At 64.3% G+C, this 114,500-nt stretch carries 104 protein-coding genes and 1 riboswitch (2 of these 105 running past the window's edge); of the genes, 58 read left to right on the forward strand and 46 right to left on the reverse strand.

From position 1 onward, the window contains the following. The 3 genes from BJF92_RS13810 to BJF92_RS13820 form a co-directional block, all read left to right on the forward strand. On the forward strand, positions 1–389 hold the final stretch of the coding sequence (locus BJF92_RS13810) for an ABC transporter ATP-binding protein (protein ID WP_425356470.1). 703 nt of this gene lie to the left of the window's left edge; the window shows 389 of its 1,092 coding nt (coding positions 704–1,092); the start codon falls outside the window, past its left edge; its stop codon occupies positions 387–389. A gap of 62 nt (positions 390–451) precedes the next feature. Further along, complete coding sequence (locus BJF92_RS13815; RefSeq protein ID WP_245294755.1) at positions 452–1,288, forward strand: ABC transporter permease; 837 nt, start codon at positions 452–454, stop codon at positions 1,286–1,288. A 59-nt stretch (positions 1,289–1,347) separates the two neighbouring features. After that, a complete protein-coding gene (locus BJF92_RS13820) occupies positions 1,348–2,142 on the forward strand; it encodes an ABC transporter permease (RefSeq protein WP_075635326.1) in 795 nt (264 codons plus the stop codon). On the opposite strand, the gene BJF92_RS24755 is transcribed toward BJF92_RS13820, so the two are convergent. After that, positions 2,135–2,470 carry a response regulator transcription factor gene (locus BJF92_RS24755; protein WP_078058022.1) on the reverse strand — a complete coding sequence of 112 codons (336 nt, stop codon included), beginning with the start codon at positions 2,468–2,470 and terminating at the stop codon, positions 2,135–2,137. The two genes, BJF92_RS13820 and BJF92_RS24755, sit on opposite strands and share 8 nt — an antisense overlap. Before the next feature lie 189 nt (positions 2,471–2,659). Next, positions 2,660–3,691: a substrate-binding domain-containing protein gene (locus tag BJF92_RS13830; protein ID WP_245294756.1), complete on the reverse strand. Its 1,032-nt coding sequence runs from the start codon at positions 3,689–3,691 to the stop codon at positions 2,660–2,662. 286 nt (positions 3,692–3,977) lie between these two features. On the opposite strand from BJF92_RS13830, the gene BJF92_RS13835 reads away from it, so the two are divergent. The 5 genes from BJF92_RS13835 to BJF92_RS13855 all read left to right on the forward strand — a co-directional run bounded on the left by BJF92_RS13835 (position 3,978) and on the right by BJF92_RS13855 (position 9,787). Beyond that, positions 3,978–5,000, forward strand: a complete 1,023-nt coding sequence (locus tag BJF92_RS13835) for an ABC transporter substrate-binding protein (protein WP_425356472.1) — start codon at positions 3,978–3,980, stop codon at positions 4,998–5,000. Positions 5,001–5,081: 81 nt separating this feature from the next. Next, positions 5,082–5,903 carry an ATP-binding cassette domain-containing protein gene (locus tag BJF92_RS13840; RefSeq protein ID WP_075635330.1) on the forward strand — a complete coding sequence of 274 codons (822 nt, stop codon included), beginning with the start codon at positions 5,082–5,084 and terminating at the stop codon, positions 5,901–5,903. Continuing rightward, a complete protein-coding gene (locus BJF92_RS13845; RefSeq protein WP_075635331.1) occupies positions 5,900–7,162 on the forward strand; it encodes a sugar ABC transporter permease in 1,263 nt (420 codons plus the stop codon). Before BJF92_RS13840 ends, BJF92_RS13845 begins: the two co-directional genes overlap by 4 nt. A 119-nt stretch (positions 7,163–7,281) precedes the next feature. Further along, positions 7,282–8,010, forward strand: coding sequence for an SDR family oxidoreductase (locus BJF92_RS13850; RefSeq protein WP_075635537.1), 729 nt, complete (start codon positions 7,282–7,284; stop codon positions 8,008–8,010). A 145-nt stretch (positions 8,011–8,155) separates the two neighbouring features. Then, positions 8,156–9,787, forward strand: a complete 1,632-nt coding sequence (locus BJF92_RS13855) for an FGGY-family carbohydrate kinase (protein ID WP_075635538.1) — start codon at positions 8,156–8,158, stop codon at positions 9,785–9,787. Between the two features lie 328 nt (positions 9,788–10,115). Here the strand turns inward: BJF92_RS13855 and BJF92_RS13860 are convergent, their stop codons facing one another. From BJF92_RS13860 to BJF92_RS13900, 9 genes are read right to left on the reverse strand one after another with little or no spacing between them, the layout of a single operon-like run. After that, positions 10,116–11,456 carry a thymidine phosphorylase gene (locus BJF92_RS13860; protein ID WP_075635539.1) on the reverse strand — a complete coding sequence of 447 codons (1,341 nt, stop codon included), beginning with the start codon at positions 11,454–11,456 and terminating at the stop codon, positions 10,116–10,118. A gap of 29 nt (positions 11,457–11,485) precedes the next feature. Beyond that, positions 11,486–12,427 (reverse strand): nucleoside hydrolase, encoded by a 942-nt coding sequence (locus BJF92_RS13865; RefSeq protein WP_075635332.1) that lies wholly within the window; start codon positions 12,425–12,427, stop codon positions 11,486–11,488. 11 nt (positions 12,428–12,438) lie between these two features. Next, entirely contained in the window at positions 12,439–13,962 is a 1,524-nt protein-coding gene (locus BJF92_RS13870; RefSeq protein ID WP_075635333.1) for an amidohydrolase family protein, read from the reverse strand. Then, entirely contained in the window at positions 13,959–14,900 is a 942-nt protein-coding gene (locus BJF92_RS13875) for a nucleoside hydrolase (RefSeq protein WP_075635334.1), read from the reverse strand. The genes BJF92_RS13870 and BJF92_RS13875 overlap by 4 nt, the downstream gene beginning before the upstream one ends. A gap of 2 nt (positions 14,901–14,902) precedes the next feature. Then, entirely contained in the window at positions 14,903–15,343 is a 441-nt protein-coding gene (locus tag BJF92_RS13880) for a VOC family protein (RefSeq protein WP_075635335.1), read from the reverse strand. A 7-nt stretch (positions 15,344–15,350) separates the two neighbouring features. Continuing rightward, a complete protein-coding gene (locus BJF92_RS13885; RefSeq protein WP_075635336.1) occupies positions 15,351–16,244 on the reverse strand; it encodes an ABC transporter permease in 894 nt (297 codons plus the stop codon). Beyond that, complete coding sequence (locus BJF92_RS13890) at positions 16,241–17,278, reverse strand: ABC transporter permease (protein WP_075635337.1); 1,038 nt, start codon at positions 17,276–17,278, stop codon at positions 16,241–16,243. Before BJF92_RS13890 ends, BJF92_RS13885 begins: the two co-directional genes overlap by 4 nt. After that, the gene (locus BJF92_RS13895; RefSeq protein WP_075635338.1) at positions 17,275–18,873 is read right to left on the reverse strand and encodes an ABC transporter ATP-binding protein; all 1,599 of its coding nucleotides are present in this window, start codon (positions 18,871–18,873) and stop codon (positions 17,275–17,277) included. The genes BJF92_RS13890 and BJF92_RS13895 overlap by 4 nt, the downstream gene beginning before the upstream one ends. 58 nt (positions 18,874–18,931) lie before the next feature. After that, entirely contained in the window at positions 18,932–19,987 is a 1,056-nt protein-coding gene (locus BJF92_RS13900; protein WP_075635339.1) for a BMP family ABC transporter substrate-binding protein, read from the reverse strand. 368 nt (positions 19,988–20,355) lie between these two features. Here BJF92_RS13900 and BJF92_RS13905 point away from each other — a divergent pair, with 368 nt between their 5' ends. Then, a complete protein-coding gene (locus tag BJF92_RS13905) occupies positions 20,356–21,039 on the forward strand; it encodes a TetR family transcriptional regulator C-terminal domain-containing protein (protein WP_078058023.1) in 684 nt (227 codons plus the stop codon). Between the two features lie 477 nt (positions 21,040–21,516). Here the strand turns inward: BJF92_RS13905 and BJF92_RS13910 are convergent, their stop codons facing one another. Then, a complete protein-coding gene (locus BJF92_RS13910) occupies positions 21,517–22,491 on the reverse strand; it encodes a sugar-binding transcriptional regulator (protein ID WP_075635340.1) in 975 nt (324 codons plus the stop codon). A 132-nt stretch (positions 22,492–22,623) separates the two neighbouring features. On the opposite strand from BJF92_RS13910, the gene BJF92_RS13915 reads away from it, so the two are divergent. From BJF92_RS13915 to BJF92_RS13970, 11 genes are all read left to right on the forward strand, one after another. Beyond that, positions 22,624–23,571: a sugar ABC transporter substrate-binding protein gene (locus BJF92_RS13915; protein WP_075635541.1), complete on the forward strand. Its 948-nt coding sequence runs from the start codon at positions 22,624–22,626 to the stop codon at positions 23,569–23,571. Positions 23,572–23,664: 93 nt separating this feature from the next. Beyond that, positions 23,665–25,176, forward strand: coding sequence for a sugar ABC transporter ATP-binding protein (locus tag BJF92_RS13920; protein WP_075635341.1), 1,512 nt, complete (start codon positions 23,665–23,667; stop codon positions 25,174–25,176). Further along, complete coding sequence (locus BJF92_RS13925) at positions 25,173–26,165, forward strand: ABC transporter permease (RefSeq protein ID WP_075635342.1); 993 nt, start codon at positions 25,173–25,175, stop codon at positions 26,163–26,165. The genes BJF92_RS13920 and BJF92_RS13925 overlap by 4 nt, the downstream gene beginning before the upstream one ends. Before the next feature lie 30 nt (positions 26,166–26,195). Next, positions 26,196–27,224 (forward strand): thiamine pyrophosphate-dependent dehydrogenase E1 component subunit alpha, encoded by a 1,029-nt coding sequence (locus tag BJF92_RS13930; RefSeq protein ID WP_075635343.1) that lies wholly within the window; start codon positions 26,196–26,198, stop codon positions 27,222–27,224. Beyond that, on the forward strand, positions 27,224–28,198 hold the full coding sequence (locus tag BJF92_RS13935; RefSeq protein WP_075635344.1) for an alpha-ketoacid dehydrogenase subunit beta: 975 nt from the start codon (positions 27,224–27,226) through the stop codon (positions 28,196–28,198). The genes BJF92_RS13930 and BJF92_RS13935 overlap by 1 nt, the downstream gene beginning before the upstream one ends. Continuing rightward, on the forward strand, positions 28,195–29,826 hold the full coding sequence (locus BJF92_RS13940; RefSeq protein WP_075635345.1) for an acetoin dehydrogenase dihydrolipoyllysine-residue acetyltransferase subunit: 1,632 nt from the start codon (positions 28,195–28,197) through the stop codon (positions 29,824–29,826). The genes BJF92_RS13935 and BJF92_RS13940 overlap by 4 nt, the downstream gene beginning before the upstream one ends. After that, entirely contained in the window at positions 29,823–30,173 is a 351-nt protein-coding gene (locus BJF92_RS13945) for a carboxymuconolactone decarboxylase family protein (protein ID WP_075635346.1), read from the forward strand. Before BJF92_RS13940 ends, BJF92_RS13945 begins: the two co-directional genes overlap by 4 nt. A gap of 315 nt (positions 30,174–30,488) precedes the next feature. Beyond that, positions 30,489–31,997, forward strand: coding sequence for an FGGY-family carbohydrate kinase (locus tag BJF92_RS13950; RefSeq protein ID WP_075635347.1), 1,509 nt, complete (start codon positions 30,489–30,491; stop codon positions 31,995–31,997). Further along, complete coding sequence (locus BJF92_RS13955; protein ID WP_075635348.1) at positions 31,994–32,761, forward strand: SDR family NAD(P)-dependent oxidoreductase; 768 nt, start codon at positions 31,994–31,996, stop codon at positions 32,759–32,761. The genes BJF92_RS13950 and BJF92_RS13955 overlap by 4 nt, the downstream gene beginning before the upstream one ends. 16 nt (positions 32,762–32,777) lie before the next feature. Continuing rightward, on the forward strand, positions 32,778–33,533 hold the full coding sequence (locus BJF92_RS13960; protein WP_075635349.1) for an SDR family NAD(P)-dependent oxidoreductase: 756 nt from the start codon (positions 32,778–32,780) through the stop codon (positions 33,531–33,533). Between the two features lie 1,028 nt (positions 33,534–34,561). Beyond that, the gene (locus BJF92_RS13970) at positions 34,562–35,116 is read left to right on the forward strand and encodes a DUF1062 domain-containing protein (RefSeq protein ID WP_342585793.1); all 555 of its coding nucleotides are present in this window, start codon (positions 34,562–34,564) and stop codon (positions 35,114–35,116) included. Between the two features lie 75 nt (positions 35,117–35,191). On the opposite strand, the gene BJF92_RS13975 is transcribed toward BJF92_RS13970, so the two are convergent. The 9 genes from BJF92_RS13975 to BJF92_RS14015 all read right to left on the reverse strand — a co-directional run bounded on the left by BJF92_RS13975 (position 35,192) and on the right by BJF92_RS14015 (position 44,649). Next, on the reverse strand, positions 35,192–36,481 hold the full coding sequence (locus BJF92_RS13975; protein WP_075635352.1) for an L-fuconate dehydratase: 1,290 nt from the start codon (positions 36,479–36,481) through the stop codon (positions 35,192–35,194). A gap of 337 nt (positions 36,482–36,818) precedes the next feature. After that, a complete protein-coding gene (locus BJF92_RS13980; RefSeq protein WP_075635353.1) occupies positions 36,819–37,664 on the reverse strand; it encodes a fumarylacetoacetate hydrolase family protein in 846 nt (281 codons plus the stop codon). Positions 37,665–37,691: 27 nt separating this feature from the next. Further along, positions 37,692–38,426, reverse strand: a complete 735-nt coding sequence (locus tag BJF92_RS13985; RefSeq protein WP_075635354.1) for an SDR family oxidoreductase — start codon at positions 38,424–38,426, stop codon at positions 37,692–37,694. A gap of 139 nt (positions 38,427–38,565) precedes the next feature. Next, complete coding sequence (locus BJF92_RS13990; protein WP_075635355.1) at positions 38,566–38,895, reverse strand: L-rhamnose mutarotase; 330 nt, start codon at positions 38,893–38,895, stop codon at positions 38,566–38,568. Between the two features lie 11 nt (positions 38,896–38,906). Continuing rightward, complete coding sequence (locus BJF92_RS13995; protein WP_075635356.1) at positions 38,907–39,719, reverse strand: amidohydrolase family protein; 813 nt, start codon at positions 39,717–39,719, stop codon at positions 38,907–38,909. Further along, complete coding sequence (locus tag BJF92_RS14000) at positions 39,719–40,753, reverse strand: aldo/keto reductase (RefSeq protein ID WP_075635357.1); 1,035 nt, start codon at positions 40,751–40,753, stop codon at positions 39,719–39,721. The genes BJF92_RS13995 and BJF92_RS14000 overlap by 1 nt, the downstream gene beginning before the upstream one ends. 180 nt (positions 40,754–40,933) lie before the next feature. After that, positions 40,934–41,875 carry an ABC transporter substrate-binding protein gene (locus BJF92_RS14005; RefSeq protein ID WP_075635358.1) on the reverse strand — a complete coding sequence of 314 codons (942 nt, stop codon included), beginning with the start codon at positions 41,873–41,875 and terminating at the stop codon, positions 40,934–40,936. Positions 41,876–42,039: 164 nt separating this feature from the next. Further along, the gene (locus BJF92_RS14010; protein WP_075635359.1) at positions 42,040–43,095 is read right to left on the reverse strand and encodes an ABC transporter permease; all 1,056 of its coding nucleotides are present in this window, start codon (positions 43,093–43,095) and stop codon (positions 42,040–42,042) included. 12 nt (positions 43,096–43,107) lie between these two features. Next, positions 43,108–44,649, reverse strand: a complete 1,542-nt coding sequence (locus tag BJF92_RS14015; protein ID WP_075635360.1) for a sugar ABC transporter ATP-binding protein — start codon at positions 44,647–44,649, stop codon at positions 43,108–43,110. Positions 44,650–44,818: 169 nt separating this feature from the next. Here BJF92_RS14015 and BJF92_RS14020 point away from each other — a divergent pair, with 169 nt between their 5' ends. Next, positions 44,819–45,490, forward strand: coding sequence for a FadR/GntR family transcriptional regulator (locus tag BJF92_RS14020; RefSeq protein WP_075635361.1), 672 nt, complete (start codon positions 44,819–44,821; stop codon positions 45,488–45,490). A gap of 199 nt (positions 45,491–45,689) precedes the next feature. Here the strand turns inward: BJF92_RS14020 and BJF92_RS14025 are convergent, their stop codons facing one another. Next, complete coding sequence (locus tag BJF92_RS14025; RefSeq protein ID WP_075635542.1) at positions 45,690–47,468, reverse strand: methyl-accepting chemotaxis protein; 1,779 nt, start codon at positions 47,466–47,468, stop codon at positions 45,690–45,692. Between the two features lie 467 nt (positions 47,469–47,935). Between BJF92_RS14025 and BJF92_RS14030 the strand changes: the two genes are divergently transcribed. Next, entirely contained in the window at positions 47,936–48,601 is a 666-nt protein-coding gene (locus BJF92_RS14030) for an RBBP9/YdeN family alpha/beta hydrolase (RefSeq protein ID WP_245294757.1), read from the forward strand. 143 nt (positions 48,602–48,744) lie between these two features. On the opposite strand, the gene BJF92_RS14035 is transcribed toward BJF92_RS14030, so the two are convergent. Beyond that, on the reverse strand, positions 48,745–49,392 hold the full coding sequence (locus BJF92_RS14035; protein WP_078058027.1) for a helix-turn-helix domain-containing protein: 648 nt from the start codon (positions 49,390–49,392) through the stop codon (positions 48,745–48,747). A 358-nt stretch (positions 49,393–49,750) separates the two neighbouring features. On the opposite strand from BJF92_RS14035, the gene BJF92_RS14040 reads away from it, so the two are divergent. The 10 genes from BJF92_RS14040 (at position 49,751) to BJF92_RS14085 (ending at position 63,183) form a co-directional block, all read left to right on the forward strand. After that, the gene (locus BJF92_RS14040; RefSeq protein WP_075635362.1) at positions 49,751–51,352 is read left to right on the forward strand and encodes an ABC transporter substrate-binding protein; all 1,602 of its coding nucleotides are present in this window, start codon (positions 49,751–49,753) and stop codon (positions 51,350–51,352) included. A gap of 292 nt (positions 51,353–51,644) precedes the next feature. Further along, positions 51,645–52,667: an ABC transporter permease gene (locus tag BJF92_RS14045; RefSeq protein ID WP_075635363.1), complete on the forward strand. Its 1,023-nt coding sequence runs from the start codon at positions 51,645–51,647 to the stop codon at positions 52,665–52,667. Continuing rightward, positions 52,667–53,539, forward strand: a complete 873-nt coding sequence (locus BJF92_RS14050; protein WP_078058028.1) for an ABC transporter permease — start codon at positions 52,667–52,669, stop codon at positions 53,537–53,539. Before BJF92_RS14045 ends, BJF92_RS14050 begins: the two co-directional genes overlap by 1 nt. Before the next feature lies 1 nt (position 53,540). After that, complete coding sequence (locus BJF92_RS14055; protein ID WP_075635364.1) at positions 53,541–54,431, forward strand: ATP-binding cassette domain-containing protein; 891 nt, start codon at positions 53,541–53,543, stop codon at positions 54,429–54,431. Continuing rightward, entirely contained in the window at positions 54,431–55,261 is an 831-nt protein-coding gene (locus BJF92_RS14060) for an ABC transporter ATP-binding protein (protein ID WP_075635365.1), read from the forward strand. The genes BJF92_RS14055 and BJF92_RS14060 overlap by 1 nt, the downstream gene beginning before the upstream one ends. Before the next feature lie 12 nt (positions 55,262–55,273). Continuing rightward, on the forward strand, positions 55,274–56,365 hold the full coding sequence (locus tag BJF92_RS14065; protein WP_075635366.1) for an Ldh family oxidoreductase: 1,092 nt from the start codon (positions 55,274–55,276) through the stop codon (positions 56,363–56,365). 25 nt (positions 56,366–56,390) lie between these two features. After that, a complete protein-coding gene (locus BJF92_RS14070) occupies positions 56,391–58,415 on the forward strand; it encodes a hydantoinase/oxoprolinase family protein (protein ID WP_075635367.1) in 2,025 nt (674 codons plus the stop codon). A 3-nt stretch (positions 58,416–58,418) separates the two neighbouring features. Further along, on the forward strand, positions 58,419–60,137 hold the full coding sequence (locus BJF92_RS14075; RefSeq protein ID WP_075635368.1) for a hydantoinase B/oxoprolinase family protein: 1,719 nt from the start codon (positions 58,419–58,421) through the stop codon (positions 60,135–60,137). Positions 60,138–60,760: 623 nt separating this feature from the next. Further along, complete coding sequence (locus BJF92_RS14080; RefSeq protein ID WP_075635369.1) at positions 60,761–61,252, forward strand: putative pterin-binding protein; 492 nt, start codon at positions 60,761–60,763, stop codon at positions 61,250–61,252. Beyond that, positions 61,249–63,183, forward strand: a complete 1,935-nt coding sequence (locus BJF92_RS14085) for a putative bifunctional diguanylate cyclase/phosphodiesterase (protein WP_075635370.1) — start codon at positions 61,249–61,251, stop codon at positions 63,181–63,183. The genes BJF92_RS14080 and BJF92_RS14085 overlap by 4 nt, the downstream gene beginning before the upstream one ends. An 89-nt stretch (positions 63,184–63,272) precedes the next feature. Here the strand turns inward: BJF92_RS14085 and BJF92_RS14090 are convergent, their stop codons facing one another. Next, positions 63,273–65,162, reverse strand: coding sequence for an ABC transporter ATP-binding protein/permease (locus BJF92_RS14090; RefSeq protein WP_245294758.1), 1,890 nt, complete (start codon positions 65,160–65,162; stop codon positions 63,273–63,275). A 430-nt stretch (positions 65,163–65,592) separates the two neighbouring features. On the opposite strand from BJF92_RS14090, the gene BJF92_RS14095 reads away from it, so the two are divergent. Genes BJF92_RS14095 through BJF92_RS14115 form a run of 5 tightly spaced genes read left to right on the forward strand, consistent with a single transcriptional unit; the run spans position 65,593 to position 70,690 of the window. Beyond that, a complete protein-coding gene (locus tag BJF92_RS14095) occupies positions 65,593–66,441 on the forward strand; it encodes a metallophosphoesterase family protein (RefSeq protein WP_075635372.1) in 849 nt (282 codons plus the stop codon). After that, positions 66,438–67,613 (forward strand): ABC transporter ATP-binding protein, encoded by a 1,176-nt coding sequence (locus tag BJF92_RS14100; RefSeq protein ID WP_075635373.1) that lies wholly within the window; start codon positions 66,438–66,440, stop codon positions 67,611–67,613. The genes BJF92_RS14095 and BJF92_RS14100 overlap by 4 nt, the downstream gene beginning before the upstream one ends. Before the next feature lie 49 nt (positions 67,614–67,662). Then, positions 67,663–68,523: a carbohydrate ABC transporter permease gene (locus BJF92_RS14105; RefSeq protein ID WP_245294771.1), complete on the forward strand. Its 861-nt coding sequence runs from the start codon at positions 67,663–67,665 to the stop codon at positions 68,521–68,523. Then, complete coding sequence (locus BJF92_RS14110) at positions 68,520–69,365, forward strand: carbohydrate ABC transporter permease (protein ID WP_075635375.1); 846 nt, start codon at positions 68,520–68,522, stop codon at positions 69,363–69,365. The genes BJF92_RS14105 and BJF92_RS14110 overlap by 4 nt, the downstream gene beginning before the upstream one ends. 56 nt (positions 69,366–69,421) lie before the next feature. After that, the gene (locus BJF92_RS14115) at positions 69,422–70,690 is read left to right on the forward strand and encodes an ABC transporter substrate-binding protein (protein ID WP_075635376.1); all 1,269 of its coding nucleotides are present in this window, start codon (positions 69,422–69,424) and stop codon (positions 70,688–70,690) included. Between the two features lie 199 nt (positions 70,691–70,889). On the opposite strand, the gene BJF92_RS14120 is transcribed toward BJF92_RS14115, so the two are convergent. The 17 genes from BJF92_RS14120 to BJF92_RS14200 all read right to left on the reverse strand — a co-directional run bounded on the left by BJF92_RS14120 (position 70,890) and on the right by BJF92_RS14200 (position 91,075). Beyond that, a complete protein-coding gene (locus tag BJF92_RS14120) occupies positions 70,890–71,873 on the reverse strand; it encodes a substrate-binding domain-containing protein (RefSeq protein ID WP_075635377.1) in 984 nt (327 codons plus the stop codon). A 377-nt stretch (positions 71,874–72,250) separates the two neighbouring features. Then, complete coding sequence (locus tag BJF92_RS14125) at positions 72,251–73,756, reverse strand: tripartite tricarboxylate transporter permease (RefSeq protein ID WP_075635378.1); 1,506 nt, start codon at positions 73,754–73,756, stop codon at positions 72,251–72,253. Between the two features lie 12 nt (positions 73,757–73,768). Beyond that, positions 73,769–74,230, reverse strand: coding sequence for a tripartite tricarboxylate transporter TctB family protein (locus BJF92_RS14130; protein WP_075635379.1), 462 nt, complete (start codon positions 74,228–74,230; stop codon positions 73,769–73,771). Positions 74,231–74,625: 395 nt separating this feature from the next. Continuing rightward, entirely contained in the window at positions 74,626–75,603 is a 978-nt protein-coding gene (locus BJF92_RS14135; protein WP_075635380.1) for a tripartite tricarboxylate transporter substrate-binding protein, read from the reverse strand. A gap of 200 nt (positions 75,604–75,803) precedes the next feature. Further along, positions 75,804–76,802, reverse strand: coding sequence for a TerC family protein (locus BJF92_RS14140; RefSeq protein ID WP_075635381.1), 999 nt, complete (start codon positions 76,800–76,802; stop codon positions 75,804–75,806). 202 nt (positions 76,803–77,004) lie between these two features. After that, on the reverse strand, positions 77,005–78,360 hold the full coding sequence (locus BJF92_RS14145; protein WP_075635382.1) for a sigma-54-dependent transcriptional regulator: 1,356 nt from the start codon (positions 78,358–78,360) through the stop codon (positions 77,005–77,007). After that, positions 78,357–80,168, reverse strand: coding sequence for a sensor histidine kinase (locus BJF92_RS14150; RefSeq protein WP_075635383.1), 1,812 nt, complete (start codon positions 80,166–80,168; stop codon positions 78,357–78,359). Before BJF92_RS14150 ends, BJF92_RS14145 begins: the two co-directional genes overlap by 4 nt. 417 nt (positions 80,169–80,585) lie before the next feature. Beyond that, the gene (locus BJF92_RS14155; RefSeq protein WP_075635384.1) at positions 80,586–81,431 is read right to left on the reverse strand and encodes a hydroxymethylpyrimidine/phosphomethylpyrimidine kinase; all 846 of its coding nucleotides are present in this window, start codon (positions 81,429–81,431) and stop codon (positions 80,586–80,588) included. Continuing rightward, positions 81,424–82,065 (reverse strand): thiamine phosphate synthase, encoded by a 642-nt coding sequence (locus BJF92_RS14160; RefSeq protein ID WP_075635385.1) that lies wholly within the window; start codon positions 82,063–82,065, stop codon positions 81,424–81,426. The genes BJF92_RS14155 and BJF92_RS14160 overlap by 8 nt, the downstream gene beginning before the upstream one ends. Further along, the gene (locus tag BJF92_RS14165; protein WP_075635386.1) at positions 82,062–82,895 is read right to left on the reverse strand and encodes a thiazole synthase; all 834 of its coding nucleotides are present in this window, start codon (positions 82,893–82,895) and stop codon (positions 82,062–82,064) included. Before BJF92_RS14165 ends, BJF92_RS14160 begins: the two co-directional genes overlap by 4 nt. A gap of 4 nt (positions 82,896–82,899) precedes the next feature. Beyond that, positions 82,900–83,097 carry a sulfur carrier protein ThiS gene (gene thiS, locus BJF92_RS14170; RefSeq protein WP_075635387.1) on the reverse strand — a complete coding sequence of 66 codons (198 nt, stop codon included), beginning with the start codon at positions 83,095–83,097 and terminating at the stop codon, positions 82,900–82,902. Beyond that, a complete protein-coding gene (gene thiO, locus BJF92_RS14175; RefSeq protein WP_075635388.1) occupies positions 83,094–84,137 on the reverse strand; it encodes a glycine oxidase ThiO in 1,044 nt (347 codons plus the stop codon). The genes thiS and thiO overlap by 4 nt, the downstream gene beginning before the upstream one ends. After that, positions 84,137–85,945, reverse strand: coding sequence for a phosphomethylpyrimidine synthase ThiC (gene thiC / locus BJF92_RS14180; protein WP_075635389.1), 1,809 nt, complete (start codon positions 85,943–85,945; stop codon positions 84,137–84,139). The genes thiO and thiC overlap by 1 nt, the downstream gene beginning before the upstream one ends. A 104-nt stretch (positions 85,946–86,049) precedes the next feature. After that, positions 86,050–86,181: riboswitch (TPP riboswitch) on the reverse strand. 283 nt (positions 86,182–86,464) lie between these two features. Continuing rightward, positions 86,465–87,700 carry a CaiB/BaiF CoA transferase family protein gene (locus tag BJF92_RS14185; protein WP_075635390.1) on the reverse strand — a complete coding sequence of 412 codons (1,236 nt, stop codon included), beginning with the start codon at positions 87,698–87,700 and terminating at the stop codon, positions 86,465–86,467. A gap of 7 nt (positions 87,701–87,707) precedes the next feature. Beyond that, positions 87,708–88,853, reverse strand: a complete 1,146-nt coding sequence (locus tag BJF92_RS14190) for an OpgC family protein (RefSeq protein ID WP_075635391.1) — start codon at positions 88,851–88,853, stop codon at positions 87,708–87,710. Then, the gene (locus BJF92_RS14195) at positions 88,837–90,465 is read right to left on the reverse strand and encodes a thiamine pyrophosphate-binding protein (protein WP_075635392.1); all 1,629 of its coding nucleotides are present in this window, start codon (positions 90,463–90,465) and stop codon (positions 88,837–88,839) included. Before BJF92_RS14195 ends, BJF92_RS14190 begins: the two co-directional genes overlap by 17 nt. Before the next feature lie 127 nt (positions 90,466–90,592). Continuing rightward, on the reverse strand, positions 90,593–91,075 hold the full coding sequence (locus BJF92_RS14200; protein ID WP_075635393.1) for a hypothetical protein: 483 nt from the start codon (positions 91,073–91,075) through the stop codon (positions 90,593–90,595). 906 nt (positions 91,076–91,981) lie between these two features. Here BJF92_RS14200 and BJF92_RS14205 point away from each other — a divergent pair. After that, positions 91,982–93,916: a methyl-accepting chemotaxis protein gene (locus tag BJF92_RS14205; protein WP_075635394.1), complete on the forward strand. Its 1,935-nt coding sequence runs from the start codon at positions 91,982–91,984 to the stop codon at positions 93,914–93,916. Between the two features lie 324 nt (positions 93,917–94,240). Here BJF92_RS14205 and BJF92_RS14210 read toward each other — a convergent pair whose 3' ends face one another. The 4 genes from BJF92_RS14210 to BJF92_RS14230 form a co-directional block, all read right to left on the reverse strand. Beyond that, positions 94,241–95,767 (reverse strand): site-specific integrase, encoded by a 1,527-nt coding sequence (locus BJF92_RS14210; RefSeq protein ID WP_075635395.1) that lies wholly within the window; start codon positions 95,765–95,767, stop codon positions 94,241–94,243. Between the two features lie 8 nt (positions 95,768–95,775). Beyond that, positions 95,776–96,315 carry a hypothetical protein gene (locus BJF92_RS14215; RefSeq protein WP_143524027.1) on the reverse strand — a complete coding sequence of 180 codons (540 nt, stop codon included), beginning with the start codon at positions 96,313–96,315 and terminating at the stop codon, positions 95,776–95,778. A gap of 1,156 nt (positions 96,316–97,471) precedes the next feature. Next, a complete protein-coding gene (locus BJF92_RS14225) occupies positions 97,472–98,023 on the reverse strand; it encodes a metallophosphoesterase family protein (RefSeq protein WP_075635398.1) in 552 nt (183 codons plus the stop codon). Between the two features lie 11 nt (positions 98,024–98,034). Next, positions 98,035–99,984 carry an AAA family ATPase gene (locus BJF92_RS14230; protein WP_075635399.1) on the reverse strand — a complete coding sequence of 650 codons (1,950 nt, stop codon included), beginning with the start codon at positions 99,982–99,984 and terminating at the stop codon, positions 98,035–98,037. Between the two features lie 290 nt (positions 99,985–100,274). Between BJF92_RS14230 and BJF92_RS14235 the strand changes: the two genes are divergently transcribed. The 18 genes from BJF92_RS14235 to BJF92_RS25190 all read left to right on the forward strand — a co-directional run bounded on the left by BJF92_RS14235 (position 100,275) and on the right by BJF92_RS25190 (position 112,322). Further along, a complete protein-coding gene (locus tag BJF92_RS14235) occupies positions 100,275–101,924 on the forward strand; it encodes a hypothetical protein (RefSeq protein WP_075635400.1) in 1,650 nt (549 codons plus the stop codon). A 466-nt stretch (positions 101,925–102,390) separates the two neighbouring features. Continuing rightward, complete coding sequence (locus BJF92_RS14240; RefSeq protein ID WP_158032227.1) at positions 102,391–102,663, forward strand: hypothetical protein; 273 nt, start codon at positions 102,391–102,393, stop codon at positions 102,661–102,663. A gap of 138 nt (positions 102,664–102,801) precedes the next feature. Beyond that, positions 102,802–103,149: a hypothetical protein gene (locus tag BJF92_RS25185; protein ID WP_143524029.1), complete on the forward strand. Its 348-nt coding sequence runs from the start codon at positions 102,802–102,804 to the stop codon at positions 103,147–103,149. 196 nt (positions 103,150–103,345) lie between these two features. Continuing rightward, positions 103,346–104,251 carry a nucleotidyl transferase AbiEii/AbiGii toxin family protein gene (locus tag BJF92_RS14245; RefSeq protein WP_075635402.1) on the forward strand — a complete coding sequence of 302 codons (906 nt, stop codon included), beginning with the start codon at positions 103,346–103,348 and terminating at the stop codon, positions 104,249–104,251. After that, positions 104,248–105,138, forward strand: a complete 891-nt coding sequence (locus BJF92_RS14250) for a PcfJ domain-containing protein (protein WP_075635403.1) — start codon at positions 104,248–104,250, stop codon at positions 105,136–105,138. Before BJF92_RS14245 ends, BJF92_RS14250 begins: the two co-directional genes overlap by 4 nt. 9 nt (positions 105,139–105,147) lie before the next feature. Beyond that, positions 105,148–105,384: a hypothetical protein gene (locus BJF92_RS14255; RefSeq protein WP_075635404.1), complete on the forward strand. Its 237-nt coding sequence runs from the start codon at positions 105,148–105,150 to the stop codon at positions 105,382–105,384. Continuing rightward, on the forward strand, positions 105,374–105,670 hold the full coding sequence (locus BJF92_RS14260) for a hypothetical protein (RefSeq protein ID WP_075635405.1): 297 nt from the start codon (positions 105,374–105,376) through the stop codon (positions 105,668–105,670). Before BJF92_RS14255 ends, BJF92_RS14260 begins: the two co-directional genes overlap by 11 nt. Continuing rightward, positions 105,663–105,905 carry a hypothetical protein gene (locus BJF92_RS14265; protein WP_075635406.1) on the forward strand — a complete coding sequence of 81 codons (243 nt, stop codon included), beginning with the start codon at positions 105,663–105,665 and terminating at the stop codon, positions 105,903–105,905. The genes BJF92_RS14260 and BJF92_RS14265 overlap by 8 nt, the downstream gene beginning before the upstream one ends. Positions 105,906–106,138: 233 nt before the next feature. Beyond that, positions 106,139–106,624, forward strand: a complete 486-nt coding sequence (locus tag BJF92_RS14270; RefSeq protein ID WP_078058029.1) for a hypothetical protein — start codon at positions 106,139–106,141, stop codon at positions 106,622–106,624. 614 nt (positions 106,625–107,238) lie between these two features. Then, positions 107,239–107,463, forward strand: coding sequence for a hypothetical protein (locus tag BJF92_RS14275; protein WP_075635407.1), 225 nt, complete (start codon positions 107,239–107,241; stop codon positions 107,461–107,463). 290 nt (positions 107,464–107,753) lie between these two features. Continuing rightward, positions 107,754–108,287, forward strand: coding sequence for a hypothetical protein (locus tag BJF92_RS14280; RefSeq protein ID WP_075635408.1), 534 nt, complete (start codon positions 107,754–107,756; stop codon positions 108,285–108,287). 98 nt (positions 108,288–108,385) lie between these two features. Further along, positions 108,386–108,853, forward strand: coding sequence for a hypothetical protein (locus tag BJF92_RS14285; RefSeq protein WP_075635409.1), 468 nt, complete (start codon positions 108,386–108,388; stop codon positions 108,851–108,853). A gap of 122 nt (positions 108,854–108,975) precedes the next feature. After that, on the forward strand, positions 108,976–109,836 hold the full coding sequence (locus BJF92_RS14290; protein WP_075635410.1) for a hypothetical protein: 861 nt from the start codon (positions 108,976–108,978) through the stop codon (positions 109,834–109,836). After that, complete coding sequence (locus BJF92_RS14295; RefSeq protein ID WP_075635411.1) at positions 109,827–110,105, forward strand: hypothetical protein; 279 nt, start codon at positions 109,827–109,829, stop codon at positions 110,103–110,105. The genes BJF92_RS14290 and BJF92_RS14295 overlap by 10 nt, the downstream gene beginning before the upstream one ends. Positions 110,106–110,116: 11 nt before the next feature. Next, positions 110,117–110,485, forward strand: a complete 369-nt coding sequence (locus BJF92_RS14300) for a hypothetical protein (protein ID WP_075635412.1) — start codon at positions 110,117–110,119, stop codon at positions 110,483–110,485. Between the two features lie 123 nt (positions 110,486–110,608). Continuing rightward, the gene (locus BJF92_RS14305) at positions 110,609–110,908 is read left to right on the forward strand and encodes a hypothetical protein (protein ID WP_075635413.1); all 300 of its coding nucleotides are present in this window, start codon (positions 110,609–110,611) and stop codon (positions 110,906–110,908) included. Positions 110,909–111,349: 441 nt separating this feature from the next. Beyond that, positions 111,350–111,826, forward strand: a complete 477-nt coding sequence (locus tag BJF92_RS14310; RefSeq protein ID WP_143524030.1) for a hypothetical protein — start codon at positions 111,350–111,352, stop codon at positions 111,824–111,826. A gap of 61 nt (positions 111,827–111,887) precedes the next feature. After that, complete coding sequence (locus BJF92_RS25190) at positions 111,888–112,322, forward strand: hypothetical protein (RefSeq protein ID WP_143524031.1); 435 nt, start codon at positions 111,888–111,890, stop codon at positions 112,320–112,322. Here BJF92_RS25190 and BJF92_RS14315 read toward each other — a convergent pair. After that, positions 112,282–113,040: a hypothetical protein gene (locus BJF92_RS14315; protein WP_075635415.1), complete on the reverse strand. Its 759-nt coding sequence runs from the start codon at positions 113,038–113,040 to the stop codon at positions 112,282–112,284. The genes BJF92_RS25190 and BJF92_RS14315 overlap by 41 nt on opposite strands. A 469-nt stretch (positions 113,041–113,509) precedes the next feature. Here BJF92_RS14315 and BJF92_RS14320 point away from each other — a divergent pair, with 469 nt between their 5' ends. Together BJF92_RS14320 and BJF92_RS14325 are read left to right on the forward strand one after the other, a co-directional pair. Then, complete coding sequence (locus tag BJF92_RS14320; protein WP_075635416.1) at positions 113,510–114,394, forward strand: LysR family transcriptional regulator; 885 nt, start codon at positions 113,510–113,512, stop codon at positions 114,392–114,394. Beyond that, positions 114,394–114,500: the beginning of a uracil-DNA glycosylase gene (locus BJF92_RS14325; RefSeq protein WP_075635417.1), read on the forward strand. Its footprint extends 520 nt past the window's final position; the window shows 107 of its 627 coding nt (coding positions 1–107); it begins with the start codon at positions 114,394–114,396; its stop codon lies off the right edge, out of view. Before BJF92_RS14320 ends, BJF92_RS14325 begins: the two co-directional genes overlap by 1 nt.

A 114,500-nucleotide genomic window follows, 5' to 3' on the forward strand; every position in this document is an offset into this window, starting at 1 on the left:
CTGCTTTCGTCGCCTCCTTCGTCGGCCGCACCAACCGGCTGAGCGGGGTGGCAGAGGGCGACCGCATCTCGGTCGGAGGAGCTGCCTTGCGCGCGCCCGGTTCGCGCCGGGGCAATGTGGACCTGATGGTGCGCCCGCATCGCATGATCATGACGCCGGCCGGGGACAAGGGCCCGGATTTCGACGGCGAGCCGCTCAACAGCATCGGCGGCGAAATCCGCGATGTCTATTACGCCGGCGACATCCTGAATTACGAGATCCAGGCGGGCGACCAGATCATCTCGGTGGAGCGCGCCACCACGGGTGGCGAAACGCCGATGGCGTCGGGCAGCCCTGTTACGCTGACATGGCGCGTTGCCGATACGCTCGTCTTCGGAGCAGGCCAATGAGCGCCGCGGCCGCCGCCACCACGCAGCCGGCGAATGCCGCAGGCGAAAGACCGGGATCCGGCATGGCGTCCACCGTCGCTCTCGCGACGCTCCTGCTGGGCCCGATCATCGCCGTCAACGGGCTCGCCTTTCTCATGCCCGTCTTCAACCTGTTGCTGCTGTCCTTCCGCGAAAGTCTTGGTGGATCGACCATCGGAGAGGCCTATACGCTCGCCAACTGGTCCTCCACGCTCTTCGACAGCTACTATATCGAGCTGATCGTGCAGAGCATCCTGACCAGTCTGATGATCACGGCGCTGACGCTCGTAGCGTCCTATCCCATCGCACTCTATCTGCACCGCTCCAAGGGGCGCTGGCGGACCTTTCTTCTCGTGCTGGTCATCTCGCCGCTTCTGACCTCGGCCGTGGTGCGCACCTATGGCTGGATCGCGATCCTGGCCGATGACGGCCTGATCAACAACATGCTGAAGGCCTTCGGTGTGGAGGCGATGCGGTTGATCTTCAACAAGGTCGGAGTGGTGATCGGCCTTACGGAAATCCTGATGCCCTACATGATCCTCGCGCTGCTCGCCGGTTTCGGCCGGCTCGACCCGCGCGTCGAGGAAGCGGCCGAAACGCTGGGCGCCTCGCCGTGGAAGGTCTTCTGGCGCATCGTCGTGCCGCTCACCATGCCCGGCGTCGCGCTCGGCTGCCTCTTGTCCTTCGTCCTGGCGGTCAGCTCGTTCATCACGCCCAAGCTGCTCGGCGGCGGCCGCGTCTTCCTGCTCGCCACCGAAATTTATGACCAGGCGATCGTGACGCTGAACTGGCCTCTCGCCGCAACGCTGTCGATGATCGTTCTCGTTATCTTCGGCGCCGCGCTGGTCCTCTATTCAAGGCTTCTCAGGGCCGTCATCTGAGGTTTCCGGCTGCGGGGCGCCTTGGTGGCCCGCCGGACAGGATGCAAAGGAGTTTGATCATGGAAGACCGCCCCGTTTCGCCCGCGCTGAAGATTGCAGCCTTCGTCATGTTCGCCTTTCTGCTGGCGCCCGTCCTTCTCGTCGTCCCGATCTCCTTTTCGGCTGACAGCTATATGAGTTTCCCGCCTTCGGGCTGGAGCCTGCGCTGGTATATCGAGCTGATGGACAATTCACGGATGATCGGCGCGCTGGGCACGAGCACGCTGCTCGCCGTCATCGTGATGGTGCTCGCCATGGTCATCGCCCTGCCGGCCGCCTATGCGATCGTGCGGATGCGGGTGATCGGCGGGGAGGCGCTTCTGGCGCTTTTCACCGCACCGCTGCTCCTGCCGACCATCGTGCTCGGACTTGCCATCCTCATCGTCTTTGCCGGGGCGGGCCTGCTCGCGACGTTCCCGGGCCTCGTGATCGCCCATCTGATCATCGTGCTGCCCTATGCCCTGCGTGTGCTCACCACGTCGCTGTCCGGTCTGCCGATCATCATGGAGGAAGCTGCCTCCACGCTCGGGGCTTCCCCGCTTACCGTCTTCCGGCGCATCACCCTGCCGATGATGATGCCCGGCATGGTGGCGACGGCCGCCCTGTCCTTCCTGGTCTCCTTCGACGAGGCCGTCATCTCCCTCTTCCTGACAGGCCCCCGCATCACCACGCTCCCCGTCGCCCTGTACCAGCACGTCGAAAACCAGGCCGATCCGCTCGTGGCCGCCGTCTCCGTGCTGCTGATCGTCCTGACGCTCGCCGTGGTTCTGATTGTCGACCGGACGGCGGGACTCACGAAGACGTTCGTCAAGTGACCGCGGAGCGCAGCGTTTCTGCGCGCCATTGCGGGTGGCTGCTTTCGGCAACCCGTTCTGCTGGATGGCAGGTGATCAGCAGGAAAGCCGGCGTCCGGCTTTTCACACCCAGTTTGTGGAACAGGTCTTTGGTGTGCGATCTGACCGGATTGAGGTTGATCTCCAGGCGCGGGGCGATTTCTCGGTTGGACAGTCGCCAGCGCATGCGTTCCAGCACGTCCTCCCGGGAGGTCAAGCCCCGTATAGAGGCATCCGGGGAGAGCGGCTTGCTCCGGTTCGCCGCGCTCGATGCAGTCGCATCGCGCTGTATCTCGAAATAGATGTTCATGAGATGGCTCGGTTCCGAATGTGCCGGCGTGGCCGGAAGGGATCGATTTCCGGTTCGTGTATTGGCGCATCACTTTGCCGCTCGCGCGGCGCGCCCAGGCTCTAATACCAGGTGTCGATGATAGGTCCCTATCATCGACACCTGGTTATGACACATGCCCTGATGCAAGCTGCGCCTGGCAAGGGACGATCAGGATTCAACCCACTCATGCATGTCGATGGGCGGGATCTTGATCATCGGCTCAGGGGCCACGCCGCTGTCGATGATGGAAAACACGGTGCGCAGCATGGCCGGGACGTCCTGACGGACCATTTCAATGCCGCCGCCGAGCAGAGTGACGAAGGGATCCCAGTCGAAGCAGCCCATGACCGGCATATCCTGCCCGGCATGGCCCGCGCGCTTGAGCCAGTGCACCACGCCTTCAAGCGAGATGGTGGAATTGACGAACATGCCGCGCGGCATGGCAAGCCCGGCGCTGCGGCGCGCTTCCAGCGCCGCCTCGGCCTTTTCCGGTGCATAGCCGCAGGGGAGAAGGAGCGTGGGATCGACGGCCAGACCGGCATCCTGATGGGCGGCGGTAAAACCGCGCAGGCGCTCGGCGGTATTGTGGTCGCTGGCGCGACCACCGACGAACATCAGCGGGATCGTCTCGCCAAGCCGTTCGCGACAATTGTCGAGGATCCGCCGCGTCAGCCCGTAAGCGCCGGCGAAATTGTCGGAGATGACCGATGGCGCGCGCGAGCCCGGCAGGTCGAGATTAAGGCTGCGCACGCCGGCGCTCAGGCAAAGATCGGTGATCCTGTCCGGATCGGTGGCGCCGGTGGCGATCAGCCATCCCACCTGATAGGCCAGCATCTCGCGCGCCGCCTCCACCTCCAGTTCCGGATCGCGCCGCGTGCAGGTGACGATCGGGAACAGGCCGCGCTCGCGCGCCATGGTCTCGAAGGTCTCGACGATCGAGCCGAAATAGCGGTTGTCATACTTCGGCACGATCATGCCGAGAATGCGCGAGCCTTCCCGGCGCAGAAGGCTCGCCTGCATGTTGACGGCGTAGCCCTGTTCCTCGGCCAGCCGCGTCACCTTCTCCGCGAGCTTGGCGCTGATGCGCCGCTTCTTCCACGTCCCGTTCAGAACCGCGCTCACGGCGCTGGCCGAGGTGCCCGCCAGTTCGGCAAGGTCGTAAATGGTCGTCTTTTTGGTCTGGCGGGTCGGAAACGGCACGCATCTTCTCCTGTTCAAGATGTAGCTTGACATCAAATCGGGCGCATGGCAATCAATGCTCCATCGATTGCGCAAACATGCACAATCGATGATACAGGCTGGCAGTGGAGGGCTGGCCGGGAGCATTCCCTTCTGAAGACGGTGACGGGTCGCCAGGTCCGCGGCGCAAGCGGCGGTGCGGGCGCAGCTTTGTCGTCCTGTCCGGGAGATGGCGTGCGGGAGTGCCCTCGAACGATAACGGGTTTGAATTCCCACGGAGGAGACAATGAAGATTAGCACTGTCCTGATGGCATCGGCCGTCACGCTTTCCGCCGTCTGCGGCGCATCCGCGGCGAGCGCTGCCGACACGGTGGCCTTCCTGATGCCCGACCAGGCGTCCACGCGCTATGAGCAGCACGACTTCCCCGGCTTCAAGGCCGAGATGTCCAAGCTTTGCGCCGCCTGCACCGTGATCTACCAGAACGCCAATGGCGACGCTTCGCTGCAGCAGCAGCAGTTCAACTCGGTGATCGCCCAGGGCGCCAAGGTCGTCGTCATCGATCCCGTCGACTCCTCGGCCGCTGCCGGCCTGGTCGAGATCGCCCAGTCGCAGGGCGTCAAGGTCGTGGCCTATGACCGCCCGATCCCCGGCAAGCCGGCTGATTACTACGTCTCGTTCGACAATGAGAAGATCGGCTATGCCATCGCCAAGTCGCTGGTCGATCAGCTCAAGGCAACGGGCGTCAAGGAAGGCGCCGGCGTACTGGAGATCAACGGTTCGCCGACCGACGCGGCCGCCGGCCTGATCCGTGACGGCGTTCATCGCGCCCTCAAGGAATCCGGCTTCAAGACGCTGGCCGAGTTCGACACGCCGGAATGGGCGCCGCCGAAGGCGCAGGAATGGGCCGCAGGGCAGATCACCCGCTTCGGCGCCGAGATCAAGGGCGTGGTCGCCGCCAATGACGGCACCGGCGGCGGGGCCATCGCTGCCTTCAAGGCCGCCGGCGTCAAGCCCGTGCCGCCCGTGACCGGCAATGACGCGACGATTGCCGCGCTGCAGCTGATCATCTCCGGCGACCAGTACAACACGATCTCCAAGCCCTCGGAAGTCGTGGCCGCCGCTGCCGCGAAGGTCGCCGTTCAGCTCGCCAAGGGCGAGAAGCCGGACGCCAAGACGACGCTCTACGACACGCCCTCCGAACTCTTCGTTCCGGCCGTCGTCACCGCCGAGAACATCAAGGCGGAGATCTTCGACAAGAAGATCCAGACGGCCGCAGAAGTCTGCACCGGCGAATATGCGGCGGGCTGCAAGAAGCTCGGCATTCAGTAAATCGCGCCAGAGCCGCCCGGCCGCCCCTCTTCCCGAAGAGCGCGGCCGGGCGGGTCCGATTGATCAGGAAGGCTTCCCGCCATGACCCAGACCCAACAGGCCAAGCCCGCGAAAGGTGAAACCATTCTGCGGCTGAGCAAGATCTGCAAGAATTTCGGCGCCGTCTCGGCGCTCACCGATATCGACCTGGATGTCAGGGCCGGCGAAGTCGTCGCGCTGGTCGGCGACAACGGCGCCGGCAAGTCGACGCTGATCAAGGTTCTGGCCGGCGTTCACCAGCCCTCGTCCGGCACCATCGATTTCCTGGGCAAACCGGCGACGCTGGACAGTCCCGGCAAGGCGCTGGAGCTCGGCATCGCCACGGTCTTCCAGGATCTGGCGCTGTGCGAAAACCTCGACGTGGTGGCCAATCTCTTCCTCGGCCATGAAATGTCGCCTTGGGCGCTCGACGAGGTGGCTATGGAGGTACGCGCCTGGACGCTGCTGCGCGAGCTTGCGGCCCGCATCCCCTCCGTGCGCCAGCCGATCGCCTCGCTTTCGGGCGGCCAGCGCCAGACGGTGGCGATCGCCCGCTCGCTGCTGCTCGATCCCAGGATCATCATGCTGGACGAGCCGACGGCCGCGCTCGGCGTGGCCCAGACCGCCGAAGTGCTGAACCTGATCGAGCGCGTGCGCGATCGCGGCCTCGGGGTCATCATCATCAGTCACAATATGGAGGATGTGCGCGCGGTCGCCGACCGCATCGTCGTGCTGCGCCTCGGCCGCAACAACGGCGTCTTCACGCCGGATGCCTCCAATCAGGAGCTTGTGGCCGCCATCACCGGCGCGACCGAAAATTCGGTCTCCCGCCGCGCGGAGCGCAAGGCCGGCCACGCACAGGAACAGCCCGGGAGCCCAGCATGAGCAAGCCAGCCCAGTCCACCCCGTCATCCCCCCAGGCGCCGCTCGACCGCAGCGACGTGCGCATGCGCCATGATGACAGCATCGCCGATATGCTGCGCGCCTCGCTCGACAAGATCCGCTCCGGCGATCTCGGCATGCTGCCCGTCGTCATCGGCCTCATCGTCATTTCCGTGGTCTTCAGCGTGCTGAACCCGGTCTTCCTGCTGCCCAACAATCTGGTCAACCTGCTGTTCGATTGCGCCACCGTCGGCATCATCTCGCTCGGCATCGTCTGCGTCCTGCTGCTCGGCGAGATCGATCTTTCGGTCGGCTCGATGAGCGGCCTGGCCTCGGCCATGATCGGCGTGCTCTGGGTCAATCTCGGCCTGCCGCTGCCGGTCGCGCTCTTTGCCGGGCTCGCCGCCGGCGCCTGCGTCGGCGCGCTCTATGCGGTGCTCTACAATCGCCTGGGCATGCCGAGCTTCATCGCCACCCTGTCCGGCCTGCTCGCGCTTCTCGGGCTTCAGCTTTACATTCTCGGGCCGACCGGCAGCATCAACCTGCCCTTCGCCTCCGTGCTGGTCCGCTTCGGCCAGATCTATGTCATGCCGGGATGGCTGTCGCATCTGCTGGCGCTCGTTCCCGGCGCCGTCATCGTGCTGCGGGGGCTGCGCACGCGCGCCGGACGTCAGGCCGCCGGTCTTTCCGCGCCGCCGCTGAGCGCGCTGTTCCTCAAGGCCGGCCTTCTGACCGTTGGTCTGGAATTCGCGGTGTTCTATCTGAACATCGGCCGTGGCGTGCCGTGGATGTTCGGCCTGCTGATCGCGCTCGTGGTGCTGCTCGACTATGCGCTGACCCGCACGCAATGGGGCCGCTCCATGTTCGCCGTCGGGGGCAATCGCGAGGCCGCCCGCCGGGCAGGCATCAATGTTCGCCGCGTCTATATGAGCGCCTTCATGCTCTGCTCGACGCTGGCGGCCCTGGGCGGCATGCTTTCGGCGGCCCGTCTCGCCTCCTCCAGCCAGCAGGCCGGCACGGGCGACGTCAACCTCAACGCCATCGCGGCGGCGGTCATCGGCGGCACCAGCCTGTTCGGCGGTCGCGGCAGCGCCTATTCCGCCCTGCTCGGCATTATCGTCATCCAGGCGATCTCCAATGGTCTCACGCTGCTGAACCTCAGCTCGTCGCTGCGCTACATGATCACCGGCGCGGTGCTGGCCATTGCCGTCATTGTCGACTCGCTCGCCCGCCGCTCGCGGGTCAGCCACGGCCGCGCCTGATCGAAAACCGCTTCGCACAGGTCTGAGAGCGTGTCGCAGGAGACGCTCTCAGACCCTCTCAACGGGGCGCGGCCATGGCCAACGCCCGGCTCAATCTCTTGGAATTCATGGAGTCCGTCATGTCGCAATCGCTGAATGGAAAGGTCGCGGCCATCACCGGCGCTGCCTCGGGCATCGGTCTGGAATGCGCGCGCAGCCTGGTGGCCGCAGGCGCCACCGTGGTGCTGATCGACCGCGCCGAAGACCGTCTGAAGACGCTGTGCGCCGAAATCGGCGAGCGGGCCAAGCCCCTGGTGGTCGATCTCCTCAACGGCCCCGAGGTCTCCGGCATGCTGCCGCGCATCCTCGACATCGCCGGCGGCCTCGATATCTTCCACGCCAATGCCGGCGCCTATGTTGGCGGCCCGGTCGCGGAAGGCGATCCCGACGCCTGGGACCGCATGCTGAACCTCAACATCAACGCCGCCTTCCGCAGCGTCCATGCGGTGCTGCCGCACATGATCGCGCAGAAGGCGGGCGACATCCTGTTCACCAGTTCGATCGCCGGCGTCGTTCCGGTGATCTGGGAGCCGATCTACACGGCATCGAAATTCGCCGTGCAGGCCTTCGTCCATTCCACGCGCCGGCAGGTGTCGCAGCATGGCGTGCGCGTCGGCGCGGTTCTGCCGGGTCCCGTCGTCACCGCGCTGCTCGATGACTGGCCGAAGGAGAAGATGGACGAGGCGCTGGCCAATGGCAGCCTGATGCAGCCGAAGGAAGTGGCCGACGCCGTGCTCTTCATGCTGACGCGCCCGCGCAACGTCACCATCCGCGATCTGGTGATCGTGCCCAACAGCGTCGATCTTTAACGACGTTCCTTGATCTGCGGCTTACACGCAGCCGGGCGCGCCGCGCGGTCGCTCCGCCCGTCCGGGCAGGCGGAGCGGGGGATGGCGCTGCCACGGTCCCGCCGATGACGAACCCGCCCGGACCCTTGCCAAGCGAGACATGACCATGACAGACCAGCGACAGCACCCGTCAAACGTCCCCTATGTTGTCGGCATCGATGTCGGGACCGGCAGCGCCCGGGCCGGGCTCTTCGCGCTCGACGGCACCATGCTTTCCACGGCCAAGCGCGACATCACGCTGTACCGCGAAGCCGGCGACATCGCCGAACAGTCGAGCCGCGAGATCTGGCAGGCGGTCTGCGCGAGCGTCCGGGAGGCCGTGGCGCGCTCCGGCATCGATCCGGCCAGCGTGGTCGGCATCGGCTTTGACGCAACCTGTTCGCTGGTGGTGCTTGGCGAAGGCGGAGCATCCCTGCCGGTCGGAGGCAGCGAGGACCCTGATCGCGATATTATCGTCTGGATGGACCATCGTGCCGTCGCGCAGGCCGAACGCATCAATGCAACGGGCCACCCGGTGCTCGCCTATGTCGGCGGCAGGATCTCGCCCGAGATGGAAACGCCGAAGCTGCTTTGGCTGAAGGAGAACCGGCCGCAGATCTTCGACGCGGCCTGGCAATTCTTCGATCTCGCCGATTTTCTCACCTGGCGCGCCACGGGCGATCTCGCCCGCTCGACCTGCACCGTCACCTGCAAATGGACCTATCTGGCGCATGAGAAGCGCTGGGACGCGGATTATTTTCACAAGGTCGGCCTCGGCGAGCTGGCCGATGACGGCTTCGCCCGCATCGGCCAGACGATCGTCGAGCCGGGCTCGGCGCTTTCGGGCGGGCTGAGCGCGGCGGCGGCGGCGGAGCTGGGGCTGAAGCCGGGAACGGCGGTTGCCGCCGGCATGATCGATGCCCATGCGGGCGGCATCGGCACGGTCGGCTATGGCGGACGGCCGGAGGAGAACATGGCCTATGTCTTCGGCACCTCCTCCTGCACCATGTCCTCCACGGCTGAGCCGGTGTTCGTGCCCGGCGTCTGGGGGCCCTATTATTCGGCCATGGTGCCGGGCATGTGGCTGAACGAGGGCGGCCAGAGCGCGGCCGGCGCTGCGATCGACCAGCTCCTCGCCTTGCATCCGCATGCGCCCAAAGCCGCGGAGCGCGCGGCCGAGCGTGGCGTGCCGCTGCCCGTCCTGCTCGCCGAACTGGCACAGGCCAGCGTGGCAGACCCATCTCAGGCGGTGCATCTGGTCAAGGGCCTGCATGTCGTTCCCGAATTCCTCGGCAATCGTGCGCCCTTCGCCGATCCCCATGCCCGCGCCGTCATTGCCGGCCTCGGCATGGACCGCGATGAGGAAAGCCTGGTCGCGCTCTATGTCGCCGGCCTCTGCGGCATCGGCTACGGGCTGAAAGAGATTATCGACGCTCAGGCACAATCCGGCGCCGACATCGCCCGTATCGTCATCAGCGGCGGGGCAGGACAGCATGATTTCGTGCGGCAATTGCTGGCCGATGCCACGGGCAAGCCTGTCGTGGCGCCTGAAGCGGGCGAGCCCGTGCTGCTCGGCGCCGCTCTTCTGGGCGCGCTGGCGGCCGGCAGCTTCGCCGATGCCCGCAGCGCCATGCATGCCCTCTCAGCCGCAGACCGCGTTTACACGCCTACCGACGGCGCGGTGGCTGCTGTGCACGCAGCGCGCTACGAAGCCTTCCGGACGTTGCAGGAGGCGGCACGGACTGTGCGCGGCTGCTAGGGTCAGGCCCCATGAGCATCGGATCTGCCGCCGGCAGAAAGAGGATCTCAGTCTGGAGCCGCTTGAGATGTGAAAAATAGCCGCCATCAGGCGGCTGCAATCCTGCTGGAGGCCTCCGCGTGCCGGCTTTGCCGCCGACGGGAATGGTGGCCTTGAAACGCAGAGCCTCCGCCAAGGGTCTTAACCCTAGAGCATCGGACCGAAAAGTGGGAACCGGTTTTCGGAAAAATCCGATGCAAAAACAAAAATCTAGAGCATCGCACTGAGGACTGTTTTCAGTCCGATGCTCTAGATCGTTGTTCTCAGCGGATTTTCTTGATGCTCCGCGTCACATCCGTCCGTCAATCACCTTTCGTTCGGCGCTTCTCGTCTGGGAAAGCGTTATGGCGGCGCGGATGGCGCTCGCCGCCCGGTGCCAATCGTTCTGGTTTACCGCATGCAGCGTACAGAGCGGCTTGTCCTTGTCGACCTTCGTTCCGACCTGCGCAATGCCGGAAAGACCGACCGCATGGTCAATCGCGTCCCCCGGCCGCTTGCGCCCGGCGCCGATGGCGACGAGGGCAAAGCCAATGGCTTGGCAGTCCATGGCTGCAACATACCCCTCCATGTCGGGATGAACCGGTGCGATGATCGCTGCGCGCGGTAGGTGGGCATCCGGATCGACGATGAAGTTGTCCGGCCCGCCCAGTTTTTGCACCATGGCGGCGAAGCAGGCCAGGGCGCTGCAGTCATCGAGCCGTGTCATCGCCATGCGCCGCGCCTCCGGGCGGCTCTGCGCGATGGCGCCCATCAGCAGGATCTCTTCCGACAGAGCGAGCACGGTCTCCAGAAGGCGCCGTTCGCGCGCGTCGCCACGCAGGAAGGCAATCACCTCGCGAAGCTGAAGGGCAGAACCGACGCTGTCGCCCAGGATCTGCGAGAGGTCGCTCAGAAGCGCCGTCATCTTGAGTCCGGCGCCCTTGGCCACAGCGATCAGGCTTTCGGCAAGCGCCATGGCGTCGTCTTTATCGGCCATGAAGGCGCCCGAGCCGTACGGCACTGTCATCACCAGGCCGCTGATACCGGCCGCAAGCTTCTTCGACAGGATCGAGCCGGTGATCAGCGGAATGCTCTCGACCGTCGCGGCGACATCGCGCACATAGTAGATCGGCCGGTCCGCCGGCGCCAGCTCGGGCGTCGGGCCGATGATCGCGCAGCCGATCTCCTTGACCGCTTCCATGAACAGCGCCGTGGGCGGCGCGATGTCGTAGCCGGGAATGGCATCCAGCAGATCGACCTCACCACCGGTATAGCCAAGGCCGCGCGCGGAGATCATCGGCATGTGGATGCCGCAGGCCGCAACCAGGGGCGCGACGATCAGGCTCACCTTCTCGTCTCCCACACCGCCGCTCGAATGCTTGTCGATCAGCGTCGCACCGGAAAGCCCCACCGCGCTCCAGTCCAGAACCCGGCCGGAATCACGCATGGCCAGGGCATAGCGTACCCGCTCGTCCGCAGTCATGCCGTTGAGATAGACGGCCATAGTGAAAGCGCCGATCTGGCCTTCGGAGACCGATCCGTCAACCGCGCCGGCCATGAACCGGCGAAAATCCTCCTCGCCGAGTTCCTCTCGGTCTCTCTTCTTGCGGATGACGGCCTGCGGGAGGAACGGCTCGTCGCTGACGCTCATGTCCATGGGCTCCGTTCGGAAGAGATTTTTCAGGGAAGGCGGGCAAGCCGCTGGGTCAGCAGCGCGTAAAAGGCATGGGCGTCGATATCGTGCAGGAAATCGACATTCGGGACGCGATCGGTCACCCGCCACCAGTCCACCACGCTCATGCCATAGGTCAGCTCGCCCTTCAGCTCGATGCCGACATGGACCTTGCGACCGGTGAAGATGTCCGGCCGCAATAGGAAGGCGATAGCGCAGGGATCGTGCAGCGGCGCAGCCTCCCAGCCATATTTCTGCATGTCGAAGGCCTCCGAGAAGGACAGCATCTCTGCCGCAGCCACCGCCGCGCGATTGCCCAGTGCGCGAAGGGCATCCAGTCGCGCCTTCGTGCTGAGGCAGCGATGGGTGACGTCCATCGGCACCATGGTGATGGGCAAACCGCTGCGCAGCACGAGGTCGGCGGCTTCGGGATCGACATATTCGTTGAAGGCGGCGGCTGGCGTAATGTTGCCGCCTTCGAGACGCGTGCCGGCGATCATGACGATGCGGCCGATGCGGGCGGCGATATCGGGCGCCTTGACCAGCGCCATGGCGATGTTGGTGAGCGGGCCGAGCGTGACCAGCGACAGTTCCCCAGGCGTGGCAGCGCGAAAGGACTCGATCAGGAAATCGACGCCGTGCTTGTCGCGCACCGGCATGGTGGGAACAGGAAGGGAAGGTCCGTCCAGCCCGGTCGGCCCGTGCACATGCTCTGCGGTCACCAGATCGCGCCGCATCGGCCGGGCCGCGCCTGCATGGAGCGGCACGTCGGTGCGGCCCGCCAGCTCCAGCACCTGCCGGGCATTGTAGGTCGTGCGGTCGAGCGGCACGTTGCCCGCAACCGTGACGACGCCTTCGACCGAAAGCTCCGGCGAGGCGAGCGCCAGCAGCAGGGCGACCGCGTCATCCTGGCCGGGATCTGTGTCGATGATGATTTTCTGCGGTAGCATGGTCGACTCCTTCATCCGTGCCGCCAGGACGGCATGTCGCCGGCATAGCGCTGCATTCCGATATCTTGCGCTGTGGCGCGGCGGTGGATTTCCTGCATGAACGGCTCGAGGACGCGGTTCTGCGCCTCTACGCGCGCGTGCTCGGCCAGGAGCGGCGGCACGGTTTCCGCTATCTCGGCAAGCACGGCATCCTCATCCACGGTCAGGAGCTTACGGTCGCGCATGACGATCTTGCCATCCACGACGACGGTCTCCACCGAGCCGCCGTTTTCGGCGTAGACCAGATGTTTCTCGACATCGTTGAACGGCAGGAAGGAGGTGCTTCCCATATCGAGCAGGATGAAATCGGCGGCCTTTCCGGCCTCCAGCGAACCCGTCACTCGATCGAGCAGCGCGGTGCGCGCGCCGCCAAGCGTTGCGGCCTGCAGGATCTCCCGCGCGCTCAGCCAGTCCTGCGGATCCGGGCCCGTGGCGGACTGCACCAGCGCCGCCACGCGCATCACGTCGAAGATGCGCGCCGTGTCGTTGGAGCTGAGACCATCCGTGCCGAGCCCGACCGCCACGCCGGCATCGAGCAGCCTGCGCACCGGCGCAATGCCCGCGCCGAGCTTGAGGTTGGAGACGGCATTGTGCGCCACCGCGACGCCAGCCTCGCCCATCAGCGCGATGTCGGCATCGCTGACCCAGACCGAATGGGCGATCACCATGTTCGGCCCGAGCAGGCCGAGATCGGCAAAGTAGTGGATCAGGGATCTGCCGTAGAGATCCGGGCCGGTCACGGCCTGGGTCTTGGTCTCCAGAACATGCGTGTGATAGGGCACGCCGTGCCGCCGGCTGAGCGCGTGAAGCGCTGTCATCAGTTCGGGCGTGCAGCGCTGCGGTGCCGACGGCGCCAGCATGAAGCGCAGACGGCCATTGGCGCGACTATGCAGCCGGGAAAAAACGCGTTCGCAGAATTCGAGACAGGCCTGGACCGAAATCGGCGTGAAGGCGTCGAGCCGGGCGGCGAGGTCGCGCGGCACGATCTCGCGGGCATAGGGCAGGGCGTCGAGCGCCGGAACGTTCATCACCGCGCTCGAAATGTTGGCGCGGATGCCAGCGTGGTCATAGGCGTCGAAGACGAGGCCGAGACGGTCGAGATCGTGGCCGGGCGTTTCGAAAAAATCGTCCGACAGCATGGTCACGCCGGATTTCAATGATTCCATCGCCAGCAATAGCGTCCGGAGGTAGAGCAGGCGCGGCGGCACCGGACGATTGTCGAAGAAGGGATAGGCATAGAGCAGCCAGATCTCCAGCGGCATCTTCTCGTAGCGGCCGCGAAAGAAGGTCTCCGACGAATGGGTGTGGGCGTTGACGAGGCCCGGCATCAGCAGCCTGCCGCGTCCTTCGATGATCTCTGCCCCGTCCGGCGGTTCTATTCCCTGGCCGATGGTCTCGATCCTGCCGTCGCGCACCAGCATGTCGCCGGCAAAGGCGCCGGTCTGGCCCCGTGCCATGGTCAGGATCTGCGCGCCGCGCACCAGAAGCGCGGTCATGGCAGGCGGCCCACGCAATGGGTCAGCAGGTGGTAATAAGCCACCGGATCGCCGTCGCGGACGTAGAAGACGTTTTTCGGCCGCTCCGTAATGCCCCACCAGTCGGCGGCGGTCATGCCCAGCGTCAACTCCGAGCCGGTTTCGACAGAGACGTTGATGCGGCGGCCGGAGAATATGTCCGGCGCCATCATGTAGGCCGGCACGCAGGGCCCGTGCAGCGGAGCGCCCTCCCAGCCATATTTCCTGAGGTCGAAGGCTTCCGAAAAGCGCAGCATCTCGGCCAGTGCCGGCCCGCAACGATTGCCGAGTGCTGCAAAAGCACCCAGCCGCTGCGGCGTCGAGAGCATTTTGTGCGTCACGTCGAGCGGAAGCAGCGTCAGGTCAAGACCGGCGCGCAGCACGATATCGGCAGCTTCCGGATCGACATAGACATTGAACTCGGCCGTCGGCGTAATGTTGCCGACCTCGAAATAGGCGCCCGCCATGGCGACGACCCGGCGGATGCGACCGGTGATTTCAGGCGCTTCTATGAGTGCCATGGCGAGATTGGTCAGCGGCGACAGCGAGACGATGGTGATCGTATCAGGCGGGTTTGCGAGAATGGTCTCGATGATGAAGCGCACGCCATGCCTCGGATCGGCTGACATCCAGGGTTCGGGCAAATCCGGTCCGTCAAGGCCGGTCGGCCCGTGCACATGCTCGGCCATGACGAGCGGGCGCCGGATCGGCCGCGGGCAGCCTGCAAAGACAGGGATGTCGGTGCACCCCGTCAGCTCCAGGAGCTTCAGGCAATTGCGCAGCGTGTGGGCGAGATCGATATTGCCGGCCGTGGCCACCAGGCCGAGCACCTCGAAGACCTCGGGCGCACCGAGCATCATCAGGATGGCGGCGGCCTGATCCTGCCCGGGATCGGTCAGGATGATCACGCGTTCGGCCATGTTCACGCTCCTTCGCCGGCGTTGAGCGCGCCCGGCGCGCCGCCGGGGAGCCATGCGTAAAGCTCCCAGATCTCCCCGTCTGGTCCGGCGAAATAGGCGCAGCGCGCATTCCAGACATAATCGCGTGGCGGTGCGGTGAAGACGACACCGGCGGCAACGAGTTCGGCATAGGCCTCGTCGAGCGCTGCAAAGCTGTCGAGACGCACCGCGATCAGCAGGCTCGCCGGCCTTGCCTCGGTCACCTCGACGCCAGCATGCGCGTGAATATGAGTCCCCTCCCACAGGGCCAGCGTCAGGCCCGCGCCGGAGAAATCGGCAAAGCCCGGCGCGCGGTGCAGCAGGCGGAAGCCGAGTCGGTCGCGATAAAAGGCGATCGACGCCTCGAGATCCTTGACCAGGACGCAGATGTCGCTGATCGCGTGGCGTTGTGCGAAAGGGTGCATAAGATCCTCAATAATCGCGGAGTTCGGAAAAGCCGTTGGCACCCTTTGCGCCGCCGCGCAGGCGACCGGAGATCCACACGCCGAGAACGGTCGCGAGATAGGGGAGGGCCAGCAGGAGATCATGCGGCACGGCATCGCCGAACAGGATCTGCGCCCGGATGCCGATGGCACCGACGAGCGAGAAGAACAAGGCAGCCAGCGCGGTCCAGACGGGATGGGCCGCACCGAAAACGACGGCCGCAAACCCCATGAAGCCGCGCCCGGCCGTCATGTTCTGCGCGAAGATCTGCAGACTGCCGGACGCAAGTTCCGCGCCGCCGATGGCGCAGAGCACGCCGCCGACGCACAACGCAAACAGGCGGATGCGCTCAGGGTCGATGCCGAGGCTGCGCGCAGCGAAGGGATGTTCCCCGCAGGCCGCAAGCTGCAGCCCGAAGCGCGTGCGCCTGAGGAGTACCCACAGGAGTGCGACGACCGCGGGCATGGCGGCGACGAAGATCGACAGAGAGGCGAAGGCGCCGAAACTGTCGCCGAGCCGCGGCGCACCGAAGGGCGCGGTGACCGCCGCCTGGCTGCCGAAGATCGACTGCGCCGCGAGCGCCGTTCCGCCAACGCCGAAGCCGGTCAGGCCGAGGCCGGCAATGATTGGGTTGGCCTTCAGTTTTTCGATGACGAACCAGAGCAGCATCGAGGCGAGGATGCACAGGACGCAGGCAATGAGGATCGCCAGCGCATAGGAGCCGGTCAGCACGATGCCGATGATCGTGGCGCAGCAGCCGATGATCATGATGCCTTCCAGGCCGAGATGCCAAAGCCCGGCCCGCTGGGCGATCATACCGGCCAGCGCGACATAGACCAGCGGGGTGCCCGAGCGCAGGACCGCGACGATGAAATCGATCATGGCGTCTTCCCCCTGGCGCTGAACATCCGGTCGATCATGCGCGACTTGGCGGTGATGAACAGGGCGATCGCCGCGTTGATGATGTCGATTGCCGCCGAGGGAAGGCCGGCCATGATCGGCAGGTAGAGAGCCGCGGAGGCAAGTCCTCCGAAGAACAGGGCAGCCACCGCTGTTCCCGTGATCGACAGATTGGCGACGAGCGCGATCAGAACGGCGGTGAAGCCATGCGTCGGCAGGAAGCCCCCGACCAGCCGTCCATTCGGTCCGAAGACCTCAATGGCACCAGCCAGGCCGGCAAGCGCGCCCGACACCATGAAACTCGCGAGCCCGAATTTCCACATCCTGGCGCCCTGCCAGCGCAACATTTCCGGGTTGCGCCCGGCAAGCCCGCCGAGCACGCCGAAGGCCGTGCGGTTGATCAGGAGCCACATGCCGATGCCGACGACGAGACTGATGGCGATGATCGTCGGCGACAAGCCCATCGAGTTGGAGATGCGGTAGGCGGCAGCCAGCGGCTTGCTGGAGGATTGCTGGCCGGAGCCCGACGGGTCCTTGAGCGGCCCCGTGGTGACATAGACGAGGATGAGGCCGGCGATGAAGTTGCCCATCAGCGTGGTGATCACCTCGTCCGTGCCCCAGCGGAAACGCAGGATGCCAGGCCACAGCGCCCAGAGCGCGCCGCCGGCCATGCCCGACAGGATCGACACCGGCACCAGCACGGCGACCGGCATGCCGTTGAGCCAGCTTGCCATCGCCGTGGCGGCAATTGCGCCCATGTAGAATTGTCCCTGCGCGCCGATGTTGAAGAAGCCGCAGCGGAACGACAGCACGACGCCTGTGGCGGTAATGAACAGCGGCAGCGCCCATCTCAGGCACTGGCTGAGGCCGCCCTTTCGCAGGAAGGCGCCATCGAGAATGCTCGCGAACATATCGAGCGCGGAGTATCCCGCAGCCTGGAAGATCAGGCCGCAGAGCGCCAGCGCGACGAGAATGAAGATCGCAGTGCGAAGCAGAATCGTTAACGTGGCACTCATGGCCTTGCTCCGGTAAGGGGCTCGGAAAGCGCCTCCGTCACCGCGCCGGTCATGGCAGCGCCCACGCGCGCCATATCGTAGGGCGGGCGAAACTCCGCGACGACGCGGCCTGAGAGCATGACGATCAGCCGGTCGGCAGTATCGAAGAGTTCATCGAGATCGGAGGAGATCATGAGCACGGCCGCGCCCGTATCCCGGGCCTCGCGCAGGGCTTTCCAGACGAAGGCGGTGGCGCCGATATCAAGCCCTCGCGTGGGCTGCGCGGCGATGATCAGCCGCACCTGCCCATCGAGTTCGCGGGAGAAGATGACCTTTTGCGCATTGCCGCCGGAAAGCGCGCCGGCCGGCTGTGACGGGCCGGCATATCGCACGCTCCAGCGATCGAAGGCGGCGCGCGCCTGCGCCCGCAACCTCTGAGGGCGGATATAGGAGAGCAGCGGGCCTGCGAGAAGCCGGCTTGCCGCCCAGTTCTCCCAAAGCGCGCTCGACAGGCTGAGGCCTTCGGAATTGCGCTCGAAGGGGATGACCCTGAGACCTTGCTTTCGCCGCTCACCCAGGTCCTCCCGGCTGATGTCGCGGCCGCCCATCATGATGCGGCCCTCCTTCAGTTTCGCCAGGCCGCAAAGCGCTTCCACCAGACTGCGCTGGCCATTGCCCTCGACCCCGGCGACGCCGAGGATTTCCCCGGCATGAAGCGCAACGGAGGCATGGTCGAGCGCCGGCGCTTCTGCTCTGCCTTCGGTCGTTATGTCTTCGAGGCGCGCGATGGGCTCGATTGCTGCCGTCTGACGGGCCACAGCGTGCTCGGCCGGGGCGCCTGCGGCCAGCCCGACGGCAGCCTCCGCGCCTTGCGCAGCGGGGCCGCCGATGATGAGGTCCGACAGCGCGACCGGATCGAGCGCCTGCCGCGCAAGGCCCGCCGCCACCAGCCGCCCGCCGCGCAGGACGGTGACGGTGTCTGCGATCGCCAGCACTTCGCGGATCTTGTGCAGGATCAGGATGACGGTGACGCCGCGCGCCTTCAGCCGGCGGACGCGTTCGAACAGGCGCTCCACCCCCGAGGGCGAGAGAACGGCGGTCGGCTCGTCGAGGATCAGGAGGTCGGCCTCCGTCACCAGCGCCCTGGCGATCTCCACCCCCTGCTGGGTTTCCACCGGCAGATCGCGGATCCGCGACCTGACATCGGCAGTCACGTCCAGTTCCGCCAGATGCTGCGTCCAGCGGCGGGCCAATCCCGATGCGGTAAAGAGCTGTCCATGCTTGCGCGTGCCGAACTCCATCGCCTCGGCAATGGTGAAGGAAGGTGGCAGGGCAAAACTCTGATGCACCAGTTCCACGCCGGCATCGCGCGCCGCACGCACCTTGCCAGGCTCGATCTCCAGGCCATCAACCAGGATCTGCCCCTGCCTTGGGCGCACGATGCCGGCGATGGCGCGGGCGAACGTGGTCTTGCCCGCCCCGTTCTGGCCGACGACAGCGTGTATCCGGCCTCGTTCGAAGCCGACGTCGATGCCATCGAGTGCGATGAAGTCGCCATAGGCGACCGTCATCGCCCGGCATTGCCAAGCCGGTGGCGCAACCGATCCGCTGTTCATGCGTTCAAAACCCCTTCGAGACGAAAAGAGAGCGCGGGCGCGCCGCCACCGGATGGCCTCACAGCGTGGTGTTGAAGGGAACGGCAAGTGAGCCGTCGAGAATCCTGGCGCGGGCTTCCTCGATCTTCGGCCAGACCTCCTTGGCTTTGGCCACCAGAGCCGGATCGCCCTGGTCGACGAAAACGGGCGACAGGATGAAGTCGATGACCCCGGTTCCAAGACCTGTCTTGGTATGTCCGCCCTTCCAGCCGTCCTTCAGCGTCGCGGCAACCTCGTTGTAGAGCGACTGACCGAAGTCGAGCGACACGATGGCAGCGACGGATTTCGGGCCGAGCTTGTATTGCGCCGGGGAAATGCCGCTGACGAGCTTGCCGGGAATTTCATTGGCGGCGGCGATGATGCCGGCATCGGTCGCGGCGGAATCTGTCTGGATGTAATCGACGCCGTTCTTGTACATCTGCGTGGCGATTTCCTGGCCCTTGGCAGGGTCCTGAAACGAACCGGCAAAGGCCACCGTCAACGTGGCATCGGGCTTCACCGTCGTCATCGCCGCCTTGATGGCGTTGGCGTCGGCATTGAGCGGCGGCAGCGAGATGCCGCCGATATAGCCGAGCTTGCCCAATGGCGACATCATCGCGCCGAACAGGCCGGACAGATAACAGCCGAGATAGTAGTCATAGGAAACTGTGACAACATTGGGCAGCGACGGCTCGATCGGATCGCCGAACAGCTGGATCCACTTGGTATCCGGATATTCGGGCGCAAGCGCCTTGAAGGCCTCCGCCACCTCGTTGAAGGTGGACACGATCACGGCGGCGCCGGCATCCCCGAGTGTGCGGAAGATCGTCTCATAGGTCGCGGCATCGGACGCATAGACGATGCGCGGGGTAAATCCCCTCTCAGCGGCGATGGCGTTGAGCTTGGCGATCATCGAATCGACAGGGCCGTTGTCACCGGCGGCCTGCGTGTGCACCAGCGCCACGATCGCGCCTTGCGCCAAGGCGAGCTGCGGCAACAAGCCGATGCCCGCAACGGCGACAGCGGCGCCCTTCAGGAAATCCCGGCGCCTGAGGCCGTTCGGGGAAGACGATATCGCATCATGAATCTCGGTCATGTCTGTTCCTTCCTCTGGCTCGGCGCCGCGGTTTCGGGGCGCTTTGATCATGGGGGAAGAGCGCTAGCGACAGGCCAGCTGAGGTCGTCCGTCCCGAAGGCCGGTTTCGTTCCGATCACGCTGTCTTCTGATTTGCCGTTCACCCCGAGCCGTCTTGTTCTTGTCCCGGCCCTTGAAGAGAGGTTAAACAAAAGCTGACCGAAGTGTCAATTTATGGGAGGCGGAATTATGACCATCCGGTCAAAAAAATTTGCAAACCAACCCACTGAAATATATTGATAACATAGGCGGCTTAAGAGCGTAAAAATTGCGCAGTTCGCGCCTAATTCGGCGGCAATTTGATAAAAATTTGGAGATGGACGGCGTCTATGGCGAAGAAGGCGGGGCCCCGAGCGAAGGCGGGCGAGCAGGCGGGGGCGGCCAGGGGGGAGGAGCGCATTCGACAGCGCAACGAGAAGGCAATCCTGCGCGCCGCGACCACGCTCTTCGCCAAGAAGGGCTTCGACGGCACGCGCGCGACCGAGATCGCCGAGCGGGCAGGGCTGCCCAAGGCCAATCTCTATTATTATTTCAACACCAAGGAAGAGATCTATCGTGCGGCAATCCGGCACCTGATCGCCGGCTGGGACAAGGCCTTGCGCCACATCAGGGCCGACGCCGACCCTTTCGAGGCGCTTGAAGCCTATGTCCGCGAGAAGCTCGACTATGCCCGCAAGAATGCCGACGAATCCCGGATGTTCGCCAACGAGATCATTTCAGGCGCACCATTTCTGTCCCGGGCGGATCGCAAGCATATGCATGATATCACTCTTGAGAAGACCTTGATCATCGAGCAATGGGTCGCCGAGGGGCGCATGCGGCCCGTCAATCCACGTCATCTCTTCATCGTGCTCTGGTCCACAACGCAGTTCTATACCAATTTCGAGAAGATCACCTGCGATACGTTGGAGAAACCCAGGTTGTCGCCCTCTGATTATGAGGATGCTGCCCGCACAATCGTGGAAACGGTACTGCGAGGCCTGAGACCGGGAAAGGCCTCTTCAGATCCTTGACGGTTGCTATCGGTTGAAAGCTCTAGACAGTGCCGGAAAGCGGCGATGGACGGCATGGGTTTCCTGAAGGTTCGCCAGTCTGCGCTGCAAAAGGGTGGCATCGACGCCATTTCTGACGCGCATTGCTTTGAGACAGAGGCCGCCAGTCCTTGCTATCCGGCGTGCCCCGCATATCCAGTGTCGCGGCGTCAGACTTTCTGCGGCCTGGCGCCTAGGGTCAGGACCCATTAAATTCATGTCATCTGCGGGACGGATTTTGTGTCTGGCAAGGAGGGAAGCCGCAGGAAATGTGGGGCATTTTCAAGGATTTCCGACGCAGTCCAGGCGCAAAATCCGTCCCGCCCGAAGGGTTCGCGCGCATGGGCCGGCTGATCGCAAACAATGCTCGACAAGGCTGAAAGCCTTGCCTTGCGCTTGTTTGCTTCCATCCAATCCCATGCGCGCGAACAGATGGCATGAATTTAATGAGTCCTGACCCTAGCCCCCAAGCGCCTCCAGCCTCAGCGCCGCATCGCCATCGATAATGAGGCCGCTGACCATGCCGCTGCGCAAAAGCGCACGTGCGGCCTGTGCCTTTTCCTCGCCCGCGATCAGCAGGATGACCTTCAGCCGCTTCAACTCCTCGAAACCGAGCGCGATCGTCCGGTCGTTCAGATCATGTTTGACCTGGCGCCCGCAGTCGTCGAAGAAGATGCCGTTGGTGTCGCCGACCGCGCCCGCCGCATGCAGGCTGTCGAGATCGGCCCGGCTGATCATCCCCTGGCGGCGCAGGAGCGACTGCTCGGTCAACTCGCCTGCGCTGATGAAGCAGACGGCAGCGGAGCGGGCGATCTCCATCGCCTTGACCACGGAACGCTGCGAAACAAGCACTTTGCGGTCCTCCACTGAGTCGGCAATGAAGGGCACGGGCAGAAAGAAGCCTTCTCCGCCCGTGCGCCGGGCGAGCGTGTGAACCACCTCGAACGGGTTATAGGCATTGTTTGCCGTGAGCGAACCCATCATCGAGATGAAGCGGGCATGGGGCGCGCGTACACCTGCCAGCTGTAGCGTCATCTGCTCGATGGTGCGGCCCCAGCCAGTGCCCACGGTGATGGGGTCGTTCTCCTCCAGAAGCCGCTTGAGGTGGTTCGCGGCCGCCACGCCGACGGCGCGAAGGGCAATCTGCTGGCGCAACTCGGCATCCGCTTTCATCGCGTCGAAGCCGAAAGCCGGGGTGGAGGTGCAGAATTCCAGACCGAAGCGCTGCTCTATCTCGGTTTCGACCGGCATGACCCCGACGCGCTGGTGATCGATAGAGATGCTGACCAGCCCGGTTTCGCGCGCTTCGCCCAGCATCTTGTTGACGCGCGCCCGTGTCAGTCCGAGGCGAGAGGCCGTCGCCTCCTGGTTGAGCCCGCCGACATAATAGTACCATGCAGCCCGCACCATCAGCTCTTCGTCCCCGTCACTCATTTCCGCATCCTCTCAGTACAAATGTAATTTTGATTGACAATTGTAACAGGCATCCTATCAATAGGCCATTCGCGTAGGGAGCGCGGATGAGGAGGCGGGTCAATGACAGCGCCCGTGACGGAGGAGGAAAAAATGTCTGGAATGTGGAGGAAGACGGCGATTGTCGCCGCCGCTCAGCTGCTGCTGGGCGCCATCAGTGCCCATGCCACCAACATCGCCTGGGTGCATGCCAATGCCGCCGCGCAATCCGAGCAGCGCGTCAAGGCCGGTTTCGATGCGTGGCTGAAGTCCTCGGGCAAGGACTGGAATGTCAGTGTGCTCGACAGTGGAGGATCGGGCGAGCGCACCGCATCCAATCTGCAGGACGCCGCTTCGCGCGGTGTCGATGCGATCATCATCACCATGGCGGATCTGCGTGCCTCGCGTGCCGCGCTCGATGCGGCCGTCGCCGCCAAGATCCCGATCGTCACGGTGGACAGCGGTTATGTGCCGGGCGTTCTCGCGGACATCACGACCAACAACTGGGCCATGTCCGCAGATGTCTCGCCCTATCTGCTGAATGAGCTTGGCGGCAAGGGCAACATTATCTTCCTGCGCATGGCCGAGCACCATGGCACCCGCAAGCGCGGCGACGTCATGGCGACCATTCTGAAGGAATATCCCGACATCAAGGTGCTGGCGGAGCACAACATCAAATATACTGCCTTCTTCGAGGACACGACCTCGACCATGCAGGATTACGCCTCGCGCTTCGGCGATCAGATCAATGCCGTGTGGGCGCCCTGGGACGAGCCGGCGCAGGCTTCGATCAATGCACTTAAGGCCGCCGGCCTCAGCAATGTAAAAGTCATCGGCATCGACGGCCATCCCAGTGCGATCGCCGAAGTCTGCAAACCCGATGGCATGATGATCGCGACGGTCTCGCAGCCTTTCGAGAAGATGGGTGCGCAAGCCGGGGAGTGGATCGAGGATATCGTCGTGAAGAAGGAGGACCCCGCCAAGGTCATCCCGTCCAAGACGGTCTATCTCGACGCGCCTTTGGTCACCAAGCAGAACTGCAAGGACTTCCTCCCGAAGTGACCGCCGTCGGCCGGCCCCGGATGCGGGCCGGCCGTTCCGCCGCGCGCATATAACGCGCGGTCTTTGACCGGACAGCATGCGGGGAGGCACGCCATGACCGTCAGACTAGCGGATATCGTCATGCAATATCCGGGCACGCGAGCGCTCGACCATGTCGATGTCGATTTTCTCTTTTCCGAGGTGCACGGGCTGATCGGCGAAAACGGCGCCGGCAAGACCACCCTCGTCAGCATTCTCGGCGGCAGCAAGCAGCCAACCTCCGGCACCATCGCAATCGCCGGCGTGGAAACCGTGCTGGCGAGCGCCGGTGATGCCCTGGCCAAGGGCATTGCGCATGTCTCGCAGGAGGGCAGCCTGGTGCCGGGTCTCTCGGCGGCCCAGAACATCCTTTTGGGCGACGAGCCGCGCCTCGGCCTCGGCATCATCGACACGCGCGCCCTGAGGCGGCGGGCGGCGGAGCTTCTCGACCGCTGGTTTCCGCAGGTCGCAATCGATCTCGATGCCGCTGTCGATACGCTGCCGATGGCCGACCAGAAGGTGATCGAGATCGTGCGCGCGCTGCGCGGCGAGATCCGCTTGCTGATCCTCGACGAACCCACGGCGACGCTGCCGGCACGCGAGAAAGAGAACCTGTGGCGCATCATCCGCTCGCTGCCGCCGCGCGGCGTCGGCGTGGTGCTCGTCAGCCACTTTCTCTCGGAGGTCAAGGCGCTGAGCGACCGCATCACGGTCCTGCGCGATGGCCGGCATGTGACGACACTGCCGTCCGCAGAGGTCAGCGAAGCGCAACTGGTCGATTTCATGCTCCAGCGCGCCGGCAAGACTGCAGTGGCCATCGGCGAGAACGGCGATGGCGCACGTGCGGCCGGCGAAACGGTCATGGAGATCGCCGACTGGCATGTCGGCGGGGTGCGCGTCGATCGCTTCGCGATCCGCGCCGGAGAAATCGTAGGCTTGATCGGATTGACCGGCGCCGGCCATTTCGGCTTCGCGCGCTCGCTCTACACAGGCGAAGGCTTCCTCTCCGGCAGCACGGTCTTTGCCGGTCAGCCGCTTGCCCGCCCCGATGCGCGCAGCATGAAGGCGCGCGGCGTGGCCTTCATTCCCGACCACCGCATGGAAAATTCGCTGATCGGGGAATGGAGCGTGCGCGAGAACCTCGCCATGGTCCACCCGCATGCCGGCGCACATGCCGGCGTGCTCTCCATGGGCTTGGAGGAGAAGGCGGCCCGTGCCGCGATGGCGCTCTTCAATGTGAAGGCGCATTCCCCCGAGCAGCGCATCCAGGATCTGAGCGGCGGCAACAAGCAGAAGGTCTCGATCGGCAAATGGCTCTATGGCGCTCCGGAGCGCTACCGGCTGATGATCTTCGTCGAACCAACGGAAGGCGTCGATATCGGCGCGAAGCGCGAGATCCACCGCCACATCCATCGGCTGGCAGCTGAAGGCACCGCCATCATCGTGGCCTCCAGCGATCTCATGGAGGTGGCCGACATCGCGGACCGCGTCGTGCCCTTCGTTCAGGGGCAGGCAGCCCGGGCGCTGAGCCGGGCCGAGTTTTCCGAATCGCGTTTCATCGCAGCCATGGCAGGAGATCCAAAATGACCGCGCAGGCGCGTCCCCTCGTCGAGGCCAAAGAGGCCTCATCCCGCAAGAGCCGCGATCAATGGCTTCTCAAATACAGCACGCTGCTGGCGCTTTTCCTTCTCTTTGCAGGCTTCGCGCTGACGGTCGACCGCTTTCTCACCGCCTCCAATCTGCTCAACATCGTCCAGCAGATTTCGATGCTCACGATCGTGGGCGCGGGCCTGACCTTCGGCTTTGCCGCGCGTGAAATGGACCTGTCGGTGGGCTATACGGTGGGCCTGAGTGGCATTCTGGTGCCGCTGATGCTGATCTCCGGCGTGCCTCTGCCGATCGCGCTCCTCGGCGCGGTGGCCGCGGGCTTCGCCGTGGGTGCGATCAATTCGATGCTGGTCACGCTCATCGGTATTCCATCGCTGATCGCCACGCTGGCGACGGGCTCCATCCTCTACGGGATCAATTTCATGAGCACCGGCGGCCGAGCGATCTATGGCGGCCTGCCTGACGGTTTCCTCTTTCTTGGCCAGGGGCAGATCCTGGGCATTCCGGTTCTTGCCTATGCCATGGTGCTCTTTGTGCTGGTTGCCTGGTTCCTGATGGAACGCACCATCTTCGGCCGCTACATCTATGCCGTGGGCGGCAATCTCAAGGCGGCCGAGCTTTCGGGTGTCAACGGCCGCTTCTACCGCTCGGCGGCGCTGGTTGTCTGCAGCCTTTTCGCCGCCATGGCCGGCGCGCTTCTGGCCGCCCGGCTGGGCTCCGGCCAGCCGAATGCCGGCGAACGCTACCTGCTGGACGGTCTGGCGACCGTCTTCATCGGCATGACCATGATCCGGCCGGGTACGGCCACCGTCACCGGCACCTTCTTCGGCGCCCTGTTCATCGGCGTCATCAACAACGGGCTCAATCTCGTCGGCATGGACACCTACGTTCAGAGCATCGTGAAGGGCCTGATCATCCTCGTGGCCGTCGCCATCGTCTCCAGGACGACGAAGCTGAAGCTTCTGTGACGCATCCCCAGACCTATTCGGGAGTCCCTCATGACCCTCACTGCCAACAGCCATCTCGCGGAGCTTTACCGCACCATGCGGCGCATCCGCACCTTCGAGGAGCGCGTCGGCGAGCTTTTCGTGCGCGGCCAGTCCGCCGGCTCGATGCTGCATCTGTCGATCGGCGAGGAGTCTAGCGCCGCCGGCGTCTGCGATGTCATGAAACCACAGGATACGTTCACCACCCATCATCGCGGCCATGGCATCTTCCTGGCGCGCGGCGCCGACCCCAAGCGCATGATGGCCGAGATCGGCGGCAAGGAAACCGGCTATTGCCACGGCAAGGGCGGCTCGATGCATATTGCCGACATGGCGCTCGGCCATCTGGGCGCCAATGCCATCGTCGGCGGCGGCATTCCCGCCGTGGTGGGCGCCGGGCTTTCCAGCAAATATCTGAAGCAGGACGCCGTTTCGATCGCCTTTTTCGGCGACGGGGCAATGCAGCAGGGCATCCTCTACGAGAGCATGAACATGGCCGCGCTCTGGAGCCTGCCGGTTCTCTTCGTCTGCGTCAACAACCAGTATGGCATGGGCACGCGCATCGATCAGGCCACGCGCAACACCGCCTTCGACGAGCGCGCCCGTGCCTTCGGGCTGAACGGTGCGGTGGTCAACGGGCTCGACGTCGAAGATGTGCGCGATGCCGCGCGCTGGCTCATCGACGAGGCACGTGCTGGCAAACCGGGATTCCTCTCTGTCGAGGTCTATCGCTTTTTCGGCCATGCCCGCATGGACAAGAGCCCCTATCGGGCCGAGGCGGAGGAGCTCGAAGGTCGCAAGAAGGATCCGGTGCTCTTTGCCCGCGCCAAGCTGCTCGACAGCGGCCTGGAAAGTGAAGCGGCGTTGGATGCGCTAGACCGCGAGATTGCCGCGGAAATGGATGCCACCATCGACTTCGCGGTCGAATCTCGGGCGCCGGCGCTCTCCTCCATGTTCCGCGACGTCTATGCCGTGGGCGAGCCGGAGCCCGAGCCCGTGCGCGCCCGCATCGACCGTGTTCTAGCCAGGGAAGACGTCTAATGCCTGCCATGACCTATCGAGACGCGCTGCGCCAGGCGCTTGACGACGCGATGACCGAGGACAAGTCCATCGTGGTGATCGGCGAGGAAGTCGGTCGCTACGGCGGCGCCTACGGGGTGACCAAGGATCTGATCAAGGTGCATGGCCCGGAGCGGCTGATCGACACGCCGATTTCCGAACCGGCGATCATCGGGGCGGCCGTCGGCGCGGCGATGACCGGCCTCAGGCCCGTGGCCGAGCTGATGTATATCGACTTTCTCGGCATGACCATGGACCAGCTCGCCAACCAGGCGGCCAAGATCCGCTATATGTTCGGCGGACAGATCGGCGTGCCCATGGTGCTGCGCACGCAAGGAGGCACCGGTCGCTCCGCCGGCGCGCAGCACAGCCAGAGCCTGGAAGCCTGGATCATGCACACGCCGGGCCTGCGCCTGGCCATGCCGGCCACGGTGGCCGATGCCTATCACCTCCTGCGCCAGAGCCTGACAAAGCCGGATCCGGTGGTCTTCATCGAGCACAAGGCCCTCTACACCCGCAAGGAGGAGGTCGATCTGTCCGCCGATCCGCTGCCCTGGGGCAAGGCCGCCGTGCGCCGGCACGGCGACGACCTGGTGATCGTCACCTATTCCCGTCAGGTTCTCTACGCTCTGGAGGCCGCGGAGGCTTTGGCCAGGAACGGGATCGAAGCCACAGTCATCGATCTGCGCACGCTCAATCCGCTCGATTTCGACACGATCCGCACCCATGTCGAACGGGTCGGCAAGGCGATGGTCGTCAGCGAAGGCGTGATGACCTCGGGCGTGGCGGCGGAGCTTTGCGCACGGATCTCGGAGGAGTGCTTCGATTTCCTCGAGCAGCCGGTTATCCGTGTCGCTGGCGAAGATATTCCAATTTCCGTTTCGCAGGAGCTGGAATCGGGCAGCGTGCCCTCCGCCCGCATCATCGCCGAGGTGGCGGAGAGGCTGACGGCATGACCAACCAGCGCTTTCTCAAGATGCCGCGTCTCGGCGAGACGATGGAGGAAGGCAAGATCGTCGGCTGGCTGGTGAAGCCCGGCGAGGCCTTCTCCCGTGGCGATCCGATCCTGGAGATCGAGACCGACAAGACCATCGCCGAATTTCCGGCGCTTGGCGACGGACGGCTGAACGAGATCCTGGTGGGGCTGGACGAAACCGTCGAGGTCGGCCATCCCATCGCCAGTATCGAAATCGGCACCGGACCAGACTGGACGGCGGACGAGGGGGGAAGCGAACCGGCATCGGATGCCTGCACCCCGTCCGTACCAGTCGTTCAGGAGGCCGGCCTGGCAGAAACCGACCTGACGATGCCGCGCCTCGGCGAGACCATGGAGGAAGGGCGCATCGCCAAATGGCTGAAGGCCGAAGGCGACAGCTTCGAGCGCGGCGAGGCCCTTCTCGAAATCGAGACCGACAAGACCATTGCCGAGTTTCCGGCCCTGTTCGCCGGCAGGATCCTGACCCTTCTCAAGGGCGAGGACGAGACCGTGGCCGTCGGTGCGCCGATTGCGCGCATCCTTGCGCCGTCCGAAACCGCGGCCGAGGCCGGCACGGCGGACCTTGCGGCGCCTGCTGCAAGCGACCGGCCTGCGGAACAGGTGCGCCCGGCGCAGCAAGGGCCAGCGCAAACCACCCGGCTGCGCGCCACACCGCTTGCCCGGCGTCTTGCCCGCGCGCGCGGGATCGATCTCGCCCAATTAAAGGGCACGGGACGGCGCGGCCGGATCGAACGAGACGATGTTCTCGCCTTTGCCGGGCAGGGCCGGGCGGAGCCGACCTTGCAGGCAGCGAGTTCGCTGGCGGATGACGTCTCCATGGCAGCGCTCACGCGCGGGCGCATGGCCTATGTTGACAGCGCTGCGGGGCAGGGCGTGCCCTTGCTGCTTCTGCATGGCTTTGCCGGCGATCACACGACCTGGGCGACCATCGCAGCCGGATTGAAGCGCGCCGGGCGGCGGGTGATCATCCCCGATCTGCCGGCGCACGGCTTGACCGAGATCAAGGAGAGCGATCCCTATGGGCTCGGGAGCGACCTCGTCGAATTTCTGGCCCGCCTGGGCATCGATCAGGTCTCGGTTCTGGCACACTCCCTCGGCGCTGTCGCGGCTGTCACTCTGGCAAAGGCCGCGCCCGACCGCGTGCGCGCGCTGACCCTGATCGCTCCGGCAGGTTTGGGACGCGAGATCGACACCGGCTTCATCGATGGTATGGCTGGGGCACAGCATCCTGGCGAGGTGGCGCACCTCCTGCGGCGGCTCTCGGTGCATGGGATGGCGTTGTCGGAGAATGCGCTTGTCAAGCTGACGAAGACCCTGTCAGCTGGGCGGCTGAAAGCGCTCGCCGGCAATCTCGCGGGCTCGTTCGGCCAGAGGATCGACACAATCGGCCTGTTGCAGGCGCTGCCGGCGCAGTTGCCGGTCCGCGTGCTCTTCGGGCTCGACGATCGCATCATTCCCTGGACACAGGTGGCGGCTCTGCCCCCACGCGTGGCCATCCATCTCCTCGCTCGGGCCGGGCACATGCCGCACTGGGATCAGACCAGGGAGGTTCTCGATATCATCCTGTCGCAGGGAGCCAGCCGATGAGCGACGCGCGCCAAAAGCTGAAGGATGCGCAGGGCCGCATTGGTCTGCTGGCCAAGGCCAGCCCCGATCTCTTCGCCGGCTTTACCAGGGTCAGCAAGGCCGCCGCCGCGTCCGGCCGCATGACGGCGGCACAGAAGGAGCTCGTCGCAGTGGCGTTGGCGGTGTCGAAAGGATGTGAGGACTGCATTCTCTACCATGTCGATGCGGCTCTCAGGCATGGGGCCGAGGAGGCCGATCTGGTCGAAGTGCTGGATGTCGCGGTGGAGATGGGCGGTGGTCCCGCGGTGATGTACGGGGCCAAAGCCCTGGAAGTCCTGCGCGCGCTTCGTGAGGGCAGCAAAACGTGAGGCGGGGCTGGCTTTGGATAAATGACGCAAAGACAGAACAGCAGTTGATGGCAGCGGATTCCGGTTTTCGGCCCGATGCTCTAGTGTCAGGACCCATTAAATTCATGCCATCTGCAGGAGGGATTTTGTGTGTGGCAAGGAGAGAAGCCTCAGGACATTTGTGCGTTTTCAAGGGCTTGCGACGCAGCCCAGGCACAAAATCCGTCCTGCCCGGCCCATGTGCGTGAACGGATCGCGTGAATTTAATGGGGCCTGACCCTAGCAAGATAAGATGCAGGCGCCCGGGAGGAGAGACGGGCGCAGGAGGAGACAGAGATGGGCTATTTTCTGACGGCCGATGGCGGCACGGAGAGCCTGCGCGCGCGCGTCTATGATCTGGACGGACGTTGCCTCGGCAGTATCGCCGTCGCCTATGAGACGAGGTTTTCCGCTGGCGCCAGGGCCGAGCAGGACCCGGAGGACTGGTGGCGCGCCTTCGTCTCCGCCGCCACAGGGGCAATCACCGAAGCGCGCATCGACCCGCAAGATGTCGAGGCGATCTGCCTGGCGACCACCAGCTGCACCGTGGTGGCGCTGGATGCCGATGGCAGGGCGCTGCGGCCTGCGATCATCTGGATGGACGTGCGGGCCAATCGCGAGGCCGATGCCGTGCTGGCAACCGGCGATGGCGCCTTGATCGCCAATGGCGGGGGGCAGGGTCCCGTTTCGGCCGAATGGATGATCCCCAAGGCGCTATGGATCGCGCGCAACGAGCCGGAGATCTTCGAGAAGGCTGCCACCATCTGCGAATATCAGGATTTCATGACGCTGCGGCTGACCGGCGAGCGCGCCGCGAGCCTCAACAACGTGACCTTGCGCTGGCACTATCAGACCGATCGCGGCGGCTGGCCAACAAGCCTGGTCGATGCGCTTGGCCTGTCGGTGCTGTTGCGAAAGTGGCCTGAGCGGATCGTGCCGCCCGGCGGCGTGATCGGGACGCTTTCGAAAAAGGCGGCTGAGGAACTCGGTCTTCCCTTTGCCGTCAAGGTGGTGCAGGGAGGCGCCGACGCGCTGATCGGCATGATTGGGCTTGGCGTTGCCAAGCCGGGCCAGCTCGCGCTCATCACCGGATCCTCGCATCTCCAGTTCGGTGTGACGGAACAGGCGGTCCATGCGCCCGGCATCTGGGGCACCTATCGCGATTGCGTCTATCCCGATCGCTACATTGTCGAGGGCGGCCAGACCTCCACTGGCTCCGTCATCGCCTGGCTCGGCCGGCTGATGAACGGCACGATGGATCTGGAGGAGATGAACCGCAAGGCGGCCGCGCTCGATCCGGGCTGCGACGGGCTCCTGGTGCAGGATCACTTTCAGGGCAACCGCACACCCTATACCGACCCGCTTTCGCGCGGCGCGATCGTCGGACTGACGCTCGCGCATGAGCCGCACCATATCTTCCGCGCGATCATGGAGGGGATCGGCTTCGGCACCCGCGCCATTCTCGATGCCATGGCGTCGGCCGGCTATCGGGGCACGGAGATCACCGTGGGCGGAGGTGCCGGTGCATCTGATCTCTGGCTGCAGATCCATGCGGACACCGCCGGCCTGCCGGTCTCGGTTCCCGCCTCGCGCGATGCGCCCTCCGTGGGCGCTGCCGTTCTGGCCGCTCATGGCGCGGGCCATTTCCTGTCGATCGATGAGGGCATCGCGGCCATGGTCAAGCCCGGCCGCCGCATCGAGCCGCGCCGGCGCGAGGCGGCGCTCTATGATGAGATCTATCAGCGTTATCTCGCGCTCTACCCGGCGCTGAAGGCGGTGGCGAACGCAGGACGGAGCGCAGCATGAGCGATGCGTTTCGTCTCGATGGCAAGATCGCGCTCGTCACCGGCGCGGCGCGCGGCATCGGTCGCGCGATTGCGGAGCGGCTCGCAGAAGCGGGTTGTACCGTTATTCTGGCAGACCGCGATGCGGAGGAGGCTGATATCGCCGCAGCCGCAATTTGCCACGCGGGCGGCCAGGCGATCGGTATGATGCTCGATGTCACCGACCGCGCAGGCGTCATGGCGGCGGCAGACGGGCTCCACGCCCGGTTTGGCGTGCTGGACGTGCTGGTCAACAATGCCGGTATCGTGCGCAATGCGCCTGCCGCCGAGATGACGTTCGAGGATTGGCAGGCCGTGATCGATATCGATCTCACAGGCGTCTTCACCTGCGCGCAGATCTTTGGCCGCGCCATGGTGCAGGCCGGGCGCGGCGCCATCGTCAATATCTCCTCCATGTGCGGGGAGATCGTCGTGCAGCCGCAGCCGCAGGCTGCCTATAATGCGGCCAAGGCGGGCGCCAACCTGCTGACCAAGTCGCTGGCGGTCGAATGGGCAGAGGCGGGCGTACGGGTCAACGCGGTTGCGCCGGGCTATGTCGCCACCGAACTGACCTTGCGCGGCCGCAGCAATACGGCATGGTTTACCGCCTGGATGGCTGCCACGCCAATGCGCCGCCTCGGCGAGCCGCGCGAAATCGCAAATGCCGTTCTCTTCCTCGCTTCTCCTGCCGCCAGTTTCGTCACGGGTACGGTCTTGTCCGTCGACGGCGGCTATACCGCTCTCTGATCTGAGGAGTTTCCCTATGCCGACTATCCATCGAACCGTGCTCGTCACCGGCGCCAGCCGCGGTATCGGTCGCGCCATCGCTATCGGCCTTGCCCGGCGCGGCTATGATGTCGCCGTCAACGATATCGACCGCCAGCGTGCGGCACTTCAGGAGGTCGCGGCCGAGATCGAGACGCTCGGCCAGCGGGCTTTGCCCGTCTTTGCCGATGTCAGCAGCAAGAGCGATGTGGTCGCGATGGTGGAAACGGTCGAAAGCGCGTTCGGCCATATCGACGCCATCGTCAACAATGCCGGTATTCTGATCTCGGGCGATGTGGCGGGGCTGAAGGAAAACGTCTGGGACAGCGTCATGGACGTGAACGCCAAAGGGACGTTCCTCGTGGTGCAGGCGGCCCTTGCCGGCATGAAGGCCCGCAAATATGGCCGCATCGTCAACATCGCCTCCATCGGCGGCAAGCATGGCGCACCGGAGCAGGCGCATTACTCAGCCTCCAAAGCGGCGGTCATGGGCTTTACCCGCGTGCTGGCGCAGGAGGTGGGCGTGGATGGCATCACGGCCAATTGTGTCTGCCCCGGCATCATCCTCACGGATATGGGCCGGGTCAATCTCGACGATGCCGCAATCCGCAAGGCTTGGCAGGAAAAGACCGCGCTGCGCCGCATCGGCGATCCCGAAGACGTTGTCGGCGCCGTCGCCTTCCTGGCGTCCGATGATGCCGCTTTCATCACCGGACAGACGCTCAATGTCGATGGCGGTATCGTGCTGAGTTGAGGTGAAGGCGCTAGCCGCAGCATCGCGACTGACGAATTATGATGACCTTGCAACGGTTCAGGTCTGCCATACGGAATCCGGTTGATCGCTTCGCGATATCTGGAGCTTCGTGGCAGACGCGCAAACGCCTCGTTACGTCATGCTCGGGCTTGTCCAGAGCATCTGCAAACGCAAGCGCAGCTTAAGTTCCATAATCATGATTATGTGATCTGATTGTGTAGCCGGGTACATTCTATTTTCAAGTGCGACACGCCAAGGATTCAAGAGCGTCATTTTGGAGATTGTGGCCTGTCGCGATGCCATGCCCACTTCACCCTCGCCGATCGCTGCCGCCTCCATCCGTTCATCGAGCAAAAGATCCCGATCAGCGACATGGCGCGCCAACTTGGCCGCCGGCGCTCGGCCGTCTACCGGGAAATCAAGTGCAACACATGTCGCGATTGTGATCTGCCCGACTACGACGGCCCGCAAAGAGAACGGCGAATTGGGTTTCTCTCACCTGGGCCAAACCGCTCATGGTTCTTGCCTCAAATATGAAGCCAAAGCGCGGGCTGGAAAAAGGGTCGCGGCGTTGCCCCTGAACCCAATTCATCTGTTGTTGAAATACCGCAGTTGCCATGCGGCGATGCCCTGCCCAGCCCCATCCTCTCCCGCTCCCGCCTCGTGCCTGCTATGAGATTGCGTGAAGAGCTTGGCGCATCACGAGGTTGGCTTTGCCTAAGTAAGACCCGGTCTCACTCCAGTTTCACCCAGAGGCGCGCGACGCAAGGTCGTGGCCTTGAACCATGTTCGTCGGGTGGTGGCGAGAGACCGGTCTGGCATTGTTTCCGTGCCATGCGCAGTCTTCTCTGCCGCAGCTCTTCACACACCCGCAATCCGCCATTCCGTGCCATTAAAGGCTGTCTCGCGCATCCCCTGGGGAACTTCCGAACGGAAGACCAGGACTTATGTGCACAATCCTTCGGGTCCGATGGACCCTGACGCCGCTTGCCGCGCCCCGGCCATGGCTTGCCTGCAGCGGATGCGGCGTGCCGCGCGCTTTTGAAACAACCGGCAAGATCCGCCTCAACGCCAATGGTCGCAAGCTCGATGCCTGGCTGATCTATGCCTGCACCAGCTGTGAGAAGACATGGAACCGGCCGATCTTCGAGCGCCAGCCGCTCCGTGCCATCGAGCCGTCGCTTCTGGCGCGGCTCCAGGCCAATGACCCAGAGCTGGCGCGCGCCGAGAGCTTCAACCTCGATGCCCTCAGGCGCAAGGCCCTTCGCATCGAGGAAAGCGCCGACGTAGCGATCGACAAACAGGTGGTGGATGAGATGCCGCGCTGGACCCGGATCGAAATCGCGATGGTCGCGCCCCATCCGGTCAATCTCCGGCTGGACCGGCTTCTCGCCCGTGAACTTCCGCTCTCGCGCAGTGGGCTTCCGGAACTGGAGCGACAAGGCCGCTTGCGCATCGCCCAAAGCCGCGGCGGCGCGCTGCGCCGGCGCATCGGCCAGGGGCTCGTCGTGATCCTCGATATCGCCGATGCCGCCGAACGCGGCGGCCTCTGGCGCGCAGCGGCGGCAGGCGCGTCGCCATAGCCTTGTGCCTGGAGGCCCGGCTCGCCGGGCCTCCAGCAGATCTCAGCGCGCAGGCGCCAGGACGGCTTTACGCCCTCACGCCGCCTCAGGCTTCCCATGCGTATAGGTCGCAATCGATTCCGGCCTCATCTCGATCGAGAAGCCGGGCAGCGAGGGCGGCATGTAGGCGGCGTTGCGGATTACGCATGGGTCGAAGAAATGTTCGTGCAGGTGGTCGACATATTCGATCACGCGCCCCTCCTTTGTGCCGGAGACGGCGATGTAGTCGATCATCGAGAGGTGCTGCACATATTCGCAAAGGCCCACGCCGCCGGCATGCGGCCAGACCGGCTTGCCGAATTTCGCGGCCAGTAGCAAGACGGCCAGAACCTCGTTCAGCCCGCCCATGCGGCATGAGTCGATCTGGACGATATCGATCGCGCCTTCGGCGATGAACTGCTTGAACATGATGCGGTTCTGGCACATCTCGCCGGTCGCCACCTTCACCGGCGCGATGGCCTCGCGGATCTTGCGGTGGCCGGCAACGTCGTCGGGGCTGGTCGGCTCCTCGATGAAGAAGGGCTTGCAGAAGGCGAGCTGTTTCATCCACGCGATCGCCTGGTCCACTTCCCAGACCTGGTTTGCATCGACCATCAGATAGCGGTCGGGGCCGATCACCTCGCGGGCGATGGTCAGACGGCGGATATCATCTTCCAGATCGCGACCGACCTTCATCTTGATATGGTTGAAGCCGGCATCGACGGCCTCCTGCGCGAGACGGCGCAGCTTCTCGTCGGAATAGCCGAGCCAGCCGGCCGAGGTGGTGTAGCAGGGATAGCCTTCGGCTTCGAGCATGGCGATGCGCTCGGCCTTGCCGGCCTCGGCCTTCTTCAGGATCTCAAGCGCTTCCTCGCGCGTCAGCGCGTCGGTCAGGTAGCGATAGTCGACGATGTCAGCGATCTCCTCCGGGCTCATGGTCGAGACGAATTTCCACACGGGAAGGCCCGCTTCCTTGGCCATGGCGTCCCAGAAGGCGTTGACCACCGCCCCGGTCGCCAGATGCATGGCGCCCTTGTCCGGGCCGATCCATCGCAGCTGGCTGTCGCCGGTCAGCTTGCGCCAGAATTTGCCGGGTGCGGCGCGCACCTCGGCCAGATCGGTGCCGACGACGAGATGGCGCATCGCCTCGATCGCCATGCAGCAGATGTCGTTGCCGCGGCCGATGGTGAAGGTCAGCCCATGGCCCGACAGATCCGGCCTGTCGGTTTCGAGAATGACATAGGCCGCCGAATAATCCGGATCCGGGTTCATCGCATCGGAGCCGTCGAGGCTGGCGGAGGTGGGGAAGCGCAGATCGAAAACGCGAAGATTGGTGATGCGGGTCATGGCGGTCTCCGGCAGCCTGAGGCCATCGCCTTTACCCAGGGTGCGATCCTGTCAGGCCATGGCACAATTTGAATGGTTTTCTGTCGGGGGTGACAGCTTTTCCGGACACGACGCCATCGCACGGGTCTGCCGGAAATTCTAAAAGCTCGACAAGGTCGCAGAAGCGACCATGCCGATGAGGATGACGAAGGCCAAATGGCTTGCTGCCGTCATGCTCTGGCCTCGCCCGAGCATCTGCAAGGATCGATGGGATCGAGCTCGGCAGATCCTCGGCACAAGCCCGAGCATGACGTCGCAGAAAGGGCCTGTTTGCAGGAAGCCTGACCCCGCCCGCTGATCAGCGGTCGGCGACGAAGCTCTGCTTCTGCGTGCCCAGGCCCTCGATGCCGAGCTCGACGACATCGCCGGCCTTGAGGTAGCGCGGCGGCTTCATGCCCATGCCGACGCCGGGGGGCGTGCCGGTGGAGATGACATCGCCGGGATGCAGCGACATGAACTGCGAGAGATAGGAGACCAGGAAGGCGATGCCGTAGACCATGGTGGCCGAGGTGCCGTTCTGCATCGTCTCGCCATTGACCTTCAGCCACATATTGAGGTTCTGCGGGTCGGCCACCTCGTCCTTCGTCACCAGCCAGGGGCCGATCGGGCCGAAGGTGTCGCAGGACTTGCCCTTGGTCCATTGCCCCGCGCGCTCGGTCTGGAAGGCGCGCTCGGACACGTCGTGGCTGACGCAGTAGCCGGCCACGTAATCCAGCGCTTCGGCCTCGCTGACATATTTGGCGGTCTTGCCGATGACCACGCCGAGCTCGACCTCCCAGTCGGTCTTTTCCGAACCGCGGGGAATGATCACATTGTCATTAGGGCCGACGATCGCCGAGGTCGCCTTCATGAAGATCACCGGCTCGGGCGGAACGGCCATGCCGGATTCGGCAGCATGGTCGGAGAAGTTGAGGCCGATGCAGATGAACTTGCCGGTGCCGGCCACGCAGGGGCCGAGGCGCGTTCCGGCATCCACAACCGGCAGGCCGGAGAGATCGATGGCGGAGAGGCTGGCCAGCGCATCGGGCGCGAGTGCTGCGCCGGAGAAGTCGGTCAGATGACCGGAGAGATCGCGGATCGTGCCGTCATCGGCCAGAAGGCCGGGCTTTTCAGCACCGGGGGCGCCAAAGCGGAGGAGTTTCATCGTTCAATCCTTGTCAGCAAATTCAGTTCAGAGCGACCAGCCGCCGTCGATGCAATAGGCCTGGCCCGTCGTATAGGTGGCGCCGGCCAGATGCACGGCGAGATCGGCGATCTCCTCCGGCGTGCCGAGCCGGCCCATGGGCTGGCGGGCGATGAAGGCGGCACGCGCCGTCTCGTAATCACCCTGGGCGCGCATGCGGCCTTCGAGCGAGGGGCTTTCCACCGTGCCTGGGCAGATTGCATTGCAGCGGATGCCCTTGGCGACGTAATCGGCGGCCACCGACTTGGTCAGGCCGATCACGGCGGCCTTGGTCAGACCGTAGGCGCAGCGGTTCGGCACGCCCTTCACGGAGGAGGCGACCGAGGCCATGTTGATGATGGCGCCCTCGCCGCGCTCCAGCATGCCCGGCAGCACGGCCTGGATGGTGCTGATCATCGCACGCACATTGAGATCGAAGGCGAAATCCAGATCCTTGTCGGTGATCTCGAGCACCGAGCCGTTGTGCACCACGCCGGCGCAGTTGAACAGCACGTCCACCGCACCGGTCTCGGCGAAGAAGGCGGACACGGCCGCGCCGTCGAGCACGTCGAGCTTGCGCGTCTTGATCGATGCCTCTTCGGCGAGGCTCGAAAGCGCCGCCTCGTTCACGTCGGTGGCATGGACCGTGGCGCCGGCGCGGGCGAAAGCGAGCGCGCTGGCGCGGCCGATGCCCTGGCCGGCGGCGGTGATCACCACGACCTTGCCTTGAAGTTTGTCTGTCATTGCTTGGCTCCTCACTGCCGCCTACGGCCCGCTTTGCCGGCCGGTCACGGCGCGTGCGACTATTGATGATCAATCCGAAACATTCCACCGGATAAGGCCGGGGCGCGGCAAATATTGCCTGCGCCCGGCCCTGCCCGCCTCAATCCATATGGAAGACTTCATCCATCATCGCCCACCACTCGCCCTCTTTGCGCGTGTCGAGCGGCTTCTGGCAGGGAATGCAGAAGGACCACCATTCCTGGTTCTTGGGGTCGGCCGCCATCTTGGCCATGTCGGCCTCGAAATCGGACCCGTGATATTCCCAGACACCGAACAGCAGGTTCTCGGGCTCCCGCAGGAAGATGGAGTAGTTCTTGATGTTGCAGCGGGAAATCAGGTCGAGGATCTCCGGCCAGACCGCCGCATGCAGCCGCTTGTATTCGTCCACCTTGCCCGGCTGCAGGCCGATCATCATGCCCATTCTCTGCATGTCCGTCTCCCTTACAAACGATAGAAGCGGCGGGCATTGCCGCCGAAAACCTGCTCATGCGCCGCCTCGGGCACGATGGCGCGGCACTGGGCAAGCCAGGCGCCGTACTCCGTGACCAGGCGCAGCACCGGCCAGTCGCTGCCCCAGATCAGCCGCTCGGGGCCGAACAGGTCGAACAGCGTGTCGGCATAGGGGCGGATCGCCTCCGGCCGCTGTTCGCCCGCCTCTACCAGGAGACCGGAAAGCTTGCAGCAGACCTCGGGCAGAGCGGCGAGCCGCTCCATCGCCCGGCGCCAGTCGGAATAGCGTCCTTCGGCAATCAGAGGCTTGGCGCCGTGGTCGATGACGATGGGCAGGCGCGGATGGCGCTCGGCAAAGGCGGTGAGCGCCTTCAGCTGGCGCGGCAGCACCAGCGCATCGAAACTCAGCCCCGCCTCCAGCATGGCCGAAACCGCCGGGTCGAGCGCGGGATCGTCGATCCAGTCGTCATCGGGCAGATCCTGCAGCATCGGCCGCAGACCCTTCAGCTTGGGCGCGCGGGCGAGTTCGGCGATCCGCGCAGGCGCATCCGCCGCCTTCATCTCCACCCAGCCGACCACGCCGAGGATGAAGGCGTGGCGCTCGGCCAGGTCCAGCATGAACAGCGTGTCTTCGGCGCGCGGCAGGGACTGCACGATGACGGTGCCGTCCACGCCCGATGCCTTGAGATCTGGGATGAGATCCTCAGGCGCGAAATCGCGATAGATCGCCGCCATCTCCGGCGGCGGCCAGCCGCCGGCGCGCTCGGCCAGGCGCCAGAAATGCTGGTGCGCGTCGATCAGCATCAGGCAGCCCCTGCTCCCGCAGACACAGGTGCGGTATCGATCGGCGTGTCGGGCGAAATCAACCCGCGCTCCTTCAGCCGCGTCCAGAAGGAGGCGGGAATGGTCTCCTGGAACCAGGCGATATTGGCCTCGATCTGACTTGCATTGCGGGCGCCGGAGACGACGGTGACGACGGCCGGATGCAGCATCGGAAACACGAGCGCCGCCGCCTGCAGGCTGACGCCTTCCTCGGCGCAGGCTGCCTCGATCTCCTCGACGCGGGCCATCAGTTCGGCCGGCGCGTCCTTGTAGTTGAACTTGCGGTTGCCGGCGAGGATGCCGGAATTGAAGGCGCCGGCGACGACGATGCCGACACCCTGCTCATGGGCGCGCGCCAGCATCGGCAGGCTTTCCTGCTCCAGCAGCGTATAGCGGCCGGCCAGCATGGCGGCGTCGATGTCGAAGACGTCCATCGCCTCGGCCACGGCCTGCCATTCGTTGACGCCGAGGCCGACGCCCTTGATCAGGCCCGCCGCGCGCAGCTCGCCCAGCGCCTTGAAGCCGCCGCCAGAGGTCAGCTGCGCCCAGTAATGCTCGTGCTTCTCGCCATGGGTGACGCGGCCGATATCGTGGATGTAGAGCAGGTCGGGCTTCAGGATGCCGAGGCGCTGCTGGCTCGCCTCGAAGGAGCGCAGGATCGCGTCATAGCTGTAATCATAGACCGGGCGGAACGGCAGCGGGCGGACATAGGTGTCCTCCTCCTCGCCCACGGTCTCGCCCGGCTGCATCAGGCGGCCGACCTTGGTGGAGACGACGTAATCGTTGCGCGCCTCCTCCGTCAGCATCGTGCCCAGCCGGCGCTCGGAGCGGGTATAGCCATAGAAGGGCGCGGTATCGAAATAGCGGATGCCGGCATTCCAGGCGGCCTGGAAGGCGCCGAGCGATTCGGCATAGCTCGTCCAGCGGTAGAGACTGCCCATCTGGGCGCAACCGAGGCCCATGGCCGTGAAGGAAACATCGCGATGACGCAGCTTGCGCCTGTCCGTGACGAGCATCGTCCCATCCGTTCAAGAATTGGAGCAGATCAGAGGCGCGGGCACGAGCCGTGCCTCACGTTCGGATCTGCCGTGAAAACAAGGAGATCGAGCGCCTCGGCCGGGACTTCCGTCCGCCGGCGACGCTCAAGGTCATGAGAAGGCGCGCGGGGTCGGCCCCGCGCGCCTCCGAGATCAGGCTCAGTAGAGAACGTTCTTGGCTTCCGGCTTGTCGATGTTCGACTTGGTGACGACGACGACACCGGTGTCGATGAACTTCTCGACCTTTTCCTTGCCGAGCAGCTTGACGAGCGTGTCGACGCCCTTTTCGCCCATCTGGTAGGAGCCCTGAACGATGGTGGCTTCCAGCGTGCCATCCTTCACGAATTCCTGCAGGTCCTGGTTGCCGTCGAAGCCGATGGCCACGATCTTGCCAGCCTTGCCGGCCTGCTTGATGGCGCGGCCCATGCCGATGGCAGTCGGCTCATTGGCGCCGAAAATGCCCTTGAGATCGGAATTGGCGGCCAGAACGTCGGTCGTCTGGTTCAGCGCGGTGGCCATCTGCGACTGCGAGTAATAGGGCCCGACGATCGTCAGCTTGGAATGCGCCTTGATATAGTCGGTGAAGCCACCCACGCGGCCGATTTCCGAGCCGGCGCCGGCGACGTAGGACATGACGGCGATCTTGCCTTCGGTGCCGACCTTGTCGATCATCGCCTTGGCGGCCAGCTCGCCGGCCTTCTTGTTGTCGGTGGCCAGGAAGGCCTGGTAATACTTGTCCGCATCCTTGGCGAGCATGGAGTCGATGATGACGACGGGGATACGGGCTTCCCAGGCGCGCTTGACAGCCGGCACCAGCGCATCCGGATCCGACGGGGCGAGCAGGATGGCGTCGACCTTCCGGTTGACGGCATTTTCGACCATGTTCACCTGATCGGCGATGGCGGATTCCGAGGCCGGACCCTGGAAGGTCATGGTGTGACCCTTGGCCTTGGCGATGGCCGCGTCGGCGCCCTTCTGCACGTTCTGCCAGAAAGTGGAGTTCACCGTCTTGACGATGACGGCGATTTCGCCGGCCGAAGCGCTGGATGCGCCGGACAGGGCGGCGACCGAAGCGGCGAGCGCGAGAACGAGTTTACGCATGATTTCCTCCTCATTGACCGGGACCCTGCCGGGGCCCCATGCGGGGGAAGGCTCCTCCCCTTCCCGTATCGTGAAACCTGTTTTCCAGGCATGCTCCCGGCTTCCTGAAAAAGCTGCCGGGGCTGTGTGGATGCTCGGGTCAAGCCCGAGCATGACGCATGCTGTCAGCGGCGGTTGCGGATCTGGTCGATCCAGACGGTGACCAGGATGACGAGGCCGATGATGATCTGCTGGATGAAGGCGGAGACGCCGTTCATGTTCAGACCATTGCGCAGGATGCCTATGACGAAGGCGCCGATGAAGGTGCCGGAAATCGTGCCCACGCCGCCGATGAGCGAGGTGCCGCCGATGACCGCCGAGGCGATGGCATCGAGTTCATAGGCCACGCCTTCGTTGGGCTGGGCGGTGACGAGGCGCGACATCAGCACGCAGCCGGTGAGCCCCGCCAGGGTCCCGGAGACGAGATAGGTGAAGGCGGTGACGCGGGTGACATTGACGCCGGAGAGCCGGGCGGCATCGGCATTGGAGCCGATGGCATAGATGTGCCGGCCGAGCACCGTGCGGTTCAAAAGGAAGCCGGCGGCAATGGCGATGACGATCATCAGCACGACCGGATAGGGAATGCCGGGGAAGCTGACCACCGGAAAGCCCTGGTCGTCGATCGATTCGATGCGGAAGAGCGAACCGTTGCCGAGCACGCCGAAGGCTTCGCCGAGGCCGGAGACGGCGCGCGCGCCCGTGATCTGCAGCGCCACGCCGCGGGCGATCAACATCATGCCGAGGGTGGCGATGAAGGGCGGCAGCTTCAGCCTCGTGATGACGAAGGCATTGATCAGGCCGCAGGCCGAGCCGGTGAGAATGCCGATCAGCATGCCGAGCCAGATCGGCGTGCCGAGATCGCGCACCGCCAGCGCCGCGACCACGCCGGCCAGAGCCAGCACGGAGCCGACCGACAGATCGATGCCGCCGGTGATGATGACATAGGTCGCGCCGATGCCGAGCAGCGCGATGGAGGTGACCTGCAGCGCGATGGTCATGCCGTTGTTGACGGTGAGGAAGGCGCTGGAGGTGGTGGCGAAGACGGCCGCGAGAATGACGAGACTGCCGAGCGCGGCGAATTTCTGGATGATGTCCTTCTGCCGGTCGCTCAGGCCCCGTCCGGGCGGGGTCTGGCGGCTCTGGATCGGCTCTTGCGGCTTGCCGCTGGTAATGTCTGCCATGATCTGTCGTCCTTATTCGCCGTGCCGGCTGCGGCCGGAGGCGTAAAGCATGATGTCTTCCTGCGATGTCTCGCGCGTGGAAAGCGTGGCGGTGATGCGGCCCTCGTGGAACACGGCGACGCGGTCCGACAGGCCGAGGATCTCGGGCAGTTCCGAGCTGATCAGCACGATGCCGATGCCGCGCGCGGCCAGTTCGTCCATGATCTGGTAGATCGCGAATTTCGCGCCGACATCGATGCCGCGCGTCGGCTCGTCGAAGAACATGATCTTGGGCTCGCGAAACAGCCATTTGCCGATGATGATCTTCTGCTGGTTGCCGCCCGACAGAAGCCGCACGGGCTGGCCGAGCGACGGCGTCTTGATGCTGAGCAGATCGACATAGCGCTGGCTGGCGGCGCGGTGGCGCTCGCGGTCGATCACGCCGGCGCCGCTGGCCACGGCTTCCATATTGGCCATCATCAGATTGGCATCAACAGGCATCTTCACCGCCAGGCCCTGGCCCTTGCGGTCTTCCGAGAGATAGGCGATGCCCGCCTCGATCGCCGAGCGGGGATCGGAAATGGACAGCGTCCGCCCGTCGAGCGTGATGGTGCCGGCATCGAATGGATCGGCGCCGAAGATGGCGCGCGCCACCTCGGTGCGACCTGCCCCCATCAGCCCGGCAAAGCCGAGGATCTCGCCGCGGCGGATCTCGAAGCTGATGTCGGAAAACACGCCGTGGCGCGTGAGGCCGGAGACGGAGAAGAGCACGTCGCGGGTCGGCTGGCGCGTCGGCGCGGGAAACTTCTCTTCCAGCGGGCGGCCGACCATGCGGGCGACGATGGTATCGACGGTGATGGCGGAAAAATCGTCGGTCGAGATATAACGCCCGTCGCGCAGGATCGTGACGCGGTCGACGATCTCGGCCATCTCGTCCAGCCGGTGGGAGATATAGACGATGCCGGTGCCTGCGGCCTTGAGATCCCGGATCACGCGGAAGAGCAGCTGCGCTTCCTGCTCGGTCAGCGAGGAGGTCGGCTCGTCCATGATCAGCACGGAGGCATCGAGCGACAGCGCCTTGGCGATCTCGACCATTTGGCACTGGGCAACGGACAGCGTGCGCACTTGGGCATGCGGGTCGATATCGACACCGAGCCGGTCGAGACAGCGCTTGGCGTCGGCAAAGAGCTTGCGGCGGTCGATCAGGAAGCCCCGGCGCGGCTCGCGCGCCAGATAGATGTTTTCCGCCACGCTGAGATGCGGCACCAGGTTCAGCTCCTGGTGGATGATGGCGATGCCGGCCGCCTCGGACTGGAGCGTCGAGGTGAAATGCACGGTCTGACCCTTGTAGACGATCTCGCCGGCATCGCGCTGATAGACGCCGCTGATGATCTTCATCAGGGTGGACTTGCCCGCGCCGTTCTCGCCGCAGACCGCATGCACCTCGCCGGCGCGCAGATCGAAGCTGACGCCCTGCAAGGCCTTGACGCCCGGGAACTCCTTGGCGACGCCCTCAAGGCTCAGCAGCAGACGCGCGGGCTCAGGCTCGCCAACGGCAAGCGGCAGTCTTCCCATGACGATGTCCTCCCTGGCGGCGCACGGCCCTCCAAGACCGTCGCATGCCTCTTCCTAAAGCGAGGCCCGCGTTTTGGTCAAGCCAATTTTTAAGATTATCTTGCTTAGGCAGATATTTTCGGGATTAATGCCCTAAAGAAACGACCTCATTTCATATTGGCCTGACCAGATGACCGACACCCGCCGCCTCTACCAGCAAATCGCCGATCAGGTGCGCCAGCTCATGCAGAATGGGCAATATCCGCCGGGCGCGCGGCTGCCGGCCGAGCGCGAACTGGCGCAGCAGCTCGGCGTTTCGCGGCCCTCGCTGCGCGAGGCGCTGATCGCGCTGGAAATCGACGGGTCGATCGAGATCCGCATGGGTTCGGGTATCTATGCGACCAGCCCTTCCCGGCCGCTGCCGGCCAACCGGTCGCTCGGCGAAAGCCCGATGGAGCTGATGCAGGCGCGCGCGGTGATCGAGGGGGCGGTGATCGTCCAGGCGGCCGCCGCCGTCACGCCGGAGGCTTTGTCCGGGCTCACGGATATTCTGGTCGCGATGCGCCGCGAGATCGACGAGGGGCGCAAGCCGATGGAGCAGGACCGGCAATTTCACCTGGCCATTGCCGATTGCGCCGGCAATGCGGTGCTGGGCGCCGTGGTGGCCCAGCTGTTCGACGAGCGCCACAGCCCGATGTCGGACCGCATGCGCGGCCGCTTCGAAACGCCGGAGACCTGGCGCGCGGCGCTGAACGAGCATGAGGCGATCCTGGCCTGCCTGGATGCCCGCAATCCGCTCGGCGCGCAGGCGGCCATGCACGCCCATCTCACCGCCTCCGGGCGGCGCTGGCTGGAAAGCTGAGAGTGGGCGTCCGGTCGGCCGCCTTTTGGTCGACCGCTTCCGTGGGCATCCTGTCATGCCGGCGGCCTGACAGTCTGTTCAAGACTTGCTGTTGGTGTGACGAAAATGGTGATTTCGAGAACCGGAGCGCTGAGCACCGGAAGCGCAGACATTGCCATTTGCAGGTGGCCAACGGCGATTATGGGACAGACTGTGAGCGTCAGAACTCTTCCCAATTGTCCTGCGCAACGGCTGCGGCACTTGCGGCCGCGCGGCGCGGCGCGGCGGCGCGCATCGGCGCGGGGCGCGCCTTGACCGACGCGGCGGTTGCCGCCATGCGCACAGGCGCCGGCGCGCGTGGCGCAGGTTGGGCCGGGGCCGCGGCAGGCGCAGCCTCACCCAGGCGGAACTGCGCGAGTAGGGCAAAGAGCGCCTCGGCCTGCTGCGCCAGGCTGTGGCTTGCGGCCGTCTGCTCCTCGACCATGGCCGCATTCTTCTGCGTGCTCTGATCGACCGTGTTGACCGACTGGTTGATGTTTCCAAGCGCAAGGCTCTGCTCCCGCATCGCCTTGACGATCGCATCTACATCGCCGCGAATCTCGCCGACCGAGCCGGAAATCTCCTGCAGCGCCAGGCCCGCCTTGCTGACCAGCGCCACGCCATTGGCCACATGCGCGCTCGATGCCGAGATCAGCGCCTTGATTTCCTTGGCGGCCGTGGCCGAGCGCTGAGCGAGTTCGCGCACCTCCTGCGCCACCACGGCAAATCCCTTGCCGGCCTCGCCTGCGCGTGCGGCTTCCACGCCGGCATTGAGCGCCAGCAGATTGGTCTGGAAGGCGATCTGGTCGATGACGCCGATGATGTTGGAAATCTCGCGCGCGGAGGTTTCGATCTGGTCCATGGCGTCGATCGCCTCGCGCACCGTCTCGCCGGAGCGTTCGGCATGCGCCGTGGTGCGCGCCACCAGCGTGCCGGCCCCTTCGGCCCGCCGGCTGGAATCGGCGACCACCGTGGTGATCTCTTCCAGCGCCGCCGCCGTTTCCTCGACGGAGGCCGCCTGCTGCTCGGTACGGCGGGCAAGATCGTCGGCCGAATGGCGGATCTCGTTCGAGTTGCCGGAGATGACCTGCGCATTGTCGGCAACGGTCAGCATCGCGGCCTTCAGGCGCTCGCTGGCCGCGTTGAAGTCCGTGCGCAGCTTTTCCAGCTCGGGGATGAAGGCCGTGTCGATCCGCCCGTTGAGATCGCCAGCGGCCAGCTCGTGCAGAGAGGCGCTCAGCCGCTCGACATTGTTGACCCGGCAGCTGACATCCGTGGCGAATTTCACCACCTTGACGATCCGGCCCTCGGGGTCGAACACGGGATTGTAGGAGGCCTGGATATGAACCGTGCGCCCGCCCTTGCCGATCCGCCTGAATTCGGAGGCGATGTACTCGCCCGCCATCAGCTTCGCCCAGAACTGCTTGTAATCCTCCGAGGCGGCATAAGACGGTTCGAGGAACATGCGGTGATGGCGCCCGACGACCTCGGATCGCTCGTAGCCCATGGTCTTCAGGAAGTTGTCGTTGATATCGACAACCGTGCCGTCGAGAGCGAATTCGATGACCGCCTGCGCCCGGCTGATCGCCGCAACGCTGGCGCGGCTGTCGATCGCCGTCAGGGTGGCAGCGGTCACGTCATTGGCGACCTTGACGATCTTGACGACCTTGCCGCCGGCACCTTTGATGGGATTGTAGTTGCCGCGAATATAGATCTCGCGCCCGCCCTTGCCGATGCGCCGGAACTGGTCGCAGTCGAACTGGCCGCCGCGCAGCTTGGCCCAGAATTCGGCATAGGCGGGGGAGGCCGCATAGGACGGGTCCAGAAACATCCTGTGATGCTGGCCGACGATCTCGGCCGGCGTATAGCCCATCAGGGAACAGAAATTGGCGTTGGCCTTGAGGATGGTGCCATCGGCATCGAACTCGATGATCGCCATCGACAAGTCGAGCGCCGCCATCATGTGATCGGCGCCGGAGGAGAAGAGACTGCGCAAGGAGACCTCCCGGAATCAAGACGCGCAAGCGCCGCAGCAGCGGACGATCAAAAGCATCTTCTTGAACGATGACTGCCGCCGCATTTCCCACCAATGCCGATCGTCAGCCCTGGTCACTTTATGTAAGCCAAGGGTTTAAGGACGGGTGAAAGCGCGCCCCGGAAATTGACCAGTTTATTGATATTTCTGCGATTATTTGAAGTTCACTTATATAGCATCGAGGAAATCGCGCGCCTGCGGCCGGTCGAGGCAGGGTCGTAAAACCTGTGAACGGAGAGTTCGGGCGCATATACGCGCACGGCCTTTTCCCGGCGCCGTCCGACGGAGCAAAATAATCTACAAAATGACTAGGCAATGGCGCAGCGTCCCTGTGCACCGGGCGGGGCCGCTGGCATCATCGGCCGGTCGACCACAGCTCCGGAACGCCTGCCATGTCGCTCTCTGCCATGTCACCTTCTGCCACGCCCCTGTGTCCGCTCTCATCCGAGACCCTGATCCTTCCCGGCCTGTTCGGCTCTGCGCCCGAGCACTGGCAACGCCAGTGGGCGCGCGACCGGCCGGCAAGCCGCGTGGTGGAGCAGGCGGATTGGGACCACCCGCAGCGCGACGCCTGGCTGTCACGCCTGGAAGGTGCGATCGCGGCGGCCGGCGAGGTCTGGCTGGTGGCGCACAGCCTCGGCTGCCTCCTGGCCGCGGCGCTCGCCGAGCGGCCGCTGGCGGCAAAGGTGTCCGGCGCGCTCCTGGTCGCACCCTGCGATCTGGCGGTGGCAGAAGAGCGACATCCCGGCGCGATCGATTTCGGCGCCATGCCCGCACGCGCCTTGCCCTTTCCCTCGCTCGTCGTGGGCAGTCTCGATGATCCCTATATGTCGGCGGACCGGCTGCAGGAGACGGCGGATGGCTGGGGCAGCGGCTTGGTCGTGCTCGGGAAGGCCGGCCACATCAACATTGACAGCGGCTATGGCCGCTGGCCGGGCGGCTATGCCCTGCTCGACCGGCTGCGCGGCGCGCAGACGCAGAACCAGGCCCGTCGCCACCTGCCGCCACGGGCAAACATCGCGTCCTGGAGCGCTGCCGCGCCATTAGGGCGGGACTAAACAGGCGCCGATCATGGACACCTGCTCTTGAAGCACAGCAAGCGAATCCAAGTGTTCGCGGCGCGCTTTGGCTTCGCGCTGTTTCATGGGTCTTTTCAGAAGTCCGAAATGTCGGTCTGTCTCCTTCGGTCCGATCGCGCCAATCAGGCGAGCCCGGTTTCCGTCAGCGGCGCGCCGACGCGCGAACAGATCCAGAGGATCTGCGCGCTCGCCTCCGAGGCCGAGACCAGCGCGTGACCCATGGTGCTGTCGAAGTAGCAGCTGTCGCCCGCATTCAGCACCGTCGGCGCATAATGCTCGGTGTGGAGGACCACCTGGCCCGAGAGCACATAGAAGAACTCCTCGCCATTGTGCCGCACCAGGCTCGGAAAATCCGAAAGCGTGCCGGCCGTCACCGTCGTCAACAGCGGAATGAACTGCTTGCCGGAGAGCTCCGCGGCCAGCATTTCATAGGAATATTGCTCGGTGCTGCGCACGATTCCCTGGCCGGCGCGCGTGACCGTGCGCCGTCCGCCGACATCATGCGAGGCCGCGCCGGTGAAGAGGTCCGCCACATCGATGCGCAGGCCCTGGGCCACGCGCAGGATCGTGTCATAGGTCGGCGACATCTGGCCGTTCTCGATCTTGGAGAGGGTCGAGGAGGCGAGGCTGCAGCGATCGGCCAGTTCCTGCAGCGTCAGCCCGGCCGAACGGCGCAGCCGGCGCAGGATCGCGGCAATCGGTTCGCCGGCGGGCGGAGGCGGCATGTCGATGGTGGCGGATTTCTTGGCCGGCTTTCCGGATGCGGACATGATCTTTCCTTTAGGAAATACGACCCCGTGACAGGGCGCTGCAACAGTTCGACCTCAGGCGCCTGGATCCCTGCGGAACCGCGTCGCCTGCGGCGTCCCCGCCGCCACAACAGGGGGAATCCTTTTGGAATACGGGCAATATCCGGCAACATACAACCCCTATCTTCAGCGATGCGTCGGGTGCTGACACAGCGGAGCTTATTCCTGTCCTTTTGCTTCGGCAAGTTTTCGTCGTATAGGAAATATTTTTCTTGACTGTAAAGGCCATTAGGGGAAGTCTCCCTGCGACACCGTCGTCGATCCCAAGCGGGGACGGGTCGGGCCGCGACAAGACGGCTTCCAATCAAGAGGGGTTCCGATGAACATCAAGGCAGGTTTCATGGCTTCGGCCATGCTGTTGGCGCAGCCTTTCCTTCTGGGTGCCGCCGCCCATGCCGAGCGCGTGCTCCGGCTGGACGAGGCCCCGATCGGCGAGATCGATCCGGCCAAGGCCACCGATTATGCCGATACCGTGCTCGCCACCAACATCTATGACACGCTGGTCTATCCCAAGGCCGGCGGCCCCGGCGTCGAGCCGCTGCTGGCGACCGAATGGAGCATCGACGGCACGAGCTATACGTTCAAGCTGCGCGACGGGGTCAAGTTCCACTCCGGCAACGCGCTGACGGCCGACGACGTCGTCTTCTCGCTCAACCGCATGGTGGCCATGGGCCAGGGCTTTTCCAGCCTGTTCGCCGGCCGCGTCGCCAAGGCGGAGGCGGTCGATCCGCTGACGGTCAAGTTCACGCTGAGCGAACCCTATGCGCCGTTCCTGGCGGCCCTGGTGCGCCTGCCGATCGTCGATTCAAAGCTGGTGATGCAGAACAAGGCGGATGGCAAGCACGGCGAATTCGGCGATTACGGCGAAGCCTTCCTCTCCGCCCATGATGCCGGCTCCGGCGCCTACAAGGTGGACAGCCAGAACCCGCAATCCGAAACGGTGATGGTGAAATTTGCAGGCTATTTCCTGCCCTTTGCCGAGAAGGCGCCGGATCGCGTGCGCTATCGCTACGGCATCGAGGCGCCGACCGTGCGCGCGCTGATGTCACGCGGCGAGCATGACATCGCCGATCTCTGGCTGCCGCCGGAAGTCATCCGCGCCGCCTCGGCCGAAAAGGGCATCAAGTTGGTGACCGAGGCCGGCGGCGCCACGGGCGAATATATCAAGCTCAACACCGCCCGCGCGCCGCTGGACGACGTGCATTGCCGCCTGGCGCTGACCTATGCCTTCGACTATGCGACGACGCTGAAGATCCTCAAGATCAACGACAAATATGCCCAGGGCATCGCCATGAAGGGCCCGCTGCCGAGCGGCCTGACGGGCTATGACAAGGACCTGCCCGACTACAAGCAGGACATGGCCAAGGCCAAGGAAGAGCTGGCCAAGTGCAAATATGATCCCAAGACCAGCCCGATCGACATTGCCTGGATCGCCGAAGTGCCGGCACGCGAGCGCGTGGCGCTGTTGATGCAGTCGAGCTTCTCCAAGCTCGGTTTCCCGGTCAAGGTCATCAAGACGCCTTGGGCGCTGGTCTCCGACCAGGTGACCAAGCCGGCCACCGCGCCGCATGCCGTGGAAATCGCGGTCGCCGCCGTCACGCCCGACCCCGACTCGCTGCTCTACAACATGTATTCCTCCAAGGTCCCGCCGACCTGGATGTCGGCCGAGCACCTGAAGGACGACAAGGTGGATGCGCTGCTGGAAGCCGGCCGCACGGAGACCGACCCGGCCAAGCGCGACGTGATCTACAAGGAGCTCAACAAGACGCTGCGGGATCTTGCGCCGGCGATCAACGCCTATGAGTTCACCGGGGTCTATACGGTGCGCAGTGCGATCACCGTGCCGAAGCTGGAAGACAAGTCGAAGCAGACGCTCGACAACTTCAACCTGGTCTTCCGCGACATCAGCGTGGCCGAATAAGCCCGCGCCTCCCGGCGCAGGTCCTGCGCCGGGACGGTGGCTCGCCTCGGCCGGGCACTTGGCGGGCGCGGAAAGCTGTTCCAAGAGATCGCGACGTGCCTTAGGGCCGCCCGGCCGGCGGCATCGACCGCGCGCGCATACGCCTGCTGCCCGCGCCCTGCCGGTCCGGCCCTTTGCCCGACGATCCGCCATCCCATCACCCCGCCTGCCCGCAGTCCGGGCATGCCCCTGAAACGACAAGGCGCGCACCGGCAAGAAGCCGGGCGAGCGCCCGGAGCCGGGGAAGACGCGCATGAACTGGAAATTCACCCTGCCCCGCATCGGTGCGGCCCTGATCGCGCTGATCGGCATTTCCATGCTGATTTTCGCCATTGCCCGGGTCATGCCGGGCGACCCCGCCCGCATCGCGCTAGGGCCGAATGCGACCGAGGAACAGGTGGCCACCTTGCGCGCCGAGCGTCATCTCGATGCCGCCCTGCCGGTGCAGTACTGGGAGTTCGTCAAGGCGCTGTCGCGCGGCGATCTCGGCCGCTCGCTCTACACCAACCGGCCGGTGACCACCGACATCGCCCAGTTCCTGCCGGCCACGCTGGAGCTGGTGCTGGTCTCCGTCATCATCATGGTGGTGGTCGGCCTGCCGCTGGGCGCGCTCTCGGCCCATTTTCGCGGGCGGTTTCCCGATCATCTGGGACGGCTGATCGCGCTCCTGGGCATCTGCACGCCCGCCTTCGTCTGGGGCGTCATCCTGCAGCTGGTCTTCGGCTATTTCTATCCGATCTTCCCGATCGAGGGCCGGCTTCTGGAAAGCACGCCGGTTCCGCCCACGGTGACCGGCTTCTATCTGATCGACACGCTGCTATCGGGCAATCTGTCGGCCTTCGGCGATGCCCTGCACCACCTTATCCTGCCGGCAACCGCGCTGGCGCTCGCCGGCATCGGCCAGACCGCGCGCCTCACGCGCTCCAACATGATCGAGGTCTATGCCAAGCCCTATGTGGAGATGGCGTCTGCCTATGGTTTCCGCCCCTGGCGCATCGCCACGCGCTATGCCTTCCGTCCGGCTTTCATCCCCACGCTGACGATCCTCGGCCTGGAATGCGCGGCCATGCTCGGCAATGCCTTTCTGGTGGAGAAGGTGTTCGGCTGGCCCGGCATCTCGCGCTACGGCGTGGAGGTGATTATCCGCAAGGATCTGGACGCCATCGTCGGCACGGTGCTGATCATCGCCGCCGCCTTCCTGATCATGAACATCCTGGTCGACGTGCTGGTCTCGATCATCAATCCCCGCATCCGCCTGTCCCAGAGGAAAAGCTGATGGCCGCGCCCTCCGCTCCCGCCGGCGGCAACAAGCCGCGTTCCAAGGCGCTGGCCGCCTTCTTCGGCAATCCACTCTCCGTGCTGGGGCTGGCCATCGTCACGGTCATCGTCCTCCTCTCGGTCTTCGCCGACTGGCTGACGCCCTATCCCGAGCATGTCGGCCCGATCGGTGATTTCGCCGCGATGAACATGCCGCCGGACGAGACCTACCGGCTCGGCACCGACACGATGGGCCGCGACCTCTTCACCCGCATCGTCTATGGCTACCAGCTCTCGCTGATCATGGCCGTGGTGGTGCTGTCGATCGCCACCCCCGTCGGTGTCGTCGTCGGGCTGGTGGCGGGCTACAAGGGCGGCTGGATCGACTATGCGCTGATGCGCATCACCGACATCTTCCTGGCCGTGCCGCCCCTGGTGCTGGCCATGGCGATCATGGGCTTCCTGCAACCCACGCTTATGAACGGCATGCTGGCGATCACGGCCATGTGGTGGCCCTGGTATGCGCGGCTGATCTACAACGTCACCCGCGCGGAGGCGCAGGAAGGCTATGTTCTGGCGGCCGAGACCGTCGGCGCCTCCACCGCGCACATTCTCTTCCGCGAGATCCTGCCAAATTGCTGGCCCTCGATCCTGACCAAGATGACGCTCGATATCGGCTTCGTCATCCTCATGGCCTCCTCGCTCTCCTTCCTGGGCCTCGGCGTGCAGCCGCCCACGCCCGATCTCGGCTCGATGGTGGCGGAAGGGGCGAAATACATGCCCGATGCCTGGTGGCTGTCGGTCTGGCCGGCCATCGCCATCCTCATCGTGGTGCTCGGCTTCAATCTCGTCGGCGACGGCCTGCGCGAAGCCTTCGAGGCGGAGAGCTGAGATGACGCGTGAACCCGTTCTGACCATCCGCGACCTTCACCTCGCCTTCGGCCGCTGGGGCCGCAAGAGCAATGTTCTCCATGGCATCTCGCTGCATGTCGGCGCGGGCGAGAAGGTGGCGCTCGTCGGCGAATCCGGCTCCGGCAAGTCGGTGACCGCGCGGCTCGCCATGGGCCTCCTGCAGGAGTCCCGCGCCACCCATGCCACCGGCTCGATCCGCTTCGACGGGATCGAGGCGGTGAAGGGCGGGCCGGAGATCGCCCGCCGGCGGGGCAACCGCGTCGCCATGATCTTCCAGGATCCGACTTCGGCGCTGAACCCGACCTTCAAGATCCGCGGCCAGTTCCGCGAGGTGCTGCGCTCGGCCGAACCGCGCCTGTCCGATGCCGAGGCCGACCGGCGGGCGGAGGCGGCGCTGGCCGAGGTCAGCATTCCCGATCCCGCCCGCGCCCTGGATTCCTACGCCTTCCAGCTCTCGGGCGGCATGAACCAGCGGGTGATGATCGCCATGGCGCTCGCCAACCGGCCGGAACTCCTGATCGCCGACGAGCCGGGCACGGCGCTGGATGTGACCGTGCAGGCGCAGACGCTGAAGCTGATGGGCGATCTGGCTGCCACACGCGGCACGGCGGTGCTGCTCATCTCGCACAATCTCGGCGTCGTCCGCGAATTCGCCGACCGCGTCTATGTCATCTATCGCGGACGGATGGTGGAGCACGCCACCACGAAGCAGCTCTTCGCCGCGCCGCGCCACCCCTATACCCAGGCGCTGCTGTCGGCGATCCCGAAGATCTCCGGCGGCGGCCTGCCAGACCTGCCGGAGCGCAGCCCCGATTTCGAACGCCCGCTCATCGTGCATGAAGGCTGCGGCGAGCCGGCGGAGGTGGTGTGATGTCCGAACCGATCCTCGAACTGAACGGCCTCGGCAAGACCTTCGAGGCGGATGGCAACCGCGTCGTGGCCCTGTCGGATGTCTCGCTCACCTTCGCGCGCGGCGGCTGCCATGCCATTGTCGGCGAATCCGGCTCGGGCAAGACCACGCTGGCCAATCTCGTGCTCGGGCTGATGGCGCCCACGGCCGGCGAGATGCGCTTCAACAGTGTGGCGCTGCCGGGAGACCGCGGCAAGGGCCACCGCCGCGCCATCCAGCTGGTGCAGCAGAACCCGCTCTCCGCGCTCAATCCACGGCGCACCATCGGCGCCAGCGTGCGCCTGCCGCTCGACGTGCACGAGATCGGCACCTCATCGGGCCGGGCGGCCCGCGTGGCCGAGCTTTTGCAGGAAGTGGGGCTGGAGCCGGACTATGCGCAGCGTTCGCCGCGCGGCCTCTCCGGCGGCCAGCGCCAGCGCGTGGCGATCGCCCGGGCGCTGGCCTGCGAGCCCGAACTGATCGTGCTGGACGAGCCGACCTCGGCGCTCGACGTGCTGGTGCAGGCCCGCGTGCTCAAGCTTCTCGAACGGCTCAGGGTCGAGCATGGGCTGACCTATCTGTTCATCACCCATGATCTCGCCGTGGTGCGGGCCATCGCCACCACGGTCAGCGTCTTCCAGCGCGGCCGGCTGGTGGAAAGCGGGCCGGTCGAGGCGCTCTTCGCAGCACCGCAGGCCGATTACACCCGCCAGCTGATCGGCGCCGTGCCCGTGGTCACGGAAGAGGAGGCGCGCCTGCGCGATGCCATCCGCGCCGGCGCGCCCATGCCGGCAGCCGGACCCGGCGCCTAAGGACATTCCATCATGCCCCAGAACACCCCTTCCTTCATCGCCTATGACGCGCTGGTCGATCTCCTGCAGGCGGTCTTCACCCGCGCCGGCACCTCCGACAGCGTCGCCCGGACGCTCGCGCAGAACTGCGCGGGCGCCGAGCGGGATGGCTCGCTCAGCCACGGCCTGTTTCGCATTCCCGGCTATCTCGGCTCGCTGAAGAGCGGCTGGGTTGATGGCCGCGCGGTGCCTGAGGTGGAGGATGTGGCGCCCGGCTTCGTGCGCGTGGATGCCTGCAACGGCTTTACCCAGCCTGCGCTCGCCGCCGGCACGCCGCTGCTCCTGGAAAAGCTTGCCGAAAATGGCGTGGCGCTGATCGCCATCCGCCGCTCCCACCATTTCGGCGCGCTCTGGCCCGATGTCGAGCCTTTCGCGCGGCGGGGGCTGGTGGCGCTGTCCATGGTCAACAGCTTCGCTTGCGTGGCGCCAGTCGGCGGCCGCAAGCCTGTTTACGGCACCAACCCGATCGCCTTCGCCGCGCCGCGCGCGGGCGACGATCCCCTGGTCTTCGACCAGGCGGCGAGCGCCTTGGCCAATGGCGATGTGCGGATTGCCGCGCGCGAGGGCCGCATGCTGGCGCCCGGCTCCGGCATCGACCGCGAGGGCCAGCCGACCGGTGACCCTGCCGCGATCCTTAATGGGGGCGCGCTGCTGCCCTTTGGCGGGCACAAGGGCGCGGCGATCGCGCTGATGATCGAGATCCTCTCGGCGGCGCTGACCGGCGGCAATTTCTCCTTCGAGGTCGACTGGTCGAAGCACCCCGGCGCGGAAACGCCTGTGACCGGCCAGATCCTGATCCTGATCGATCCCGAGCGCGGCACATCCGGCGGCTTTGCCGCCCGGGTGGAAACGCTTCTCGACCGAGTGATCGACGCGGGCCAGCCGCGCCTGCCGGGAGACCGGCGCTACGCGCTGCGCCGCGCATCCGCCCGGGACGGCATTCCCGTGGACGGCGCACTTCTGCGTGACCTGCAGCGCATGGCCGGGCGGTCGCCGGCCGAGCCCCTCTTCGAGGTCCCACTCCAGGCCGGCGCCGAGGCAAACGCGGCCACAGCAACAATTTGAACAACGAAAGCAGGAGCTGAAGCTCATGGCGACACGCATCGGCGTCGATATCGGCGGCACCTTCACCGATCTCGTCTATTACGACGACGAGACCGGCGAGACCGTGGAGGGCAAGGTGCCCACCGTTCCCCATGCCCCGGAAGAAGGCGTGGTGGCCGCCGTCAGCGGCCATGTGCCGCGCGCGGTGATCGAGAAAGCGGAGTTCTTCCTGCACGGCACCACCGTCGGCCTCAACGCGCTTCTGGAGCGGCGCGGCGCCAAGGTCGGCCTGATCACCACCGAAGGCTTCCGCGATGTCTTGGAAATCCGCCGGGGAGACCGGGCGGAGATGTACAATCTGTTCTGGAAACAGCCGGAGCCGCTGGTGGCGCGCCATCTGCGGCTGGAAGTGGGCGAGCGCGTGCGCGCCGACGGCACGGTGTTCCGCCCCCTGGACGAGGCGAGCGTCGCGCCGGCGCTGAAAGCCCTGATGGACGAGCGCGTCGACACCATCGCCATCTGCCTGATCAATGCCTATGCCAATCCCGCGCATGAGCTGCGCGTGGAAGCGCTGCTGCGCGAAGGCGGCTTTACCGGCGGCATCTCGCTGTCGCACAAGATCTCCGGCGAGTACCGCGAATATGAGCGCACCTCGACGACCGTGATCGACGCCTTCGTGCGCGCCCGCATGTCCAACTATCTCAAGCGTCTGGATGCGCGCCTGCGCGAACTCGGTTTCAAGGGCACCTCGCTCATCACCCGCTCGGGCTCCGGCTCCATGACCTTCACGGAAGCCGAGGAGCGCCCCTTCGAGACGATCATGTCCGGCCCCGTGGCCGGCGCGCAAGGCGCGAGCGAAGTGGCGAAGATGCTGGGCATCGAGGCGCTGATCACCGCCGATGTCGGCGGCACCTCCTTCGACGCGGCGCTGATCCTCAATGGCGAACCGCAGGTTCTCTATGAGGGCACGATCGACAACATGCCGATCCAGACGCCCTGGGTCGACGTGCGCTCCATCGGCTCGGGCGGCGGCTCCATCGCCCATATCGATGTCGGCGGCCTCATGCGCGTCGGCCCGCGCTCGGCGGGCGCGGCCCCGGGTCCCGCCTGCTACGGCAAGGGCGGAACCGAACCGGCGATGACGGACGCCGCAGCCTTCCTCGGCATGCTCGGCCCAGGCCGGCTCGCCTCCGGCATCACGCTCGATTTCGCCAAAGCCGAAGCGGCGATCGCGCCTGTCGCAGCCGCCATCGGGCAGGAGGTGGAAGCGACCGCGACCGGCATCCTGCGCATCGCCGCCTCCTCGATGGCGAACGCGATGCGCGAGGTCTCGGTGGAACAGGGGCTGGATCCGCGCCGCATGGTGCTTCTGCCCTTCGGCGGCGCGGGCCCGCTGATGGCCACGCTGCTGGCCGACGAGCTGAAGATGACGCAGATCGTCGTGCCGCCGCTCGCCGGCAACTTCTCCGCCTGGGGGCTGCTCGGCGCCGACATGGTGCAATCGGCCGCGCGCACCCGCATCATGGACCTCGGCGAAGAAGCGGTCGCCAGCGCCAATGCGCTTCTGGCCGCGCTCTTTGCCGACATTGCCGGCCGGGGCGAGCATGGCGCGCGGGAAACCGTGCTGAGCGCCCGGCTGGACCTGCGCTACAAGGGCCAGGAACATTGGCTGTCTGTCGAGGTGCCGCTGTCGGGCGAGGCGATCGCCGCCACGGCTGAAGAGATCGCGGAAAGCTTCGAGGCCGAATATCGCCGCGCCTTCGGCGGCGTCATGAGCGAGGCGATCGAGATCGTCTCCGTGCGCGCCACCCTGCGCGCCCCGCTGCCGCGCCGCGGCCAGAGCACCAGGCCGGCGGCAGAGGAGGGCGCGGAGGAAGAGACGATCCCCGCCTATTCCTTCGAGCGCAAGACCCGCCTGCCCTTCCGCGTCGTGCCGCGCGCCACGATCGCCGCGCCGCTGAAAGGCCCGGCGATCATCACCGAAAGCACCACCACCCTCTATCTCGATGCCGAATGGACCGCCGCGACCGGCGCCCATGGCGAGCTCGTGCTGACCCGTTCGGAGGCCTGACCCATGATCGACCGCACCCCCGTCACCCACCGCGCCGGCGTGGCGCGCTCCGGCAACGCGGCCGAGGCCGACCCGATCACCACGGAAGTCGTGCGCCATGCGCTGAACTCGGCGGCCAACCAGATGAAGCGGGCGCTGGTGCGCACCGCCTTCTCGCCCGTCATCTACGAAGTGCTCGATTTCGCCGTGGCGATCTACGATCCGCAGATGCGCCTGCTCGCCCAGGCCCCCAGCCTCCCGATGTTCATGGGCACGCTGAACTTCTGCGTCGAGGAAGCGGTGAAGAATGTCGGCGGGGTGGACAACCTCTTCCCCGGCGACATGATCATGTACAACTGGCCCTATGGGACCGGCTCGCATCCGCAGGATCTGGCGGTGGTCAATCCCGTCTATCTCGAGGATGGCGAACTGATCGGCTACACCGCGATCAAGGGCCATTGGCTCGATATCGCCGGCAAGGACCCCTATTGCACCGATACGGTCGACGTCTTCCAGGAAGGCACGATCTATCCCGGCGTGAAGATCTACAAGCGTGGCGAGCTCAATGACGACATCTACCGCATGGTGCTGGCCAACAGCCGCGTGCCGAAATTCGTCGCTGGCGATCTGAACGCCCAGGTGGTCGGCTGCCGCGTCGGCGCAGCAAGCTTCCTCGATGTGGTCAAGCGCTTCGGCCGCGAAGAATACCGCAACGCCGTGGAGGCCATGTTCGACCACGGCGAGAAGGTGGTGCGCTCCTATTTCGAGACCATTCCCGATGGCCGCTATGTCGGCCATGGCGAGATGGACAGCAACGGCATTACCGAGGACAGGATCCCGTTTGAAGTGGTGGTGGAGATCAAGGGCTCTGATGTGACGCTCGACTTCTCCAACGTGCCGGAGACGCAAGGAGGCCCGGTCAATTGCCCGGTGCCCTCGACGATTTCGGCAAGCCGCGTGGCCATCAGCATGCTCGCCGGCTATGGCGAGGCGCCGCATGAAGGGCATTTCCGCGCGGTGGAGGTAGTCACCCGCCCGGGCACCATGTTCCATCCGCTGCCGCCGGCCCCCTGCTTCCTCTATGGCTGGCCGGCGCTGCAGGCGATCGAGGTGATCTACAACGCCATCGCCAAGGCGTTGCCCAAGGCCGTGCCGGCGCAGAGCGGCGGCTGCATCTGCTCCGTGGTCTATTGGGGCACGCGCGCGGCCACGGGCGAACCCTGGGCAGACGGCTCCCCGCACCCGACCGGCCAGGGCGCCTGGGACGGCGGCGATGGCGGCACCATGCTGCACATCTCCGAATCCGCCACGCGCTTCTCGCCCGTGGAGGTCTGGGAGGCCAAGAACCCCTGGATCGTCGATCGCATGGCGCTGGCGCAGGACAGCTGCGGCCCCGGCCAGTGGCGCGGCGGCCCCGGCATCGACTTCCACTTCCGCATGACCGAGGACACCTTCATCACCACGGCGGTGGAGCGCACCAAAAACGAGCCCTGGGGCCTTGGCGGTGGTGGTGGCGGACGGCCGAACGGCGCGGCGGTGCGCTTTGCCGATGGCCGCAAGGTTTCCGTGCCGAAGACCACGCGCTTCCTGGTGCCGAAGGATGCGGTGGTGGAGCTTTCCACCGGCGGCGGCGGCGGCTTTGGCGATCCGGCCGCGCGCCCGAAAGAGGCAGTCGAGAAGGATCTCAAGGCCGGCTATATTTCACAAAGCTTTGCCCGCAAGCATTATCCACAGGCTTTCTGATCCCGATCTTCCAAAAAGAGGTCAGACCGGACAGGCTCCGGTTCGACGATCGCGACCATCCTGCCGGCGGCGCGCCCGTCGCCGGCCCTGGATGAGATCAGGCGAAAAAAGGGAGACCCTGTTTTGCCAGAGATGCGACAAAACAAAGATTTAAAGCAACATGGTAAGCGAATCTGAAAATCGTGGTGCGGCTTGGATATGGCCGCAGTGCGGTGGGTCTTCGCTGCGCGCTTGCCCTCCGGGCTCAGCGCTTTGCCACGCAGGCTGTTGCCATGCGCCGGCTGACGTCGCGGGTCCGGGGCGGACAATATTTTCTCACCCTGAATTATACGCGTCACCGGCGAAGAAACTCGTGAAGTCTGCACGCCGAACCATGCTTACGGCAAGCAACCTCCCCACTCCTTGAAATAACGCTTCATCTTGTATTAATTGATGCGTGTTTACGTCGCTTTTTGAGAGCGGCCATGGGCGCGCGCCGTTGGCAGGATGGGGCGGATATCCGCGCGACAGAATGCCATGCACTGACCGCGCGGGACCCTTGCCGATCGTCCGGCTTCTCCATGCCGGCGACGGGAGAAGCGGGCGATAGACCCCGCCGGGCCTTGGGTGAGGAAGGACAGCATATGGTGGTTCGCAGAGCATTTCTATTCGGCCTCGCGGCCAGCCTCGGCATCCCGGCTCTGGGTGCCGCATCGGCACGCGCGGATGAGACGATCCTCACCCTGCGCGACGAAAAGGGCACGCGCATCGCCGCGCAGACACTCGCCGAAATGGACGCCCTGCCACAGCAGAGCTTTCGCACCACAACTCCCTGGCACAAGGGCGTCGTCGAATTTTCCGGCGTGACGCTGAAGGCCTATCTCGATGCGGCCAAGGTCTCGCCGGAGAAGATCCGCTTCGTCGCGCTGAACGACTATGTGGTCGATGCGGATGTGGCTTCGCTGATCCGGGGCGGCGCGCTGCTGGCCACGCGGCAAAATGGCGTGCCGCTGCCGGTCAGCGACAAGGGGCCGGTCTTCGTGATCTTCGACTTCGATGCCAATCCCGAGCTGCATCACCAGTTCTACCTCAGCCGCGCGGTCTGGCAGCTGGCCGAGATCGATATCAGCCAATGATCACACGCGCGTCGAGCGAGCTGCCAGGGAGATTCAAGCGGCTGCGGGTCGTTCTGGTGACGATCACCGCGGCGCTCGCCGTCTCCGCCGTGCTCTGCTCGCTGCTCGCCGTCCAGTATCAGGAACGGATCATGACGGCGTCGCGCTACAACGACGCCTTTGACCTGTCTCAGACCGCCGTCGAACTGCTGCGCCTGCAGTCGGCGGTGCAGGACTTCGTGATCTCCGGCGATGGCAAGGCGATTGCGCTGCGGCTCGACATCTTCAGGAGCCGCGTCACCACCATCGAGGCGCGCGAGGATCTCAAGGATGCCGAGCGTGTGGCCTTTCTCGACGGTCTGCGCGGGCTTCTGGCCGAAATCGGCGATGAATTCGCGCGCGATCCCAGGCCGGAGGCCGCTCTGACAATCCTTCGGCTCATGAGTCCGCTGGTGCCGCCCTCCGTGCGCATGGCCGCACGCGCCCATTCGACCGGCGGCGACGTGGTGCAGGACAATCAGACGCATCTGAAATATATCTTCGCCAGCCTGTGCAGCGTCATCGTGGCGCTTGTCCTGTTCGGGGCCGTTCTCGTCACCTTCGTGCTCAACCAGAACCGCCTTCTCGACCATTTCGCCCGTCTCGACGGGTTGACGGGCCTGCTGAACCGCCTCGGCTTCAACGAAAAGGTCTCGCAGGTGAAGGACGAGATGATCGCCGTCATTCTGGTGGATGTCGATCATTTCAAGGAGCTGAACGACACCATGGGCCATGAGGCGGGCGACATGGTGCTGGCCGAGCTGGCCGTCAGGCTGAAGGCCTCGGCGCCGGACGCAACGGCCATTGCGCGCCTCGGCGGCGATGAATTCGCCCTGCTCTATGCGGGCGCGGACGCGCAGGCGCGCAGCTGCGCGACGGCGGAGAGGATTCTGGCTTCGTTGAAGGAGAGCATGGTGGTCGATGGGCGCGACGTGATGATCGGCGCCACGCTCGGCCTGTGCATGGGCAATGATGCCCTCACCCGCGCGGTGATGCTCAACAATGCCGACATCGCGCTTTACCGCGCCAAGGCCGATGGCCGCGGGCATTTCCGGGTGTTCACGCCCTCCATGCGCGACGAGCTGCTGCGCCGCAAGAAGCTGATGAACGCGCTGCGGCTCGCGATCGTCCATGACGAGCTGTTTCTGCTGTTCCAGCCCATCGTCGATACGACGACCGGAAAGACGCGCGGCTTCGAGGCGCTGCTGCGCTGGCGCCATCCAGAGCTCGGCACGATCCCGCCGTCGGAATTCATCGACCTTGCGGAGCTGAGCGGCCAGATCGTCGCCATCGGCGCCTGGGTGATCGACCAGGCCTGCCGCGAAGCCGCTTCCTGGCCGAGCGACCTTTTTATTTCCTTCAACGTCTCGGCGCGCCAGCTGACGGATAACGCGCTGATCGCCTGCGTCGCCAAGGCCGCCGCCACCCATGGCATCGCCTGCGAACGCATGGTGGTGGAGATCACCGAGAGCACGCTGATCGACAATGACGCCGCCGCCCTGTCGGTTCTGCACGAACTCCAGGCCATGGGCTGCAGCATCGCGCTCGACGATTTCGGAACCGGCTATGCCTCGCTGAGCTATCTCCAGCGCTTCCCCTTCGACAAGCTGAAGATCGATCAGTCCTTCCTGCGCAAGCTCGACGGCGAGAACTGCGACGACGCCAAGATCGTACGCGCCATTGGCGAACTCGGCCGGCAGATGGCGCTGACGATCGTGTCCGAAGGCGTGGAAACGCCGGAACAGCTGGCGCTGGTGCGCAGCGCGCGCTGCGCGCTGGCACAGGGCTATCTCTTCGACCGGCCGCTTAGCCCCAAGGCGGCGCGCGATCGCCTGCGACAGGAAGGCGCCACCGTGCTCGGCATCGCCTTCGAGCGCCCCACCACCGCGACCGGGCCGGGATCCAGAGCGTAATCCGAGCGGAGTGAAACGGGGGCGATCAGATCATGCTTCGATTAAGTGGATCTGGATCGAACGGGCCCCACCTTGAAGCGTCCACTCCGTCAGCTTGTTCGACTGTCGGCGCGGCGTGAGGTGCGGGTCAGCAGTCTGGAGAGGACGTTGCGCCGGCGGCTGTAGGGGCCGAGGTCGACGTCGCTGACCAGCTTGGCCCCGCCCTCGCGCCGCTCCAGCGTGATCTTGCGGGTGTGGAAGGCCTCCAGTTCGGCACGGTGGGCGACGCTGAGGATGGTGGCGTCGGGCAGTTCCGCGATCATCATCTCCATGATCTTGTCCTGCGTCTTGTCGTCGAGCGCCGAGGTCGCCTCATCCAGCACGATGATGTCGGGATTGTGCAGGAGCAGCCGGGCAAAGGCCAGGCGCTGCTTCTCACCGCCCGAGAGCGTGTGATCCCAGGGCGCCTCTTCCTCGATCTTCTCCTTGAGCTGACCCAGCCCGACCTTGTCGAGCGCGCTGCTGATCTCCTCGGGCGACCAGCTGTCGGCGCCGCGCGGATAGGCCACCGCCCGGCGCAGCGTGCCGGAGGGGATATAAGGCTTCTGCGGCAGCATGAAGAGGCTCTTGTCGGCGTGGAAATCCACCCGCCCGCCGCCCCAGGGCCAGAGGCCGGCAATGGCGCGCACCAGCGTGCTCTTGCCGGAGCCGGATTCGCCCGCCACCAGAACGCGCTCGCCGGGGCCGACTTCCACTTCGGTCTCCTTGACCACGGCCGTACCGTCGCCGAGCGAAACCGACAGATCTTCCAGCCGGAGCATGATCTGATCGTTGGTCTCGCCGCGCTTGATGCGGCCGAGCTGGTCGCTGTTCTCGGCATTTTCCAGCCCGTCCAGCGACATCATCAGCGAGGCCACGCGCCGGGCGCAGGCATTCCAGTCGGCAAGGCGCGGATAGTTGTCGACCAGCCAGCCGAAGGCACCCTGCACGATGGTGAAGGCGGAGGCCGCCTGCATCACTTCGCCGAGCGACATGCTGCCGGCAAGGAATTTCGGCGCGCAGAGCAGCACCGGCACCACGGGGGCGATCAGCATCGAGCCGTGGGAGACGACGGTGGTGCGCATGTGCTGCAGCGCCAGCTTGCGCCATTGCTTGCGCACATCGGCAAAGGTGCGGTCAAGATCGTTGCGCTCCTCCTCCTCGCCGCCGAGCAGCGCGATGCTCTCGCCATTCTCGCGCACGCGGGTGAGCGTGTAGCGGAACTCCGCCTCCACCTGGTTCTTGGCCTCGGAGACGCGCACGAAATTGCGGCCGATCACCGCGATCGAGGTGGAGGTGATCGCCGCATAGAGCACGGCCGCGATCACCAGGAAGCCGGGAATGGTGATGCTTTCGCCGGCGATCGGCAGGGTCAGCGCGCCGCCGATGGTCCACAGCACGACGATGAAGGTGGAGGCCGAGACGAAGGCGGAGATGACGCCGGAGACGAAATCGACCGGCGCCTCCGTGGCAATCCGCATGTCCTCGGAGATACGCGCCTCCGGATTCTTGTGGTCGCCGTCGATCAGGTTCAGCTGGTAATAGCGACCATGATCGAGCCAGCGGCCGATCAGCGCCTTGGTCAGCCAGGAACGCCAGCGCCGCTGGATCAGCATGCGCACGAAGACCTGGGTGGTGACCAGCAGGACGCTGCCCAGCACCAGCGGCGGAAACAGCGCGCCGAGCGAATAGACCTGCCCGGCATTCTTCTGCTCGATCGCATCGAACAGCCCGCGATTCCACACGTTGATGCCATATTGGAAGGCGACATTGGCGCCGATGAGCACCAGAAGCCCGATGCAGCAGGGCCAGGCCAGCCGGTCGCCCTGCCGCGACCAATATCCCCGCGCGCTGGTCCAGAAGCGCTTCAGCAGATAGGCCTTGCGGGCCTCCTCCGCCTGTTCGGGCGTCAAGGCCGGGTCATTGCCGGCGATCGCGGCGCCCTCATCGGCTTGGGTCATTGTCTCTCCTGCGCACACCATGCTGTGACGACGCTTGGCCCCGGCCCGAAGGCGGCGAGGCCTTCAGGACAAATGCGCGCGAACCGCCAAGGCCCGAAGGAAACGGGCTTATCAGCATGACCTAGAGGACTGGCGCAAAGGACAAGAGCGCGGCGGCATCCTTGATGAAGATGCGGGAGAACGGCATCCGGAGAACGATTTTTACTCCATTGATGCAACCGAAACCTGTCCTTTCGCGCAGACACCCGACGCGGGTGATCAAACGCTACCAACGGGCACGCGGCGCGGTCTTGTGAAGGCACATGACAATTTGATGACGAGATTGGAAGGGCAGTGGAAAGCGCTGTTGCGGGGCTGACATGCGCACGTCCTAGAGAGGCGGCAACGGCGCGCCGGAGCGCGCCCGGTTTCAGACCGGAGAAGAGACTCAATGAAACTCATTCAGATTACCGATACCCATTTCAGCCCGACCAAGCGGCATTTCAACGGCAACTGGGCGCCACTCCTGGCCTGGCTTGAAACGGAAAAGCCCGACCTCATCATCCACACCGGCGACCTGACCATCGACGGCGCGGACCAGGAGGAGGATATCGCCTTCTCGCTGGCGCTGATGCGACAGGCATCTGCACCGATGCTGATCCTTCCAGGCAATCACGATGTCGGCCATCTGCCCGGCTCGCCGCAGCCGGTCGACCGGCGCCGGCTCGACCGCTGGAACGGCCTCGTCGGCGCCGACCGCTTCGTTCACGATATCGACGGCTGGCGGCTGATCGGCTTCAACAGCCTGCTGCTCGGCATGGGGGATGCGGCGGAAGAGGAGCAGCTGGACTGGCTGGCCACGGCCATGGCCGGCGCCGGCACGGGCGGGCAGGCGCGCCGCATCGCGCTGTTCACCCACAAGCCGCTGTTCGTGGATGCGCCTGACGAAGGCGATACCGGCTATTGGAGCATCCGCCCCGCGCCCCGCGCGCGCCTTCTGGCGCTGATGGAGCGGCACGATGTCGGCCTGTTCGCCTCCGGCCATCTGCACTGGGCCTGGCAGGGCCACTACCAGCGCACGGCGCTGACCTGGGGGCCTTCCGCCGCCTTCGTCATCGACAAGATCGAGCGCGAAATGCCGGGCGAGCGCCTCGTCGGCGCGGTGGTGCATGAATTTTCGGGTGCCGCGCTGGAAAGCCGGATCGTCAAAGTGCCCGGCATGGTCGCCCATGTGTTCGACGACGTGATCGACGAGATCTATCCGCGCGCCGCAGCGCCGGCCCTGGAGGCCGCGTCATGAGCACGCTGACCCTTTCCGGCATCACCAAGTCCTTCGCCGACAACGACATCCTCAAAGGCATCGATCTGCAGGCGCATGAGGGCGAGTTCATCGCTCTGGTCGGTCCTTCCGGCTGCGGCAAGAGCACGCTGCTGCGCATCGTCGCCGGCCTGGAGCAGGCGACGACCGGATCGGTCAGAGTCGCCGGGCGCGAGGTGACGGCGCTGGCGCCGGCCGAGCGCAACGTCGCCATGGTGTTCCAGTCCTATGCGCTCTATCCGCATCTGACCGCCGGGCAGAACATTGCCGTGCCGCTGGCCATGCGCCAGCTCTCCCGCCTCGGCCGCCTGCCGCTGATCGGCGCGCTGGCGCCTGGGCAGAAGGCGATCCGCAGGGAGATCCAGGCCAAGGTGCGCGAAATGGCGCGGTCGCTGATGATCGAGCATCTGATCGACCGCAAGCCGGGGCAGATGTCCGGCGGCCAGCGCCAGCGCGTGGCCTTGGCCCGCGCCATGGTGCGCCGGCCGGCCCTGTTCCTGATGGACGAGCCGCTCTCCAATCTTGACGCGCATCTGCGCGTCCATGCCCGCACCGAGATCGTCGATCTGCACCGGCGCGCCGGCGTGCCGACGCTCTATGTCACCCATGACCAGGCCGAAGCCCTCTCCATGGCCGACCGGGTGGCGGTGATGATCGGCGGGCGCCTTTTGCAGCTCGCCCCGCCGCAACAGATCTATGCCGACCCGCGCCATATCGAGGTGGCCCGCTTCATCGGCCAGCCGCGCATCAACAGCCTGGCAAGCCGCGTGACCGAGGAGGGCATGGTCCGCTTCGGCCCGGCCGCGCTCTCGCCCGCCGCCGCACTTCGCGCCGGCACGGCCGTCACGCTCGCCATCCGCCCGGAGCATCTGCGCGTCCTGCCGCGCCAGACGGGCGTCGAGACGGGCGGCCTGCCGGGGCAAGTGGAACGGCTGGAATTTCTCGGCTCCGAGGTAATCGTCTCCGTAAGGCTCGACGGCATGGGCGAGACGCTGCTGGCCAAGCTGGCGCCGGCCGAGGCCGCCCGGCTTGCAACCGGCCAGCCGGTTGGCCTGCTGCCGGAGGCGGACCATCTCCTGGTTTTCGACGTGGCAGGTCATCGCATCGATGCCATGCCGGTTCTGGCGCAGCTGAGGGAGAATGCCCATGGCTAGCATCGCCTCCACCCCCGTCGTCCTGATCGATCTTGAGGCCGAGCGCCAGATGCGCACCGGGCTTCTTCTCGCCGCGCCGGCGATCCTGCTGATCCTCGTCTTCATCGTCGCGCCGATGCTGGCCGTGCTCGTGCTGGGCTTCACCGATTTCGAGCTGGGATATGGCAGCTTCCGCTTCGTCGGCCTGGAAAACTATGCCGAGCTGTTTTCGGACCGCACCTTCCTTGCCTCGCTGCGCAACACGGCGGTCTATACCGCGATCGTCGCGCCGGTCTCGCTCCTGCTTGGCCTGGGGCTGGCACTGCTGATCGAGAGCGAGCCAGTCGGCCGGTCGTTCTTCCGCACCGCCTTCTTCCTGCCGGTCGCCTCGTTGCTCGTGGCCATGGCCACGGTCTGGCAATATCTGTTCCACCCCTCGATCGGGCCGATCAATGCCGCCCTGCGCCTTGTTGGCGTGGCGGGGCCGAACTGGCTCGGCGCGTCCGACATGGTGCTGACCAGCCTCGCCATCATCGGCATCTGGCAGAGCGTCGGCTTCAACATGGTGCTGTTCCTCGCTGGCCTCACCGCCATCCCGCGCGACCTCTATGCCGCGGCGGAGGTGGACGGCGCGAAATCCGCACGCGACCGCTTCTTCCTCGTCACCTGGCCGATGCTCGGGCCGACCACGCTCTTCGTCATCACCATCAGCATCATCAATGCGGTGAAGGTGTTCGAAACCGTGAAGACGCTGACCGAGGGCGGGCCGAACAAGGCCTCCGAAGTGCTGCTCTTCACCATCTACCGCGAAGGCTTCGTCTATCTGCGCGTCGGCTATGCCTCGGCCATGACCATGGTCTTCCTCGCCGTTCTCGTGGTGCTGATGATCGCCCAGTACCGGCTCCTCGACCGGGAGGTTCACTACGGATGACCGCACTCCAACTCGCCCCGATCACCCCCGGCCGCGCGCTGCGCTTCTGCGTGCTGGTGCTCACCGCCGCCCTCTTCCTCGCACCCTATCTGTTCATGATCTCGACCGCGGGCAAGGCCCAGAGCGAGATCTTCACCTCCTCGCTCAGCCTGATCCCGAGCGAGCCGCATTTCCTGGAGAATTTCGCCAAGGCCTTTTCCCGCGTCTCCATGCCGCTGCTTCTGTGGAACGGCGTCATCGTCTGCGGGCTGATCCTTGCCATTCAGGTCGTCATCGCCGTGCCCTGTGCCTATGCGCTGGCCAAGCTGAAATTCCCCGCGGCGCGGCTGATGATGGCGCTGATCATGCTGGGGCTCCTGGTGCCGATCCACGCCACGGCTTTGCCGATCTATGTCGCCTTCGACAGGATGGCCCTGCTCAACAGCTACATGGCCCTGGTGGCGCCCTTCAGCATCTCGGTCTTCGGCATCTTCCTGTTCCTGCAGTTCTTCCGCTCCCTGCCCGACGACCTGATCCATGCCGCCCGGCTGGACGGGATGTCGGAGCTCGGCGTGGTCATGCGCGTGGTCGTGCCCAATGCCTGGCCGGCAATCACCGCCTTCTCGATCTTCTCGGTGGTGGCGCATTGGAACGATCTCTACTGGCCGCTGATCGTGGTCTCGAACCAGGCCTATGCCACCCCGCCGCTCGGCCTCCTGTTCTTCCGCGCGGCGGAAGCGGGGGACGATTACGGCGCGCTGATGGCCGCCACGCTGATCATCACCCTGCCGCTCCTTGCCGCCTTCCTGCTTGCGCAGAAGCGCTTCGTCGAAGGCATCACCATGACCGGTCTCAAGGGATGACCGGTTTCCTCTCCCGCAACGCATGTCCCACAGCCCCCTCCCAAAGGACCCTCGCCATGCTCAATCTCAAGACGCTTCTGTCGGCCGCGGCCGTCACGCTCGCCATCGCCCTGCCCGCCCGCGCCGATACGGTGCTGACGGTGCATTACCCCATGCCCGGCTTCTTCAAGGACGTGATGGACACGATCTCGAAGAAGTTCATGGAAGAAAATCCTGACATCAAGGTCCAGTTCGCCAATCCCTCGCCCACCTACGAGGAAGGCATCCAGACGATCATGCGCCAGGCCGGCACGGCCGAGATGCCCGACGTGACCTTCATCGCGCTGAACCGCCTGCGCATGGCGGAGGAGCGCAGCATCCCCGTCGATCTCGCGCCGATGATCGCCAAGGACAAGCAGAGCATGGCGGATCAGGGTTTCTCTGACACGATCCTCAAGCTCGCCCAGGTCAATGGCAAGCAGGTCGGCCTCGCCTTCGCCACCTCCAACCCGATCATGTATTACAATGCCGATCTGGTGAAGGCCGCCGGCGGCAATCCCGACAGCCCGCCCAAGACCTGGGACGAGGTGATTGCGCTCGGCGCCAAGATCAAGGCGCTCGGCAATGGCGTCGATTCTATCGACTTCCGCTGGCAGGGCGATGACTGGATGTTCTCCGCCCTGCTGTTCGGCGCCGGCGGCCGGATGCTGAGCGAGGACGAAAGCAAGGTCGCCTTCAACGGGCCGGAAGGCCTGAAGGCCATGACCGTGATCGACCGCATGGTCAAGGAAGCCGGCATGCCGGTCTTCACCAAGGCCGCCGGCGAGCAGGCCTTCGTCGCCGGCAAGGTCGGCTTCGCCTTCCAGACCACCGGCGCGCTGCGCAACACCATCAAGAATGTCGGCGGCAAGTTCGACCTGCGCACGGCGCAGATCCCGCTGCTCGACCCCGTCAACGGCAAGCTGCCGACCGGCGGCAATGCCGTGGTCATCCTCACCCATGACGGCGAGAAGCAGGCCGCCGCCTGGAAATTCGCCAAGTTTGCCGCCGGCCCCTATGGCGCCTCCGTCGTCGTGCCCGGCACGGGCTATGTGCCCAACAACGAGCTGGCCGCCACCTCGCCCGCCTATCTCGGCGATTTCTACAAGCAGAACCCGCTGTTCCGGGCCGGCCTGTCGCAGATGCCGCGCATGATCCCCTGGTATGCCTTCCCCGGCTCCAACGGCGTGCGCGTCACCCAGACCATCGTCGACAACATCTCCCGCGTGGTCGACCAGTCCGCCGGCCCGCAGGAAGCGCTCGACGATGCCGCCAAGGAGGTCAAGCGCCTGCTGCCGCGCAGCTAGAGCATCGGACCGAAAAGTGGGAACCGGTTTTCGGACAAATCCGATGCAAAAACAAAAAATTAGAGCATCGGACTGCGTCCGATTTTCAGTCTGATGCTCTAAGCCTCCTGTTTGCGCGCGGAAGCGGGTCGATGCCGATCCGCTTCTCGATCTTTCGCAAAGCCCGCCGCCCCAGGCGGCGGGCTTTGCGCCTGCGCCATCACACCGCCCGCGCCGTGCCCCCTGCCCGCAGCGAGAAGGCGAGCTGCAGATGGCGCGCCACGGCGGCGTTTTCCGCCATGTCGAGCAGGAGCGAGGCGGCCACCGCGCCCATGCTGGCATCCGGCATCTCGATCGTCGTCAGCGCCGGGGTCATCATCTGGCCAATGGCGATGCCGTCGAAGCCGGCCACGGAGAGATCCTGCGGCACGCCGAGGCCCTGCCGTCTGAGGGCGCCGATGACGCCGAAGGCCAGAAGATCATTGGAGGCAATGACCGCCGTGGGCGCCTCCTGCGCCAGGATGGCGGTCAGATCCAGCTGATCATAGGAGCCGATGAAGGGCACCTGCATCGGCGGCAGCGGCGCGACGCCGCGCCTGGCCAAGGCGTCGAGATAGCCCTGATGGCGCAGCCGGGCGCGATCGGACGCGGCGAAATTGCCCGAGACGAACAGGATGCGGCGATGGCCGAGATCGAGAAGATGGCCCGCCAGCGTGGCACCGGCCGCGCGGTTGGGCACGGTCACTGCCGCCGGCTGGCGCGGCGTGGGCGGATTGTTCAGAAGCACGGTCGGCGGCAGCGGCAGGTCCAGCACGCGGCTGGATTCCGGATCGCACAGTGTCAGGATTAGGCCGGTCGGCCGATCATTGAGCAAGGCATGGACGGCGCTCACCTCTCGTTCGGGATCGTAATGCGACTGGGCGATCAGCACGCCATGGCCGGACAGCAGCATCCGGTTCTCGATGCTCGAGAGCGAGGCGGCAAAAACCGGATTGGTGATGCTCGGAATGAGAATGCCGACCACCGGCCGGCGGGTGGAGCGGGAGGTGGCGGCAAGCCGTTCGGGTCGGTAGCCAAGCTCGGCGGCGGCCCGGCGCACCCGGCGCGCCATCTGTTCGCTCACCGGCCCGCTGCAGCCGAGCACGCGGCTGGCGCTGGCCAGCGAGCAGCCGGCCCGCTCGGCCACCTGCTGCAATGTCGTCATGTCGCCTCCCCGCGGTTGGGCTTAGAACATCGGACCGAAAAGTGGGAACCGGTTTTCGGTCCGATGCAAAACCAAAATTCTAGAGCATCGGACTGCGGACGAGTTTCAGTCTGAAGCTCCGGGGCTGCGAAGCTCGCCCCTTGCCGGTTTTCCCGATGGGCCGCGACGCTTTTATGACAGGCCGCTCCATAAAGGACCGCCCGCCGCCGGGCTCTGGGAGGAGAGCCGGACGACGGGCGGCGCATGCGCCCGGGAGGAAGGCGCGGTCAGGACATCGGGCTAGAGCATCGGACTGAAAACAGTCCTCAGTACGATGCTCTAGATTTTTGTTTTTGCATCGGATTTTCCCGAAAAGCGCCCGCTTTTCGCTCCGTTGCTCAGTCCTCTTCCTGGAACACTGTCTCGCGCTTGGCCCTGACGCTGGGCAGGAACACCGCGACCAAAACGCCCAGCGCGATGAGCAGCAGGACGGCGCTGATCGGGCGGGTGACGAAGGTGGACGGGTCGCCGCGCGACAGGATCATGGCGCGACGCAGGTTCTCTTCCAGCAGTGGGCCGAGCACGAAGCCGAGCAGCAGGGGCGCCGGCTCGCAGCGCAGCTTGGACAGGAGATAGCCTGCCAGACCGAAGCCGGCGACGGCATAGAGGTCGTAGACATTGCCGTTGACGCTGTAGACGCCGATGGCGCAGAAGGCCATGATCGTCGGGAACAGCACGTAGTAGGGCACGGTCAGCAGCTTCACCCACATGCCGATCAAAGGCAGGTTCAGCACCACCAGAAGCAGGTTGCCGATCCACATCGACGCGATGATGCCCCAGAACAGCGCCGGCTGTTCGGTGGCGACATTCGGGCCGGGAACGATGCCCTGGATGATCATGGCACCGACCATCAGCGCCATGACCGGGTTGGCGGGAATGCCGAGCGTCAAAAGCGGGATGAACGAGGTCTGCGCCCCGGCATTGTTGGCCGATTCCGGCCCGGCGACGCCGGCGATCGCGCCATGGCCGAATTCTTCCGGCCGCTTCGACAGCTTCTTTTCCACCGTATAGGAGGCAAAGGCCGCGAGAATGGCGCCGCCGCCGGGCAGGATGCCGAGCGCCGAGCCGATGCCGGTGCCGCGCAGGACCGGGCCGACCATCTGGCGGAAATCGTCCCTGGTCGGCATCAGGCCGGTGACCTTCTTCATCAGAACGGTGCGGCTGACCTCGCCTTCCAGATTGCGCAGGATCTCGGCGATGCCGAAGACGCCGACGGCAAGCGCCACAAAGTTCAGCCCGTCGGCATATTCCGTAATGCCCAGCGTGAAGCGCGGCGTACCGGTATAGATGTCCGTGCCGACGAGACCGAGCAGGAGGCCGAGCGCCACCATGGCCAACGCCTTGATGATCGAGCCATGGGCCAGCGCGATCGAGGAGACGAGGCCGACCACCATCAGGGAGAAATATTCGGCCGCGCCGAATTCCAGCGCCACGGCGGTGAGCGGCGGGGCGAAGATCGCCACCAGGAAGGTGGAGACCGTGCCGGCGAAGAAGGAGCCGAGCGCGGCGATGGCGAGCGCGGCGCCCGCCCGGCCCTTGCGCGCCATCTGGTAGCCGTCAATCGCCGTGACCGCCGAGGAGGATTCGCCCGGCATGTTGATCAGGATCGCCGTGGTCGAGCCGCCATATTGCGCGCCGTAATAGATGCCGGCGAGCATGATCAGCGAGGAAACCGGCTCCAGCTGGAAGGTGATCGGCAGCAGCATGGCGATGGTCGCCGTGGCGCCGATGCCGGGCAGCACGCCGATCAGCGTGCCGAGCAGCACCCCGATCAGGCAGAAGAGCAGGTTGGCCGGCGTGGCGGCGGTGGCGAAACCGAGGACGAGATTGTTGAACAGATCCATGGATGTTTCCTCCTAGAACCGCAGCCAGGGGCCGAAGCGCTCGAATGGCAGGCCGAGCGCATAGCTGAAAACGGCGACGGAGAAGACGGTGATCGCCGCCGACAGCGCCAGCGCCATCAGCGGATTGAGCTTCTGCGAGGCGAAGGAGGCGACGAAGGAGGCGATGAACAGCGCCGGAACGAAGCCGAGCCCCTGCACCGTCATGCCGAAGAGGATCGGCGCCGGCAGGATGAAGAGGATGCCCCGCCAGGCCAGTTTGCCGAAGGGCTCGCCTTGCTTGTTGAAGGACTGGAACAGGATGACCAGCCCGAGCAAAGTGAGAATGCAGGCAAGGACGAACGGGAAGTAGCCCGGCCCCATCCGGAAGGTCGTGCCCAGATCGAGCGCGAGCGACTGGATGGCGAAAAACAGGCCGAGGGCAATGAACAGGCCGCCGCACAAGGCGTCGGTCCTGTCGAAGCGTGATGACGTCATGGTTTCCCCCTGGGGCAGCGCTGGCGTGATGGCGGGACGGCCAGACGCTGCGGCACGAACGGAAAGATCGGCAGATGATGAAAGGATGGCTGAAGGGGCCCGCCACGGCGGGCGCCTGAGACTGTGCGGCAGACGTTCATTTAAGCGATGACGCGGGGATCGCAGGCGGGGCGGCCGGACACGTTAGGACATCGGGCATTTCCGAAAACCGGTTCCCACTTTTCGGTCCGATGCTCCAGGCCCATGGCCCGAGCTGTCCTGCGTTCCCGCCGGCTCTCGCTGTCCTGCCTTTACCGCGCGACCCGCCTGATGACGGGGGCCTGCAAGAAAGGCGAGGCGCTCCGGCAGCCCTGCGCGCTTGTATGCGCGGGCTGCCGGGTCAGTCGGCCTGCGGGTCAGTCGGCGTACTGGCCAGCGCCCTGGATGATGGGCTTCCAGCGCGCCACCTCGGTTTCCAGCTTGGCCTTCAGCGCGGCAGGCGTCGCATCGGCCTCGGGCGAGGGCAAGGTGCCCAGCTCGGCGAAACGGCTGACGACATTGGGATCCTTCAGCGCCTTCTGCAGGGCGGCGGAGAGCTTGTTGACGGCCGCTTCCGGCGTGCCCTTGGGCGCGTAGATGCCGTGCCAGATGCCGACCTCGAAGCCCGGCAGGCCGGCTTCGACAGCGGTCGGAAGATCCGGGAAGATCGCCAGGCGCTGGGGCGAGGTGACCGCATAGGCCTTGATGGTGCCGCCCTGGATCTGCTTCGTGGTGTTGGTGGTCTGGTCGCACATGACATCGACCTGGCCGCCGAGAAGGTCGGTCATGGCCGGGCCGGTGCCCTTGTAGGGCACGGTGACCAGCGGCGTCTCGATCGCGCTCATGAACATCATGCCGCACAGATGCGAGGCGGCGCCGATGCCGGCATTGGCCACCGTCACCTTGTCCTTGTTGGCCTTGACGTAATCGATCAGGCCCTTGAGGTCTTTGGCTTCCATGGTCTTGCGCGTGACGATGGCCATGGGCACCTCGGTGACGAGACCGACATAGTCAAAGGAGTTCAGCGTATCATAGGCGAGCTTGCGGTAGAGCGTGGCGCTGGTGGCCATGCCGATATGGTGGAGCAGAACGGTGTAGCCATCCGCCTTCGAGCTGGCCACGCGGCCGGCGCCGAGCGTGCCGCCGGCGCCGCCGACATTTTCGATCAGGATCTGCTGGCCGAGATCCTTGGACATGGATTCGGCCACGAGGCGCGCCACGGTATCGGTGGGGCCGCCGGCCGAGAACGGAACGATCATGGTGATGTTGCGCTCGGGATAGTCGGCCTGCGCAGCGCCGGCCACGAGGCTGGCGACGATGGCGGTGGCGGCAAAGAGCGACTTGAAGAGTGTCATGAGTACCTCCCTCTGACTTGACCCGGCCGTCAGGGCTCCTCCCATGCGGCACGTGGATGTCAGGATTTGAGGTCTCGGGGGCCTTGCGCGCAATTCGCCGCGCGCAAGAATCTGGTTACCATCAGCGGCTTTGCGCTGCAGCATGGGTGGATTGCGCCCCATCCGCCGAAGCGATGTGTCGAAATCCACCCAAGAGATGCTTACTCCGCAGCCTGCGGCTTGCGCGTCTTCACCAGGCTGAAGACCACGCCGCTGGCGATGATGGCGAAGGTGACGCCGAGCGAGATGGCGGGCGGGACCTTGTCGATGCCCAGCAGGTCGGCAGCAAACACCTTGGAGCCGATGAAGATCAGCACCACCGCGAGCGCGGGCTTGAGATAGTGGAAGCGGTGGATCATCGCCGCGAGCGCGAAATAGAGTGCGCGCAGGCCGAGAATGGCGAAGATGTTCGAGGTGTAGACGATGAACGGGTCGGTGGTGATGGCGAAGATCGCCGGCACCGAGTCGACGGCGAAGACCAGATCGGCGATCTCGATCAGCACCAGCGCCAGGAACAGGGGCGTGACGAACAGCACGCTCTTGCCAGTCTTGCTGTGGCCGGTCTTGCTGTCCGGCAGGCGCACGAAGAACTTGTCGCCATGGTGCTCGTCGGTCACGTTGAGCCGGCGGCGCAGGAAGCCGAGCAGCGGATTGCTGGCGAGATCGGGCTCCTTATCGCCGACGAACAGCATCTTGATGCCGGTGATGACAAGGAAACCGGCGAAGAGATAGAGCACCCAGGAGAATTCGTTCACCAGCGCAGCACCCAGGCCGATCATCAGCGCGCGCAGCACGATGACGCCGAGAATGCCCCAGAAGAGCACGCGGTGCTGATAAAGACGGGGAACGGCGAAGAAGGAGAATATCAGCGCGATGACGAAGACATTGTCCAGCGCCAGCGTCTTCTCGACGACGAAGCCGGTCACATAGTTCATGCCGGCATCCGGGCCGAGATACCACCAGACCCAGCCGCCGAAGGCGAGGCCGAGCGTGATATAGAGGGCGGAAAGCTTGAGGCTCTCACCGACCTCGATCTCACGGTTTTCCTTGTGCAGCACGCCAAGGTCGAAGGCGAGCAGCGCGATGACGAGACTCATGAAGCCGAGCCACATCCACAGCGGCTTTCCGAGCCAGTCCACGAAGAGAAATGCAAAGTCCATAGCAATGTCCTGCCAGCGCGGTGAGCGTTGACGGTCCGACATCGCAGGAGCGCTGGCGTCTCCATACCAGAGGGGCCCGGACCAGGGGTGGGCTGACCGGGGAGATAGAAGCGGGGCTCGGCGGTTTCAAGCGACGGGCATAAGCCCTTGCGTTCACATGCATGTGAGCGTCAGGTGATGTGCTGGTTTTCGGCCCGCCGCTCTAATCCTCGCCGTCGCCCGAGAGCAGGCGCTTGTCGAGGCTGAGCTTCTGCATCTTCTCGTAGAGCGTCTTGCGGGAAATGCCGAGCTGCTCGTAGACCGGGCGCAGACTGCCGCCATGGGCGGCGATGGCGCCGGCGATGATGCGCCGCTCATAGGCGGCCACGCGGTCAGCAAGGCGCAGGGTTTCCTTCTCCTCGGCGGCAATGGTCCCTGTGCCGGGCAGGTCGAGGCCGAGCACGAAGCGGTCGGCGGCGTTGCGCAATTCGCGCACATTGCCCGGCCAGTCGCGCTGGCCGAGATCGACCAGCACTTCGGGCGGAACGCTGATATCCTCGCGGCCGTAGCGCGCGGCCGCCTCGCGCACCAGCTGGAGAAACAGCAGCGGAATATCCGCCTGGCGCTGAGCGAGCGCCGGCACGCGCACGGTGACGACATTGAGCCTGTAGAACAGATCCGCCCGGAAGCGCCCTGTCGCCACCTCCACCTCCAGATCGGTCTTGCTGGTGGCGATGAAGCGCACGTCGAGCGGCACGACTTCATTGGAGCCGAGCCGCGTGATGGTGCGCTCCTGCAGCACGCGCAGGAAGCGGGCCTGCAGCTCCACCGGCAGGGAGGCGATCTCGTCCAGCACGATGGTGCCGCCGCGCCCATGCTCGAACTTGCCGTAGCGCGCGCGCAACGCGCCGGGAAAGGCGCCGGCCTCATGGCCGAACAGCTCGCTCTCGATCAGCCCGCTCGGCAGCGCCGCGCAGTTGATGACGAGGAAGGGCCGGCCGGCGCGAGCGCTGAGATCATGCAGCGCGCGGGCGGCGACCTCCTTGCCCGCCCCCGTCTCGCCGATAACAAGCGTATCGGCATCGGTGGCGCCGATGGCGCGCAGCCGGTAGCGCAGGTCGATGATGACGGGCGTGCGGCCCGGCATGCGCGCTTCGAGATCGTCGTCCTTGCCGGCAACGGAGCGCAGGCGCCGGTTTTCCAGCACCAGGCTGCGCCGGTCCAGCGCGCGGTTGACGATACCGGCCAGCGTCTGCAGCGAGAAGGGCTTTTCGAGAAAGTCATAGGCGCCTTCGCGCATGGCCTTGACCGCCAGCTGCACCTCGCCATGGCCGGTGATGAGGATCACGGGGATCTCGTGGTCGATCTCGCGGATGCGCTGCATCAGCGTCAGCCCGTCCATGCCCCGCATGCGGATATCGGTGACCACCACGCCGCGAAAGCCATAGGTGATGCGGCTCAGGGCATCCTCGGCCTGGGCCAGCGCCTCGACGCGGTAGTCCGAAAGCTCCAGCGCCTGGGCGGTGGAGCGGCGCAGTTCCTCCTCGTCATCGACAAGGAGAACAGACAGGGTGCTCATTGGGCGGCCTCCTTCTGCGGCACGGCCAGCGGAATGACGATGGAAAACACGGCTCCGCCCTCGGCATGGTTGGCGACGGTGAGATCGCCGCCGAAGTCCTTGACGATATTATAGGAAATCGACAGGCCGAGGCCCAGCCCCTTGCCCACGCCCTTGGTGGTGAAAAAGGGATCGAAAATGCGCGCGGCAATGGCCGGCGAGACGCCGTCGCCGCGGTCGCGGATCTCGATCACCGCATTGTCTTGCGCGCGCCGCGCCGTCAGCGTGATGCGCCGGTCGTCCTTCTCCTCCACCGCATCGGCGGCATTGGTCACGATATTGACCAGCACCTGCTGCAGGCGGATCGGCCCGGCCAGCACCACCGGTGCCGGTTCGCCCAGATCCACGGTGACGGTGGCGCGCGCCGTGGCAAGCCGCGGGCGCACGATCTCCAGCGTATCCTCCAGAACGGCGTCGAGCGACACGGGGTCGAGCCGCTCATTGGGCTTGCGGGCGAAGTTGCGCAGGTGCTGGCTGAGCGAGGCCATGCGGTCCACCAGCTTGCCGATGCGGGCGAGATTGTCGCGCGCCTCGGGCAGCCGGTCGCGGGAGATCAGGAGCTCGGCGCTTTCGGCATAGTTGCGCACGGCGGCGAGCGGCTGGTTGAACTCATGCGAGAGCGCGGCCGACATCTGGCCGAGGCCGGCGAGCTTGGCGGCCTGGATCAGGTCGGACTGGGTGTCGCGCAGCTTGCGGTTGACATAAGCGAGATCGGCCGTGCGCTCGGCCACGCGGCGCTCCAGCTCCGCCTTGGCCTGGATGTCCATCAGCATGCGCTCGTCGCGCCGGGCCTTGCGCTGGATCAGGACGAAGAAGACCAGAGCGGCGAAGCAGATCGACAGGACGATGGCCGCCAGCGCGGTGCGCCACTGATTGACCGCCGAGGCCGTGTCGGTGAGCACATTGACGGTCCAGCCGGCGTCCTCCACCGCTTCGGACAGGAGCAGATAATCGCGCGTCGCGCCGGCGGGGCCCGGCATCGTCAGGATATCATGGCCTTCCACGCGGCTGCGCGTCACCGGCAGTGTGTGCGGCAGCTTGTCGGCATAGCGGCGCGAGGCGGCGGTACGCGCCAGGCGATCCGGGGTGAGCGGCACGAGGCTCGCATAGAGCCAGTCCGGATTGCCGCTCATGAAGATGATGCCTTCGGGATCGGAGACGAAGATCTTGTAATCGCTGTCGCGCCAGCTGGCCTCGATCAGGTCGACATCGACCTTGAAGACAATGGCGCCACGGATCGCGCCCGCGATCCGGACGGGGGCGGAGAAGTAATAGCCGCGTTTGGCCGAGGTGGTGCCCAGCGCATAGAAGCGCGCGGTCTGTCCGGCGATCGCCTGCTGGAAATAGGGCCGATAGCTGAAATTCTCGCCGACAAAGCTGGTCGGCGTGTCGAAATTGGATGCGGCGATGGTCTCGCCATCCGGCTTCATGACGTAGATCTCGGAGGATTTCAAAAGCGCGTTGATCGCCTTGAGATAGAGATCGGCCGTTTGCCGGAGTTCTGGATTGCCGGGATCGGCGAGCAGATCCTGGATGTCGTCGTGATCGGCGATCAGCGCCGGCAGCGCCTCGTAGCGCTTGAGATGGCCGTTCAGCGCCGCAACGGCAAGCCGCAGCGCGCTCGCCGCCTGCGAGGCGGCCTCGTCCATGAAGCTGCGCTTCAGGATCGGCGTGGCGATCCAGACAACGGCAATGGTGACCAGCCCCGTGACGCACAGCGCCAGGAGACTGCGGCGTGTCCGCTGCAGCAACCCGCTTCTCCTCCTCATCCTCCACGGCCAAGGATAAGCATGAGCGGTCGCTTTTCCAAGCGGGATCGCAGGAAATGCCGGGAGGTTGATGGGGAGAGGAAGTGGCCGGCTCTGTTCATGCGCATGCCGCATAAGCAGCCAGGAAGCACGCAACGGAAAAGCGGGGGCCTTAAAACCAGAAAAGCCTGCCGCGGGAGGAGGTGCGGCAGGCTTTCCAAAGGGGGAACAGGCGGCCCTGGGAGGAGGAGAGCGGCCGCTGTTCGGGCCGACGAACCCATGGGAGGAGGAGAGGGTCATCGACAGATCGAAGCGTCGCGGGAGGAGGAAGCAACGTTTCGATGAACAAAGATATAATCGATTTAGCAGGATTGTGCCAACCCATTTTGCTGCAGTGCAGCCATGCATTTTGCGCGGGGCTCGCAAGGCCCTGCCTTTTTAAAGGGCAGGAACGGATTGCCCGGAAAAGCTATGCAGGAGGCTTTGCTCCCCGGCCTCGGCAAAGCGGGCGGAAAGATACGCCTTGCCCGCAGCGATCGCCATGGGCAAATCCTGCCCGCTGGCAAGGCCCGCAGCAATGGCGCTCGCGAGCATGCAGCCGGTTCCCCTCATGCTTCCGGCGTGGCGGGGCGCACGGAAAATCAGGGGCTTGACACCGGGACGCAGGAGCCGGTCCACCGCCTCGCGGCCCTCCGCATGCCCGCCCTTGATCAGCAGCGCGCGGCAGCCCTGCGCGAGGAGGCGGGCGGCGGCATCGTCTGGGTCCAGCCCTGCCCGCGCCGGGTCGGGCGTTCCCGGCAGCGCGTCGGCGAGGATCGAGATTTCAGGGAGATTGGGGGTGACCAGCGCCGCGCGCGGGAGAAGCCGGGCGAGCAGGAGGGCGATGCCCTCCTCGCTGATCAGCGGCCGGCCGGAAGAGCTGGCGATGACGGGATCGAGCACCACAGGCAGATCCGGCCAGTCCTCCAGGCATTCCGCCACGGCGGCGACGGTGTCGGCCGTGGCCAGCATGCCGATCTTCACGGCCCCGATCGGCCCTGCTTCCAAGGCCGTGCGCATCTGCGCCGCCACCAGTGCGGGCTTTAGGATCTCGACCGCGCGCACCTCGGCATGGGTCTGCGCGGTGACGGCGGTCACCGCCAGACTGGCCGAAACGCGGAAGGCCGCCAGCGTCTCCACATCCCGCGCGATGCCGGCGCCGCCGGAGGAATCCGTGCCGGCCACGACAAGCACGCGCGGGCGCAGTTGCGGTGCGCCTGCCACGCCGCCAGCCGCCTCAGCCATGATGTTCGGGCTCGGAATGCGGAGCCTTGGCGCGATAAGGCTGCGTCGCCGCGATCCATTCCAGCGTCCGTCTCTCGGGATTGGCGTTGCGGGTGATGTCGGTCACCACGGCGGCGCTGTCGGCGCCTTGGGCGAAGACCCCGGGCAGCCGCTCGACCGTGAGGCCGCCGATCGCCACCAGCGGCACGGTGCCGGCTTCGGCCCTCCACTCGGCGATCCTCTCCAGCCCCTGCGGCGCCCAGCGCATGGCCTTGAGGATGGTGGGATAGACCGGGCCGAGCGCGACATAATCGGGCCGGGCGGAGAGCGCCGTCGAAAGCTCGGCCGGATCATGGGTGGAGAGGCCAAGCTTCAGCCCGGCGGCGCGGATGGCGGAAAGGTCGGCTTCGGCGAGATCCTCCTGCCCCAGATGCAGCCAGTCGCAGCCCTCTTCGATCGCCAGCCGCCAGTAATCATTGATCACCAGCGTGGCGCCATGGGCGGCGCAGGTCGCCTTGGCTCGGCGGATCTCGGCCGCGATCTCGGCCTCGCTGCGATCCTTGATGCGCAACTGCACCAGCCTGACCCCGAGCGGGATCAGCCGGTCGATCCAATCGGCGCTGTCGACGATGAGATAGAAGGGATCGAGCCTCATGCCACGGCCCTTCCGGTCGAAGCGGGGAGATCGGGCGGCAGGTCGAACACGGCCTTGCCGATGACGGGCGTCGAGGGCACGGCCATGTCGCGGGGGCTAAGCGGATCGGCGAGATAGGCCATGCGCCCGGCGGCGATCGCCTGGCCGAAGGCTTCCGCCATGGCGGCCGGATCGCCGGCGCCCGAAACCGCCGTGTTGAGCAGCACGGCGTCATAGCCGAGCTCCATCACCGCCGTGGCATGAGAGGGACGGCCGATGCCGGCATCGACGATCAGCGGCACCTCGGGGAAAGCGGCGCGATAGGCCCGGAGTGCTGCGGGATTGACCGGCCCCATGGCCGAGCCGATCGGCGCGCACCAGGGCATCAGCACCTTGCAGCCGGCGGCGAGCAGTTTCTCGCCGACCACCAGATCCTCCGTCGTATAGGGGAAGACCTGGAAGCCTTCGGCAATGAGGATGCGCGCGGCCTCCACCAGCGCGAAGACATCCGGCTGCAGGCTGTCGTGATGGCCAATCACCTCCAGCTTGATCCAGTCGGTGGAAAAGACCTCGCGCGCCATCTTCGCCGTCAGCACCGCTTCCTCAACCGAATGGCAGCCGGCGGTGTTGGGCAGCACGCGCACGCCGAGCGCGCGGATCATCTCGAAGAAGGCCCCGCCCCTGTTACGGTCGCCGTCCTTCTTGACGCCCGCCATCTCCCGGCGCAGCGAGACGGTGACGATGCCGGTGGCGGAGCGGCGCACGGCCTCCTCCAGGATCGCCGGCGAGGGATAGCGCGCGGTGCCGAGCAGCAGGCGCGAGGCGATCTCGGTTCCGTAGAGCGACACCATGACCTCAACCTCCCTGCATGGGTGACAGGATCTCGATCCGGTCGCCCTCGGTGAGCGCGAAGATGGCCCTCTCCTCGCGGTGCACCAGCTCGCCATTGACGGCGGTGGCCAGCCAGTCGCCTTCGTAATCAAGCCGCGACAGAAGCTCGGTGAGCGTGGCGACCTCGAGGCTCTCGGCCTCGCCATTGACGATCAGTCTCATGCGACCTCTCCCTGAAGAAAATGCCCAAGCTTTTCGGGCCCAGACGTTTCGGGCGCCAGCGTTGCGGGCGCGGGCGTTTTGGCGAGGCGCGCGGCCAGCGCTTCGGCGATCGACGGTGCCAGCAGGAAGCCGTGGCGATAAAAGCCGTTGATCTGAAACTGCCCGCCCTCCCCGGTGATCGCCGGCAGATTGTCGGCAAAGGCCGGACGCAAGCCGGCGCCGGTCTCGGCCAGATGCGCCTCTCCAAAGGCGGGATGCAAGGCATAGGCGGCGTTGAGAAGCTCCATGACCGAGCGGGCGCTGACGAGCCCTTGCGTCTCGCTCTCGATCATCGTCGCGCCCACCATGAAGCGCCCGCCGGCGCGCGGCACCACATAGAGCGGATGGCGCGGATGCAGGAGGCGCACCGGGCGTGACAGGGTGACTTCGGGCGTTTCCAGCATCAGCATCTCGCCGCGCACGGCGCGCAAGCCCGGCAGACGCCCACGCGCGGCCGCGCCGGTGCAGTCCACAACGCAGTCGTGGGAAGCAGGCGAAAGGCCGGCCTCGCCGACCTCCATCCCGAAGCGAATGACAGCACCTTCCGCCACCAGCCGGTCGCGCAGGGCAAGGAGCGTCCTGCGCGGATCGAGATGGGCTTCCTCCCGGAAGAACAGGCCACGGCGGAAGCGGCCGGCGAGCGCTGGTTCCAGGGCCGCCACGCCCTCGGCATCCAGCCATTCGAACCCACGCGTGCGCCGGGCGAAACGCTCCAGCTCGCCCTCGTCGCGCGCGGGCGCCACCACCAGCGTGCCCGCGCGGGTGACCGAGCCGGGCACCGCCTGCGCCCACCAGTCGGCAGCGCCGAGCCCGTCCGCCAGCACGCGCTCCGGCGCGCTTTCCCGCTCGCAATAGGGCGCCAGCATGCCACCGGCGAGCCAGGAGGCGGCGGCGGAAAAATCCGCCGCCTTCTCGCAGACGGTGACCTGATGGCCGGCGCGGTGGAGCGCGAAGGCGGCGGCGAGACCGCCGACGCCCGCGCCCTTGACCAGAATGCGCATCAGTCGCCGACCTTCATATAGAGGTCGCCGCCCTCGCGATATTTCGCCGCCATGGCCTCCATGCCCTCCTTCTGCGCCTCGGCGCGGATATCGTGGGAGATGCGCATGGAGCAGAATTTCGGCCCGCACATGGAGCAGAAATGCGCCACCTTGTGCGCCTCCTTCGGCAGGGTTTCGTCATGGAAGGACCGCGCCGTTTCCGGATCGAGCGAGAGGTTGAACTGGTCCTCCCAGCGGAATTCGAAGCGCGCGCGCGACAGCGCGTCGTCGCGCAGCTGTGCGGCCGGATGGCCCTTGGCGAGATCGGCGGCATGCGCGGCGATCTTGTAGGTGATGACGCCGACCTTGACGTCGTCGCGATCCGGCAGGCCCAGATGTTCCTTCGGCGTGACATAGCAGAGCATGGCCGTGCCGAACCAGCCGATCATCGCCGCGCCGATGCCCGAGGTGATGTGGTCATAGCCGGGCGCGATGTCGGTGGTCAGCGGCCCCAGCGTGTAGAAGGGCGCCTCGCCGCAGGTCTTCAGCTGCTTGTCCATGTTCTCCTTGATCTTGTGCATGGGAACATGGCCGGGGCCCTCGATCATCACCTGGCAATCCTTCGCCCAGGCGATCTGCGTCAGCTCGCCCAGCGTTTCCAGCTCGGCGAATTGCGCGCGATCATTGGCGTCCGCGATCGAGCCGGGACGCAGGCCGTCGCCCAGCGAGAAGGACACGTCATAGGCGCGGCAGATGTCGCAGATCTCCTCGAAATGCTCGTACAGGAAGCTCTCCCTGTGATGATGCAGACACCACTTGGCCATGATCGACCCGCCGCGCGAGACGATGCCGGTCACACGGCTGACGGTGAGCGGGATATAGGCGAGCCGGACGCCGGCATGGATGGTGAAGTAATCCACACCCTGCTCTGCCTGCTCGATCAGCGTGTCGCGGAAGACCTCCCAGGTCAGGTCCTCGGCAATGCCGTTGACCTTCTCCAGCGCCTGGTAGAGCGGCACGGTGCCGATCGGCACCGGCGAATTGCGCAGGATCCAGTCGCGGATATTGTGGATGTTGCGGCCGGTGGAGAGATCCATGACCGTATCCGCGCCCCAGCGGATCGCCCAGACCATCTTCTCGACTTCCTCGGCCATCGAAGAGGTGACGGCGGAATTGCCGATATTGGCGTTGATCTTCACCAGGAAGTTCCGGCCGATGATCATCGGCTCGCTTTCGGGATGGTTGATATTGGCGGGGATGATGGCGCGGCCGGCGGCCACTTCCTGGCGGACGAATTCCGGCGTGACGAAATCGGGGATATGCGCGCCAAAACTTTCGCCGTCGCGCGCCAGCGCCTCCTTGGCGGCCTTGCGGCCGAGATTCTCGCGGATGGCGATGAATTCCATTTCCGGCGTGATGATGCCGGCGCGGGCATAGGCCAGCTGCGTCACCGCCTTGCCGTCACGGGCGCGCAGCGGCTGGTGGCGCACGGGGAATTCCGGCGTCAGCCGCTCGCCGGTGACGAAGCCATTGTCCTCCGGCTTCACCATCCGCCCCTCATAGGCCTCGACGTCGCCGCGTGCCAGGATCCAGTCGCGGCGCAGCTGCGCCAGGCCCTGGTCGATGGCGATGGTGGCGGCCGGATCGGTATAGGGGCCGGAGGCGTCGTAGACATTTACAGGCGGCTCACCCGAGGTCGGATGCAGCGCGATCTGGCGCAGCGGCACGCGGATCTCAGGGTGGATCTCGCCGGGAACGAAGATCTTGGTGGAGGCCGGCAGCGCGCCGGTGGTCACTTCGGGCCGGGGAAATTGCGGGGCGATATTCATCGTGGAGCTCCAAGTTTTTAAGGTTGGAGACCCAGTCACGTCAGCCGGAATGATGGAAAAACGCCTAGGGATGACAAATCTGCGCCCTCCTGAAAGAAGGCCCGCCCACAGCGCTCGCACCGTCCCTACGCCAGTATGAACTGGATCAGGTTCAACGGGTCACCGCGCTGCTTGCCCTTCATCGGGGAAAGCCCAGCAGAATCTCAGCCCCTTGCGGGACACCCCTGGTGAATGCGCCAAGTGTAAAGCCGGCTTGACGGTCACGTCAAGGCCGGGTGGAGCATTGGGGCACGACGCGAAGGTTCGTCGGCTCAAGCAGCTCATGAGAGGATTCTCAAGGGCGCTCGATCAGACCTCTGACAAAGCGCGAAATTTCTCGGCCGCCATCCTCGGGCTTGTCGCGAATGTCAATTTTTAAAAACGATTACCGCTGTGATCATGGATGCTCGGGCAAAGCCCGCGCACGACGAAACGAAGGCTTTGTGCCTCTGCCAAGACGCTCCGGAGAGCGCGAAGCGATCAACCGGATTTCCTATCAGCCGTCGCAGCGCGGTGCCCGCGCTCGATCTCCAACAGCTCCTGCAGCACGGCCTCGCGGTCCTGGTCGAGATGGGGTGGCGCACGCTCGAAACGCACGGGCGTCGCCGACATCTTCAAAGGGTTGCCCAGGAGACGGACGGCCTGGCCATCCGGCGCCTGCATCTCGACGACCATGTCCCGCGCCAGCGTGTGTGGATGGGCCATGACCTGGTCGATAGTCGCCACCCGGCCTGCGGGAATCTCGGCCGTCACGAGGCGCTGCTCCCAGCTTTCAGCCGTATCATCGCGCAGGGCCTCGGTCACGATCCGCTCCAGCGCATCGATGTTGACCACACGGTCGCGGTTGCGGGCAAAGCGCTCGTCGTCCGCCAGGTGTGCAAGGCCGATGGCGGCGGCGAAGCGGATGAATTGCTGGTCGTTGCCGACGGCAATGGCGATCTCGCCGTCAGCGGTGGCAAAGGTCTGGTAGGGGGCGATATTGGGATGGCGGTTGCCGATCCGGCCGGGCCTGCGGCCGGAGACCAGATGATTCGTGGCCGCATTGACCAGCCAGGCGAGCTGGCTGTCATAGAGGGCGAGATCGATGGACTGGCCCTCGCCCGTCCGGTCGCGGTGGCGCAGCGCCGCCAGGATGCCGACCGTCGCATACATGCCGCACATTACATCGGCAATGCCGACGCCGACCTTGAGCGGCCGTCCGCCGTCGCGGTCGCTCTCGCCTGTTATGCTCATGATGCCGCCCATCGCCTGGATCAGGAAATCATAGCCGGTGCGATCGGCAAAAGGACCCGTCTGGCCGAAGCCGGAAATCGAGCACCAGATGATCTCCGGCTTCACCGCGCGGATCGCCTCATAGCCGAGCCCGCGCCGGGCAAGGTCGCCGGGTTTGTAGTTTTCAACGATGACGTCGCAGGTCGCCGCCAGCCGCCTGACGAGTTCGACACCCTCCGCGCTCGAAAGGTCGATGGCGATCGACTTCTTGTTGCGGTTGGCCGCCAGGAAATAGGCGCTGAGATCGCTGTCCGCCCCGTCCTTGCCCGTCAGGAAGGGCGGGCCCCAGCCGCGCGTGTCGTCACCCGCGGCGGGGCGCTCGACCTTGATCACCTCGGCGCCGAGATCGGCCAGAAGCTGGGTCGCGGTCGGCCCGGCGAGGATCCGGGAGAGGTCGAGGATGCGCAGCCCCTCGAGGCTGGTGGCGTTGCAGTCGTCGGTCATGAAGGCCTCAGGCGAGCAAGGGAGAGGTTTTGAACCAGCGCACGAAATAGGCCGTCGCGATGAGCGTGGCGATCCCGAACAGATTGCCCGCCACTTCGGCCGATGCGGTGCGCCCGGCCAGATCGAGCGCCACGCCGATCGGCTGGGCGATCACCATGCCGGTGATGAAGACGGCGAGCGATTGCTGACCCACCACGGCGAGCAGGCGGGCGCCGGGCCCGCGCAGCCGCGCGCCCCGCTCCCCGGCCAGATGGACGACGATGTAAGCCAGCGCCAGGAAATGAACGAGACGCAAGATGCCGAAGTCGCTCTTGTCCGTCAGCGGCGCGAGCCAGTCGGCGGCCTGCTGGAACACAGGATGCGCCTCGTGAAACCGGACCCAGGCGAAGGGCACGGTGACGAGCACGAGGACGCAGGCGAGCCCCATCAGCCGGCGGTCATAGCCTGGAACAGGCAGCACCCCCCGCTTCATGAAGAAGCCGATGAAGAACAGCAATTGCCAGCCGAAGGGATCGAAGAACCAGGGCCGGTCCGACCAGGGCTCGGCCGGCAGATGCGTCAGCCCGCCTTGCGCGGCGAGCCAGAGGACTGCCATCAGCAGAAGCGGTAGAGGTCGCCAGAGCCGGGCGGACAGGATCATCACCGGCATCAGCGCCAGGATGACGATATACATTGGCAGGATGTCGAAATAGTTCGGCACATAGGTGAGCGTCAGCAGGCCGACGAGCAAGGGCCCGGGATTTTCCAGGAAGGGCACGAGGTTCAGGCTGTCGACATAGGTCACGCCGTCATAGCGGGTTCCGGCGATCACCATCAGCGCCGCCACGACGACGAAGACGGCGATATGCGCCCAGAAGATCTGCCAGATGCGCCGGGCGACCCTGGCGATCAGGGCAATGGCGCCGTGGCGGTCATAGGCCGCGCCGAAGGCGATCGCCGAGGCGACGCCGGACTGGAACACAAACATTTCCGTGGCGTCGGAAAAGCCGAAGCGCGCGGGAATCCACAGGGCCCAGCCATCATCGGGAATATGCGCGATGAGGATGATCAGCATGCCAAGGCCGCGGAACACGTCGAGACGCGGATCGCGCGGGCGCTTTCCCGCGCGCGCCGGCGCCTGCGGCTCCTGCCGTGCCTCAGAAGGCGCCGTCATAGGCGCTGGCGTCGAAGCGGCAGGCGATAAGGCTGAAACCGGGGCGGTGGCGGCTTGCTTCAAGCGCGTAACGGAACGCATCCATGCTCTCCACAGTGATCCCATCGCCGCCGAAACCGCGGGCGATGGTGGCAAAATCGGTTTCGCCGAGCGCCACGCCGGCCGGCGCCAGGCCGGCGGAGGCCTGTTTCATCGCGATCAGCGCCAGGCTTCTGTCCTGAAAGACGATGATGGTCAGCGGCAGGCCGAGATCGCGCACGGTGGCCAGCTCGCCGATCCCCATTTCGAGGCCGCCATCGCCCATCACCGCGAAGACGCGGCGCGCGGGATCGGCGACCTGGGCGCCGATAGCCAGCGGCAAGGCTGCATTCATCGTGCAGAACCCGGCCGATTGCAGCAGCGACAAGGGCCGCGCTGCTTCCCATTTCTGCGACAGGAGAATGCGGTGCGCGCCGCTGTCGACCGTCACCAGCCCGTCTTCCCCGGCCGTTGCGTTCAGATGCTCGACGATCGCATGCGGACCCCAGTCCGCCGCGGTCGCAAAAGCGCGGCGCAGCGCTGCCCGCGCCGCGTCCGGCGCGCCGCCTGGCCAGCTGCGGCGCAGGGGCAGGAGGCCGGAAAGCGCCTCCAGAATATGGGCCGGATCGCCTGAGACCTGGGTGCCGGCATGGTGCATGCCATGGTCAATCGCGACCGGGGCCACCTCCACCAGCCGCGTCGGATCGGTCACGAAATCCAGCCAGCCCAGGCGCATTTCGATCGGATCATAGCCGAGGCAGAGCACAAGATCGGCGTCGCGCACCAGCGGCAGGAGGATGCCGTCGGCCAGCGGCGAAAGACCGGCCGATCCGAGAGACAGAGGATGGTCCTCGGGCAGAAGGCCCTTCGCCTTGTAGGTGGTGATGACGGGTGCGCCGAGGGTCTCCGCGAGATGGCGCAGAGCCGGGCCGGCGCCGCTGCGCGCGGCGGCAAGGCCGGCAATGACCAGCGGGCGCTCGGCGCCGGCAAGCCGCTCGGCCAGCAGGCGGATAGCGGGGTCGGCGCTGGTGGCAAGCGGCGCGAAACGGGCCGGCGGCGCGGGAATGGGCGCGTCCGCAACCATCATCGCGGCAACGGCTGGCGAAAGATCGAGATGCACCGGCCCCATCGGCTCGGCCATGGCGAGTGCCAGCGCGCGGGCGACGGTCGCGCCCGCACTTTCCGGCTCGATCTCGAAGGAGGCCTTGACCAGCGGGCGCAACAGCCGCGCATGATCGATAACCTGATGGGTGTAGCGCGCCCGGGTCGCGCGGTCGACCACGCCGGAGAGAACCACCAGCGGCACATGCTCCTGGGCGGCATCGGCAATGCCGTTGACCGCATTGGCCAGGCCGGGCCCGACGGTGGTCACCAGAAGCTCCGGGCCGCCGCTGATCGCGCTTGCGCCAGCCGCCATCAGCGCGGCCGAAGTCTCGTGGCGCGCCAGATGAAAGGGAATGCCGGCCTGCTGCAAGGCATCGATCAGCGTCACCACCTCGCCGCCCGGCACGCCGAAGGCATGGCGGGCCCGATGGGCGTGAAGCGTGCTGGCGACGATGTCAGCAACGCGCCGGCTCTTGAGAAACTCAGTCATCGTGTCCTGGCCATTCTTTCTGGCGGATGGTGTCTTTTCGGGCGGATGGGGCGAGGCATGATCGGGCAATGACCTGCGCTGTCACGCGCAGGTCCGTGAAGGTTCTTCGTGAGGCAAGGCTTCGCCTTCAACGCTCCATAAGCCGCACGACGAAGGCAACGACGACGCCGAAGAGAATATGGCCGAACAGCGAGGCCCAGGTCAAAGCGATGAAGCCGAGGAAGGCCGGCAGACCGGCAATCAGATGCGCCATGACATAGAGGGCAAAGACCCAGAGGCCGATGCCGAAGCCGATGCCCGTCAGAAGCAGGGGCAGCGCGGGGAAGATCAGCCGCTGAAGCGGCCGGGCAATGAACAGATAGCCGATCGGATAGAAGACGATGCCGACAATGGCATGAATGGCTTCCGCCAGCAGCAGGCTGTCGAAGCCGAAAACGGACTGGACCAGCGCCGCCGGCTCCAGCGGACCGCCGACCAGAAGCGGCGTGATGAGGCGCGCCCAAACCTCCCAGGTGACATCGGCGGCAAGGCCGGCCACGAGGATCGTGCGGATCAGGCCATGCTGAATCTGCGGGAAGACGCTGGTCTTGGGCATGTCGATCATGGTCATCGGAACTGTCCTTCTTGGAGTTGACCTGTGATTGCCGGGCTTCGGCCGGCGCCAGGTCGGGGGTTCAGGTCATGCGCGGGGAGCGGAAGGGATGGACCGGCGGCAGAGGAGCGGCATCGGCTCTCCGCTGACGCCTTCCACCGAGGCAATACGGGGCGCAGCGCGGATAAGGACTTGCACAAGCCATCGAATGGGCGGGCGGCGAGCAGAGTGGGCGCCGGCACGCCCGCATGGCCACATGACAATACCGCCACATGGCCGCCGAGCGGAGCGCTGACGCCAATCCGTTATTTTCTCCGCCATGCCCGCCCCCGCCAGCATCCTGCTTCCGTCAAAACATCGGACTGAAAACCGACATCCGTCCGATGGTCGAAATTCTCGTACATGCATCGGTTTTATCCGAAGACGGGTTTGCAGCCGTCGGTCCGATGCGCTCAGGCGGATGAGCATCGCCGCCTGATACGAAGCTCTACGGGGAGGCAGGCCGGTTCGTTACAGCCGTCCGATTTTTTTGAGGGATCGCGGCGAAGGCTCGATGCCCTGGCGAAAGTTGAGAGCGTCTTCTCCTCGCGGAGGCAGAGGAGGCGGAGCGCGCCCGGCACAACGATGGGGATTGGGCACTCAGGCGCGTGAAACGATACATTCCCCTTGAAAAGGGCTGGATCGCGGCGAAAGCCACGACCGCAGCGTTATTGGCTTGATCGCCGCAACATCTTCAAGTTGATCATGACTTTCCCAAGCCAATCCGACCTATAGAACGAGACGCAGTTTTTACAACGCCCCTGATTGCTCAAAATATCGAATAACAATCTAAGATATTAATTCGTATTATTATTTTAGGTAACGAGCAATTAACTGCCATAGGCTAATTATAGCCTTCATCTATGCTTGGAGGGAGAGGGATCCATGCTGCGGCATATTCGTCTGGTACCAAAAATCGTGGGCGTGTTGGCGTGCCTGGGCATCTTCGGTCTCGGTGGCGTCATCGTGAGCGGCATCCAGATGCAGGCGGTCGATGCCAACTATTCGACCATCCTGGCGAAGGACCAGCAGGGCGTGCTCTATACAGTGCGCGCCAATCGGGCCACGCAGACATTGCGGGCGCTGACGGCCGAAATCATCTTTTCCACGGATCCGGAGCAGATCAAGGTGCTGCAGGCCCAGATGGAAACGACGCGGGCCGATCTGGTGAAATTCTTCGATACCGCGCTCGCCGCCGTCCCCGAGGACAAGGGCATACAGGCGCTGAAAGCGGAAGCTTACAAGATTGCGTTCGAGACCTGCGTCCCGCTCGCAAACCGCGGTGCGCAGGCCACCACCGCGCGGGCCGTCGATGCGGTGGCAGCGGATTACTTCAAGACTTGCCAGCCGGAACTCGTCAGGCTGACGAAGACCTATGCAGAACAGACCACACGGCTGGTCGAGGGCGCGAAAGCGCAATCCGCGCAGCAGACAGCCTCCGTGCGCAGCATGACGATGTGGCTCGTCGGCTGCATGACGCTGGCGACGCTGGCGATTGTCGGCCTTGCCATCCTGCTCGTGCGCAAGGGCATTACCGGTCCTCTTGCGGACCTGCGCGAATCCATGCGGCGCCTTGCCGGCGGAGACCTGTCAACCATCGTCGCCGAAACCGACCGTCGGGACGAAATCGGCGACATGGCGCGCACCGTCCAGATTTTCAAGGACCAGGCCGGACATGCCGAAGCCCTGGAAACGGAGACCCGCAAGGCGCGGGAAGTGACCGAGGAGGAGCGCGCCCGCAATCAGGAGCGTGAGAAGCGGCACGCCGAAAGCATGGCCGTCGCCACGCAGGGCATCGACGAGGCGCTGCAGCATCTGTCGCGCGGCGACCTCACCTTCCGTCTCGAGCGGCCCTTTTCCGAGGAGTTCGAAGGGCTGCGCCAGAACTTCAACGCCGCCATCGCCCAGCTGACCGAAACCATCCGCGCCGTCAGCCATGCGACGGCCTCCATCGACGGCGGCACGCAGGAATTGTCGGCATCGGCGAATGATCTTTCCAAGCGCACCGAGCAGCAGGCTGCCGCGCTGGAAGAAACGGCCGCAGCCCTGGACGAGATCACCTCGAATGTTGCCTCCTCCACCCGGCGCACGGACGAAGCCCGCGCCAAGGCCGAGCAGGCCAATGAATCCGCCCGCCACTCCGGCGCGATCATGACGGATGCGGTCAATGCCATGCAGCGCATCGAGAAATCCTCCGCAGAAATCGGCAACATCATCTCGGTGATCGACGAGATCGCCTTCCAGACCAACCTGCTCGCGCTCAATGCCGGGGTCGAGGCCGCCCGCGCCGGGGAGGCCGGCAAGGGCTTCGCGGTGGTCGCCCAGGAAGTGCGCGAACTGGCCCAGCGCTCCGCCAAGGCGGCCAAGGAGATCAAGGAACTGATCAGGACATCCGTGGACGAGGTCTCCACGGGCGTGCGGCTGGTCACCGAGACCGGAGCGGCCCTCCAGGTGATCGAAAGCCATGTGGTCGATATCAACGAGCAGCTGAACGCCATCGCCACGGCCGCCAAGGAACAGTCGGTCGGGCTCCAGCAGGTCAATTCAGCGGTCAACCAGATGGACCAGTCGACCCAGCAGAACGCGGCCATGGTGGAAGAAACCACCGCCGCCAGCGCCGGTCTCGCCCACGAGGCCGAACGCCTGCGCAGCCTCATCGGCCAGTTCCGCATCGACGGCGATCCGGCCCGCGCCACCGCCCGTCCCGCCCAGGCCACCGCCGCCTCCCCGGCCCGCCAGATGATGAACCGCGTCGCGAACGCATTCACGCCGAAGAAGCGCGCAGGCGGCGGCTCCAAGGACGGCTGGGACGAATTCTGAAGCGGGGCCGCAGACGCCCATCCCCCGCCAATCCCGGGCCAGGACCCCTGCGTTTCCCGCCATACTGGCCCTTGAGCATCGGACTGACGACGGCATTCGGTCCGATGCATCAGCCTGCGGCGACACACTCAATCGTCGCAAAGCGCGCCGCGATCGCTCGGATCTGCTTCCCGCCCCGGAAACTGTGATGTCATTCCTTCAGGAAGTGGCCCTCAAAAGGCGTCCAAAAACGAAAAAAGCCCGCATTCGCGGGCTTTTCGACTGGTCGGAGTGGAGTGATTCGAACACTCGACCCCCACGTCCCGAACGTGACATTCCAGTTTTTTAAATCCCTGCATATCCAGACCTAACAATTGATCTAATTGAGCTTTTTTGATTCTCGGGCAATTCCAAGTCAAACCAAGCAATTCCGTTTCTGTCAGTTTCTGTCAGTTTCTGTCCGATGTTTTGCGCGCCTCTCGCGGTCGTATGACCCGCATCCAGGAACGCGTCGGCGACCTTGTCCAGGTCCTCTTCCCGGTGCTTCGCGTAGACGTTCACCAGCGTCTCGGTCGTCATGCCGAGATAGGCCGCGATAGCTACGAGCGGAAGATGCGGCTGTTGGCAAAGCTTGGTCGCACAGGTGTGCCTGAAGGTGTGGATAACGGCGTCGGTGTCCTCCCCGAGGACCTCACGAAAGCATTTCCGCATGGACTTCTGAAGTTCGCCGGGTTCTTCCTTGCCGTTCGCGCTGTACGGATACATGCAAGGATACCTTAGCCCCTGTCGCTTCCATTTCACGCAGTACCGAACCAGCAGGCTTGGCATCCGAATCTTGGGAGCGCTCTTGTTGCCGTATTCGATTTCGTCGTCGCCGAGGCGGTGTAGCCAGCCCTTCCAGACCAGTTTCCCGGAAGCGTCGCGAACCTGCTTCAATTCGATCCAAGGGCGATCTCCCTCGTCCTCGAAGGAAGCCAAGGACATGCGGGTTTTGCGCGAACCGGTGAAATAGGCCAGCAGCATGAACCTTGCCAGATGCCGCCAGATGAACACCTGCTGTTTCGGCCGCTTGCCGATCCATCCCATGCCGCGTTTGAAGTGCGCATGCGTGATCAGTCTGATGACCTGCTCGTCCGTAAATACGGTCGTGCGGGGATCGTACTTCCCAGTAAGCGGAATTTTGACGTGGATGCGCGTCAGCCGACGCTCGTAGGCGCAGGTCAGAGCAGAGTTCAGGTCCTGGAGGTAACGCAGCGCGGATTCGGGCTGGAACGGAACCTCGGATACATCGAACGGTTCAGGAGCGACAGGAGGCTTCCGCTTCAGCTCCCTCACGACACGCCCACTCTTGGCGCGAGCGAGTGCCGCGGCGTCCCATTTCTCTTTCTTCTCCAAGTACGCTTCCACCTTGCGGGCATGCGTTGCCCTAGCCCTTGCTCTCGCCTTGTCGCGCAGGAAGCGTACGAAATCATCCCGGGCATCCACATCGAGGTCGTCGAGGCTCATCTCACCGAAAAACTCGAGAACGGTCTTCAATCGGCTGAGGGCCTCGTGTCCGCGTGCGACTTCCTTCTTCTTCTTGTCGCTCCCGGGAACGAAATTGATGATGCGGACATCGGCGTACTTTCTGATCGCATCCGCGACAAGAACTTCCGAACTGTCCTGATTTCTGATGACGACCTTCGCGGCGACGTGCTTCTCAGCAATGTACTTCGCGAGAGCCAACTCGACTTTCGATCCGTGATCTGGCTCCTTCTTTCCGAAGCCCAGACTGAACTTGATAGCTTTGCCGTCCGCGTCGATGTCGCGAATGAAGTAGGTGTCGGTCTTTTCGTCGTGCCAGTGTCGGGCACCTTTACGCGGTCGAGCCATGCTACGTCCTACTTCCTCTTCTGCTTCTTGGCATTGAGCAGCGCGGCATCAAGGATCGACATCGTCGAGATCGCCGCACCGGTCTTACGCTCTTTCTCCCGGGCCGCGACAGCCGCCTCGGTGCGGGGCGAACGGGTAGTCTTGGTCGGTTCGGACAGTCCCCCAAGGGCCAGCCACTCACGAAGCTCTCGGATGGACACCGTCAGCTTGTTAGCATCCTTGCGTCCCGCCAGATGACCGTGCCTGATCGCCCGCTCCAGCGTGCTGGCCTTGAACGTCGGGCTGGCGAGCCGTTGTCCGTTCCGCAGCACCTCGCCGCCGAGGGTGGGAAGGAACACGGCGTCGACCAGCTTGTGACGAGTGTCTTCGTCGAAAGGCCTCGCCGTCATGCCCATCGCCTCGCCGCGCGCTTCGTCCTGCGCCCGGTGGAGACCTGCAAGAATGCCCTGCGCGCCGAGTTCGAACTCGACCGACATCGCGTCCAGGTCGGCCATGGCCCGCCGGCTCAGTTCGAGCATGTCGAGGTCGTCGTCGTCCCTGTGATCCATCCAGCCGTCTCCACGTCGTTTCTGTGAGCCGCGCAGAAACACGATCTCAACGCTCCCTGTCAACACAATATTGCAACCGGCGATCAACATTTTTTCATCGGCATCAGCGAGCGTAAGTATGTGATTTTTACTCACCACATCAATGACATAACCAAGTCTTTAATTCGACATCTAGCATTTGATACATCTCCGACCAGAAATATAAGAACTCAACTATTACGCGTGCATTCGAGTTCTTGAATTTCGATGCCGCCCTAGTCGTCCATCCCCTCCGAGCCGTTCCGCACCTTACAAAGTCGGCAAATCCTGTTGCCGATCCAGTCGCTCATAAACGGCTTTCTGCATGAGATGCAGTCCCGGATTCCTTCGTGTCTCGGATTTCGCGTCTGTTGCCGAGTATCGCGACTGGTTACCCGACGTCCTTCGCAAAGACGCTGCAACCGGAGCCGGATTGGTGATGATTACGAGAGGGACGCCGATCGACGCCGCCTTTGACATGACAGCGCCCTCGGAGCGGTTTAGTGTTTAGTTCAGCGGCGATCTCTGCCGTTGACTTCCCGGCTTCCTTGAGCGCCCTTACCCTCGCGATCTCGGCATCCGTCCATTTCGTTTGACGAATATGGGTCTTTGGGCGTCCGCAACCCTTCTTATTAACTCTGGTCTGCGTTGCCCTTAGGTCTTTCCGAGCGCTCTCGCGATGCCCAACACGGACGCACCAGCGCCTCGCATATTCAGTAGCGTAACATCTTCGGCAGCTGTCCACCGCTCTCTATTCGGTGTTTCGGTTATTGATATCGCCCCCTCATTGTTGCTGACATCAATGGCGGGTTCGGAATTCCGCCGGCGCTAATCGCCGGCGGCGGGGTCTTCCTTTTCCCGGGCTTCTCGTACGAGCCTCGTGGCTTCCTCAAGCATTCCGATTTCGGACGTCCATGCGTCAGTCCCGCCAAAGCGCCCCTCGGCCGCAATGGCATTGGTAGCCTCATCAAATCGGCGTTGGGCGTCCGCAGAGAGCCATTCCCTGACCGCGTCCGTAAAGGCATCCTTGTCGGTGGCTGCCTGGTAGGCCGGCACGGCGACGATGATGTTACGTAACGGGAACCGACGCCCATGCTCCGTGCAGACGTCGAGATACTACTGAGCCGCCTGAGCTACATCATTTGACATCAGGCAGCTCCATGTTCTTCGTCAGCTCGGTAAAGCTACGCGGAGTGAACGCGACGTCTTCGACGTCGACGCCAACATCGCGGCTCAGGCCGTAGCCAGGGAGCCGGCCGTGGCTGTGACCGTAGAAATGGATCGCACCGTGGTGCTGCGACGGCCAAGTTCGTCCGGCGTAATGGCTCATGTAGACGTCGCGGCCACCGTCCCGTGTCCGCAGAGCGTGTTCTGGCCGTGCCGCCCAATCGAGTGCGGCGAGCGTGGGATGCAGGTCGCCCTTCTTCGTGACGTCATGATTGCCGATGATAAGGTACTTCCTCCCCTTCATCCTGCTGAACAGTTCTCGCACGCGATCCCCGTTCCTCGACAGTGCGAAGGCAAAGTCACCAAGGTGATAAACGTGGTCATGATCGCCGACGACAGAGTTCCAGCACTTGACGATATGCTCGTCGTGTTCCTCAATCGACAGAAATGGACGAGGCTGCATATCGAGCAGGCGCTCGTGAAGCAGGTGGGTGTCAGACACGTAGAACTTTCTGACGAACATCTGACCCCTCCTCAGACCGTGAGCGATAGCTGTGCCGGTGCGCGCGCTGCGCACGACGTCATCGTGTCCGCGACAACAGCGCCGTCGAGGCGTCTGCGGAGGATGAGAAGCTCGATAAGCTCCTCGACGGCCTCCGCATGAGCCTCGAGGATTTCGCGAGCCCGTTCGGCTTGCTCATGCAGCACCTCATCGACATGGCGCTTGAGAGCTGGGTCGTACATCCTCGCCGTTGCCAAAGCCTCGGGATCGACATGGCCGTCGGACGCGAGCGTGCCTCCCATCCCTACCGAAACCAGAGCGAAGGTTACCAGGTTGGTCGCTTCCTGGAGATCGACGACAACGCCGTCAGCATGTTCGCCGAAAACCAGCGTCTCGGCCGCTAGCCCGCCGAGCAAGTGTGCGGCACGATCGAGGTACCACTCCCGATCCCGGCGTCCAGCGAGGGGCGCGATGACGGCAGCACCCGCGACTTCGGCACTGAGCGCCGGATCGCGGTCACCTCGTACGAAAACCTCCTGCACCGTTGCCCCAAGGGCGGCCGCCACGACCGCATGCCCGATCTCATGCACGGCGATGTGGCGGAGTTCGGAACGAGTGCGCGGCTCGCGACGGGGAAACGCCTTCGCAACATGCGTATGTCGCAGTTCCGCCCGCTCGCGACGAGCAAGACGTCGCGCATCCCGGGCGATTCGTTCCAGGTCCGCGCCGCTCATGCCTTCAGTGTGGTGAGTGAACGCCTTCAGGGCGAAATCCTCACCGACGCCGAGGTGCTGACGCAGGATCGCGAGCCTCGCCTCGGCATCAGGCAGACCGATCTTCACATGCCGATCCAGCCGACCCGATCGGCGGATCGCAGGGTCGACGGTGTCAGGGTGATTGGTGGCACCGATCACGATCACACCGGTTCTGTCGAAACTGCCATCCAACAGTTCCAGGATGCCGTTGACGACATTCCGGAGATAGTCCGAGTTCTCCTTGTCACGCGCACGGTCCATGAAACCATCGATTTCATCGATCAAGAGGACAGACGGAGCGCAGCGCACCGCTTCGTCGAACGCCGATCGCATCGCCGCCAACATGTCGCCTTGATGTCCATGAGCCTGCCAAGACGCATACGAGCCGGCGACGAAATGGCAGTTGGCCGTCGTCGCGAGGGCGCGGGCGAACGAGGTCTTGCCGCAGCCGGGCGGACCGCTGAGCAAGATGCCGCCGTCGACGTCATCCCACCGGATATCGCCGTTCACGAAATCCATGACGTCGCGAGCCACCTCAAGACCCCATCCCTTTGCTTCTCCGTAGCCATGGAGGTCTTCAAGGCCGACACCGGTGGGGACGCTGCGAGGGCGCTCAGTCGTGGTCTTCTTTTTGTCCGCTCGTGTGACCGTGCCGGCAGCCTTCAGGGCCGCTTCCTGCTCAAGCGTGATCAGATGCAGCTCGTAGCTCTCAGTGATCGCCCTCCCGGACACCAGTGCGAGGCGTCGGTGCCGACGGGGCATTTCGGCCAGCAGTTCGGCCTCGTCGATCGTCACAGGACGCCCGACGTCGGCGGCCGCCTTCTGCACGAGTTTCGGGTCAAGGTCGATGTAGATCAGATTGTCGGCCATCCGCACGGATGGATGGCGGAGATCGGCATGGCCGTGCTCGGTCACGTAGAGCGTGCAGCGTGCGGTCGTCCGGCCTGCGAACAGCCCTTCGGCAGTCAGGAGGTTGATGTCGTACGGCTCGACCTTGATGCCCGCGTCCACGGCGTCTTCCAGATCAGCCGAGGCGTTACTGGCCACTTCGCGGATGTCGCGGAAGTACGTCAGTGCCGGCGCGACCCACACTTCCGCTTCCGTCGTCGGCGGCACTGCGAGGATGTAGGTGCCCTGCGGCGCGGAACCGATAGTGGCGATGAAATCGACGATGTGATGGTGAGCGATGCGGCCTTCGAAAGACGGCGTGGTGTCGTAGCGAGACATCGAGAAACTCCTGCGAAGTAGAGATAGCTTCGCCGTCCGCGGTCGCGGCGGCGTGGGGGCTATCGGGCTATTCGCAGTGTCGCGTTCATGTCCTTGGTCTCCTGACTGTCCCTGATATGCCGGGCACGGCGGCTGCAGTCAACGGCGTCACGTGCCGGGCGACCGGTTCGGTTAATATTGTGCGATCGCTCGTCAACAAAGTATTTCTTGAAACATTACTGACCGACAAGCACGATCTATACTTGTGAGATGGAGCCGGAATTCTGTCTCGATAAGACCGGGATAGATCAATGCTTGATTTCGAACAAATACAAACCGATCTGCCGACTTCGGCAATGAACGGCTACGATGACCACTGGCTTCAGGACCCCAATCGCGACCGTCCACTCAGTCACCGCTGGAAGATGGCAGAGATCGAACTCGCCAAGGCGCTCAGACTTCCAAAAATGAAGACCAAGACCGCCGATGACGTACTTCACCTTATCGCCGCCGACATCATCATGAGCGAACGAATGCACCCAGGACGTCGCATTTCGTATTCCCGATCAGATGGCTTCTATAAGAAGCGGCGTCAATACACGCCCGAAGGCTTCAATCTGGCGAACGTAACTGCCGCGATCGATCTCCTAGAGAAACTCGGTTACATCGTTGATCACGAGAGACGTCCACCCGGGCGTCGAGGCACCCAGTCGTCTTTTCGACCGAACCCGTCGCTTTCCATGCTCCTGCTCCCCGCCGTCGCGCTGCCTCTGAAAAACGAGATCATCATGAAAGACCGCGATGGCAACGTCGTGTCCTATGAGGACACGGGCAAGTCAGATGGACAACGTAAAGGACCATCGTTTTCGGGTCGCGTTCATGACATGCGGGCCGTCGTCCGCAAGGTCAACGAAGTCCTTGCTGACATCGATATTGTGTTGGACGCCGAGGGCGTCGTCGCTGACGGGGAATGGCTGCGCAAGGGTGACTATGTCATGTATCCCGGGCTCAAGTCCCTCTACCGTGTTTTTAACGGAGGCTGGCGTTTGGGCGGCCGGTTCTACGGCGGCTGGTGGCAAGGAGTGAAGTCTGAAGACCGACGGTATTTCTTGCTCAACGGCGAGCGGACCGAGGAAATCGACTATTCGCAGATACACCCGAGAATCATCTACAAGGAAGCGGGGATCGAGCTTGTCGGCGATGCCTATGAAATTCCCGGATGGAGCGGTACGAAACAACTGCGCGACCTGTGCAAGGCTGCGTTCAACATCTTGGTCAACGCGGCTTGCTACGATTCCGCGCGTGGCGCACTGGCCCGCGACATGGGCGGAGACCGCCAAGGAGCCGCAGAGCTGATCGAGGCGATCAAGGCGAAGCACCGCGACGTCGCCCACTATTTTCACAGCGCCGTTGGCGTCAGGCTTCAGGGTCTGGATTCGAAGATGGCCGAGATCGTCTTGGCCGAAATGACCGTCAAGCGCGGCATTCCGGTTCTACCGGTGCACGACAGTTTCATCGTCGCTGAGAGCCATCGCGAGACCCTCGTCAGAGTGATGAAGGACGCCTTCGAAAGGGTTGTCGGGAAGACTTCGAACAGAGATAAAATCGTCAAGTCGAGTGTCGGGAATACGCCTGTCAAAACATCGTCTTACGGCTATACGGACTACAAACAGAATAGAGCTTCCTCCGCGGCCCCTGGGTCCTCTCCTCTGGTTCTGCCGTCAATTCTTGATTCCGACCTTTCTTCTGTCTCCGCCGTTTCCGCCGCCGATAGCTCCCCGGTCCCCACTGTTGAGTCCTTCACTTTCGGAACTCCTGCGGTCGAAAGTCCGAAGCCTGTTATTCGTCGTCCAGCGCCGGCATTCCTACGTGCCGGCCCGAGTGAAACCATAGACTGGGAGGCGAAGTCGGCAGCCAAGGACGCCGAACGAGCGTCAAAACGGGCGCAGGCGTCGCCCTGAGGCACATGAATCGGTTTCAGATGACCCTAGCCACATCTGAAACCGAAATCGGTGTTCTACGGCCCCGCCTGACGATCTCGAAAATCTCGTGATGGCCCCTTGCTTGATGCTCCGCCGACAGCAAGAATCTAATAGTCAGACGTCGCCGCCATCCCGGTCCCGACGTCTCGAAAAGGGGGGACTTCCGGCGTCGCCCCTTTTCCATGTCCGGGGTTCACTATGTCTAACATCTGATACACAAAGCGCACTTACGTACCATTTGTGAGACATAGCGCCGAAACTCTGCACTACATGTAAAACGGAAATCGACATCACGAATTACATGTAAAACATGTTGTTCGACGCTCCGCCGGCAGGCACCCTTGTCATAGACAACAGGGGAACGGAAATGTCTGCACTAGACCTCCATTTGCTATCCATGCTGATCGATCAGCGGCCGCCGACGGTTAGGGAACTTCCGAAGGCAATGCGCCAGAAGTACACCGCTGACGGGGTGGAGCGTTACCGTGAGCGCATCGCGACGTCGCTCGAGAACGGTGTCGTGGAACCGACGGCGGCGCACGTCCGTCAGGCCCTGGCCGACGCTGCCATACATATCGTGAGGACCGGTGGACCTGGTAGCGAGGAGGTCATGCGAGTTCTCGAGGCGGTTTTCGCTTCGCATGCCGGCACCCCGCTGACAGTGAAGTGGCGGATCAAGCAGGGTCGCATCAGGCCGAAGTTTTTCAAGGCATCTTGATTTGCGAATGGGACAGTTCAGTCCCATCCAAGATTTTCCGTTCTCGGCGTCCTTGGTATCTCCTTGGACGCCGTCGTGGTGTCTTGCATCATCACGGCGTTACATAGCCTTCTATCACGCCGTTACGGGGAAACGCTTATGACGCAAGGACTTCAAAAGAAATTCAAGACGTCGCCACGTCGCCGTGAACTCTCGGCCAACACGAGGGCAAACAGGAAGGCAGCAGGTAAGCCGGTGCAGCCGAATATCGTCGACGAGGCGATCTCCGCAGCTGTCCAGGCGGCGTCGGTTCGCAACGTCAAGGCCACGAAGTCCGGCAATCCTACACCACCCCCGATCCTTCGCGTCTACGACAGCCTGCTCGATGCTGCCGTAGAGCACCTTGTTACGGTACGCGGTCTGGATCGCGATCAGTGCAAGCTGGCCCTTCAGTCTCGGCTTTACAAGCGCCGTCGCTATACCGACCCCGATCTCAAAAAAAGATGATGCTCGGGTCATCCAGACTCGACTTTGCTCTCCTACGGGCTTCCCTGCCTCCGTTTTCAGCGCGTTACACCTGTTTCCCCCCATTACTTCCTCAATTTGAATCGATTTTCCGCAAAATCACGCCGTTACCTCGTTCCTTGCATCGCCGGCACAGAAAGTCCCCTCAGCAACAAAAACCATCTGAGGGGATGGGAAAATGGCAAGAGTATCCGGAATTGCAGAGAGTCTCGACATAAGGCTCAAGAACGCCGTCAAGGCTTACGACCTCAACATCAACGATCTAGCCGGCCGCACGCTGTCCGAAGGGTTCCTTCGCTACTGGCACGTCGGCATGGGCGAAGCTCCGATCCAGCTCAAGGGCGGTGAGCTTTTCGCGCAGGACGTCCGCGCGACGTCCGACGCCGACATCACGACAGTTCATCGATATCTCCCCCACGAGTTTCTGAAGGGAAGCGCCATCATCGCAGGCTTCCTGCGTCGCGAAGGCATCGAACTTGAAGTCCTGTCAGAGCCGAAGCTCATCGACGTCGGTCACGGCGATCCAGTCACCAGGTGGAAGCTTCGCGGTCTCGTCGGCGGCGTCAAGGCCACCTCTCAGATTGAGTTGACCTATGGCCGCGGACCCGACGCCTTCTCGGCGGTCAACGTGTTCCGCGAAATACCGTCTTTGATTTCGAAGGTCCCGTCTCTCCTCATCAACTGCCAGCCACTCGAGGCTGCGGCGGCCGAAAAGCTCCTGGCAGTCATCAATCAGCCCGACACTGACATGCGGGTCAAGCACGTCGCCGACATGCTGGACGAGCGCCTTTGGGAAGGCGTCGACTGTGGCCTGATCGCTAGGGAACTCCAGCGCGTCTGTCGGCACCGAGGCATCGACCCGACTTCGCTCCCGGACACGCTCGCCGTCGAGACATACGAGCGGCTTCGGGAAAACTGGACCAAACGCTTCCGCCCTGGCATGCCAACGGTGGGCTTCGATCAGGCGATCTCGAATGTCGACTACCTGTGGTCCGAGGTTCAGGACTGCATGACGCCTTCGATGCGCCCGCTGCCGACGTCCGCACCGGTTGTCGCCGAGCGCCGTGTCGGAGGCATGCGATGAGCAAGCTGACGGCGCACTCCGAATTCGGCGCTGCGGCGTACCAGTTCATCCGAGAACTCGACGTCCCCGCACACCTCCAGATCGCCCTGACGCCGCTCATCATGGCGAGCCTTATCAGAGTGCATTTCCGGTTCTGGCTAGCTCAAAACGTAGAGGACGCCGGGTTCATTCCCGATCCAGACGCGCAATTCGATCACGATCCGCAGTGGTTCCAGATCGACGGCTGGCCCGAAAAAGGTGGCAGCGCCGAGGACGTCCTCGCTCGGAAATGGTCGGAGCGCGCTCGGTTGACGATGCGGTGGTACGGGGTGCACGTCTGGCATGTCATAGACTGGCTCACCGTGGCCGAGGAAGCGGACCATGCATGGAGATATCGCCTCGACGACGACGGATATCCCGTCAAGCTGACCAAGTGCAGCGACCTCGCCCGGCTTGTCGCCGAAGCGACCAAGGGCTTGCGGGACCGTAACGAGAAGATCGGTGGAGAGATCGTTCTAGGACCGCGCGAGGAAGAGCGTGTCGCTGATCTCGGAGTCGGCTACAGCCTTGTCCAGATGCACACCCCCGCGGCGCTCCGTCGCGAGGGCTATCGCATGCACAACTGCTTGAAGTCGGGCGATTACGGGAGGAACCTCATCGACCAGGACTTCTCGTATTTCAGCGTGCGAAACCCACAGGACAAGCCTGTCGCCACGATCGAGGTCGAGAGAAACGACATCTCGCAGTTCTTCGGCCCCTGCAACGCCAAGCCTGCCGACCATCTGATTGATCTGGTCTCTCCCCTCGCGGGCCTTTGGCAGACCCTATCCAACCGCGCCGCCGGCCGATTTGCGGCCGACGGACCTGGACCACAGAACAATGACAACCGCCACGTTCGGCGGGTCTGAGGGAACATCATGACTAGCACCATCATCCAAGCCGCCGTCGTCAACCGCGACTCGGACATGCTCGTCGGCATCGGCTGCGCTGCCACCGTCCCCGACGGCCTGCGCAACGCAATGCTCTCATACCGCGCCGAACGGGCCAGCGTCGGGGAGTTCGCGATTGAGGTCTACGAAGTCGAGTTCGGCTCGCCCCTCAACAACGACGATTTCGATCCCGACGTCATAGGAGTTCTGGCAGATGCAGCATGACATCCAGTCCCTGACCGCTCGCGGTCTCAAGCTCCACGACAAGCTCGGCATGCTCGACAACGCCGAGCGCTCTCTTGTCCTCCCGTATGTCGCATGCCTCGAGCTTTTCCTCGACGACGTGTGCCCCAAGCCCGCCGTCGAAATAGAGACGTCGAACATCGTGTCATTCGAGGACGTCACGTCCCGACGTGTGCAGCGCGCAGAGATCGCCCAACGCCGGACGACCGCCGAGCCTCGTCGTGGGGTCAATGTTTTCGGCGACGACATCTGGAGCGACTATGACTGACGACCATCTGGAGACTTGGGACGACGTCGATCTCGGAATTGAAGACCCCGAGCCGGCCGGTGTGCCGCCCATCGTGTATCGATGGAAGGAAGGCCCTGAGCATCGCGCTTGGGTCGGCGGCGGCACCTGGCGGCTGACGCCAGTCGCGATGACGCAGGACGAATACGAGCGGAGGATCGAGGCGCAATGGGCCGCCGACGTCGCCGACGCCACGGCCGCCCCGCTGCGCCTGTAATCTCGAATTTGTGCGATATCGATACAAGTCTAACCAATCTTGCAATCTGCCTTTCAGAGTCCACCGCGTAAGAGCCCCACACCGGAACAAACGCAGTCGGGGGTGTGCAGCAGTACGTGAGAAGTACTTATCGTGACGGATCGGACAAATAGGAAGTCTACCAGGACATCTCTGGGACCTCCTCCCTTTGACGGGTCAGCCGCCGTTCGGCTGGTGTCACGAAAGGATTCGACATGGTGTCGAAAACTTACACTACCCGGCCTGCAGGGCCGGCTATCCCGGTTACTCCCACAAAGGTGTTCCCGGAAAACTACTGGCCGGGAGAGGAGAAATTCCGCTTCTGGCACGTGCCGGAAATCGCCTACCGACACAGGCTCCGCGGCTGCGTCCGCGAGTTCATCGTGTTCGGTGTACGCGGTTGGCGTGACGGTCCTCGGACCTCGCGTCTTCATCTCTCCCGGCACTTCGATCTTCTCCTCTTCGTTAACGAGGACAAGAAGATGACGGTAGAGGCAGAGGTGCTGCTGACTTCGGTCTCGGCGCGGATTGCCAAGATGGATCAGCCTGAGCGCGGCGCTGTCGTCTCGTTCAAGTTGTCCACCGAGGAGGAAGACCGCGAGGTCCGCCTCCAGCGCCGCAACATGTTGCGTCTCGCTTCATGGACGGCCAACCGCCTTGGTCCCGCCTTCGAGGAATTCCTCGCGGACCAGGGACTGTAAGACCAAGCCCCCGACGTCCAAAACGGCGTCGGGGGTTTTCTCGTTGTTGACACTCCCGCACCGTCGACGGATAACAGTCAGACGGATGCAGTTCTGAACGCTGTATTCTTTCCGGAGAGCGGCGGGGGTTCCAAAAATGACCTGCCGCTCTTTCCTTTTCAGCAGTACATCCTGACGATCTAATGATATCCACTTGTTCCATTCCGCCGGTCGACCAACGCTATTCTTACAGCAGTTGGGGAACGGCTCGTGGCATGCAAGAAGCAACAAACGAAGACCGTCGACTAACGCGACCTCGGCTCAGTCGAGAAGCTCGCAGCACTTGAGGCGGTACTCCACAGGCGGTTCTCTGTTGCCCCCGCAGAGCCATCAGGGAGGTTTGCCGCCGACCTGACCAACCACCTCGCCGACTACGGCGAATGGTGCGTTGGTGCCGGTGGACAAGACACGGTAGATAGGATTGCCCAGTTCATTACGGACTGGACGTCGGGGGAACATCATCAGCAGCAGGCGGAAAGCGCCCGGGAGAAGGCCGACTTTCATGCCGGCATCAGATGGCTCGCCGATCGCGCAGAACCACGTCTTCGCGGACGTTACTTCAAGCGGATCGACCCATGAGCTTCTCCATCCAACTCGAGGCAGCCGGTAGGGAGCTGCACATCGACATCCGCGGCAGGCTCTTCATCGTCCCCGTCGACGACGGCGTCGTGCAGCGTCGTGATGTCATAGACGTCGCCTGCGACGCCCGCCTCGAAATGCAAGAACTCGGCGCTCTCTACCGGCACATCGAAGGCTTTGGCGTCACGCTCGACGGCCCAGTGTACACCGTCCGCGTCTAAGGCCGGCCGTGTATTCGCCGAGACTAGAAGTGTTGGCAACGCATCGAATACTTCCCGTCTTCATTTTCGTTCATTTCATTTAATTCAAGAACTCGAAACAAGTTCTTGAATTAAAAATCTTACCTGCTTATATAATTCAAGAAGTCATAAATATAGACCCGAAAGATACTGAATTTTTATTTGAGATGGTGGTTGTCCCGGTCGCCGGAATGGGCAATGATACTTCCATGAGCAGAGACAAACCCACTGCTCAGCCCGCAGGAACCGGGCAACATGGAAGGAATAAGCTCATGAAGACCGCAACTCAGAACTTCGTAGTATCAGCCAACGGCTCGGTATTCGGTGTTTACGCTGGCCCCGATCGCAACGCCGCTCTTCTCGCTTACGTGCATGACGCTGGATATACGAGCGTCGAAAATGCCGCCGCCGCACTCGAAAAGTCTGTCGAGGAATTCGTCGACGGAACGAAAGTCGAACCCCTCGCACCGCTGTTCGCACGCATCGAGATCGTCAATGCCGCGGTCGTCATCGACGAGAACCCGCACGTCGCCTTCGACATCGCAGTAGACGGGAACGTCGTTCACAGCACCCTTGAGTGGCTCGACGCCGATCGACGCGGCTTGGTCGCCAACGACTGCCACCTGGACGTCAGCAACGATTACCTCGATGCGGTTGAGGCAGCGCTCGGCGACGACGGGGAACTCTATGACCAAACCAGTGACGACGCCCGCTCCGGTGTCCTTGGCGACATTGCCCACATCGTCTGGGAAAAGCTGGTCGCCGTCGTGCGCGAATTGAAGAAAAGCGCCCCTGAAGCCGCCTGATGCCGCATTCTGTCAGCACCTTTCGCGGTGCTGACATTGGGCCGCATCCGACCCCGCCGGCTGGAACCCGGCGCTATCTCAACCAAAGGAAGAATCAAATGTTTCAGACTGTTGTAGCCACCGTTTCCCTCAAGAAGCCCGTCTGCCTCGCGAAGATCGAACACCAGACTGGCCCTCTCGCCAACCCCGTCTGCACCGTCTCGCTGGCCCGCCGCCCGACGGTGTCGCTGGCTAAGGTGCTGCCGACCGTTTCCCTCGCAAAGCGCCCGACGTCCGTCGGCACTGCCACGGAAGCACTTTTGGCTTTCTTCGGCAGCCAGGACGAACTGCACCGCGCTCTCGGCCGCACCGACGCCGACGCCGCACGCGATATCGCAATGTCCTGCATCGAGATGGAGATCGCCGCCGGCGACTACGAGCGCCTCAGCGGACGTCAGCTCAACACCCGAGCTGCCATCCACGCCGCGTTTGGATCGCAGGACATCAACAGGGGCACCTGGCGCATGGACGGCGGCAAGATCGTGACGTTCAAGGAAGCAATGGAAAGGGTTATGCGCGCAGCGTGATGCACTTCTTCGACGGCACCTCATGTGGGTGCCGTCTGGGAGGGGCATCTGGAACCTGCCGCCTTGGCTGCCGGAAGCGGTCGATATCAATCAGCCCAATGGGGGCGTCTAAGGAAAGAGTTATGCTTCAGAAGACTGTGAGGACGGTAGACATAAACAACCCGGCGTTCATCATGACGCCGTTCGACAAGTGGGCCGAGGCGGTTGCTTACGTTCGCGCGGAGATCGCGTGGAGTAACCCCATCTCGTCGATTCAGGCAGCGGTTGACTTCGCTATCAAGCGCGGGATCGCCGCCAAGGAGACCGCCTACGAGCGGCGCGAGGCGCTTCAGAACATTATCCTCGGAACGGGCTGGCACCTCGACCGCAAGAACCGCGTCAGGAGGCTGTCGGCACTTGTGTCGATCGTAGAGCCTTCGCTGTCCGATGAAGGCGGCAGGCCATGCGTTCGCTTCAAAATCGGAACGACGATCGAGGGCGGCAAGACGTCCTTGTCTAGGGAAACCCTGGAATGGCTGGATGCCGATGGCAGCGTTGTGGCAACCGGCCGTCACCTTGACCGCAACGTCGAAGCAATCGTGGAAAGTTCGAGGGCTCTCGACGCGTACATGACGGACGTCGAGGCGGCGGTATACCGTGACCTCGCGTTCGCGGTCGAGGAACTGCGTCACAAGCGTGTGTCCATTGTCATCACACGGGCGTCGGAGAATAGCCTTCGCGTTGTCTTCGAACTCTATGTTGAGCGCAAATGGGTCAGCACGAGCGTCGGGGCGAGGCTCGTTTCAGCCGACTGCGTCAGGATCGCCGCATTGGACGCCGACGCAGACACGGCGATCAAGAAGGCGGCGCGCGATATAGACGTCAGCCCGGAAAGCTTGTCCGAGTACGTCCGCAAGAAGCTGGATGCGGCATTGTGCGATTACGAATACTGGAACCGAGACGAGGAGCTCGAGCAGGCTGAATTGGAGGGGAAATGCCGATGATCGATCGATCCACGCTCTACGTGACGCCCGACGGTCGTCCGATGAACACACAGGAGCAGCTCGCGCTGCTCCTTGACATCGGCGGCATCGACGCCGCAGAGGCTGCCGCGCTGACTGGTGCGACACGCCTCAGCATCGAGACGTATCGCAAGCCCAGCTTTAAGCGCGCCGTGCCGGCCGCCATCATCATGGTCCTCGAGGACCATGTCCTTGCCCGCCTCGCCAGGATCGCCCAAGCCGCTGGCTACGAACTCCGCCCCAGAGCCTGATAGGAACGAAGATGACAACCTACACCGTTTCCCACATCGACGCCGTCTCCGGAGGCGAGCGCCCCGTATTCAGCTCCATGCCGGCAACCGTGTCCCTTCGTGACGTCGTACTCAATCATCTGGCTTGGCATCTCGACGACCTTGACTTTACGGACGGCCATCTCGACGAAGACACGGTGCTCAGTGTCCTCTCGGGCGATTTCGTCGCCCGCGACGGTGACGTCGTCGTCGAGGTCGTCAACGCCGAACAGTTCCGGCATACGCGGGAGATCGGGGATGCAGAACCCGGGGCGTTCTTCATTGATGGTGAAGGCGCTGCGTGCGAGTTAAATCGCCTACCTTGCCCGCCGTACTTCGATCCCGATGGCATTCCGTTCTAGCACAGCACCTCGCAGCGCCATTTCCAGGGTTTTAGCATCACCATCTCGATTTTAGTTTCCGCGAGAAACGAAATTTGCCGCCGGCCGGTTCGAGCGATAGGCTAACAAAAAGCCGAGGAAACCATGAAAGCCCACTCTGTCGAACAGATCATCGACGCCGCTCTTGATCAGTATGTGCCCGGGATAGAGAACGATGCCTCACGTTTCCAAGCACTGGTGTTTCAGAGAGCCTTGAAGAGCTTTTTGGCCATGGGAGCAAGCGGCTATCCATGTGACGGATGCAATCATGTAGGCTCTCAGCAGCTGAGACAGCGGGCCGTTGCGCTTATTGAGAAAGCGCGGAAACAGCAGATAGTTGATAGCGGGTTCGTCGTTGACGATGGCCACACTTCTGGGCTTCGAATTCTTACCGCCCTCAAGTGAAATTACGTGTGGCTTCGACAGAGCTTGCGGCTGTAGATGCAGGCCGACTCGTTGTTCTTTGGCCCTTTGGTTACCTTATTCATATGGAAACCAACTCAGATAGCTTCGTCCTCAGGATGACCTTGCCTCTCTTCCTGGTTGCCTAACGCACTATCCGCCTCTGCAAGTGAAATATCATTCCAAGCATTCGCGAGTTGGCCACCATGACCGGAGGCATCGCCGCCATGTTTAAGACCCCATTCAAAACGAGTTCTTCGATTCCAGCGGTAAATGAAGAACTCGACCTGAATTATGTCAAAAGAGTTCTTTAATTAATTATTTCAATCGCTTAGTCGGCACTCCCCTTGGCGCACGCTCCTTTTCCTGTATCATCTGTCTCGTAAGCCAATCGACTGACAAGAGACAACAAAGCCTGAATATGACGCGGAAATGGAGAGGCACATGTCTGACAATCCTGATGAGTATCGCAAAGTGCTTAGCCTCGACGAGCATCGCGCCAAGCGACGGCCCGCAAAAGCGGTGGATGCGGACAGCGACGACGACGATGTCGAGGACGACGGCGAGCGTTTCGTTGCCACGTTCCAGGGGGACCCCGACGAGATTTTCGATCAGTTCGTCGAGTTCTTGGGCGGCGACCCCGAGATCGGCGGCGTCATTGCTGTCCGCCCTCAATTGCTGATCCTCGAAGATGAACCCGATGAGGATGTGCACGGCAGATACGATGACGCCGTCTGGGAAGAAACTCTCCCGATGTGGGATGTTGACGGCGACGACGGAGAGCCGCGCGGACCGTTCGACGCCTCGGTTCTGCTTGAGTTGATCAGGACACATCCTGACGACTTCAAGGCCATGCTAGGGTCAAAGGAACCCGTGCTTGGCAGCGGGAACTCATTCCTTGAGGCATTCTATCAGTACTGATAGCCGAGCATATCAAGACCCCCGGCGTCGGCTCTGGGGTCTTGCCAGCGTGGTAGTTGAAATGTCAATTGTCACCCGCGCTGAATGGGATTCCGCGTCCGCGTTTCTGAGGAGCGACCCATGGCAGGCATCGCCGTACAACCCAATACACCATACCTCGGCATGCTCGTGGCAGACACTCGTCGCTGCCAACCCGACGTTCAGGCTAATGTCGGACGGCCTGCCTGATGGCCGTCGCCAGTATCTACGCGATTACCTCGACAGCCCTACGGCGTTCGCCACCGCGTTATCGAGGCTTCAGGACGAGTACGCCGAGCAAGGAAGAGACTGGGAGAAAGTCCTCGAACATTGCGCGGCCGAGCTGAAGAAGATGAAAGGATTGAATCTCGACGTTTCTGCCATGCAGCAGACCGTCGCCATCGCGCCTCAGCCCCCGAATAACACGACCGCTGGGGTCAGACCGTTGTCGTGGTCGAATCCCAAAGGCGTTCGATGACGGCCTCCTCAATCTTCTTGAAAAGCGGTTCGCCCTCGGCCTTGAGCTTGTCAGCGCCTTCACGCATGCGTGGACGGACGTCGTGTTCCAGGTTGATCTGATGCTCGATGACCGCCGAATGGATCAGGTCTATCAGGGTCTTCATATCCTTGCGGATATCGGGTAGGACGAAGATGCCGTGTTTGGACAGCGAGACGTTCGCCTCGCGTAGCTTGTCCATGGCGTCCGCGTAGCGGTATCGCTCAAGCGTTCCGATGTAAGTCTTCTGCTTATCGGACGCGGTCTTGATCTCCCGTTTCTGACCCTCAGAAAACCGGGTGCCCGCGAGGAATTCGTCGAGGTCCGCTTCGTTCATACGGCCGATATCGGCATACTGCTGGAACGCCGCCATGTAGCCACCGGCCCAATCCCTAGCATCGACGAGCTTTGCCCAGATGTCCGGCAACACCTCGAACTCTCGGTCGTGAAGGCGCTTGGTCCTATCGAACACCCCGTTGATGCGGTGACGCAGCCTTTCGAGTTCCCGGGTCTGCTCGGACTTGTAGGCCTCGAGCTGTTTCGCGAACTTGTTGTCGATCCATTTCGAGCCCAGATATTTGAAGAAGGCGTAGGCCGCACCGATGATCGCGACGATCGAGATGCCGATGAGGCTCAGGACCGCGAGGATCGTTTTCAGGCCTTCCCACAGTCTCAGTATTTCCGCGAACAGTTCGGTCATGACGTCCCCCGTTACCAGACGGCGTACAAGTAATGTGTGGCCATGAGCGCCGCAACAATTTCGCCGGGCCTCACAAGTTCCTCCTGAAGTCTCCTGCAAGAATTTCAGGAGTGCCAGATGCTCAAGCTTTTCAGATCGACATCCGACCTCGGGCAGCCTTGGACTATCGAGCAGTCGGCGATGAGTGCGAGCCTTGGATGGATGTGACTGATCTTCAGGACAACGCTGCAGCATCGATGGCAAGAATGCGCCAAAAGCGGTCATATTGAGCTCAACTTATCGTGCATCCATTAGATGTTTTTCTAGGACGGGCATCTGGGGTTGGGAATTGGCGAGATCATAGGACCCGATGCCCCCCTTAAATTGCTATACAGTGGCGCTGTGCAACATCACTTTCCTCGCTTAAACTCATCACAAACATTCGGAAAAATCGATTGTTGAACTAGATTAGCCCGAGACTGCGATCCCCATGACTTTAGACCAGTTGCGCATCTTCGCCGAAGTCGCCCGCCATCAGCACATCACCAAAGCCGCCAAGTCGATGCACATGACACAGTCGGCCGTCAGTGCGGCAGTCATCGCGCTTGAGGAGCGGCATGGCGTGGCGCTGTTCGACAGGATCGGACGTTCGATCGTTCTCAACCAGACGGGAGCGATCTTTCTCGAACACGCGCTTCAGGTGCTCGCGGAGGCCAAGGCGGCCGAAGCCGCGCTCAGCGACCTGGCGGGTTTGTTGCGTGGAGAGCTATCGGTGATGGTCAGCCAGACCGTTGGAGCTTATTGGCTACCGTCACGGCTCGCCAGGTTCCATGCGCTCTATCCCGGTCTCGGTCTTGATGTCGCAATCGGCAATACGGAGGCGGTGGCGGATGCTGTCGAGGCCGGGCGGGTCGAGCTCGGTGTGGTCGAGGGCGGGATCGATCGCTCGACCTTGTCCTCACGCGTGATCGCCACGGACGAGATGATCATCGTCGTTTCACCAACCCATCCCTGGGCTAAAGGCAAAAAGCTCGGCAAGGCGGATTTTGCCGATGCGACATGGGTGCTGCGCGAACACGGATCGGGCACGCGTCTCGCCTTCGAGGCGATGATGGCCAAAGAAAAGCTGAAGCTGCAGGCTTTGAAGATTGCGATTGTTTTGCCCGGGAACGAGGCGGTGCTCGGTGCAGTCGAGGCGGGCATGGGCGCAACTCTAACCTCGCGAAGTGCGGCCCAGACAGAACTCAATAGCAACATGCTGGTCGAGGCCAACCATCCTCCGCTTCCACGTCCGTTCTTCCTGATCCGGCACAAGGAACGATATCGCTCGAAGGCAGCCGACGCGTTCGAAACGCTGCTATCGGAACAGGTCTGATGACCTATCGCGGGCCTGAGACACTCTGGCACGAGCACCGCCGCGACGAGCGGTTGGCCGCACTCGATAGACCGCATATGCGAGCACTGAATGACTACCGAGACCG

Source organism: Xaviernesmea rhizosphaerae, from assembly GCF_001938945.1.
In the GTDB taxonomy this organism is placed as follows: domain Bacteria; phylum Pseudomonadota; class Alphaproteobacteria; order Rhizobiales; family Rhizobiaceae; genus Xaviernesmea; species Xaviernesmea rhizosphaerae.

Bases quoted from the DNA above. Each gene is read 5' to 3' on its own strand.
- BJF92_RS13815 (WP_245294755.1), top strand. From the start codon at position 452: ATGGCGTCCACCGTCGCTCTCGCGACGCTCCTGCTGGGCCCGATCATC.
- BJF92_RS13820 (WP_075635326.1), top strand. From the start codon at position 1,348: ATGGAAGACCGCCCCGTTTCGCCCGCGCTGAAGATTGCAGCCTTCGTC.
- BJF92_RS24755 (WP_078058022.1), bottom strand. From the start codon at position 2,470: ATGAACATCTATTTCGAGATACAGCGCGATGCGACTGCATCGAGCGCG.
- BJF92_RS13835 (WP_425356472.1), top strand. From the start codon at position 3,978: ATGGCATCGGCCGTCACGCTTTCCGCCGTCTGCGGCGCATCCGCGGCG.
- BJF92_RS13840 (WP_075635330.1), top strand. From the start codon at position 5,082: ATGACCCAGACCCAACAGGCCAAGCCCGCGAAAGGTGAAACCATTCTG.
- BJF92_RS13845 (WP_075635331.1), top strand. From the start codon at position 5,900: ATGAGCAAGCCAGCCCAGTCCACCCCGTCATCCCCCCAGGCGCCGCTC.
- BJF92_RS13850 (WP_075635537.1), top strand. From the start codon at position 7,282: ATGTCGCAATCGCTGAATGGAAAGGTCGCGGCCATCACCGGCGCTGCC.
- BJF92_RS13855 (WP_075635538.1), top strand. From the start codon at position 8,156: ATGACAGACCAGCGACAGCACCCGTCAAACGTCCCCTATGTTGTCGGC.
- BJF92_RS13860 (WP_075635539.1), bottom strand. From the start codon at position 11,456: ATGAGCGTCAGCGACGAGCCGTTCCTCCCGCAGGCCGTCATCCGCAAG.
- BJF92_RS13865 (WP_075635332.1), bottom strand. From the start codon at position 12,427: ATGCTACCGCAGAAAATCATCATCGACACAGATCCCGGCCAGGATGAC.
- BJF92_RS13870 (WP_075635333.1), bottom strand. From the start codon at position 13,962: ATGACCGCGCTTCTGGTGCGCGGCGCGCAGATCCTGACCATGGCACGG.
- BJF92_RS13875 (WP_075635334.1), bottom strand. From the start codon at position 14,900: ATGGCCGAACGCGTGATCATCCTGACCGATCCCGGGCAGGATCAGGCC.
- BJF92_RS13880 (WP_075635335.1), bottom strand. From the start codon at position 15,343: ATGCACCCTTTCGCACAACGCCACGCGATCAGCGACATCTGCGTCCTG.
- BJF92_RS13885 (WP_075635336.1), bottom strand. From the start codon at position 16,244: ATGATCGATTTCATCGTCGCGGTCCTGCGCTCGGGCACCCCGCTGGTC.
- BJF92_RS13890 (WP_075635337.1), bottom strand. From the start codon at position 17,278: ATGAGTGCCACGTTAACGATTCTGCTTCGCACTGCGATCTTCATTCTC.
- BJF92_RS13895 (WP_075635338.1), bottom strand. From the start codon at position 18,873: ATGAACAGCGGATCGGTTGCGCCACCGGCTTGGCAATGCCGGGCGATG.
- BJF92_RS13900 (WP_075635339.1), bottom strand. From the start codon at position 19,987: ATGACCGAGATTCATGATGCGATATCGTCTTCCCCGAACGGCCTCAGG.
- BJF92_RS13905 (WP_078058023.1), top strand. From the start codon at position 20,356: ATGGCGAAGAAGGCGGGGCCCCGAGCGAAGGCGGGCGAGCAGGCGGGG.
- BJF92_RS13910 (WP_075635340.1), bottom strand. From the start codon at position 22,491: ATGAGTGACGGGGACGAAGAGCTGATGGTGCGGGCTGCATGGTACTAT.
- BJF92_RS13915 (WP_075635541.1), top strand. From the start codon at position 22,624: ATGTCTGGAATGTGGAGGAAGACGGCGATTGTCGCCGCCGCTCAGCTG.
- BJF92_RS13920 (WP_075635341.1), top strand. From the start codon at position 23,665: ATGACCGTCAGACTAGCGGATATCGTCATGCAATATCCGGGCACGCGA.
- BJF92_RS13925 (WP_075635342.1), top strand. From the start codon at position 25,173: ATGACCGCGCAGGCGCGTCCCCTCGTCGAGGCCAAAGAGGCCTCATCC.
- BJF92_RS13930 (WP_075635343.1), top strand. From the start codon at position 26,196: ATGACCCTCACTGCCAACAGCCATCTCGCGGAGCTTTACCGCACCATG.
- BJF92_RS13935 (WP_075635344.1), top strand. From the start codon at position 27,224: ATGCCTGCCATGACCTATCGAGACGCGCTGCGCCAGGCGCTTGACGAC.
- BJF92_RS13940 (WP_075635345.1), top strand. From the start codon at position 28,195: ATGACCAACCAGCGCTTTCTCAAGATGCCGCGTCTCGGCGAGACGATG.
- BJF92_RS13945 (WP_075635346.1), top strand. From the start codon at position 29,823: ATGAGCGACGCGCGCCAAAAGCTGAAGGATGCGCAGGGCCGCATTGGT.
- BJF92_RS13950 (WP_075635347.1), top strand. From the start codon at position 30,489: ATGGGCTATTTTCTGACGGCCGATGGCGGCACGGAGAGCCTGCGCGCG.
- BJF92_RS13955 (WP_075635348.1), top strand. From the start codon at position 31,994: ATGAGCGATGCGTTTCGTCTCGATGGCAAGATCGCGCTCGTCACCGGC.
- BJF92_RS13960 (WP_075635349.1), top strand. From the start codon at position 32,778: ATGCCGACTATCCATCGAACCGTGCTCGTCACCGGCGCCAGCCGCGGT.
- BJF92_RS13975 (WP_075635352.1), bottom strand. From the start codon at position 36,481: ATGACCCGCATCACCAATCTTCGCGTTTTCGATCTGCGCTTCCCCACC.
- BJF92_RS13980 (WP_075635353.1), bottom strand. From the start codon at position 37,664: ATGAAACTCCTCCGCTTTGGCGCCCCCGGTGCTGAAAAGCCCGGCCTT.
- BJF92_RS13985 (WP_075635354.1), bottom strand. From the start codon at position 38,426: ATGACAGACAAACTTCAAGGCAAGGTCGTGGTGATCACCGCCGCCGGC.
- BJF92_RS13990 (WP_075635355.1), bottom strand. From the start codon at position 38,895: ATGCAGAGAATGGGCATGATGATCGGCCTGCAGCCGGGCAAGGTGGAC.
- BJF92_RS13995 (WP_075635356.1), bottom strand. From the start codon at position 39,719: ATGCTGATCGACGCGCACCAGCATTTCTGGCGCCTGGCCGAGCGCGCC.
- BJF92_RS14000 (WP_075635357.1), bottom strand. From the start codon at position 40,753: ATGCTCGTCACGGACAGGCGCAAGCTGCGTCATCGCGATGTTTCCTTC.
- BJF92_RS14005 (WP_075635358.1), bottom strand. From the start codon at position 41,875: ATGCGTAAACTCGTTCTCGCGCTCGCCGCTTCGGTCGCCGCCCTGTCC.
- BJF92_RS14010 (WP_075635359.1), bottom strand. From the start codon at position 43,095: ATGGCAGACATTACCAGCGGCAAGCCGCAAGAGCCGATCCAGAGCCGC.
- BJF92_RS14015 (WP_075635360.1), bottom strand. From the start codon at position 44,649: ATGGGAAGACTGCCGCTTGCCGTTGGCGAGCCTGAGCCCGCGCGTCTG.
- BJF92_RS14020 (WP_075635361.1), top strand. From the start codon at position 44,819: ATGACCGACACCCGCCGCCTCTACCAGCAAATCGCCGATCAGGTGCGC.
- BJF92_RS14025 (WP_075635542.1), bottom strand. From the start codon at position 47,468: ATGGCGGCGCTCGACTTGTCGATGGCGATCATCGAGTTCGATGCCGAT.
- BJF92_RS14030 (WP_245294757.1), top strand. From the start codon at position 47,936: ATGTCGCTCTCTGCCATGTCACCTTCTGCCACGCCCCTGTGTCCGCTC.
- BJF92_RS14035 (WP_078058027.1), bottom strand. From the start codon at position 49,392: ATGTCCGCATCCGGAAAGCCGGCCAAGAAATCCGCCACCATCGACATG.
- BJF92_RS14040 (WP_075635362.1), top strand. From the start codon at position 49,751: ATGAACATCAAGGCAGGTTTCATGGCTTCGGCCATGCTGTTGGCGCAG.
- BJF92_RS14045 (WP_075635363.1), top strand. From the start codon at position 51,645: ATGAACTGGAAATTCACCCTGCCCCGCATCGGTGCGGCCCTGATCGCG.
- BJF92_RS14050 (WP_078058028.1), top strand. From the start codon at position 52,667: ATGGCCGCGCCCTCCGCTCCCGCCGGCGGCAACAAGCCGCGTTCCAAG.
- BJF92_RS14055 (WP_075635364.1), top strand. From the start codon at position 53,541: ATGACGCGTGAACCCGTTCTGACCATCCGCGACCTTCACCTCGCCTTC.
- BJF92_RS14060 (WP_075635365.1), top strand. From the start codon at position 54,431: ATGTCCGAACCGATCCTCGAACTGAACGGCCTCGGCAAGACCTTCGAG.
- BJF92_RS14065 (WP_075635366.1), top strand. From the start codon at position 55,274: ATGCCCCAGAACACCCCTTCCTTCATCGCCTATGACGCGCTGGTCGAT.
- BJF92_RS14070 (WP_075635367.1), top strand. From the start codon at position 56,391: ATGGCGACACGCATCGGCGTCGATATCGGCGGCACCTTCACCGATCTC.
- BJF92_RS14075 (WP_075635368.1), top strand. From the start codon at position 58,419: ATGATCGACCGCACCCCCGTCACCCACCGCGCCGGCGTGGCGCGCTCC.
- BJF92_RS14080 (WP_075635369.1), top strand. From the start codon at position 60,761: ATGGTGGTTCGCAGAGCATTTCTATTCGGCCTCGCGGCCAGCCTCGGC.
- BJF92_RS14085 (WP_075635370.1), top strand. From the start codon at position 61,249: ATGATCACACGCGCGTCGAGCGAGCTGCCAGGGAGATTCAAGCGGCTG.
- BJF92_RS14090 (WP_245294758.1), bottom strand. From the start codon at position 65,162: ATGACCCAAGCCGATGAGGGCGCCGCGATCGCCGGCAATGACCCGGCC.
- BJF92_RS14095 (WP_075635372.1), top strand. From the start codon at position 65,593: ATGAAACTCATTCAGATTACCGATACCCATTTCAGCCCGACCAAGCGG.
- BJF92_RS14100 (WP_075635373.1), top strand. From the start codon at position 66,438: ATGAGCACGCTGACCCTTTCCGGCATCACCAAGTCCTTCGCCGACAAC.
- BJF92_RS14105 (WP_245294771.1), top strand. From the start codon at position 67,663: ATGCGCACCGGGCTTCTTCTCGCCGCGCCGGCGATCCTGCTGATCCTC.
- BJF92_RS14110 (WP_075635375.1), top strand. From the start codon at position 68,520: ATGACCGCACTCCAACTCGCCCCGATCACCCCCGGCCGCGCGCTGCGC.
- BJF92_RS14115 (WP_075635376.1), top strand. From the start codon at position 69,422: ATGCTCAATCTCAAGACGCTTCTGTCGGCCGCGGCCGTCACGCTCGCC.
- BJF92_RS14120 (WP_075635377.1), bottom strand. From the start codon at position 71,873: ATGACGACATTGCAGCAGGTGGCCGAGCGGGCCGGCTGCTCGCTGGCC.
- BJF92_RS14125 (WP_075635378.1), bottom strand. From the start codon at position 73,756: ATGGATCTGTTCAACAATCTCGTCCTCGGTTTCGCCACCGCCGCCACG.
- BJF92_RS14130 (WP_075635379.1), bottom strand. From the start codon at position 74,230: ATGACGTCATCACGCTTCGACAGGACCGACGCCTTGTGCGGCGGCCTG.
- BJF92_RS14135 (WP_075635380.1), bottom strand. From the start codon at position 75,603: ATGACACTCTTCAAGTCGCTCTTTGCCGCCACCGCCATCGTCGCCAGC.
- BJF92_RS14140 (WP_075635381.1), bottom strand. From the start codon at position 76,802: ATGGACTTTGCATTTCTCTTCGTGGACTGGCTCGGAAAGCCGCTGTGG.
- BJF92_RS14145 (WP_075635382.1), bottom strand. From the start codon at position 78,360: ATGAGCACCCTGTCTGTTCTCCTTGTCGATGACGAGGAGGAACTGCGC.
- BJF92_RS14150 (WP_075635383.1), bottom strand. From the start codon at position 80,168: ATGAGGAGGAGAAGCGGGTTGCTGCAGCGGACACGCCGCAGTCTCCTG.
- BJF92_RS14155 (WP_075635384.1), bottom strand. From the start codon at position 81,431: ATGGCTGAGGCGGCTGGCGGCGTGGCAGGCGCACCGCAACTGCGCCCG.
- BJF92_RS14160 (WP_075635385.1), bottom strand. From the start codon at position 82,065: ATGAGGCTCGATCCCTTCTATCTCATCGTCGACAGCGCCGATTGGATC.
- BJF92_RS14165 (WP_075635386.1), bottom strand. From the start codon at position 82,895: ATGGTGTCGCTCTACGGAACCGAGATCGCCTCGCGCCTGCTGCTCGGC.
- thiS (WP_075635387.1), bottom strand. From the start codon at position 83,097: ATGAGACTGATCGTCAATGGCGAGGCCGAGAGCCTCGAGGTCGCCACG.
- thiO (WP_075635388.1), bottom strand. From the start codon at position 84,137: ATGCGCATTCTGGTCAAGGGCGCGGGCGTCGGCGGTCTCGCCGCCGCC.
- thiC (WP_075635389.1), bottom strand. From the start codon at position 85,945: ATGAATATCGCCCCGCAATTTCCCCGGCCCGAAGTGACCACCGGCGCG.
- BJF92_RS14185 (WP_075635390.1), bottom strand. From the start codon at position 87,700: ATGACCGACGACTGCAACGCCACCAGCCTCGAGGGGCTGCGCATCCTC.
- BJF92_RS14190 (WP_075635391.1), bottom strand. From the start codon at position 88,853: ATGACGGCGCCTTCTGAGGCACGGCAGGAGCCGCAGGCGCCGGCGCGC.
- BJF92_RS14195 (WP_075635392.1), bottom strand. From the start codon at position 90,465: ATGACTGAGTTTCTCAAGAGCCGGCGCGTTGCTGACATCGTCGCCAGC.
- BJF92_RS14200 (WP_075635393.1), bottom strand. From the start codon at position 91,075: ATGACCATGATCGACATGCCCAAGACCAGCGTCTTCCCGCAGATTCAG.
- BJF92_RS14205 (WP_075635394.1), top strand. From the start codon at position 91,982: ATGCTGCGGCATATTCGTCTGGTACCAAAAATCGTGGGCGTGTTGGCG.
- BJF92_RS14210 (WP_075635395.1), bottom strand. From the start codon at position 95,767: ATGGCTCGACCGCGTAAAGGTGCCCGACACTGGCACGACGAAAAGACC.
- BJF92_RS14215 (WP_143524027.1), bottom strand. From the start codon at position 96,315: ATGGATCACAGGGACGACGACGACCTCGACATGCTCGAACTGAGCCGG.
- BJF92_RS14225 (WP_075635398.1), bottom strand. From the start codon at position 98,023: ATGTTCGTCAGAAAGTTCTACGTGTCTGACACCCACCTGCTTCACGAG.
- BJF92_RS14230 (WP_075635399.1), bottom strand. From the start codon at position 99,984: ATGTCTCGCTACGACACCACGCCGTCTTTCGAAGGCCGCATCGCTCAC.
- BJF92_RS14235 (WP_075635400.1), top strand. From the start codon at position 100,275: ATGCTTGATTTCGAACAAATACAAACCGATCTGCCGACTTCGGCAATG.
- BJF92_RS14240 (WP_158032227.1), top strand. From the start codon at position 102,391: ATGCGCCAGAAGTACACCGCTGACGGGGTGGAGCGTTACCGTGAGCGC.
- BJF92_RS25185 (WP_143524029.1), top strand. From the start codon at position 102,802: ATGACGCAAGGACTTCAAAAGAAATTCAAGACGTCGCCACGTCGCCGT.
- BJF92_RS14245 (WP_075635402.1), top strand. From the start codon at position 103,346: ATGGCAAGAGTATCCGGAATTGCAGAGAGTCTCGACATAAGGCTCAAG.
- BJF92_RS14250 (WP_075635403.1), top strand. From the start codon at position 104,248: ATGAGCAAGCTGACGGCGCACTCCGAATTCGGCGCTGCGGCGTACCAG.
- BJF92_RS14255 (WP_075635404.1), top strand. From the start codon at position 105,148: ATGACTAGCACCATCATCCAAGCCGCCGTCGTCAACCGCGACTCGGAC.
- BJF92_RS14260 (WP_075635405.1), top strand. From the start codon at position 105,374: ATGCAGCATGACATCCAGTCCCTGACCGCTCGCGGTCTCAAGCTCCAC.
- BJF92_RS14265 (WP_075635406.1), top strand. From the start codon at position 105,663: ATGACTGACGACCATCTGGAGACTTGGGACGACGTCGATCTCGGAATT.
- BJF92_RS14270 (WP_078058029.1), top strand. From the start codon at position 106,139: ATGGTGTCGAAAACTTACACTACCCGGCCTGCAGGGCCGGCTATCCCG.
- BJF92_RS14275 (WP_075635407.1), top strand. From the start codon at position 107,239: ATGAGCTTCTCCATCCAACTCGAGGCAGCCGGTAGGGAGCTGCACATC.
- BJF92_RS14280 (WP_075635408.1), top strand. From the start codon at position 107,754: ATGAAGACCGCAACTCAGAACTTCGTAGTATCAGCCAACGGCTCGGTA.
- BJF92_RS14285 (WP_075635409.1), top strand. From the start codon at position 108,386: ATGTTTCAGACTGTTGTAGCCACCGTTTCCCTCAAGAAGCCCGTCTGC.
- BJF92_RS14290 (WP_075635410.1), top strand. From the start codon at position 108,976: ATGCTTCAGAAGACTGTGAGGACGGTAGACATAAACAACCCGGCGTTC.
- BJF92_RS14295 (WP_075635411.1), top strand. From the start codon at position 109,827: ATGCCGATGATCGATCGATCCACGCTCTACGTGACGCCCGACGGTCGT.
- BJF92_RS14300 (WP_075635412.1), top strand. From the start codon at position 110,117: ATGACAACCTACACCGTTTCCCACATCGACGCCGTCTCCGGAGGCGAG.
- BJF92_RS14305 (WP_075635413.1), top strand. From the start codon at position 110,609: ATGAAAGCCCACTCTGTCGAACAGATCATCGACGCCGCTCTTGATCAG.
- BJF92_RS14310 (WP_143524030.1), top strand. From the start codon at position 111,350: ATGTCTGACAATCCTGATGAGTATCGCAAAGTGCTTAGCCTCGACGAG.
- BJF92_RS25190 (WP_143524031.1), top strand. From the start codon at position 111,888: ATGTCAATTGTCACCCGCGCTGAATGGGATTCCGCGTCCGCGTTTCTG.
- BJF92_RS14315 (WP_075635415.1), bottom strand. From the start codon at position 113,040: ATGACCGAACTGTTCGCGGAAATACTGAGACTGTGGGAAGGCCTGAAA.
- BJF92_RS14320 (WP_075635416.1), top strand. From the start codon at position 113,510: ATGACTTTAGACCAGTTGCGCATCTTCGCCGAAGTCGCCCGCCATCAG.